The organism is Psychrobacter sp. NG254 (genome assembly GCF_015277735.1).
Lineage (GTDB): Bacteria > Pseudomonadota > Gammaproteobacteria > Pseudomonadales > Moraxellaceae > Psychrobacter.
Genome location: NZ_JADHDA010000002.1, coordinates 57,672 through 173,014, shown reverse-complemented (window position 1 = coordinate 173,014; position 115,343 = coordinate 57,672). Strand labels below are relative to the sequence as shown.

101 protein-coding genes and 2 tRNA genes (2 of these 103 cut by a window edge) are annotated in these 115,343 nt (G+C 43.5%); 55 read left to right on the top strand and 48 right to left on the bottom strand.

Annotation, left to right across the window (positions count from 1 at the left end; translation table 11 throughout):
• Positions 1-341: the start of a hypothetical protein gene (locus IP510_RS03415; protein ID WP_194363397.1), read on the bottom strand. Its footprint begins 772 nt before the window's first position; only the first 341 of its 1,113 coding nucleotides appear in the window; it begins with the start codon at positions 339-341; the stop codon falls past the left edge of the window.
• A 525-nt stretch (positions 342-866) separates the two neighbouring features.
• Here IP510_RS03415 and IP510_RS03410 point away from each other — a divergent pair.
• The 4 genes from IP510_RS03410 to IP510_RS03395 all read left to right on the top strand — a co-directional run bounded on the left by IP510_RS03410 (position 867) and on the right by IP510_RS03395 (position 4,592).
• Positions 867-3,068: a M3 family metallopeptidase gene (locus tag IP510_RS03410; RefSeq protein WP_194363396.1), complete on the top strand. Its 2,202-nt coding sequence runs from the start codon at positions 867-869 to the stop codon at positions 3,066-3,068.
• On the top strand, positions 3,069-3,326 hold the full coding sequence (locus IP510_RS03405) for a YheV family putative metal-binding protein (protein WP_194363395.1): 258 nt from the start codon (positions 3,069-3,071) through the stop codon (positions 3,324-3,326).
• 120 nt (positions 3,327-3,446) lie between these two features.
• Positions 3,447-3,998, top strand: a complete 552-nt coding sequence (locus IP510_RS03400; protein ID WP_194363394.1) for a hypothetical protein — start codon at positions 3,447-3,449, stop codon at positions 3,996-3,998.
• A 30-nt stretch (positions 3,999-4,028) separates the two neighbouring features.
• Entirely contained in the window at positions 4,029-4,592 is a 564-nt protein-coding gene (locus IP510_RS03395) for a hypothetical protein (protein ID WP_194363393.1), read from the top strand.
• 116 nt (positions 4,593-4,708) lie between these two features.
• Here the strand turns inward: IP510_RS03395 and pnp are convergent, their stop codons facing one another.
• From pnp to tpiA, 14 genes are all read right to left on the bottom strand, one after another.
• Positions 4,709-6,811, bottom strand: a complete 2,103-nt coding sequence (pnp, locus tag IP510_RS03390) for a polyribonucleotide nucleotidyltransferase (RefSeq protein ID WP_194363392.1) — start codon at positions 6,809-6,811, stop codon at positions 4,709-4,711.
• A 654-nt stretch (positions 6,812-7,465) separates the two neighbouring features.
• Positions 7,466-7,732, bottom strand: coding sequence for a 30S ribosomal protein S15 (rpsO, locus tag IP510_RS03385; RefSeq protein WP_045443035.1), 267 nt, complete (start codon positions 7,730-7,732; stop codon positions 7,466-7,468).
• Between the two features lie 318 nt (positions 7,733-8,050).
• On the bottom strand, positions 8,051-8,227 hold the full coding sequence (locus tag IP510_RS03380) for a hypothetical protein (protein WP_194363391.1): 177 nt from the start codon (positions 8,225-8,227) through the stop codon (positions 8,051-8,053).
• Between the two features lie 113 nt (positions 8,228-8,340).
• Positions 8,341-8,493, bottom strand: coding sequence for a hypothetical protein (locus tag IP510_RS03375; protein WP_194363390.1), 153 nt, complete (start codon positions 8,491-8,493; stop codon positions 8,341-8,343).
• 64 nt (positions 8,494-8,557) lie between these two features.
• Positions 8,558-9,082 (bottom strand): type 1 glutamine amidotransferase domain-containing protein, encoded by a 525-nt coding sequence (locus tag IP510_RS03370; RefSeq protein ID WP_194363389.1) that lies wholly within the window; start codon positions 9,080-9,082, stop codon positions 8,558-8,560.
• A 375-nt stretch (positions 9,083-9,457) separates the two neighbouring features.
• Positions 9,458-10,549 carry a tRNA pseudouridine(55) synthase TruB gene (gene truB / locus IP510_RS03365; RefSeq protein WP_194363388.1) on the bottom strand — a complete coding sequence of 364 codons (1,092 nt, stop codon included), beginning with the start codon at positions 10,547-10,549 and terminating at the stop codon, positions 9,458-9,460.
• Between the two features lie 9 nt (positions 10,550-10,558).
• Entirely contained in the window at positions 10,559-10,948 is a 390-nt protein-coding gene (locus tag IP510_RS03360) for a ribosome-binding factor A (protein WP_194363387.1), read from the bottom strand.
• A gap of 184 nt (positions 10,949-11,132) precedes the next feature.
• Entirely contained in the window at positions 11,133-13,856 is a 2,724-nt protein-coding gene (infB, locus tag IP510_RS03355) for a translation initiation factor IF-2 (protein WP_194363386.1), read from the bottom strand.
• A gap of 149 nt (positions 13,857-14,005) precedes the next feature.
• Positions 14,006-15,490: a transcription termination factor NusA gene (nusA, locus tag IP510_RS03350; RefSeq protein ID WP_194363385.1), complete on the bottom strand. Its 1,485-nt coding sequence runs from the start codon at positions 15,488-15,490 to the stop codon at positions 14,006-14,008.
• A 142-nt stretch (positions 15,491-15,632) separates the two neighbouring features.
• On the bottom strand, positions 15,633-16,133 hold the full coding sequence (gene rimP / locus IP510_RS03345; RefSeq protein WP_194363384.1) for a ribosome maturation factor RimP: 501 nt from the start codon (positions 16,131-16,133) through the stop codon (positions 15,633-15,635).
• Between the two features lie 465 nt (positions 16,134-16,598).
• Positions 16,599-16,675: transfer RNA gene (locus IP510_RS03340), tRNA-Met, on the bottom strand.
• A 124-nt stretch (positions 16,676-16,799) separates the two neighbouring features.
• Positions 16,800-16,883: transfer RNA gene (locus IP510_RS03335), tRNA-Leu, on the bottom strand.
• Positions 16,884-17,025: 142 nt separating this feature from the next.
• Positions 17,026-17,334, bottom strand: a complete 309-nt coding sequence (gene secG / locus IP510_RS03330) for a preprotein translocase subunit SecG (RefSeq protein WP_021814138.1) — start codon at positions 17,332-17,334, stop codon at positions 17,026-17,028.
• A gap of 215 nt (positions 17,335-17,549) precedes the next feature.
• Complete coding sequence (tpiA, locus tag IP510_RS03325; RefSeq protein WP_194363383.1) at positions 17,550-18,362, bottom strand: triose-phosphate isomerase; 813 nt, start codon at positions 18,360-18,362, stop codon at positions 17,550-17,552.
• Positions 18,363-18,781: 419 nt separating this feature from the next.
• Between tpiA and pilB the strand changes: the two genes are divergently transcribed.
• The 4 genes from pilB (at position 18,782) to coaE (ending at position 23,787) form a co-directional block, all read left to right on the top strand.
• Entirely contained in the window at positions 18,782-20,491 is a 1,710-nt protein-coding gene (gene pilB, locus IP510_RS03320; protein WP_227669448.1) for a type IV-A pilus assembly ATPase PilB, read from the top strand.
• A 216-nt stretch (positions 20,492-20,707) separates the two neighbouring features.
• Entirely contained in the window at positions 20,708-21,931 is a 1,224-nt protein-coding gene (locus tag IP510_RS03315; RefSeq protein WP_194363382.1) for a type II secretion system F family protein, read from the top strand.
• Between the two features lie 7 nt (positions 21,932-21,938).
• A complete protein-coding gene (locus IP510_RS03310; protein ID WP_194363733.1) occupies positions 21,939-22,841 on the top strand; it encodes a prepilin peptidase in 903 nt (300 codons plus the stop codon).
• 253 nt (positions 22,842-23,094) lie between these two features.
• The gene (gene coaE / locus IP510_RS03305) at positions 23,095-23,787 is read left to right on the top strand and encodes a dephospho-CoA kinase (protein WP_194363381.1); all 693 of its coding nucleotides are present in this window, start codon (positions 23,095-23,097) and stop codon (positions 23,785-23,787) included.
• Here the strand turns inward: coaE and rlmB are convergent.
• Complete coding sequence (gene rlmB, locus IP510_RS03300) at positions 23,750-24,520, bottom strand: 23S rRNA (guanosine(2251)-2'-O)-methyltransferase RlmB (protein WP_194363380.1); 771 nt, start codon at positions 24,518-24,520, stop codon at positions 23,750-23,752. The genes coaE and rlmB overlap by 38 nt on opposite strands.
• Positions 24,521-24,773: 253 nt before the next feature.
• On the bottom strand, positions 24,774-25,109 hold the full coding sequence (locus IP510_RS03295) for a pyrimidine/purine nucleoside phosphorylase (protein WP_194363379.1): 336 nt from the start codon (positions 25,107-25,109) through the stop codon (positions 24,774-24,776).
• Between the two features lie 772 nt (positions 25,110-25,881).
• Between IP510_RS03295 and recN the strand changes: the two genes are divergently transcribed.
• The 8 genes from recN (at position 25,882) to IP510_RS03255 (ending at position 32,623) form a co-directional block, all read left to right on the top strand.
• Positions 25,882-27,561, top strand: coding sequence for a DNA repair protein RecN (gene recN / locus IP510_RS03290; RefSeq protein WP_194363378.1), 1,680 nt, complete (start codon positions 25,882-25,884; stop codon positions 27,559-27,561).
• Positions 27,562-27,705: 144 nt separating this feature from the next.
• Positions 27,706-28,269 carry a YqgE/AlgH family protein gene (locus tag IP510_RS03285; RefSeq protein ID WP_194363377.1) on the top strand — a complete coding sequence of 188 codons (564 nt, stop codon included), beginning with the start codon at positions 27,706-27,708 and terminating at the stop codon, positions 28,267-28,269.
• Positions 28,270-28,325: 56 nt separating this feature from the next.
• Positions 28,326-28,907 carry a Holliday junction resolvase RuvX gene (ruvX, locus tag IP510_RS03280; RefSeq protein WP_227669447.1) on the top strand — a complete coding sequence of 194 codons (582 nt, stop codon included), beginning with the start codon at positions 28,326-28,328 and terminating at the stop codon, positions 28,905-28,907.
• 94 nt (positions 28,908-29,001) lie between these two features.
• Positions 29,002-29,520, top strand: coding sequence for a hypothetical protein (locus IP510_RS03275; RefSeq protein ID WP_194363376.1), 519 nt, complete (start codon positions 29,002-29,004; stop codon positions 29,518-29,520).
• Between the two features lie 84 nt (positions 29,521-29,604).
• Positions 29,605-29,931 carry a sulfurtransferase TusA gene (tusA, locus tag IP510_RS03270; RefSeq protein ID WP_194363731.1) on the top strand — a complete coding sequence of 109 codons (327 nt, stop codon included), beginning with the start codon at positions 29,605-29,607 and terminating at the stop codon, positions 29,929-29,931.
• Positions 29,932-30,068: 137 nt separating this feature from the next.
• Complete coding sequence (locus IP510_RS03265) at positions 30,069-31,283, top strand: methyltransferase (protein WP_194363375.1); 1,215 nt, start codon at positions 30,069-30,071, stop codon at positions 31,281-31,283.
• Between the two features lie 24 nt (positions 31,284-31,307).
• Positions 31,308-32,246 (top strand): site-specific tyrosine recombinase XerD, encoded by a 939-nt coding sequence (gene xerD, locus IP510_RS03260; protein ID WP_194363374.1) that lies wholly within the window; start codon positions 31,308-31,310, stop codon positions 32,244-32,246.
• Between the two features lie 38 nt (positions 32,247-32,284).
• Positions 32,285-32,623, top strand: coding sequence for a DUF3817 domain-containing protein (locus IP510_RS03255; protein WP_194363373.1), 339 nt, complete (start codon positions 32,285-32,287; stop codon positions 32,621-32,623).
• Positions 32,624-32,710: 87 nt separating this feature from the next.
• On the opposite strand, the gene IP510_RS03250 is transcribed toward IP510_RS03255, so the two are convergent.
• The gene (locus IP510_RS03250) at positions 32,711-33,967 is read right to left on the bottom strand and encodes an ImmA/IrrE family metallo-endopeptidase (RefSeq protein ID WP_194363372.1); all 1,257 of its coding nucleotides are present in this window, start codon (positions 33,965-33,967) and stop codon (positions 32,711-32,713) included.
• Between the two features lie 205 nt (positions 33,968-34,172).
• Here IP510_RS03250 and IP510_RS03245 point away from each other — a divergent pair, with 205 nt between their 5' ends.
• Positions 34,173-34,781, top strand: coding sequence for a class I SAM-dependent methyltransferase (locus IP510_RS03245; RefSeq protein WP_194363371.1), 609 nt, complete (start codon positions 34,173-34,175; stop codon positions 34,779-34,781).
• 102 nt (positions 34,782-34,883) lie between these two features.
• Here IP510_RS03245 and lptG read toward each other — a convergent pair whose 3' ends face one another.
• Both lptG and IP510_RS03235 read right to left on the bottom strand, forming a co-directional pair.
• Complete coding sequence (lptG, locus tag IP510_RS03240) at positions 34,884-36,092, bottom strand: LPS export ABC transporter permease LptG (protein ID WP_194363370.1); 1,209 nt, start codon at positions 36,090-36,092, stop codon at positions 34,884-34,886.
• Positions 36,092-37,381: an LPS export ABC transporter permease LptF gene (locus IP510_RS03235; protein WP_194363369.1), complete on the bottom strand. Its 1,290-nt coding sequence runs from the start codon at positions 37,379-37,381 to the stop codon at positions 36,092-36,094. The genes lptG and IP510_RS03235 overlap by 1 nt, the downstream gene beginning before the upstream one ends.
• Positions 37,382-37,972: 591 nt before the next feature.
• On the opposite strand from IP510_RS03235, the gene IP510_RS03230 reads away from it, so the two are divergent.
• The 4 genes from IP510_RS03230 to sstT all read left to right on the top strand — a co-directional run bounded on the left by IP510_RS03230 (position 37,973) and on the right by sstT (position 42,526).
• Positions 37,973-38,590, top strand: coding sequence for a cysteine hydrolase family protein (locus IP510_RS03230; protein WP_194363368.1), 618 nt, complete (start codon positions 37,973-37,975; stop codon positions 38,588-38,590).
• A 281-nt stretch (positions 38,591-38,871) separates the two neighbouring features.
• Positions 38,872-40,533 (top strand): leucyl aminopeptidase, encoded by a 1,662-nt coding sequence (locus IP510_RS03225; RefSeq protein WP_194363367.1) that lies wholly within the window; start codon positions 38,872-38,874, stop codon positions 40,531-40,533.
• 7 nt (positions 40,534-40,540) lie between these two features.
• Positions 40,541-41,041 carry a DNA polymerase III subunit chi gene (locus IP510_RS03220; protein WP_194363366.1) on the top strand — a complete coding sequence of 167 codons (501 nt, stop codon included), beginning with the start codon at positions 40,541-40,543 and terminating at the stop codon, positions 41,039-41,041.
• Between the two features lie 282 nt (positions 41,042-41,323).
• Complete coding sequence (gene sstT, locus IP510_RS03215) at positions 41,324-42,526, top strand: serine/threonine transporter SstT (protein WP_194363365.1); 1,203 nt, start codon at positions 41,324-41,326, stop codon at positions 42,524-42,526.
• Between the two features lie 262 nt (positions 42,527-42,788).
• Here sstT and IP510_RS03210 read toward each other — a convergent pair whose 3' ends face one another.
• The 4 genes from IP510_RS03210 to IP510_RS03195 form a co-directional block, all read right to left on the bottom strand.
• Positions 42,789-43,112, bottom strand: a complete 324-nt coding sequence (locus IP510_RS03210; protein ID WP_194363364.1) for a chaperone modulator CbpM — start codon at positions 43,110-43,112, stop codon at positions 42,789-42,791.
• Between the two features lie 100 nt (positions 43,113-43,212).
• Positions 43,213-44,211 carry a DnaJ C-terminal domain-containing protein gene (locus tag IP510_RS03205; protein ID WP_194363363.1) on the bottom strand — a complete coding sequence of 333 codons (999 nt, stop codon included), beginning with the start codon at positions 44,209-44,211 and terminating at the stop codon, positions 43,213-43,215.
• A gap of 322 nt (positions 44,212-44,533) precedes the next feature.
• A complete protein-coding gene (locus IP510_RS03200) occupies positions 44,534-44,827 on the bottom strand; it encodes a Bor family protein (protein WP_194363362.1) in 294 nt (97 codons plus the stop codon).
• A 12-nt stretch (positions 44,828-44,839) separates the two neighbouring features.
• Positions 44,840-45,139 (bottom strand): Bor family protein, encoded by a 300-nt coding sequence (locus IP510_RS03195; protein ID WP_194363361.1) that lies wholly within the window; start codon positions 45,137-45,139, stop codon positions 44,840-44,842.
• An 874-nt stretch (positions 45,140-46,013) separates the two neighbouring features.
• Here IP510_RS03195 and IP510_RS03190 point away from each other — a divergent pair.
• On the top strand, positions 46,014-46,376 hold the full coding sequence (locus IP510_RS03190; protein ID WP_194363360.1) for a septal ring lytic transglycosylase RlpA family protein: 363 nt from the start codon (positions 46,014-46,016) through the stop codon (positions 46,374-46,376).
• 74 nt (positions 46,377-46,450) lie between these two features.
• Here the strand turns inward: IP510_RS03190 and IP510_RS03185 are convergent, their stop codons facing one another.
• The gene (locus IP510_RS03185) at positions 46,451-48,481 is read right to left on the bottom strand and encodes an ABC-F family ATP-binding cassette domain-containing protein (RefSeq protein WP_194363359.1); all 2,031 of its coding nucleotides are present in this window, start codon (positions 48,479-48,481) and stop codon (positions 46,451-46,453) included.
• Positions 48,482-48,951: 470 nt separating this feature from the next.
• On the opposite strand from IP510_RS03185, the gene erpA reads away from it, so the two are divergent.
• The 8 genes from erpA to IP510_RS03145 all read left to right on the top strand — a co-directional run bounded on the left by erpA (position 48,952) and on the right by IP510_RS03145 (position 57,377).
• Complete coding sequence (gene erpA / locus IP510_RS03180) at positions 48,952-49,332, top strand: iron-sulfur cluster insertion protein ErpA (protein ID WP_227669445.1); 381 nt, start codon at positions 48,952-48,954, stop codon at positions 49,330-49,332.
• A 361-nt stretch (positions 49,333-49,693) separates the two neighbouring features.
• Positions 49,694-51,268: a glutamate--cysteine ligase gene (gene gshA, locus IP510_RS03175; RefSeq protein ID WP_194363358.1), complete on the top strand. Its 1,575-nt coding sequence runs from the start codon at positions 49,694-49,696 to the stop codon at positions 51,266-51,268.
• A gap of 169 nt (positions 51,269-51,437) precedes the next feature.
• The gene (locus tag IP510_RS03170) at positions 51,438-51,965 is read left to right on the top strand and encodes a disulfide bond formation protein B (protein WP_194363357.1); all 528 of its coding nucleotides are present in this window, start codon (positions 51,438-51,440) and stop codon (positions 51,963-51,965) included.
• A gap of 453 nt (positions 51,966-52,418) precedes the next feature.
• Positions 52,419-53,057 (top strand): copper resistance protein NlpE N-terminal domain-containing protein, encoded by a 639-nt coding sequence (locus IP510_RS03165; RefSeq protein ID WP_194363356.1) that lies wholly within the window; start codon positions 52,419-52,421, stop codon positions 53,055-53,057.
• Positions 53,058-53,286: 229 nt separating this feature from the next.
• Complete coding sequence (mpl, locus tag IP510_RS03160) at positions 53,287-54,753, top strand: UDP-N-acetylmuramate:L-alanyl-gamma-D-glutamyl-meso-diaminopimelate ligase (protein WP_194363355.1); 1,467 nt, start codon at positions 53,287-53,289, stop codon at positions 54,751-54,753.
• A gap of 323 nt (positions 54,754-55,076) precedes the next feature.
• Complete coding sequence (locus tag IP510_RS03155; protein ID WP_194363354.1) at positions 55,077-55,331, top strand: GlsB/YeaQ/YmgE family stress response membrane protein; 255 nt, start codon at positions 55,077-55,079, stop codon at positions 55,329-55,331.
• Positions 55,332-55,527: 196 nt separating this feature from the next.
• The gene (gene def, locus IP510_RS03150; RefSeq protein WP_194363353.1) at positions 55,528-56,079 is read left to right on the top strand and encodes a peptide deformylase; all 552 of its coding nucleotides are present in this window, start codon (positions 55,528-55,530) and stop codon (positions 56,077-56,079) included.
• 122 nt (positions 56,080-56,201) lie between these two features.
• Positions 56,202-57,377: a type III PLP-dependent enzyme gene (locus IP510_RS03145; RefSeq protein ID WP_194363730.1), complete on the top strand. Its 1,176-nt coding sequence runs from the start codon at positions 56,202-56,204 to the stop codon at positions 57,375-57,377.
• A gap of 92 nt (positions 57,378-57,469) precedes the next feature.
• Here the strand turns inward: IP510_RS03145 and IP510_RS03140 are convergent, their stop codons facing one another.
• The 3 genes from IP510_RS03140 to dnaJ form a co-directional block, all read right to left on the bottom strand.
• Positions 57,470-58,375 carry a hypothetical protein gene (locus IP510_RS03140; protein WP_194363352.1) on the bottom strand — a complete coding sequence of 302 codons (906 nt, stop codon included), beginning with the start codon at positions 58,373-58,375 and terminating at the stop codon, positions 57,470-57,472.
• A gap of 85 nt (positions 58,376-58,460) precedes the next feature.
• The gene (gene dapB, locus IP510_RS03135) at positions 58,461-59,291 is read right to left on the bottom strand and encodes a 4-hydroxy-tetrahydrodipicolinate reductase (protein WP_194363351.1); all 831 of its coding nucleotides are present in this window, start codon (positions 59,289-59,291) and stop codon (positions 58,461-58,463) included.
• A gap of 173 nt (positions 59,292-59,464) precedes the next feature.
• The gene (gene dnaJ, locus IP510_RS03130) at positions 59,465-60,604 is read right to left on the bottom strand and encodes a molecular chaperone DnaJ (protein ID WP_194363350.1); all 1,140 of its coding nucleotides are present in this window, start codon (positions 60,602-60,604) and stop codon (positions 59,465-59,467) included.
• Positions 60,605-61,010: 406 nt separating this feature from the next.
• Here dnaJ and IP510_RS03125 point away from each other — a divergent pair, with 406 nt between their 5' ends.
• Positions 61,011-61,661 carry a DUF2939 domain-containing protein gene (locus IP510_RS03125; RefSeq protein ID WP_194363349.1) on the top strand — a complete coding sequence of 217 codons (651 nt, stop codon included), beginning with the start codon at positions 61,011-61,013 and terminating at the stop codon, positions 61,659-61,661.
• 196 nt (positions 61,662-61,857) lie between these two features.
• On the opposite strand, the gene IP510_RS03120 is transcribed toward IP510_RS03125, so the two are convergent.
• A complete protein-coding gene (locus IP510_RS03120; RefSeq protein ID WP_194363348.1) occupies positions 61,858-62,922 on the bottom strand; it encodes a disulfide isomerase DsbC N-terminal domain-containing protein in 1,065 nt (354 codons plus the stop codon).
• A gap of 475 nt (positions 62,923-63,397) precedes the next feature.
• Complete coding sequence (locus tag IP510_RS03115; RefSeq protein WP_194363347.1) at positions 63,398-64,102, bottom strand: pseudouridine synthase; 705 nt, start codon at positions 64,100-64,102, stop codon at positions 63,398-63,400.
• A gap of 196 nt (positions 64,103-64,298) precedes the next feature.
• On the opposite strand from IP510_RS03115, the gene IP510_RS03110 reads away from it, so the two are divergent.
• The 4 genes from IP510_RS03110 to IP510_RS03095 all read left to right on the top strand — a co-directional run bounded on the left by IP510_RS03110 (position 64,299) and on the right by IP510_RS03095 (position 67,381).
• Positions 64,299-64,901, top strand: a complete 603-nt coding sequence (locus tag IP510_RS03110; protein ID WP_194363346.1) for a YigZ family protein — start codon at positions 64,299-64,301, stop codon at positions 64,899-64,901.
• Between the two features lie 238 nt (positions 64,902-65,139).
• Positions 65,140-66,288 carry a YheT family hydrolase gene (locus IP510_RS03105; protein ID WP_194363345.1) on the top strand — a complete coding sequence of 383 codons (1,149 nt, stop codon included), beginning with the start codon at positions 65,140-65,142 and terminating at the stop codon, positions 66,286-66,288.
• 59 nt (positions 66,289-66,347) lie between these two features.
• Positions 66,348-66,890: an acyl-CoA thioesterase gene (locus IP510_RS03100; protein WP_194363344.1), complete on the top strand. Its 543-nt coding sequence runs from the start codon at positions 66,348-66,350 to the stop codon at positions 66,888-66,890.
• 113 nt (positions 66,891-67,003) lie between these two features.
• The gene (locus tag IP510_RS03095) at positions 67,004-67,381 is read left to right on the top strand and encodes a DsrE family protein (protein WP_194363343.1); all 378 of its coding nucleotides are present in this window, start codon (positions 67,004-67,006) and stop codon (positions 67,379-67,381) included.
• Between the two features lie 225 nt (positions 67,382-67,606).
• Here the strand turns inward: IP510_RS03095 and IP510_RS03090 are convergent, their stop codons facing one another.
• Positions 67,607-68,503: a hypothetical protein gene (locus IP510_RS03090; RefSeq protein ID WP_194363342.1), complete on the bottom strand. Its 897-nt coding sequence runs from the start codon at positions 68,501-68,503 to the stop codon at positions 67,607-67,609.
• 205 nt (positions 68,504-68,708) lie between these two features.
• On the opposite strand from IP510_RS03090, the gene IP510_RS03085 reads away from it, so the two are divergent.
• Positions 68,709-69,752 (top strand): NAD(P)H-dependent flavin oxidoreductase, encoded by a 1,044-nt coding sequence (locus IP510_RS03085; protein WP_194363341.1) that lies wholly within the window; start codon positions 68,709-68,711, stop codon positions 69,750-69,752.
• A gap of 2 nt (positions 69,753-69,754) precedes the next feature.
• Here IP510_RS03085 and IP510_RS03080 read toward each other — a convergent pair whose 3' ends face one another.
• Together IP510_RS03080 and IP510_RS03075 are read right to left on the bottom strand one after the other, a co-directional pair.
• On the bottom strand, positions 69,755-70,702 hold the full coding sequence (locus IP510_RS03080) for an alpha/beta fold hydrolase (protein ID WP_194363340.1): 948 nt from the start codon (positions 70,700-70,702) through the stop codon (positions 69,755-69,757).
• 198 nt (positions 70,703-70,900) lie between these two features.
• The gene (locus tag IP510_RS03075; protein ID WP_194363339.1) at positions 70,901-71,611 is read right to left on the bottom strand and encodes an aspartate/glutamate racemase family protein; all 711 of its coding nucleotides are present in this window, start codon (positions 71,609-71,611) and stop codon (positions 70,901-70,903) included.
• Between the two features lie 97 nt (positions 71,612-71,708).
• Here IP510_RS03075 and IP510_RS03070 point away from each other — a divergent pair, with 97 nt between their 5' ends.
• Complete coding sequence (locus IP510_RS03070; protein WP_194363338.1) at positions 71,709-71,963, top strand: DUF2798 domain-containing protein; 255 nt, start codon at positions 71,709-71,711, stop codon at positions 71,961-71,963.
• A gap of 122 nt (positions 71,964-72,085) precedes the next feature.
• Here IP510_RS03070 and oppF read toward each other — a convergent pair whose 3' ends face one another.
• The 5 genes from oppF to IP510_RS03045 form a co-directional block, all read right to left on the bottom strand.
• Positions 72,086-73,090 (bottom strand): murein tripeptide/oligopeptide ABC transporter ATP binding protein OppF, encoded by a 1,005-nt coding sequence (oppF, locus tag IP510_RS03065; protein ID WP_194363729.1) that lies wholly within the window; start codon positions 73,088-73,090, stop codon positions 72,086-72,088.
• An 84-nt stretch (positions 73,091-73,174) separates the two neighbouring features.
• Entirely contained in the window at positions 73,175-74,338 is a 1,164-nt protein-coding gene (gene oppD / locus IP510_RS03060; protein WP_194363337.1) for an oligopeptide ABC transporter ATP-binding protein OppD, read from the bottom strand.
• Positions 74,339-74,365: 27 nt separating this feature from the next.
• Entirely contained in the window at positions 74,366-75,271 is a 906-nt protein-coding gene (gene oppC / locus IP510_RS03055; RefSeq protein ID WP_010197600.1) for an oligopeptide ABC transporter permease OppC, read from the bottom strand.
• A 110-nt stretch (positions 75,272-75,381) separates the two neighbouring features.
• A complete protein-coding gene (gene oppB, locus IP510_RS03050; RefSeq protein WP_194363336.1) occupies positions 75,382-76,302 on the bottom strand; it encodes an oligopeptide ABC transporter permease OppB in 921 nt (306 codons plus the stop codon).
• Positions 76,303-76,491: 189 nt separating this feature from the next.
• Positions 76,492-78,162, bottom strand: a complete 1,671-nt coding sequence (locus tag IP510_RS03045) for an ABC transporter substrate-binding protein (RefSeq protein WP_194363335.1) — start codon at positions 78,160-78,162, stop codon at positions 76,492-76,494.
• Positions 78,163-79,116: 954 nt separating this feature from the next.
• Between IP510_RS03045 and IP510_RS03040 the strand changes: the two genes are divergently transcribed.
• From IP510_RS03040 to IP510_RS03030, 3 genes are all read left to right on the top strand, one after another.
• A complete protein-coding gene (locus IP510_RS03040) occupies positions 79,117-80,094 on the top strand; it encodes a zinc-binding dehydrogenase (protein ID WP_194363334.1) in 978 nt (325 codons plus the stop codon).
• A gap of 184 nt (positions 80,095-80,278) precedes the next feature.
• A complete protein-coding gene (locus IP510_RS03035) occupies positions 80,279-81,283 on the top strand; it encodes an oxidoreductase (RefSeq protein WP_194363333.1) in 1,005 nt (334 codons plus the stop codon).
• A gap of 102 nt (positions 81,284-81,385) precedes the next feature.
• Positions 81,386-82,120, top strand: a complete 735-nt coding sequence (locus IP510_RS03030; RefSeq protein ID WP_194363332.1) for a hypothetical protein — start codon at positions 81,386-81,388, stop codon at positions 82,118-82,120.
• A gap of 222 nt (positions 82,121-82,342) precedes the next feature.
• On the opposite strand, the gene guaA is transcribed toward IP510_RS03030, so the two are convergent.
• Positions 82,343-83,938 carry a glutamine-hydrolyzing GMP synthase gene (gene guaA / locus IP510_RS03025; protein WP_194363331.1) on the bottom strand — a complete coding sequence of 532 codons (1,596 nt, stop codon included), beginning with the start codon at positions 83,936-83,938 and terminating at the stop codon, positions 82,343-82,345.
• Between the two features lie 639 nt (positions 83,939-84,577).
• On the opposite strand from guaA, the gene IP510_RS03020 reads away from it, so the two are divergent.
• A complete protein-coding gene (locus IP510_RS03020) occupies positions 84,578-86,656 on the top strand; it encodes a YadA-like family protein (protein ID WP_194363330.1) in 2,079 nt (692 codons plus the stop codon).
• 127 nt (positions 86,657-86,783) lie between these two features.
• On the opposite strand, the gene IP510_RS03015 is transcribed toward IP510_RS03020, so the two are convergent.
• On the bottom strand, positions 86,784-87,950 hold the full coding sequence (locus tag IP510_RS03015) for a MalY/PatB family protein (RefSeq protein ID WP_194363329.1): 1,167 nt from the start codon (positions 87,948-87,950) through the stop codon (positions 86,784-86,786).
• Positions 87,951-88,405: 455 nt separating this feature from the next.
• On the opposite strand from IP510_RS03015, the gene IP510_RS03010 reads away from it, so the two are divergent.
• Positions 88,406-89,245: a hypothetical protein gene (locus IP510_RS03010; protein ID WP_194363328.1), complete on the top strand. Its 840-nt coding sequence runs from the start codon at positions 88,406-88,408 to the stop codon at positions 89,243-89,245.
• Between the two features lie 156 nt (positions 89,246-89,401).
• Here the strand turns inward: IP510_RS03010 and IP510_RS03005 are convergent, their stop codons facing one another.
• Both IP510_RS03005 and IP510_RS03000 read right to left on the bottom strand, forming a co-directional pair.
• Positions 89,402-90,088 carry a tetratricopeptide repeat protein gene (locus IP510_RS03005; RefSeq protein ID WP_194363327.1) on the bottom strand — a complete coding sequence of 229 codons (687 nt, stop codon included), beginning with the start codon at positions 90,086-90,088 and terminating at the stop codon, positions 89,402-89,404.
• 25 nt (positions 90,089-90,113) lie between these two features.
• Entirely contained in the window at positions 90,114-90,914 is an 801-nt protein-coding gene (locus IP510_RS03000) for a crotonase/enoyl-CoA hydratase family protein (RefSeq protein ID WP_194363326.1), read from the bottom strand.
• A 51-nt stretch (positions 90,915-90,965) separates the two neighbouring features.
• On the opposite strand from IP510_RS03000, the gene IP510_RS13680 reads away from it, so the two are divergent.
• The 3 genes from IP510_RS13680 (at position 90,966) to rlmF (ending at position 93,159) form a co-directional block, all read left to right on the top strand.
• On the top strand, positions 90,966-91,151 hold the full coding sequence (locus IP510_RS13680; protein ID WP_227669444.1) for a hypothetical protein: 186 nt from the start codon (positions 90,966-90,968) through the stop codon (positions 91,149-91,151).
• Positions 91,152-91,333: 182 nt separating this feature from the next.
• Positions 91,334-92,071 carry a LysE family translocator gene (locus IP510_RS02990; RefSeq protein WP_194363324.1) on the top strand — a complete coding sequence of 246 codons (738 nt, stop codon included), beginning with the start codon at positions 91,334-91,336 and terminating at the stop codon, positions 92,069-92,071.
• A gap of 29 nt (positions 92,072-92,100) precedes the next feature.
• Positions 92,101-93,159: a 23S rRNA (adenine(1618)-N(6))-methyltransferase RlmF gene (gene rlmF / locus IP510_RS02985; protein WP_194363728.1), complete on the top strand. Its 1,059-nt coding sequence runs from the start codon at positions 92,101-92,103 to the stop codon at positions 93,157-93,159.
• Positions 93,160-93,583: 424 nt separating this feature from the next.
• On the opposite strand, the gene IP510_RS02980 is transcribed toward rlmF, so the two are convergent.
• The 5 genes from IP510_RS02980 to dnaA form a co-directional block, all read right to left on the bottom strand.
• Complete coding sequence (locus tag IP510_RS02980) at positions 93,584-94,213, bottom strand: manganese efflux pump MntP family protein (RefSeq protein WP_194363323.1); 630 nt, start codon at positions 94,211-94,213, stop codon at positions 93,584-93,586.
• Positions 94,214-94,320: 107 nt separating this feature from the next.
• Positions 94,321-96,930, bottom strand: coding sequence for a DNA topoisomerase (ATP-hydrolyzing) subunit B (gene gyrB / locus IP510_RS02975; protein ID WP_227669443.1), 2,610 nt, complete (start codon positions 96,928-96,930; stop codon positions 94,321-94,323).
• Between the two features lie 503 nt (positions 96,931-97,433).
• On the bottom strand, positions 97,434-98,639 hold the full coding sequence (gene recF, locus IP510_RS02970) for a DNA replication/repair protein RecF (RefSeq protein WP_194363322.1): 1,206 nt from the start codon (positions 98,637-98,639) through the stop codon (positions 97,434-97,436).
• 169 nt (positions 98,640-98,808) lie between these two features.
• Complete coding sequence (dnaN, locus tag IP510_RS02965; RefSeq protein ID WP_194363321.1) at positions 98,809-99,984, bottom strand: DNA polymerase III subunit beta; 1,176 nt, start codon at positions 99,982-99,984, stop codon at positions 98,809-98,811.
• 158 nt (positions 99,985-100,142) lie between these two features.
• Positions 100,143-101,588 carry a chromosomal replication initiator protein DnaA gene (dnaA, locus tag IP510_RS02960; RefSeq protein WP_194363320.1) on the bottom strand — a complete coding sequence of 482 codons (1,446 nt, stop codon included), beginning with the start codon at positions 101,586-101,588 and terminating at the stop codon, positions 100,143-100,145.
• A gap of 590 nt (positions 101,589-102,178) precedes the next feature.
• On the opposite strand from dnaA, the gene rpmH reads away from it, so the two are divergent.
• The 8 genes from rpmH to IP510_RS02920 all read left to right on the top strand — a co-directional run bounded on the left by rpmH (position 102,179) and on the right by IP510_RS02920 (position 109,640).
• Positions 102,179-102,313, top strand: coding sequence for a 50S ribosomal protein L34 (gene rpmH, locus IP510_RS02955; protein WP_007394757.1), 135 nt, complete (start codon positions 102,179-102,181; stop codon positions 102,311-102,313).
• Between the two features lie 186 nt (positions 102,314-102,499).
• Positions 102,500-102,877, top strand: a complete 378-nt coding sequence (rnpA, locus tag IP510_RS02950) for a ribonuclease P protein component (RefSeq protein ID WP_194363319.1) — start codon at positions 102,500-102,502, stop codon at positions 102,875-102,877.
• Between the two features lies 1 nt (position 102,878).
• Entirely contained in the window at positions 102,879-103,253 is a 375-nt protein-coding gene (gene yidD / locus IP510_RS02945) for a membrane protein insertion efficiency factor YidD (protein WP_194363318.1), read from the top strand.
• 216 nt (positions 103,254-103,469) lie between these two features.
• Positions 103,470-105,152 carry a membrane protein insertase YidC gene (gene yidC / locus IP510_RS02940; protein WP_194363317.1) on the top strand — a complete coding sequence of 561 codons (1,683 nt, stop codon included), beginning with the start codon at positions 103,470-103,472 and terminating at the stop codon, positions 105,150-105,152.
• Between the two features lie 210 nt (positions 105,153-105,362).
• Positions 105,363-106,799 (top strand): tRNA uridine-5-carboxymethylaminomethyl(34) synthesis GTPase MnmE, encoded by a 1,437-nt coding sequence (gene mnmE, locus IP510_RS02935; protein ID WP_194363316.1) that lies wholly within the window; start codon positions 105,363-105,365, stop codon positions 106,797-106,799.
• Positions 106,800-106,916: 117 nt separating this feature from the next.
• Entirely contained in the window at positions 106,917-107,393 is a 477-nt protein-coding gene (gene nrdR, locus IP510_RS02930) for a transcriptional regulator NrdR (RefSeq protein WP_194363315.1), read from the top strand.
• A 78-nt stretch (positions 107,394-107,471) separates the two neighbouring features.
• Entirely contained in the window at positions 107,472-108,527 is a 1,056-nt protein-coding gene (ribD, locus tag IP510_RS02925; RefSeq protein WP_194363314.1) for a bifunctional diaminohydroxyphosphoribosylaminopyrimidine deaminase/5-amino-6-(5-phosphoribosylamino)uracil reductase RibD, read from the top strand.
• A gap of 438 nt (positions 108,528-108,965) precedes the next feature.
• Positions 108,966-109,640, top strand: coding sequence for a riboflavin synthase (locus IP510_RS02920; protein WP_194363313.1), 675 nt, complete (start codon positions 108,966-108,968; stop codon positions 109,638-109,640).
• Positions 109,641-109,816: 176 nt separating this feature from the next.
• Here IP510_RS02920 and IP510_RS02915 read toward each other — a convergent pair whose 3' ends face one another.
• The gene (locus IP510_RS02915) at positions 109,817-112,687 is read right to left on the bottom strand and encodes a response regulator (protein WP_194363312.1); all 2,871 of its coding nucleotides are present in this window, start codon (positions 112,685-112,687) and stop codon (positions 109,817-109,819) included.
• A 319-nt stretch (positions 112,688-113,006) separates the two neighbouring features.
• Here IP510_RS02915 and fmt point away from each other — a divergent pair, with 319 nt between their 5' ends.
• The gene (gene fmt / locus IP510_RS02910) at positions 113,007-114,077 is read left to right on the top strand and encodes a methionyl-tRNA formyltransferase (protein WP_194363311.1); all 1,071 of its coding nucleotides are present in this window, start codon (positions 113,007-113,009) and stop codon (positions 114,075-114,077) included.
• A gap of 75 nt (positions 114,078-114,152) precedes the next feature.
• Positions 114,153-115,343, top strand: the 5' portion of a protein-coding gene (locus tag IP510_RS02905; RefSeq protein ID WP_194363310.1) for a transcription antitermination factor NusB. 399 nt of this gene lie beyond the right edge of the window; the window shows 1,191 of its 1,590 coding nt (coding positions 1-1,191); it begins with the start codon at positions 114,153-114,155; its stop codon lies off the right edge, out of view.

The window sequence follows — 115,343 nt, the reverse complement described above, 5'->3', positions numbered from 1 at the left end:
ACTAGGTCACGCGTGGCAAAACTGTCCGAAATCACCACACGCTCTGTGGTATCGATGGGCATACGGATCACTTGTACATCATCGGTACTGGCAAATATGGCTAAGGTATCAAGGTTATAGTTATGGTTTAATTCGCTGGTCTTAGCATGAATCTTGTCTAAGATAGTTGTCGCTGTACTCTTATCATATTCTTTAGTTAAGCGGTCTTCTACGACTTTTAGCTGATTTTTTAGAGCGATTGGATCTTGCTCATTGGCTGGATGCGCTCGATGTGTCTTAACAAAGATACTGACCGCTGGATTGGCTTTGGTTTCACGTAAACTTTTAAGAGTCGCTTTCATATACTGCTCCTTGTTTTATTATCATTTACTTTCGATATTAAACGGATTTTCACCAGCATAGCATCAGAGCCTCTTGCTCTACAGCTTACTGGCATTGGCTTTAGCGGATGCTTGTAAACTATCAACCATGCTTTTCTTTTATCAGTCGTTTTTTCATCTATATACTATTAATATACCCTATGAGCGGGCAATATTTATATTCCTTCATACTGATGCTAACAGTTACTCCTTACTGGCTATAGGGTTAATTTGCAAGCAAATGATAGCGCTTTGTAAGTAGAGCACACTGCATTGTTTAATATATAGGCTATCTCAACCAAAGCACGCATGTGTCAATATCCTGAGCTTTCATGGTCAGTTTATGAGCACTCAGGTTGTATTTTCACTAAATGAACCCATCTTTTATATACCTTAACTATAAATCGTCACCCACTCGCATCACAATACGCCGTATATGTCAGCAGTGACCAAAACAATGTAACACTAGATTTTCTCCATAATAACTCATCAATATCGGATACCTTTATGACACTTACCTCTCCAGATTTGCGCCTTGTCGACTTTGCCGATACTGCGCCAAGCACACTACAGAGCCAAGTTATTGACGCCATTGATGCTGCCAATACTTTCTTAGACACATTGACAGTAACAGAGAGCAATAACGCTGCGAAAATAAGCGCCGAACAAGCGCTAGGAGATGTGATGCAATTTGATCATATCAATTTGGCATTGGATCGTAGCTGGGGTATTTTGTCGCACCTCAATGGCGTGATGAGTAACGATGAGATCCGTCATGTGCATCATGAGCTGCTACCGAAACTGTCTGCTTATGGCACACGAGTTGGACAACATCAGCCATTATTTAGCCGTTATCGAGCTATCGTCAATGATACAGAATTTTTTGCGGCACTTGAGCCTGCCCGTGCTCGTGTGATTGAGCTAGCACTACGCAGTTTTGAGCTATCAGGGGTCGCATTACCTCAAGCTGAGCAAGAGACATTTGCTGCCATTCAAAGCAAACTATCCACCTTATCAGCAACCTTTTCAGATCATATCTTAGATGCGACACAAGCATTTGCACTGCCGTTAGAGCAGTCACAATTGAAAGGGCTGACAGAGAGCGGTTTGGCATTATTAGCAGATGCAGGCGAGCAATATAAGGCTCGCGAGCTTGCCAGCGGCACGCTTAGCCAGACGGATGTAGATGCCCTTCCTACTCCTTACTATGTGGCCAGTCTAAACATTCCTGTCTATCTCGCTATCATGACCCATGCTGATGATCGTGATTTACGCGAGACTATGTACCGCGCTTACGTCACACGTGCCTCTGAATTTGACACGCATACCAATGCCAAAGGCGAATCACTGAACAACGCCGATATCATGAGTCAAATTCTCACGTTGCGTGAGCAAAAGGCCAAGCTATTGGGTTTTGAGAATTATGCTGAAGTATCACTATCAACCAAAATGGCAGACAGTGTGACCGAGGTTGAGACCTTTTTACGTGATTTGGCTGTGCAAGCCACGCCAGCAGCTAAGGTAGATTTGGCACAATTACAAAAATACACGCAGGATTACGGAATTGATGAGCTACAACCGTGGGATAGCGCCTATATCGCTGAAAAGGTGAAGCAGAGCGAATTTAGCTTATCGCAAGAGGAGATTCGTCCTTACTTCCCATTACCAACAGTCATCAGTGGCTTGTTTGCCATCGTCGAGCGCTTGTACGGTATCAAAGTGCAGGAGCAAGACTTTGACAATGTCGATGCTGATGTTCACTCTGCCTCTCGCTGGCACGATGATGTACGCTTTTATCAGCTGTTTGATGCTGACGATCAACTGATTGGCGGTTTCTACTTTGATTTATTTGCGCGCAGTGGTAAGCGTGGCGGCGCTTGGATGAGTGGTTTTCAGTCTCGTTATACTTATGAAGAACAAAACCACAAACAGCTACCCGTTTGCTTTATGGTCGGCAATTTCACGCCAGCACTTGCGGGCAAACCTAGTTTATTGACCCATGATGAAGTATTGACGTTGTTCCACGAATTCGGTCACGGCTTGCATCATTTATTGACCCAAGTGACGGTTGGCGATGTCGCAGGTGTCAATGGGGTTGAGTGGGATGCAGTCGAACTACCAAGCCAGTTTATGGAAAACTGGGCATGGGATGCCAAAGGTATTGCACTTATCAGTAGTCATGTCGACACTGGTGAGCCATTGCCTAAAGAAAAGCTCGATGCATTATTGGCCGTCAAAAACTTCCAAAGCGGACTGCAAACGCTTCGCCAAATCGAGTTCGCCCTTTTTGATTTACTGATTCATGCTCACGCGCCAGCGCTTGATTATAACGGTATTTTGGCCACCCTAAATGCAGTGCGTAGCGATATTGCTGTCATGCAGACACCCGACTATAACCGCTTTGCCAATGGCTTCAGTCATATATTCGCCGGTGGCTATGCCGCAGGTTATTACTCTTATAAATGGGCAGAGCTGCTATCTGCCGATGCATTTAGTAAGTTTGAAGAAGATGGTATCTTTAATCCAGCAACGGGTAATGATTTCCGCGAGTCTATCCTGTCAGTCGGTGGCAGTTTTCCAGCCAAGACTAACTTCGAGAACTTCCGTGGCCGTAGTGCCAGTATTGATGCTTTATTACGTCATAGTGGCTTTCTCGATGCAAAGCTTAACACTGCAGCCAATGCCCAAACGACGCACGAGGTCATCTAAATGCGCTATCAGTCATCCAGCCCTAAACGTCGGTTTTTAGCAGGCGTTCGCTGTCCAAAGTGCCAAGAAGTAGATGCGGTGGTACAGGTGAATATTATGGCTCCAGAACCTGATGAATACATCGAGTGTACCCTGTGTGGACATTCAGAGCATCGCCCTGATCCGGATGCTATCAGCGCCAAAAACCATCTCGAAGATCAGCTTGCTCGTGATGCCATGAGCACAGGCACGAGCGGTACCGTAAAGTTTAAATCCTAAGTATTTGATATTACGCGTCAAGTCCTAATCGCTACTGGCCTATCTATCAATAGATAGGCTTTTTATTTTGAGTTTGCTATAGTATGGCTACTGATGTTTTTGGCTTAAATCGATCATAATATGAACCCTAAAAAAACACGACCTTTGGCAACCAAGTCCTCTAAAGCAACCTCTGCGAAAATAGGTCGGCGAGTTTGGGCTATACTGATTTTTATGTTACTGCTCATCGCTGCGGCTTACTTCATTTGGCCAAAACCTGAGCCAGAGTCTGTATTGCCTGTCAGTAATCCACCATCAATAGCTGAGCAAACCGAAGCGGCTCAAGCAGCTGCTATGGATGATGCCACCATGAATGATGAGCCTGAAACCGTGCTTAGCGATAATACTATCGCTGATGAAAGCATTGATATAGTCGATGACAAGAATATTGACACTCCAAATCCTAAAGCTATCTTAAATGCGCCTTTACCAAAAACGGAAAGCTTAGCCAAAGAAGAGATCGATCGTTTAGAGGATGAGCGCAGACGTTTCGCCGAACAAGAGAAACTGGCAGCTGAACAATTGGCAATGAACCAACAATTAACTGATATGAAAGCGGAACAAATCGCCCTGCTCGAACAGCAAATCGCACAGTTGGAAGCAGATAGCGCGGCTGACGCAGCGTCGAAATAAAAGCAGTGTTTTTATATATAGGGGCTTATGATGGCAAATCTGCAACTCACTCATGCCTCTATTTTGAATAGCAGTGCCCAACTGCTTATCTTACCTGTCAACAACGCTGGTGTCGTCTTAGACCCTGTGCTGACGCGTGCCAAAACCTTATTCCCTGATAATTATCATCGTTACCATTGTGCGTGCCGTGATGGTAGCTTGAGTGTTGGCAGCTGCTTGCTCCATAAACGTGCCCGCGAGCAAGCAGGTTTAGGCATCAGTAGTAATGGCAATCAGCCAAGTTATATCGCCAACCTTGTCATATCAAACCACCCTTATCATCATATTCGCAAACGTTGGCTTATTGCTGCTTTGATAGACTTACAGCAGCAAATGATGCCGCTCATACGCTATCAAGGCATACGCAGGGTGGCACTACTTGCACGTCCACTTATCTCAAGCAATCCACGTGATATGACACCCAATGAAAATGATGGAACACGTACACTTGCTTTAGATTGGGAGGCTGATACTCTGGCATTATTGACTGAGTATTTACAAGATCTACCAAAGCTACGTGTCGATATACATTTGCCTAAAAACATCAGCTTATAGATGACTGTCTAGAGAGACTGTTGCCATTTTTCGCCCATAAAAAAACCGCCTTGGACACTCATTATGAGCATCTCAAGGCGGTTTTTTATGACGTAAACTACATCAAATATTGAGTATTAGTTCTGCTCAACACCTTTCATAGTCAGCTTGATACGGCCACGGTTGTCAACGTCTTGAACCAAGACTTTAACGATCTGGCCTTCTTTTAGATAGTCTGATACATTCTCGACGCGCTCTTCTGCGATTTGTGAGATATGCACTAGGCCATCCGTATTTGGCAACACATTAACAAATGCACCAAAATCAACGATACGAGCAACTGTACCTTCGTAAGTTTTGCCTACTTCAACTTCAGCAGTCAATGCTTCGATTTTGCCAATAGCGGCTTTGGTCGCTGCTTTGTTTTCACCAAAGATACGGATCGTACCAGCATCATCAATATCAATAACCGCACCAGTTTCTTCGGTTAGCTGACGAATCGTTGCGCCGCCTTTACCGATAACATCACGAATCTTGTCTGGATTTATTTCGATAACGGCATAGTTCGGTGCATGAGCATTGATTTCAGTACGGCTCTCAGGCAGTACTTGATTCATTGCGTCTAGGATATGGATACGACCAGCATGGGCTTGCTTAAGCGCTTGCTCCATGATGTCAGGCGTAATGCCTTCGATTTTGATGTCCATCTGAAGGGCGGTAATACCGTCTTTAGAACCAGCCACTTTAAAGTCCATATCGCCTAGATGATCTTCGTCACCTAAGATGTCAGACAAGACAGCGAAACGCTCGCCTTCTTTGACTAGACCCATTGCGATACCAGCCACTGGTGCTTTGATTGGTACACCTGCATCCATCAATGCCAAACTTGCACCGCAAACAGACGCCATAGAAGATGAACCGTTTGATTCAGTAATCTCAGAGACCACACGGATCACATACGGGAAGCGTTCGCTGTCTGGTAGCATCGCTTGTACACCGCGGCGTGCTAGACGACCATGACCGATTTCACGACGTTTTGGAATGCCTTCACGACCCGTCTCACCCACTGAGAAATGCGGGAAGTTGTAATGCAGCATGAAATGGTCACGAATCGTGCCACCTAATGAGTCAATCATATTGACATCACGGCTGTTGCCCAAGGTAGTAGTAACCAATGCTTGCGTCTCACCACGAGTGAATAGTGCTGAACCGTGCGTGAACGGCAATACGCCAACCTGCACATCAAGCGCACGAACCGTCTCAAGATCACGACCATCGATACGTGGTTTACCTGACAAGATATTGTCACGAACCGTACGATACTTAAGGTCGTTATAGATTTCTTTCAGCTCAGTTACGGTATCAGCATAGCTTTCTGACCCCGCATCACCAGCAAGTGTATCAATAATTGACTGCTTGATTTCATCAAGCTTAGCGTAACGTTCTTGCTTGTCTGTAGTGGTGTAAGCGTCTGCAACTTGTGCGCCGAACTGCTCTTTCATGCTGCTGGTAAGCGCTTGATCACGCTCAGGAGCAGAATACTGCTGCTTAGCCGTACCTATCTCTTCTGCCATTGAAGCAATGTTATCAATAACGATCTGTTGTTGCTGATGACCGTATAATACCGCACCCAACATTTGATCTTCTGACAGCTCAGCCGCTTCTGACTCAACCATCAATACCGCAGATTTAGTACCAGCCACAACCAGATCAAGATCACTCTCTTTAAGCTGTTCAATCGTTGGGTTTAGTACGTATTCACCATTGATAAAACCAACACGGGCAGCAGCAACAGGACCGTTGAACGGCGCATCAGAGATAGCCAATGCTGCTGAAGCACCGATTAGCGCTGCGATATCTGCTGATTGAGTTTTATCTGATGAGACAACCGTCGCTGTGATTTGAATTTCGTTCACATAGCCTTCAGGAAATAGTGGACGAATCGGACGGTCAATGAGACGTGAGGTTAGGGTTTCAAACTCACTCGCACGGCCTTCACGTTTGCCATAAGCACCTGGAATTTTACCAGCTGCATACATTTTTTCTTGATAATTAACGGTTAGCGGAAAAAAGTTTTGGCCAGCTTTGGCTTCAGATTTTACGACCGCAGCAACTAGGACGGTAACACCGCCCATATGAACCAAGATAGAGTTTGCTTGACGGGCTACGCGGCCTGTCTCGATAACAACCTGCTGATTGCCATACTGAAATTCACGTTTAATAGTGTTGAACATTGTCATGTATTTTTCCTAATGTTGACTGACGAAAATGATACCAGTGCTATAAAACCTGATACCTGTCATTAAAATTCTTTGTATATGTTTAGCATCGTACTGCTATATATCTAGTGATTCGATTTTAACTTTACTATAAATACTATCAAAAGGATGTTAAGTCAAAAGACTTCGGTGCTAAACACCGTATCAGATACGTTTCTATAATTTTGAAAGTCGTGCATTTGCGCTGTGCATTCGAATGATTGTTTTGCAAACCATTGCTTTATGAATAATCATCTTACCAATGATTGCCATCTATGTCGTAGATATACTATTAAAATCACAAGGCATTATTTTACAGTGATTTGTGGCCATTGACCAATTAATTGGCAAACGAGGCGTTTATCAATCATAAATATCAAGCCTAGCGTGCAGTTATTACTAGGCCATATCCTTAGTTCAATCGACAATCATTTTTATGAGATAAAATATTGCTATAAAAGCTCAGGCTATAAAACGAATAAGCATAAAAAAACGGCGTGAAACTATTCCACACCGTTTTAAAAAATCTATTTTATCTTTAACAACCAAGTGCCAAGCGGCTTAGCGAAAATACTGAAACCATGCCATAAAATGACATTTAGTATCTTAGCATCCACTCGTACTATTGTCGTTGGATTAACGACGTAGACCAAGCTGGCTGATAAGAGTCGTGTAACGACCAAGATCTTTACCTTTTAGGTAATCAAGCAATTTGCGACGCGTGTTAACCATACGGATAAGACCGCGACGGCTATGATGGTCAGCTTTATGTGCTTTGAAATGGTTCTGCAAATCATTGATACGCGCGCTCAATAGTGCTACTTGAACTTCTGGAGAACCAGTGTCATTTTCGCCACGTTGGTATTGAGCAATGATTTGTTCACGATCGGTATTAGTTAACATAAAAAACTCCAGCAATGCTAAAAACTTTGAAAAGACTGTAATTTAGTCAGGTCTAAAGCAATAGAATAATAAATAAAATAACCTGTACGCCATTCAGGACAACCCTGCATTACTAGAGTTGACCTAGTGTACGACAAGCTCAGTTAAGGATATCAGCCATTTAAAAAAGTAAACTTGATATATCTATCAGATACTTAATCCAAATGTGAGGGCAATTATAACAAAAAACTGCTGAACTAGCAGCAGTTTTTCACGATAGTTGTAAAGCCAATTTCAACCGTTATTGAAATACTTTTCAGATGTGACCATAAGGGACACTTACTTTTTGATACTATCTTCTGTGGCATTGCCACCTAGTTCATCGTCTTCAAGCGGTGCCGCAGTCGTAACTTCTGCTAAGCTATCCGGAACACTATGTTCGCTAGGATTAATCTCTTCTGCAAGCTTTGCAATCTCTTTCTCTTGCTCATCCATATTGCTTGTTGAATTACTCATACTAGCTCCTAAATTATTATTTTTGAAACATCTATTTGTGTGCTTGTCGATGTTCAGATGAAAAGCCTTAAACACATACATGTCATCCTATTATGGATGACATGCTAGATGTATTATTTAGTGTTTTCTGTATTTTCAGCAATACGGTCTGCTGCAGCTTCGCTCTCTTCAGCATGATTATTTTCTACTTGATCTTTAAGAGCGGCATTTGCTGACTCAGAACGTTGTTGCTCAAGCTTAGTATCGTTTGGGTTAGAATTTGACATAGTGTTTTCCTTAGTTATGATTATGAACGATCTAATAAATTAATGTGATAGGTGGAAATAGTAATTAAGACAGCGCCTTATCGATTGCATCAACGAAATTGGGAATATCGTCTGGGTTACGTGAGGTTATTAGATTGCCGTCAACTTGTACTGTTTTATTTACATAATTTGCGCCAGCATTTTCTAAATCTAGTTGCAACGTAGGGTAAGCAGTCAATGTTTTGCCTTTAGCGATGCCTGTATTAATAAGAGCCCAAGGAGCATGGCATATAACAGCGAGTGGCTTACCTGCATCATTGATAGCATTTATAATACTATGAGCTTCTTCGTTACCACGGATCGTATCCGCATTTACAGTGCCACCTGGTAGCACCAACGCATCATAATCAGCAATATTAGCTTGGCTTGCAAAAATATCAGCGGTAAACGTATCACCTTTGTCGACGTCTTGTTGCATGGCCTGCACTTCTTTGTCTTTATTGGTTGTTATAATAAGCGTTTTGTAGCCTTTGGCTTTCAGCTGATTGTTGACCTCTTCATATTCTGCTTGTTCAAAGTTGTTATGTAATAAGAAAGCGATGGTCTTCATAGTATGTCCTGTCTTTATATTTGTGATTTTATATAAAAGAATTATTATTGATTTACGTGTTTTTCTTGTTGTTGATACTTCTTATTTTTATTGAATGTCGAGCCTTGAGCAGTAAAACCTTCCTTGTTACTTGTTAGACGTATTCCATACTAATTTTTTATTGTTATGAGTTTTTCTTATTAGGTTAATCCCTATTTTTATCATTTTATTATATTAATTATTTCGTCTCGCTTTCCCTAGCTGACATATCTAATGTACAAAAAAAACAGGTTTCACCATAGGTGAAACCTGCAATAAAATGTGACGATATGTGATTAGTGTAAACTGTTAGTAAGCCAAAAAGGCTTTATCGCGACTTATTTAACAAGAATAAAACTAACGCTGAATTAATTTTTTTGGCTGTAGTCGACCATTCAGACTGACTGCACCTAAACCTAAGAACTGACCTTCTTCGTTTATCAAGCGAATATCTACTGCTATTTCATGTATCAACGGCTTCGTATCAGTAGACTGATCGCTATTATCTATCTCAGAAACAACCTCTGTATGAGCAGCTATCTCGTTATTGTCCGATGATTTGCTATCAATATTGTTTGTTATGTAATTTCTGATCTCATCTGTCAGTTGCTCAAACACATTTAAACGTTGACCCATATGGATACGAGTACACTGTTCAGTCGTCAACATCATCTCAGCGTCGATATTGACACAAGCATCTACTGGCATCAGCTGACCTTGTCGGCTATCCAACGCTAGCGCTTCTAATTCTGGCAAAGTTATCGCGTCATCAATGTTGAAATTACCAACTTGCGTACGTCGCAATGCTGTCAGATGCCCTAATGTACCTAATGCTTTGGCAATATCTTCACCAAGAACACGTACATAAGTACCTTTAGTACAAGTCACTATCAATTGGATCTGCTCGTGATCAAGTACTTTTAAACTAATAGCTTTAATCACGATATCTCTAGGTGCTCGCTCTACTTCTATACCAGCACGAGCGTATTCATAGAGTTTTTTGCCATCTTTTTTTAGCGCAGAATACATTGGAGGTATCTGTTGCTGGGCGCCTGAGAATTGCTGAGCAACTTGCTCTAACATTACCGTATCGAATGTTGGAATAGCTGCTTGCTCAACGATTTGGCCGTCGGCATCACCAGTGTCTGTTTGACTACCTAGCAAAATAATTGCTTCATAGGATTTGTCAGCATCAAGCTGATAATGGCTAAACTTCGTGGCTTCACCCATGCAAATAGGCAGTAAGCCTGTTGCCATTGGATCAAGCGTCCCTGTATGACCAGCTTTTTTGCTGTCGTGACTTGGCGACTTAAACAGATACTTTACTTTTGACACCACTTGCTGTGAAGTCATGCCTTTGGGTTTATCCACCAAGATAACACCTGAAACTTTTGTTTTATCAGGCATGTTATTGGCTTTTTTTTCAGTGTGCTTGGACGGTATAGACATAATAATAACTTACTCGTCGTTTTCGTTTTGCTCAGTTTTGGTGACAGCCTTACTGATCAAGTCCATCATATAGTTACCACGAGCGGTCACTTCATCATAGTGAAAACGCAAGCGCGGTGTGGTACGCGTCTTTAAGCTATGGCTTAATTCAGTACGCAAAAAACCTGCTGCTTTATTTAGTACTTTTATGCTGTCTTCATGATTGGTCTTGGTCATTGCATCATTGAGCTCAGGCTCCATGATAGTAACGTAGACATCAGCATAACCGAGATCTGGGCTGACTTTGACACTAGAGATCGTGACAAAACCCGTCAAACGAGGGTCGTTAACTGCGTCGCGAATAAGGACTGCAAGCTCACGCTGAATTTGATCGGACAAGCGTTGTAAGCGTTGGTTCATGTGATTACCTTGTGTTTAATATGTTTTTAATATTTTATGATATAAATTATGATGGATAATTGCTAAAAAAGGCCTAGCAGGATGTACCTGTTAGGCCTAAGTACAGCTAAATATCGACAGAATATCTGAAATGCTCCAGTTGGCTCTATTGCATTAGCAGATATCTGACTATCAAGCAGCAGCTTTAGATAGTACGTGCGAACTCTTGAATCTCGAAGACTTCGATTTTATCGCCAGATTCGACATTGTAACCGCGAACCGCTAGACCACATTCTATACCCGTACGTACTTCATTGACGTCTTCTTTATAACGACGTAATGACTGCAATTGACCAGTAAAGATAACTTGGTCATCACGCAATACACGGATAGGTTTGTTGCGATAGATTGTACCTTCAACGACCATACAACCTGCTGCCGCACCAAACTTACTAGAACGGAATACTTCACGAACGTCTGCAACACCCAAGATTTTTTCGCGATGTTCAGGAGCAAGCATACCGCTCATTGCTGCTTTGACATCATCGATCAAACCATAGATAACACTGTAATAGCGAATATCCATATTGGCAGTATCTGCTTTACGACGTGCAGTGGCATCTGCACGAACGTTGAAGCCCAATAGTACTGCTTCACTAGATTCTGCTAAAGTGACATCAGACTCAGAGATAGGGCCAACGCCTGAGCTAATCACTCTGACTTTCACTTCGTCAGTTGATAGCTCATTCAATGCCGAAAGCAATGCTTCTAGTGAGCCGCGAACATCTGTCTTCAACACAATGTTCAAGAATGACACATCGCCTTGTTCCATTTGATCAAACATGCTCTCTAAGCGCATAGCGTTCTGACGTTCAAGTTGACGTTCACGCTCACGATTGCTTCTGAAATCAGCCACTTCACGTGCTTTTTTCTCATCCGTCACCACTAAGAACTCGCTACCAGCAGCAGGTGTTTCAGGTAGACCTAAAATCTCTACTGGGATAGAAGGACCAGCTGATTGGATACGTTGGCCATGTTCATCAGTTAGTGCACGAACTTTACCATAATGCTCACCAGCTAGAACCAAGTCACCTTGCTTCAAGGTACCTTTTTTCACGAGGACACTAACAACAGGACCACGACCTTTTTCTAGTCTTGATTCAATGACCACACCCTGTGCAGCACCGTCTAGTGGTGCTTCTAGTTCCATCAGCTCAGCTTGCAAACTGATGAATTCTAGTAAGTTGTCGATACCTTCGCCGGTTTTGGCAGAGATACGAGCCATTGGTGTATCACCGCCCCATTCTTCTGAAACAACTTCTTTCGTCGTTAATTCATTCAGAACACGGTCAGGATCAGCACCTGGCTTATCCATTTTGTTGATAGCAACGATGATTGGCGTACCAGCAGCACGTGCATGATCAATCGCTTCTGCTGTTTGTGGCATCATGCCATCATCAGCTGCAACGACTAGTACAACAATATCCGTTGCCTGAGCACCGCGTGAACGCATGGCACTAAAGGCGGCGTGACCTGGTGTGTCAAGGAAAGTAATAACACCGCGCTCAGTTTTTACATGGTAAGCACCGATGTGCTGTGTGATTCCGCCCGCTTCGCCATTCGCAACTTTCGTTTCGCGAATTTTGTCTAACAGTGATGTTTTACCATGGTCAACGTGACCCATAATAGTCACTACTGGCGGACGAGTCTGGATGTTACTACTACGCTCATCAACGGCGTACTGTAGATCATCTTCAACTTTAGTATCACTAACTGGTACTGGGTTATGGCCCATCTCTTCTACCAAGAGACTTGCTGTTGCTTGATCAATGGTATCTGACTCACGAGCCATTTCACCCATTTTCATAAGCAATTTGGTCACTTCGCGAGCTTTCACTGCCATACGTTGAGCAAGATCTGCTACTGTGATTTGCTCACTAATTTCAACGTCATAGACGATTTTTTCAACAGGTTTTTCAAACTTATGCTGTGAAGCTTGTGTCGAACGTAAACCATTTTTACGGTTCTTGATTTCGCGCTCATCTTGGTTCTTACGACGACGACCACGAGTGCCTGTGCTATTCGCACCGCGCTTGATTTCACGGCGCTCTTTTTCAAACGACTCTTCTAATGCATCACCGACCAAACCTTCAGCCAATGGTTCATCTTTACGAACTTCAGCAGCAGGTTGGTCCGTATATTGGCCAGCCATTTTACGCATTTGCTCAAGCGTACGCTTTTGCGCTTCTTCAGCTTGAGTACGGCGTGTTTTAGATTCGATTTCACGCAGGCGCGCTTCTTCTTTTTCACGTACTTCACGCGCTTTGCGTTCAGCAGCGGTTTCAATTTTAGGCTTGGTTGCGGCAACTTTTTTCTTTGGTTGCTCTTTTGGCTTAACTTCAACCGTGGTTTTGCCGCCTTTTTTCACGACAACCGATGTAGAAATATCATCGTTCTTGTCATCTGATTTTTTGCTAGAACCTAAGCTTGCACGCATTGCTGCTAACGTTGCCGCTTGGCGTTCTTCAGATTTTTTCTTGGTTGCAGCACGCTCTTCAGCGTCTTTAGCAGCACGCTCTTGAGACTCAATCAGCGCTTGCTCACGCGCAGCCAATTCTTCAGCCATTTGTTCTGGATTTGGCTTTTCAAATATTTTCTTTTTACGCACTTCGACGTTGACGCTCTTAGATTTGCCTGAAGAGCCAGTCACGCGCGCGGTACTGGTCGTCTTAGACTTAAGACTAATGCGACGCTTGTCTTGTTGACCATGACTTTGCTTTAAATACGTCACCAACTTCTCTTGCTCAAGTTCAGTGACTAAGTCACCCTCTGCACGAGCAGGTAATCCAGCATCTACCAATTGCTGCTTTACAGCATCTGTAGTTTTGCCTACCATTTCTGCCAGTTCTTTGACGGTCTTATCTGCCATTTATTATCACCTACTGTCTATTATTTGCTATATGTTCAATTCAGTTGTTGGCTACAAATGATTGGGGTAAGGCTGGTATATATTGCATCAATACCAGCGCTTTATTTTCAATAGCATATCACCAAAAGACAGCGATATGCAGTTACCGCTTATTCATCGAACCAAGATTCCCGAGCTTTCATGATGAGTTTTCCTGCAGTTTCAGAGTCTAAACCTTCGATATCTTCTAGATCGAAGACGGCTTGTTCTGCCAAATCATCAACGGTAATGATGTCTTGCTGTGCCATTTTATAAGCCCAGCTGACGGTCATACCTTCAAGCTCTTGTAGCTCTTGACTTGGCTCTTTCATGTTTTGTTGTTTGACCAGCTCATCAGCAATGACAACTTCTTTGGCACGTTCTTGAATCATGTCAATGGCGTCGTCATCCAGACCTTCGATATCATAAAAAGTATCGACTGGTACATAAGCCACTTCTTCAATACTGGTGAAACCAATATCGACAAGCGCTTGGGCTAAATCTTTATCTACTTCTAGACGTTCATAGAATAATTCAATGAACGCTTTAGATTCGTTTTGTTGACGTTGCTGATACTCTTCTTCAAGCATCATATTCAACTTATAACCTGTTAGCTCAGACGCCAAACGGACGTTTTGACCTTGTGAGCCAATAGCGCGCGCCAACTGGTCGTTAGTGCTAAAGATAATATCTGCTGTTTTCATATCTTCATCTAAAATGATACTACTAACATCAGCAGGCTCTAAAGAGCTGATGATGAACTGGGCTGGATCATCTGACCAAACCACGACATCGATACGCTCACCATCAAGCTCTTGCTGTACCGCTTGGATACGTGTACCACGCATACCGATACAAGCACCGACTGGATCGATACGATGATCGTTGGTCTTGACCGCTATTTTAGCACGAGTACCTGGCAGACGAGCGACATTGCGAATTTCAATAATTTGTTCTGCAATCTCAGGCACTTCTTTTTGCATCAATGCCGATAGCATTTCAGGATGCGTGCGTGACAATAGCAGCTGTGCACCGCGGTTTTCACGGTTTACATGATAGAGGATCGCGTTGATACGCGATTTTGCACGTAATTGCTCACGTGGCAACATCTGATCGCGTGACAAATAACCTTCGGCATTGTCACCCAAATCAATGATATAGCCATCACGCGTTTGCTTTTTGACTTCGCCATACATCATCTCACCAACACGTGGCTCAAAGGCATCTGCGACAAGCGCACGCTCAGCTTCACGGATTTTTTGAATGATGACCTGTTTGGCTTGGGTCGCAGCAATACGACCAAATTCGATCGACTCGATCTGCTCTTCTTTAATATCTCCGATTGACCATTCTTCTTGATCAAGGTCAGTAATAGCTAGCTGACAAGCAGGCATTTCATGATCTTCATCTGCAACCACTGTCCAGTAACGATAAGTATCATAATCACCTGTTGCACGGTCGATGGCAACCCGTACCTCCACTTCTGGCTGTTCGGTGTATACTTTTTTCTTAGTCGATACCACTAAAGCATCTTCAATTGCTTCAAAAATATCTTCAGGATTTAAGCCCTTTTCATTACTGACAGTTTCTACTACCGTTAAGATTTCACGACTCATGCTATACCTGTCCTATCATTTTTTGATTGACTCAAATTTTATAATTTGTGTATTGATATTATGTTTCAATTATAAGTCATATAACCTATTTAAAATAAAACCACTGACGACTTAGTAGCTACCCACTTTATATAAGATAAAATTAAGCATCTACATAAATCAAATTGGCTTTATCGATATTGCTCAGTGCAATCTCAAACTGCTGACCATCACTTGACGTCAGTTTTAGAGAGTTATCATCAATACTGTCTAAAATACCCGTTGCCTTGCGACGTTTTTGGTCGCCTTCGCCGATCGCTTGGATCAAACGCAAGCTAACGGTTTGACCGACATAACCATGCATCTGCTCATCTGAGAAAAATGCACGATCAAAACCTGGTGAGGATACTTCTAAGATGAATTCGCCTGAGATAGGGTCATGAACCTCTAAAATACCACTTACTTGGTGATTTACCGCAGCACAATCTTCGATGGTTACTTGCTTATCTTGGGCTTGCACTTCTGGCAATGCCTCAATATAGATACGCAGCAAAGAACGATTGCCTTGTGGTGCGAATTCTATGCCCCATAATGCCACATCACAAGCGGCTACGGCAGGAGCAATAATACTAGTCAGTTCTGCAACTTTGGTCGAAAGCTTCATAATCTATTTGTCTTTTCCTATTCACTTATCTATCGTACTTGGTAAACCGTATCAGAGCATTGCTCTCTTCTTATCTTTTTATAGCAAGCCTATAGTGAATAGCCAGTATATAGTTATAAGAATGACGGTCATTGTATAATTTTAATCCACAAACATATGATATACGTTGTGTATTTATATAGGGATGAGCATAGAAAACATCAAGCTCAGCCAAATAATGCTTTTATGATTCATAAAGCACTACTATCGGTAAAAGAATGAGGAATAAAAGATAGTGTTGCTCAAGAAACATCGCGCTGGTATCAGCAAATGACGAATAATCTCGTACTCTATAGATTTAGAGCTTAGCATAATTGGGATAGATACCGCGATAACACGTACCATCAGATACAAAAAAACCCACAAGCATAATGGTGGGCTAATCGGTACTGACAAATTTAGTGTACAAAACATCAGTATAAAAAGTGGTAGCGGGGGCTGGATTTGAACCAACGACCTTCGGGTTATGAGCCCGACGAGCTACCAGACTGCTCCACCCCGCATCAATCTAGAACGCATATTATAGGGAGATAATGTAGAAGTGTCAACACTTTATTTAAATAAATTATAAATTAAGTATCTGCTACTAAAAAACCTAACCTGACGCTATGCTGCGTCTGTGAAACTTGGTGCGATTGGGGGGACTTGAACCCCCACAGCTTGCGCCACCACCCCCTCAAGATGGCGTGTCTACCATTCCACCACAATCGCATTTTACTGCCCTGATCTCTAACTTCTTATCTACTATATAGGATGCTTAAGGTAGGCATCAATAAATAAGGACTTGCGAAAACAGAAAGGCATTGTAAATGTAACGCAGCGAAATAGCAAGGCCTGCCTGCTTAAAAGATACTTATTCAGGGTTTTGCGTCAATGGGCGTGGCGTTTGCGGCGCTGACACAGGCGCATCTAGACGAAACTGATCTTCAGCTTGCTTACGGGCATGAACTGCCAGTGTCATACTGGTGATAAAAAATATGACCGTCAATACCGCCGTTGCACGTGTTAAAAAATTGGCAGTCCCTGCGGCACCAAATACCGTACCTGATGAGCCCGCACCAAAAGAAGCCCCAGCATCTGCCCCTTTACCATGCTGAATCAAAATCAAGCCGATCATGGCAATCGCCACAATAATATGCAGGGCTAATATAAACGTAAACATGGTGGCCTCTTTTGCCGCGTAATGACGACTGATAACGAAAAATAAAACTGAAGGTTAATAGCAATGACAATGAGCGTCTAATCATGCCAACTCGATTGTATAAATAAGGCGCATTGTACACGATTGCAAGTGCACTGTTAAACCTACTTTTGCCAACTGATAAAGGCATACTATATATACGCTATGGCTTTGATATCTGAGCGTTATTTATTTAACTAAGCATTGGCCTGACTAAAAGCATTGGCAATCATCAAAAAGCTCTCAGCCTTTAATGATGCACCGCCAACCAATGCGCCATCAATCATAGGATCTGACGCAAAGCTTTCTGCATTATCCGCGTTGACACTGCCGCCATATAGGACAGTAATCGCATCCGACATATCAACAAAACTTGCCACTCTTTGCTTGATATGCTGATGAGTGCGACTCACCTCTGCTACAGTTGGGACTTTGCCAGTGCCGATTGCCCATACAGGCTCATAAGCAATAATCAGACGATCAGATAATGATGCGATAAGATTTGGCTGATGCTCAAGCACTTCTTTAATCACAGACAACTGCAGGTCTAGGACGTTAAGGGTTTGTTTGTCATCATATTGCTGCTGGGTTTCGCCAATACAGAATACCACACCTAAGTTTTGAGCAAATGCATGAGACATCTTTTGTACTAAACTATCATGGGATTCCTGATGGTATTGACGACGCTCTGAGTGACCCAGTATCGTCCAAGTAGCCCCTGTATCTGCGATTTGCTGTGCTGAACAGTCACCCGTATAAGCACCTATATCTGCACTATGACCACTGATATTTTGTGCGGCACTGAGTATCGAGCTACCCGACAGACGATCACTAACAGCACTCAGATGAATACAGCTTGGTGCTACCATCAGTTGACAGCGGCTATTTACCATTGCCGGATTGGTTTGCTCCTCAGCGTCGACCTTAGACAATAGATCATCTAGCAGCGCATTGACAGCGCTCGTCGTTGCAGGATTCTGTTTCCAATTACCAATCACCCAAGCTTGCATACTCATCTACCTTGTCTCATGTATTCATGCCAATTCGGCTAATATGCGCGTCAGTATAACAAATATTTCGCAAGTGCTATAGTAGAGTACCAACAGAAGTAGCATCGCTTTTCCTAACCTACCATCAAGATATCCGGAATGAAGCACTGATATTTTTGCATTGAACGTTTAATGGTCTGTATAAATTCTTCAAACTAAAGTAAAGTCCTATATTATTATTGCTATTTAAGACCGATACCGTGACAAGGTTGCTAACATAGCATCAGAACGCTATCAGTCACTAACGTATCAATGTTGATTTAATGGTGCTAGACGGTGTCACAAAAACTGAAAATGATAAATAAATTCAGAATGTCAAATAAACAGTATCTGCATATCATCAAAATGTGCGAAAAACTTTGTATTAAGAAGGGGTCATAATGTCTATCACAAACAGCAAGTATGGTGGTCTAGCGCAGCAGCTTATCAATGATGGGGTGGTTAGCGAAGCGAACATGAAAACGGCACAGACTGAGTCACAGCAGCAACAGATAGGACTCGTACCTTATCTTGTAGACAATAAGTTGGCTGATGCCTATCAACTTGCTCAGATGCTATCACAAGCCTTTGGTGATCCCTTATTTGATCTTGATGCTCTCAGTATAGATACTATCCCTAAAGATCTGGTCGATGAAAAAATCGTTCGAAAATTTAATGCACTGCCACTATTCAAGCGTGGACAGAGACTGTTTGTGGCACTGAGTGACCCAACGCGTGTGGATGCCATTGACGCGATTGCCTTTAACTCCCGCTTGTCAGTCGAGACGATTGTTGTCGAAGAAGGTAAGCTAAAGAAGCGTATTGAAAGTGTTTATGCGGATACTATGCAGAGCTTTGGTAGTTTCTCTGATAGCGATTTGAATATTGATTTTGAAGATGGTCAAGAAGAAGAAAATGAAACCAAGCTTGCTGATAGCATCGATGAAGCACCTGTCGTAAAGTTCGTCAATAAAATGTTGGTTGATGCCATTCGTATGGGAGCCTCTGACCTACATTTTGAGCCTTATGAAAAATCTTTTAGAGTACGATTTCGTGTCGATGGTGTCATGCAGAAAATGGCCAATCCACCAGTCCAACTTGCCAGTAAAATTGCAGCCCGTCTAAAAGTCATGTCGCAGATGGACATCTCAGAGCGCCGTGTACCACAGGATGGCCGTATCAAGCTAAAGCTCTCCAAAAATAAAGCCATTGATTTTCGAGTAAACTCGTTACCGACATTGTTCGGTGAAAAAATCGTGCTACGTATCTTAGATCCTTCATCGGCAATGCTCGGTATCGAAGCATTGGGCTATGAGCCTGATCAACAAGAAATGTTTTTAGAGGCACTACATAAGCCGCAAGGTATGCTACTTATTACAGGACCCACCGGTTCTGGTAAAACCGTATCGCTTTATACGGGTATCAATATACTAAACACTGGCGCCACCAATATCTCTACTGCAGAAGATCCTGTTGAAATTAACCTTGAAGGTATCAATCAGGTCAATGTCAACGCCAAGGTTGGTTTAACCTTTGCCAATGCGCTCAAATCTTTTTTACGTCAAGACCCTGATATTGTGATGGTTGGTGAGATTCGTGATTTAGAGACTGCTGAAATTGCCATCAAAGCGGCACAAACAGGACACATGGTGCTTTCAACCCTGCACACCAACTCAGCGCCTGAAACCTTGACGCGTTTGCGTAATATGGGTGTGGCTTCTTTTAATATTGCGACGTCCGTTAATTTGGTCATTGCCCAACGATTGGCCAGACGCTTATGCAAAAACTGTAAGAAACCTCTCGATATTCCACGACAAAGTCTGCTTGAACTTGGTTTTACAGAAGCTGACTTAGATAATGCCGACAATGTCATTTATGAGCCAATCGGCTGCAATGAATGCCGTGAAGGCTATAAAGGCCGTGTCGGTATTTATGAGGTAATGAAAGTCAGTCCTGATATTTCACGCATCATCATGGAAGATGGCAATGCCATCGATATCAAAGACGCGGCTCTAAAAAATGGCTTTCGTGATTTAAGGCGCTCAGGTATTTTAAAAGTGCTACAAGGGATCACCAGTATCCAAGAAATGATGCGCGTTACCTCTGAATAATTCTCATAGGTTCCAAAGGAGTCATTGCATTATTAGTAAATTTAATATTATCTACAGTCATAACTCAGCAATCATAAACACAAGCACCATATAAAAATAAAACAGATGCACACTGGTTTTTTGCGCTAAAATGAAGTATGCCTGAACACAACACTCTATTAACTATCGGGCTGTACATTTGCGATATCTATATTAGACAATTTTGAGGGTAGAAAGATGGCAAAAGCTAAGACCGATATGTTGTTAGATTTTACCTATGACGGGGTAAATCGGCGTGGGCAGAAAGTAAAAGGTGAAACCACCAGTCGTAGCCTAGAGCTTGCTAAAGCAACTTTACGCAAACAAGGTATTACGGTCAAAGGTATCAAGAAAAAACCAAAGCCTCTGTATACCTTCAAAAAAGCCATCAAAGCCATTGATATTGCTATTTTTGCTCGGCAGTTGGCCACGATGATGAAGGCGGGTGTACCACTGACACAATCGTTTGAAATTGTGGCTGATTCCTTAGACAACCCAAGTATGAAGATATTAGTACTACAGATAAAAGCAGATATCGAAGCAGGTGGTACATTTGCTTCGTCCTTGCGCAAACATCCACGTTATTTTGATGATTTATTTTGCTCTTTAGTCGAATCTGGTGAACAATCAGGTGCACTAGAAACCATGCTTGAGCGTGTTGCTACTTACAAAGAAAAGAGTGAGTTATTAAAAGCTAAGATTAAAAAAGCGATGAAATACCCGATTGCAGTTGTTGTCGTCGCTATCATTGTCACTATGATTCTATTAATAAAGGTAGTTCCTGTATTTTCAGATTTATTTGAGTCATTTGGTGCAGAGCTACCGGCCTTTACCCAAATGGTCGTTAGTATGTCTGAGTGGATGCAAGCATGGTGGTTTATTTTGATTGTTTTGATTGGTGGCGCTATTATTGGATTTTCTGAAGCCAAAAAAAGATCCAAAAAATTCCGTAATTTTTTAGACCGTGCTGTATTAAAAGCCCCCATCTTTGGCAACATAGCTTATCAAGCCATTATTGCTCGTTTTTCCCGTACTCTATCCACGACTTTTGCCGCCGGTGTTCCGCTAATTGATGCCCTAGACTCTACGGCTGGCGCGACCAATAATGTGGTGTTCTATAATGCAACACAGCAAATCAAGAACGATGTATCAACTGGTCAGCAATTACAATTTTCCATACGCTCAACCAATCTGTTTCCAAGTCTAGTTATTCAAATGGTTGGTATCGGTGAAGAATCTGGTAGTTTGGAAGAGATGTTAGATAAAGTAGCAGTCTATTACGAAAACGAAGTCGATAATGCAGTCGATGGTTTGACCAGTCTCATGGAGCCCATGATTATGGCAGTATTGGGCGTATTAGTGGGAGGATTGGTGATTGCGATGTACTTACCAATTTTCCAAATGGGCTCAGTCGTAGGATAATGATTTGATGCAATTAATACAATTATTACAAGAAAATATGACGCTGGCTCTCTTCGTATTCGGTCTATTGGGGCTTTGTGTTGGCAGCTTTTTAAACGTCGTTATTCATCGTATGCCACTGATGATGGTGCATAGCTGGCGACACGAATGCAGCCAGTTTATGTTTGAACAAGCAGACATGCCGCGCGAACATACGCAGCCATTAGCCACTATTGTCGCTACTGACCAGCCTATTACGCTAAGCCGACCAGCCTCACGCTGTCCGCATTGCGCTCATAAAATCAAATGGTATGAAAACATACCTTTAATAAGCTGGTTAGTTCTGCGTGGGCGGTGCTCAGACTGCAAAGCACCCATTGGTATACGCTACCCCATTGTTGAGCTTATCACTGCTTTGCTATCAGTGTTGGTGATTTATCAATTCGGTGTTGGCGTAGTAGGCTTATCTGCACTGGTACTGGTATGGACATTGGTTGCGTTAACGGGTATTGATTTTGATACCCAGTTATTACCCGATCGCCTAACCTTCCCTTTAGCGGGCTTAGGATTGGCCGTGAACTCGCAAGGCTGGTTTGTCTCGCCAACACAATCCATATGGGGATTATTATTTGGATTTTTGTCGCTCTGGATAGTGGTCAAAATATTTTATTTAATCACCAAGAAACATGGCATGGGACAAGGCGACTTTAAGCTCTTAGCCGTACTGGGTACGTGGCTCGGGCCTATAATGCTGCCACTGATTATTCTGCTGTCATCTTTGCTCGGCTCGATCGTTGGATTGATACTGATGAAAAAACAAGGCGAGAGCAAACCTTTTGCCTTCGGCCCCTATATCGCTATTGCAGGTATCGTTGCACTGCTATATGGTTCAGACATCGTCAGCTGGTACCTTGGTATGTATAGCTATTGACCTTTTTAAGTTCATTCAGCTCTTCGGACAAGTTATGCTATGTTAGGGTGTGTCTTCAGCTGTCAATACTTATGAATTAAAGCCAAAACTCCACAGATTGAGTATGTAACTATAATCGGTTCAATATAATGTAGATATAAGGAAGTCGAGTGAAAGTACTACAAGTAGTAGACTAAACGAGACTGAAACCGTATCTAATTTATAGAGGATTGGCTGTACCATCATTATTAAGTCTACTAAATAAGTCATCACTATGCCAAACAATACAACATTACCTGCATCTCATCCACATCAACCAACAGGCTTATCGAAAAAAGGTAACCATTTGGTTGTTGGTTTGACAGGTGGAATCGGTAGCGGAAAGTCGGCAGCCAGTGCATGGTTCGCAGAGCAAGGCGTTGATATTATTGACGCTGATGTGATTGCTCATGAGATCGTAGCCAAAGGCAGCGATACGTTACGCAAAATTCAAAAGAAATTTGGTGACTGGGTATTAGACGCTGATGGTTCAATGGATAGAGCCGCTGTCCGCACGCACGTGTTTGCGAATGCTGAAGCGTTGATCGAGCTTGAAGCCATCACTCACCCAGCGATACGTGAGACCGCGAAAGCACAGCTGGCATCCAGTACCTCACCGTATCTAATATTGTCAGCCCCCCTGCTGCTTGAGGGCGCAGAAGCTGGACTTGCCAATTTGTGTCAACGCATCTTGGTGATGGATGCCACTGAAGACACGCAGCTTGCCCGTGCCAGTCAGCGTGATCATCAAAGCGTACAGAAAATCAAAGCCATTATGACCAACCAGTTAAGCCGCGAAGAGCGCAACCGTCAGGCCGATGATGTGATCTTGAATGAGAGTGACCTTGCTGCTTTATACTTACAGCTGCAGCCCTTACATCAAGAATACCTTAAACTGGCCCAGCAGCTAAAGTACGCTGCCGATTGACCTCATATAGCGCCATACCGGTTGCCACACTGACATTTAAACTTTGTAGATTACCATGCTCGTTTCCTGACATTGGAATATAGACCAGCTCATCACAGCTCTCCATTGTCAGGCGGCGCATGCCCTCTCCTTCTGAACCCATGATGATGGCTGTTTTGCCTGTCAAATCTGCTGCATGAATGGGTTTGGCATCTGCATTGAGCGCTGTACCAAACACAAAAACCCCTGCGTTTTTAATCTTTGACAGTGTACGTGCCAAATTGGTGACGCTAATAATCGGCATCATCTCAGCAGCACCAACGGATACTTTAGCAACAGTTGGCGTTAGGCTTGCGGCATGATGTTTAGGACAAACCACGGCATCCACACCCATTGCCACAGCCGTACGCAAGCAAGCACCAAAGTTATGTGCATCTGTAATTTGATCTAATACCAATAAAAGACACTGGTCACGCCCAGCGAGCGTATCAAGCAGACCTTCATCAGCAAAACCCAACGGACGCGCGTTAAGCACTACGCCTTGATGCTGCGGGCTACCACACAACTGTGTCAGCTTGTCTTTTTGGGTAGGTTGTATGCTGATACCGTTATCGCTTGCTGTTGACATGATCGCTTGTACATGACTGTCCGTCTCGCGACCCTGCTGTACAAAAAGACTAAGTCCATCAAGAGGACGGTATTCGAGTAAGGCATCGATTGCATGAATGCCATAAAAATAAATGGGTTTTGCCATAGTAGGCCTATTGAATATAAAGTGAGTATCGTACGAGACGATGAGATAAAAGAGAGTGTCATCGGCGCTGAGGATGGTTACCCATTACCGATGAGATAACGATAAACTAGATATTAAAAACAGAAATAAACAATACCGTTCAGATATTGTTCATTTTTTATATACTTAATCAACATCGTTTAGCCAACACTGTATTGAACAATGTGTCGATGACTCTGACTAGCCCTGTTATTAGCAGTATGCGTCAAGCCTACTAGCCTTCTAGATGACACACATATTGCACGATCTCTTCAGTACGTAGGTTAAAGCCACTATTGCCTTCGACGACAAATGACTGACCTGCACGGTAATAACTGAAGTCATCATCACCATTTATTTTTACTTCGCACTCACCACCAGTGATTTCGATACGCTCAGAGGTATTGGTGCTAAAGTGGTAATGCTCGACCAAATTATCACAAGGCAAGATGATGCCAAGGGTCTTATGGCGGCCGTCCTCAAACATAATAGTATGGCTTGAGCAGCGACCATCATAAGATACTGTCGCTTGGGCATTAACGGTTACATTAGTAAATTGCGCCGCTGTCATAGTGGCTTCCTTATCAAATAATTATGGTAAAACTAAAAAATAAGTAACTGATTGAGGTGTTGCTAGAGTGTAGAACACAGAAGAACTATACGGCTCTAGATACTGTATCATTTGGATATTATATTGCTTTCTTGGCTCAATCCCTACACGGCCAATAGCTGTATGTCAGAGATAATAGAAACTTTTATCAAAGCCGCTAACACGCTGAGCCATATATCTTTATGACTATACGCCTATAATTTTACAAAACTATGACTTATGTTCATGTAGTGAAATTCATAATTCTAACCCTAAGAGTTTATCATTATGTGAGATTATGCTACCACATTATATCTATAAAGTTTGTTAAAGCGACTAGGAAAATGCTATTTCATTGCACGCCTACCTCGACTTATTTATCTTTTGTGGACCAAGTCCTTGTTACTATAGCAGATATATTTTAGCGAGCACTCTCCGTAAACTTTATCAGTACATCGATAGTGTTTTGACAGGATAAGTCATCGCTACGCGCCCTTATTGCAAACGTTATGACAGTAGATGCTGATGAATTTTCGCAGGTTTTGTGAGTATATTTTGACAATAATTCACACTATTTCGGTGCTTAATATTTGTATTTAAACGCATTTAACACCATACTATTTGCCTAAGGTCTGCATGCGCATTCGTTGATTTCAGGCGATTAATTAAATAATTCCATCCTTTTATCTATTCTATTTTACATATGGCTTCCCAATAATTATGCGAAGTCCATTGTCTGTCATGAGAGGCATTGATGCTCGTATCATTAACTTTACACCAGTTTGCATTGATTGCTCAGCATGAGCTGAGCGTGGCTGAAGGCTTCAATGTCATCACGGGTGAAACAGGTGCTGGCAAGTCATTATTACTTGATGCACTATCCTTGTGTGTCGGTGAGCGTGCAGACAGTGCAATGGTACGACATGGCGCCGCGCATGCAGATATTTATGCGCAGTTTGATGTAGAAAACAACAGCGTCATCGCTGAGTGGTTTGCTAAAAACGATAGAGCACTAGAAGAGCCGGAAGTATTAATTCGCCGTCAGCTAAGTAATAACGGCCGCTCAAAGGCATGGTTAAATGGTGTGCCAGTGAGTTTGGCTGAGCTAAAAAGTTTGGGCACACTACTGGTCAATATTCATAGCCAACATGCTCAGCAAGCATTGCTTAAACCGCAATTTGTGGTGAAATGGTTGGACGAGATGGCGCAAATCACACCTCTAGCCTTACAAACAGCCAGTAGCTATCAAACCTATCAGCAGCTCAAACGCCGTGCTGATGATATCGCCAGTCGTGAAGCCCAGCGTCAAGATCGTATCCAACTTTTACAAAGCCAACTAGCAGACATTGCCCCATTACTAGCTGTCGATTATGCAGAGGTCGAAGCAGAGCATGAAGAGTTGTCTAATATAGAAGCACTGATGCAGGAGGCCAGCCATGGCTTACATCTGCTCGATAATGATACAGATGAGCCAGATGTCATGACCCTACTAGGGCAAGCTATCAAGCTCTGTGACAACCAAATGAGTGTCAGCCAAACCTTTGAGCAAGCGTCTGAGCAGCTACATTTAGCGCAGCAGCAAATCACTGAAGTGACAGGGCTGCTATCTGACTATGCTGAGCAGCAGCTACCTGATCCTGAACGCTTGCAGACATTAGACAGTCTGATCAGCTTGGGTCATCGTTTATCACGTAAGCATGGCTTGCCAGCGAGTGATTTAATCGATGAAGCAAAAGGCTGGGAAACCCAATTAGAGCAATTAGAAAACGAGCCAAGTAGCGATGCGATGGCAGCACAAATTGAGCAGGCTTGGCAAGCGTACTTAACGCTAGCAACGAAGCTCAATAAAGAACGTGCGACAGCTGCGCCCACCGTGACTAAACAGCTGACTAAGCAACTGCAACCACTGGCACTACCAAATGCCCGCTGTGAGTTTGTCTTTACCAAAAAGGCCGAACCGAGCCTCTATAATGCACAAGGCTGCTTTGATATTGACTTGTTGTTTAGCGCTAACGTCGGTATGCCGATGCAGCCGCTACACAAAATTGCCTCTGGTGGTGAGCTGTCACGAATGGCGCTCGTGATGCAGGTATTACAAGCGACCAATGCGGACAATAACGCTGCCAAACCTATGCTGGTGTTTGATGAAGTCGATGTAGGTATCAGTGGCGGTACTGCACAGGTGGTTGGTGAACTGCTCCGCGAGCTTGGAAATACGCAGCAATTATTGGCCATTACGCATCAAGCACAAGTAGCGGCGCAAGCGCATCAGCATATCTTGGTACAAAAGCACCATCAGGAGCAGACTGAAAGTGAGCTGTTAATATTGACCGATAGAGCACAGGTCGATGAGCTGGCGCGTATGTCAGGCGGTGTGATTATCACAGAGGTCACTCGTGATCATGCTCGTAGCTTGCTATCCGATGTAAAATAGCCAAAGCCTTTTAACAAAGGTACGATTCATGCCTAAATCCTTATAATGAGTAATAAGTGTCGCTATTGGCTTCAATCTTGCTTTTATAGTTGTCATCACCATATAGTGGTGCTCCACCCTTCTTATTAGGTTGCATTTTTTTCTATGTCTAAAGCCAATTTGACTCATCATTTTTTGATCGCAGCACCAGAGCTGTCAGACCCAAGGTTTGAGCAGGCGCTAATCTATATCTGCCGTCATGATAAGCATGGTGCACTCGGCCTGGTCATCAATCGTCCACTAGAACAATCACATGTGGGTAAGCTGCTAGAAGATTTAGATATTGAGGTCACTGATCCACAGGTGATGGAAGATTTGGCATTAGAAGGCGGCCCTATGTATCCTGAGGTTGGCTTTGTGCTGCATACTGGTCAGCCAGAGTGGGCGTCATCTTTTGCTATCTCAGAGAATGTCTGCATCACGACCAGTCAAGATATCCTAAAGCGTATCGCCGCGGGTCAAGGGGTGGGTCATTATCAGCTGTGTTTGGGTCATGCCAGTTGGGGTAAAAAACAGTTGGATCAAGAACTGAGTAACGGCGATTGGCTCGTCTGTCCTGCGGATCTGAACTTATTGTTTGGTACGCCATTTGAAGAGCGCTGGCAAATAGCCGCTGATAAAATCGGCATCAATTTTGACTATTTAAGTAGCGATATTGGTCACGCTTAATACCACATACTCCTGAATACAGACATAAAAAACCAGAATAGGAAACTTCCGTTACTATGTTAGACCGCACCCTTATAACTGACAGCGCTATAACCGAGCACACTACAATCGAGAACAACGTAATAGACAGCGCCGATACAATAGAGACGGATACTAACAGTGCTGAAGCGCCCATTAAGCCGCATCTGATACTGTCATTAGATTATGGTGTCAAAAAGATGGGCATGGCACTGGGTAATAGTATTACCGAAACGGCACGTGCGTTTGATATTCTCGTGATGAATAATGGTCAGCCTGACTGGGACAATTTACTTGGCATCATAAAGGTTTGGGGTGTGGCAAAGGTGGTCATCGGACTACCCCTCAATATGGATGGCAGTAGCTCGATGTTGTCTAAGCGCGCGCACAAATTTGCTCGTCGCTTGGCCCATAGAATTATGGAACAGCATTTGCCAGTGGTCGTGAGTCTCTGTGATGAACGTTTGACCTCAGTCGCGGCTCGTGAGATAGCATGGGATAATGGTTGGATTCAGCACGAGCGCGACCCGATTGATGACATCTCAGCCTGTATTCTACTGTCGACATATTTCGCTGATCCAAATAGCAGTATCGCTATCGATGCCATCAAAGCCGATTAATCACGCAACCGCTCTATGCTCAATAGCATCATTTTCAATGGCGCCGCTACTTTCTGATATATCGCACCTTTTAACGGATAAATGACTGAACACTATGACCACTGTCTCAGACCAATCAACGCAGAATAAATCACAACGTGGTTTTGCACCGCTTGCCATCGCTCGTATCAAAGGTGCACAGCGGGCAAACCAAATAGCGATTTATCTCATTTATGCCGCCATTATTGCATTCATCGTTTTTGGTACGATTGCTAGTGTCAAAGCTTTTCATGACAATCAGCTACTTTATCAATTATTTTATAACCTACCCTATGCACTGATTACCCTCACGATTCCGATCACCATTTATGATGCGCTGGTGGTTTATCGTTATCGCTTAAACCAGCCCTCGATGATTGCCATGAGTATCGGTGTATCAACCATCATACTGATCGGCGGGCTATTATTTGCTGATACCGTATGGCTTGGATTGTCTTGCTGGCTGGGTGTGGCGTTTTTATTTAAAGTCAGTTTTAAGCGATTTTTTGATTTTTTAGAAGTCGCTGATGAACATGATATTGACGAAGCGTCAGAGACAGCCATTGTAGATGATCCAGAACATACGCGCTCTTAAGCGATTGAAACAATCACTCGCTCTTAAGCGATTGAAACAATCACTCGCTCTCAAATCCATCCATTTAGCGTTATTATCATGACTATGACCACTTCTATGCTAGACACTGCTATCAATCACCACTTAGATACCCAAGGGCTGATCTGCCCTGAGCCCATTATGATGCTGCACCGAGTGATACGTAGCGCAGATGGTGGTGAGGTGATTGAGATCTTGGCGACTGATCCCGCCACCACACGCGATATTCCTAATTTCTGTCGTCATCTGGGTCATGAGCTACTGGGTCAAGAAACGCTGGCTGAAAACGTGAGCCTAGATACTGACCCTGATGAAATCAAGGTTGATAGTGATGATACTGCACCCATGAGTGTGACGCTTTATCGCTATTTGGTTAAGAAAAAAAGTGCCTAAATATACTCGCGTGACGGCAGTAAAGCATTAGTTACAGCAAAGCATTGATCACAGCTCGACATTGACAGCGCAATAAACAATATAAATATATCTTTGCACTTTAAGCAAAGTATCTTTCACAAAAGGTAGGCTATTACGTGTTACAAACAGAAAAGCAGTATGTACAATGGCAAGAAAACGAAACGCTACGTAATGCTCTTTGGTTGTCTGAAAGCAATCATATGCCACCTGCGCGCATTGTGTTGGTCGACGATACAACGACTGCTGATGACGCTTATCGCTTGGCATGCGAAGGCAGCTCACTGCTATGGCGCGGTGATTTTCACAACGCCCGCCAGTTGCTACAAGCGCTCGGTCGCCGCATAGATCGTACCAATGAGCGCTCTGAGCTGCGTAAAGCAAAAAAAGCGGCTAATAAAGCTGCGAAACCTACATCAGAATCTGATTCAGTTAGCTCTAAAGAAATACCCAACCTCTTTCATCAACAGCGTCAACTGCAAGCTCAGCGCTCACGCATATTAAGCCGTTTGCTACTCGAGCTTGATGCCAGTTACGTCAGCCAACTACGCCGCGCGCCCGATGTCAGTGCAGCCTGTACAGCCGCTTTTGGCCCGTTAGATAAGGCGGTGGATGAGTCTTGCATGCTATCATTTCGTGACTTGCAAGGCGCACTTGGTGCAGCAGGATGGCGCGAAAAAGGCGTCCCAATAGACAGCTTGGGATTATCAATTTTCCCACATTATGGCGTCTTTGCACCAACCCGTCATGAGTATGTGCAGCTGTTGCTCGATGCACCGCTACCAGCGATTCATGATGTCGCCTATGACATCGGTACCGGAACGGGATTACTGGCTATTATCTTAGCGCAGCGCGGTGTTCCGCAAGTGATAGCAACGGATTTGAATCCACGTGCTTTGGCCTGTGCCAACGAGAACTTTACACGGTTAGAGTTACCTGCCGTACAATTGCAGCAAGCCGATTTGTATCCGACTGATGCACCGCTCGCCAATCTGATTGTCTGTAATCCGCCTTGGTTGCCTGCTAAGCCAAGCTCTTCTCTTGAGTACGCCGTCTATGATGCCAAGAGCGCGATGCTGCGTGGGGTTTTGCAAGGTGCCAAACAACACTTAGCTGAGCACGGAGAGCTTTGGTTGATCATGTCGGACTTAGCTGAGCACCTGCAACTGCGCACCCGTGATGAGTTATTAAGCTTGTTTGCCGATGCTGGATTGGCGGTAAAATATCGTCTAGATACCCAGCCTAAGCACGGTCGCAGTCAAGATGATACGGACCCTTTGCATGTCGCGCGCAGTGCTGAAGTTACCTCGTTATGGTGTTTAACGCTTATCTAACATGCAACCACCGAGTATTGAATTATGAGCCGTGATCGTGCCGTGCAACAGCGCCAACCTAAGGCGTTGGCAGTAGATGACGAACCCAGTTATGTGACTGAGTTTCGTCAAGCCATGCTGGCACGTGGTCTAGCGACACGTACTCGTAATGCTTATGTCCGCGATTTGCGCTCATGCGAACTGACCAATCCTATTGCCCTGACACGCTGGCAGCCTGATGACGTGCTGCACTGCTTATCAACCCTAACTCAAGAAGGCAAAACCCCACGTACCCAAGCACGCATGCTCTCAAGCTTGCGTCAGTTTTATCTGTGGATGATTGCGAGTAACCTGCGTGAAGACAATCCTTGCGAGCGTATCAAAAGCCCAAAGCTGGGACGTCCATTACCAAAAGACTTAGCCGAGGCAGATGTCGATAATCTACTTGCCTCGCCCGATACTAGCACTGCTCTCGGACTACGTGATAAAGCCATGTTAGAGGTGCTATATGCCTGCGGGTTGCGTGTGAGCGAGTTGATTAATCTCTCATTAGAGCAAGTGAATCTAAACGCTGGCTGGCTACAAATCACAGGTAAAGGTAATAAAACCCGACTGATGCCACTCGGCGAGTATGCAAACGATGCGCTAGAGGACTATCTAACGCATGCTCGTGGTGATTTGATCGCGCATTTGAAATCAGGAAATTGCCAAGCGGTATTTTTGACAGCGCAAGGTGGCTACATGACACGGCAGAACTTTTGGTATTTATTAAAGAAATATGCCAAAGTTGCGAGTATCGACAAAGAGCTGTCACCGCATACGCTGCGCCACGCCTTTGCCACCCATCTGCTGAATCATGGTGCAGACTTACGTAGCGTGCAGTTACTGCTAGGGCACAGTGATTTGTCCACCACGCAAATCTATACCCACGTGGCGACTGCCAGATTGCAGAAATTGCATGCCGAGCATCATCCGCGAGGTTAGGATTTAATTTTTATTGATGATCGTTAGAGGACTAAACTGTGTTGCAAGCTCAACCATCTACTCTGCCTACCCTAACCGAAAAGCAAATTTTTGCCCTAAAAAAACTGACCATCATGGGATATTTAGAAGGCACTTCTTTTTTATTGCTGCTGGGGATCGCTATGCCACTAAAATATATGCTGGGCATGCCTGAAGCAGTGAGCTATATCGGCCCAGTGCATGGGATACTATTCATGGCTTATATCATGGTACTGATTATTACGGCGAGCAAAATAAAAATGCCGCTTTGGGCGCTACCTGCAGGTGTGCTCGGCTCATTCTTGCCATTTGGGCCATTTATATTTGATTATTTACTTAAGAAGCAGTTAGGAAAGTGATATTAGAGTGATGTCGGTCACGTAAACCTATACCCATATGGTGGTAGCGAGATTGTAGAAGTTGTATGGAGAGCATCATGCGAGAGGTTAGGTGACTTCTTTGCTTTCATCATGAAGTAGACCGAAACCTATTAATCTAATTTTGATAACACTTTTTGAAACATTAAAATAACGAGCTAGTTTACTCACAATATTATTAGCTATCATTTTATTTTCAGGTTGGTTATCTAAATAGATCCAAAACTCACCTCTTCGTACTAATCCTGATTCAGAATATATTTTTGAAAATATTTTTGCTAATTGGTCTTTAGGAACTAGTAAACAACTTGCTAAATAGTTCGCTTGAAACTCAAGTTTTGCGATCATAGAATTATCTAAAATTTCTAGATCAGATAAATCATTCTCTTCCAGTGAGTCCTTATTAAGATACTGACCGTGTCCTAGTAGGATATGTGAAATTTCATGTGCAAGAGTAAATCTATCTCTTTTCTCATCTTCAATTTCTTTTTTATACATAAAAATTTCTTTACTTTTGAAGTCAACGCTCCCAAGTAGATTTTGTTCATGTGGAGATGGAATAACCTCTTTATATAGCTTTACGCTACTTAATGACTTATGAGATAGTAAATCAGGTAACGAAACAGCACCGTCTGAATATTTTACGTTTGTAAGAATGCCTCTAGCAATATCTTCTAAAGAATCTTTGGCAAAATATTTTACTTGAGATTTAAGGCCTACACTTTTATTTCCAGTGATGTATCTTATGTAGTCCTTAGCACTACTAAACCATTCATCATGAGAATTAAAAAACCAGCTAGAATTATAATAGTTAGGTTGGTCACCTTCTACAAATATACTTTCTGAACTTAAAGCTTGGTTAATACCATACTTTTCAAAACTTCTATTTAATACCCATTTAAGTCCATCACTTTCGTTTATTTTAATTAATCCTACACCTCTTTCCAAAGCTACATTAAACGCTGACTTTGCTAAGGTAGAACTGATTGCCATTATAGGCTTCAAGCTATAGCTAAAATTATCTTCACTCAAGTCCCTTACATCTTGTAAAAACTTATTAAGTTGGTCAATACCAACTGGTCCCTTGTAATCTTTACACTCAATCAGTATAAGAAATGAGTAGTTTAGGATTTCTTTATCCTGATATACCTCAATAGCAATATCGAACTCTATGTCACCTTTCCGAAATCTTGAGTAGTATTTTTTCTTCTTGAAAACCTTTATATGATTTTTAGGATTTATAAACGTATTGAAATCTTCTATTTCTTTCATAAGAAGTGTCAGCACTTTATCCTCAAACTTATCGCCCTTTTCCGTCGTATTCATAATGATCTCGCAGGCTATATCGTTATTAACCAATCTTACACTACAAAATCAGTATATAGCCTAGGTTTTTGGTCTATCGAATCAATAGGATGCTGCAAACCTACCCTTTTCTCGCTACAATACCCTTATTAAAGTGCGTCATGATATGCACGCTGCCTAACTGGGCTGCGCACTACCTTTTACCTACCTATTATCCGAGAATCCCATGAGCCATAGACCACCTGCTGACCTACTAAAAAACGCCCAACACTGGCGCGAAGACATTAACTTTCGCCAAGAGGTACTTGGCAAACCGTTTGATTTTGCGACCACGTGGGGTATTTTTTCACCGCAGAAGCTTGATGATGGTAGTTTGATGCTGCTTGATTATATTGACTTTGAAGCGGACGATGACTCGATCGACTTGGGTTGTGGTTACGGCGTACTTGGTATGACAGCAGCACGTGAATGTCCGAACGGTCTGCATACATTGATCGATAAAGACTTTATGGCAGTAGAATATGCGCGTCGTAACTGTGAGAAAAACGGTCTAAACAATGTCGATGTACATTTATCAAACGGCTTCAATCATGTGGCAAAGGATAAAGACTTTAGCCTTGTGATGTCGAACTTGCCAGCCAAAGTAGGCAAAGAGCAGCACTACTTATACTTCCTTGATGCTTATGCGCGCATGCGTAAAGGTGGCCGTTTTTATGTCGTCACAATCAACGGTCTGCGTCAATTTGTGAAGCGCTCATTTACCGAAGTGTTTGGCAATAGCGACAAAGTCAAACAAGGTAAAACCTATACCATTACTATGGCGACCAAAGACTAATCTTAACTTTATCTGATTAAATTTCAGTCATTTAAACTGACATAAAAAAGCACGCTAAATTAATTTTAGCGTGCTTTTTATCTTGTATGACTAGCTGTTATTTTACATTTGCCGTTTGATTAAGTATCCACCGAGTAGCGCGCTGCCGATAATCGGTAATAGCACCATCAGCATGGGCGAAAAACCTGTCGCTAGTGATACGAAGCCGACCAAATCCTGAATATAGCTGAATAGCAATCCAAACAGCAAGGCAACGACGATGCGTAATCCTAAGCTATGCGTCCGTAGTGAGCCAAAGACAAACGAGCAAGCAACGATTACCAATGATAATATCGACAAAGGCGATAGCAGTTTTTGCCAAAATGCGACTTCGTGTTCTAACGAGCGATTGCCCTGTTGGCGCATAAACGTACGATGTTCATACAGCTGCGTCAATGATAAATCCTCTGCCTTACGCGTGAGTAAATATACTGACTCTGGGGCGAACGGCAAGCTTATGGTATCTGATGGTGCTACAGCTTGACTGCTTTCAAAGCCTTGATTGATAGAGAGCTTGACCATATCATTCAGTTGCCACTCATAGCGATACTGCTCGCTTGGCTTTTCACTATCGCTATCGATAGGAGCACGGCCCGTATATTTCCCACCTTCAGCATGGACAGCCGTTTGCAAATTGCCATCGTTGTCCAAATGCCAACGTTTGACCTCACCGATGTTGCCTTTGACATCCGCATAATCGATATACAAAATATCGCTACCATCAGGGGTGGCGCTACCATCTTTTGCACTCTCAAATCTTGGCTGTATCGTCCAATAGCCGCGTACAGAGGTGACGAGCGAGATATTGTCTTCCTCATTGATCTGCTTTGCCAACTGGTTTGAATACGGTAATACAAACTGATTGATAGCCAGTGCCAATAACACAAAAATCAAAGCGGGCTGCAATACCCAGCCGACGATGCGATAAATACTGACTCCAGCCGCGCGCATCACCACCAGCTCACTTTTATTGGCGAGTAGTCCCAACCCAATAACGGCACCAAGTAATGCACCCGTTGGAATAAACTGCTCTAAAAAGTACGGTGAGCGGTAAAAGATATATTTGAGCGCCTCACCCATGGTGTAGTTGTCGTCTAAAGAATCGAGCTCTGATAAGTAAGAAAAAACCAGCTGTAGCGCCCACAATCCAACGACGGCACCGATGATAGCGAGCAGAGCATTGAGCTTAACGTAACGACTGAGCACTTTTAGGCTACCAGCCTTTTTTGCCAGCTGATCAGAGTTTACAGATTTAGCAAATAAAGAGCGCATTAGAGCTGCCCTCCTTGTGAGCCACTGTTTTGATTGTCTGTGCCATTGCTTAAGGCATTGTCGAGCCTGTTTTCTTGTTTGCGAAAACGAAGTCGATGCTGCACACGGCTACCCCAATTCATATAGAGTGCCAATACCATAAATCCTAAAATCAGCCATGCATATGCCCATACGCTGACACTGTCTTTACTCACGGCATTTTTCAGCGAGATGATACCCAGTGCACAACTGACAAACAATAAAATAGAGGGGAACAGGCGCAGCCAGCGACCTTGGCGAGGGCGTACTTGTGCGAGCGGCACTGCCAACATAGGCGCGATAATCATCAGCCACGGTAGTGCCAGACGATAGCCCAGCTCACCTTGGGCAGCACGCAATGCACTATTCGTGCTAGCTTGTGAGCCGCTCGTTGCCACTTGCCATAGAGGTCCAATTTTTTGGGTTTCGATATTGTCTTCGGTGATGACTTCTTTGGAGGATTCCGTCAACGTGATGCGATAACGATCGAAGGTAACTTGGTTGTATTTCAAGCTGCCTGCACCGACTTCGTAACGGCGACCTTGAAATAGATCCAGCTGGGTCACGCCCGTATTGCCCGTGTCGACTTGCTCAGCACGCTTGGCAAGCGTAATCGTATCCTTGCTGATGTTTTTTGCACCACTGTTTATGATGGCTTTTGGCAGATCCGAGATGCCCATTTGCTCAGCGGTGTCTTGGTCTAATGAATTATCAGCAGAGCTAGTATTTGTCGCAGCACTGCCCTTTTTTTCAGGTTCAGACTGGATCAATATCACATCTTGTAGTTTTTTCTTATCATCGCTAAGACTGCCTACATACAAATGATAATTGCCGCTACTGATAAACTCATTGGGACGAATCAAATCAAACGCACTGGTTAAGGCTTGCTGCTGCCAGACGGCCTCAGACGAGCGTACGCCCCAAGGTTTGCCCACGACAGACAGTGCGGCCTCGCCCGCAAATAATGCCAATATCAACGGTGTCATCAACCGTGCAAGCTTACCACGCGAGACGCCACTGGCATTGATAACGGCCATTTCTTGATCGACATACAAGCGACCGAACACCAACATCAGCGCGATAAAAAAGGCCAAAGGCAGTATCAACTCTAGAAAGTACGGCAGGTTGTACCCGATAATCGTAAAGAGCAAACTGACATCCAAACGCCCTTCAGCGGCAATGCCAAAATAACGTATCAAACGACCACCCAGCATCATCACCACCAAAAACCCCAGTACTAAGGCAGTGGTTGAAGCAACTTGTTGGGTCATATAGCGGCGTAATATCACAATGGGTACTCTTAAACAGTGGGTATGCGTGAGACGTTGGTAGGCGCACAGCTTTTGATACGTTGATCACGAAATTTGGGCAAAATGATAACGCATCATAGGTATGATATTGGTTCAGTCGAGTAGCTGTATAAAGACAAACCTCGTCAAATAATTAACTGATCAGACCTCATAAGCACAAACGACAGACATAACCGTCAATGCTAGCATGTTTTGCTCAAAAATGACGGTGAAATGTGTTTGAAAACATTACGTACTCCTTGCTGACAGCGCATTATTGTCAGCGAGCGAAGAATATATCAAATATTGGATGAAAGGGCAGCATATTCTCAAGTAACATTAGATTATCGCCGTTTATTTCATTAGATTCTTGCTTTATTTATTTTAGAAAGCTTTGTTTGTCATTCGTATCATCAAGCGTCACTCTCTAAGATAAGTTGCTAGACTAAGTGCTGCTAAAGCAAATGAAGCTCGGTTCTGTATGTTATATAACAGAGCCTACGGCTTAACGATAAACACGACTTGACGGAATAAGCAAATAACAGAATAAATCATCAACGGAGAATAATACCAATGAATAAAACCACAACCAATCCTGCTACTTTACTCGAACTCGCTGGTGGCGCTTTCGACACACTCGACTGGTCAAACGCTGCGCTTGTTTTAATTGATTATCAAAACGAGTACGTCGACGGTGCGATGCCATTGGGACAAGCAGGTGCAACAGCCATCTCAAATGCACGCCTGTTACTTGATAAAGCCCGTCAGCAAGACATTCCGATTTTTCACATTACGCATCATGGGGCAGAAAATGGCAATGTATTCGATCCTCTATCGTCTAACGTCGAGATTGTCGAGCAACTACAGCCACAAGATGGCGAGACAGTGATTGCCAAAAAACACCCAAATGCCTTTCATGATACTAAACTGCAAGAAATGGTTGCATCAGCGTCAAAGCAGCAAATTATTTTTGCGGGTTTTATGAGCCATATGTGCGTTAGCTCAAGCGTCCGCGCGGCATTTGATTTAGGCTTTGATAGCTTTGTATGCCATGATGCCTGTGCCACACGTGACTTGCCTAGTGCCAAAAGAGAAACCATCAGCGCTGAGGTAATGCATGATACCGCGATGGCTGCATTACAAGATAGATTTGCCGCTTTAATGACTACTGATGAGCTAGTCAATAGCTAAATAGTGAAATAGTTAAATGGCTGAGTAGAGTGGTTAAGACAGCAGGTTTAGTCTTTGAGCACGTAAACTATGCTCTTGAATAAGCATCTGATATCACCATCAAAGGTTTAGATGAGTGGACGCGGTAACCTAGCTCAAACCTTTTTACTTAAGCTTTGCTAACTGCATAGCGATATTGCAATATGCTACACTATCGTGATTGCTCAATAGACCAAATACTCTAATAATCATAAGCAATACGCGAACGTTATAATCATCATAACTCTAATAAGGATAACTGTATGAATATCAAATTATCTCAGCATCTGCCAAAGACACATACCCAAAAAATTCTAAAAAAAGAAGCCAACAGTAAAGACAGCGCTTGCTTGGTTGTTTTAATCGATAGTAAGAAAAATATCTTAGCTGAATCAGCACTGACTGACTATACTGCCCGTATTGAGCAGCTGATTGAAGTGTCACACTTCAAAGGCTCACTGGGTGAGACTGTTGCAGATTATGCATTGGCAGGTGACAAAAAAACCACTAAGCAAAACCCTGTACAGCTGTTATTGGTCGGTGTGGGCAACACTGACAAGTTCAGTAATACCGTACTACAAAAAATCGCTAATACCATTTATAACAGTACGCAAAAACGCGTGGCCTCTATCACGGTCGCACTAGGCGATGCTTTAGAAGAAAATCATTTTGGTCAATTTGCGCTAAATCTGTTGGCCGCTAGCTATCGTTTTGATAAGTATAAGTCTGAGCAAGCTACGCCTGTATTGACTGATGTTTATCTATTGGCTGATGAAGCGCTACAGCCTGCACTCGCCTTTGCCGAATCAGTATTCGCCGGTCAGAGCCTCACCCGTGATGTGGCCAATGAGCCAGGCAATATCTGCTTCCCAGCGTATATGGCAGAACAAGCACAAGAGCTTGCGAAAACTTACCCTGACCTATTGACCGTCAAAGTACTAGGCGAAGATGAGATGTCAGCGCTCGGTATGCATTGCTTCTTAGCAGTGGCACAAGGCTCTACCAAAGAAGGCAAACTGGTACTGATGGAGTATCGCGGTAAATCATCATTTAGCGCAGATGCTGGTACTACCGAGCAAACAACGACCAACAGTGCAAAAGTCACAAGCGGACTAAAAGCCCTAGCTGATAAGCTACCAACAAAAAAATCTGCCAAGAAAGCAGACAAAAACAGCGACGACAACGCGCAAACGACCACTGATGATGCGCCTATCGTCTTAGTCGGTAAAGGTGTCACCTTTGATTCAGGTGGTATCTCAATCAAGCCAGGTGCGGCCATGGATGAGATGAAATTTGATATGGGTGGTTCAGCCTCTGTACTTGGTACGATCAAAGCCCTGTGTGAAGCTCGTCTACCAATCAACGTCGTTGGCGCACTAGCCTGTGCTGAAAACATGCCATCAGGTGATGCTACACGTCCAGGTGATATCGTCAAAGCCATGAACGGTAAATCAGTTGAGATCTTGAATACTGATGCCGAAGGTCGCTTAGTATTGGCTGATACCTTGTGCTACGTACAGCGCTACAATCCAAAAACCATCATCGATGTGGCGACCTTGACTGGCGCTTGTGTGGTGGCGCTCGGTCACGTGCGCTCAGCAGTCTTCAGTAATGATGAAGATGTCTTGTTCGATTTAGAAAATGCCAGCAACCTATCAGGAGATCTCATCTGGCATATGCCGCTTGATGATGAGTACCAAGCACAGATCGACTCACCCATCGCTGATATGCAAAACATCGGTGGTAAAGGTGCTGGTGCCGTGACAGCTGCTTGTTTCCTGTCGCGCTTCGTCGAAGAAGGTCAAGCATGGGCGCATTTAGACATCGCTGGTACGGCTTGGAACTCAGGCAAAGACAAAGCGGCAACCGGTCGTCCTGTACCGTTATTTATGCAATATCTAAAAAACAGCGCCGACAGAGTATAAGCGTTTTATGAAGATTAGCTTTTATGTATTAAGTGAAAGTAAGGCCCAAGATTTCTTGGGCTTTGTTTGTCAGTTGACTCAGACGGCGCTGAATAAAAGCACTCAGTCTTTGCTTATCTTAATCGAAGATGAGACATTATTGACGACGCTAGACACAGCGCTTTGGGCACAAGAGGCGACGAGCTTTATACCGCATCAATGTCTCTCTGATACTGACGGTAAACGTACTGAGGCTAAAATCATCGACACAGAAAGTGCTGATGCTCATGTTTTTAATCAATCACTAGCCCCCGTATTGCTCGGTAATCATATGCCAGCAGATTTTGCTGGTATTGTACTCAATACGACGACGCGCCCTGTGAATGACTTTATGGCAGTTACCAATAACGCCAAACCTTCTCGAATCCTTGAGTTAATCAAACCCGATACCACAAGTACCCAAGCAGGCCGTGATAAATACAAGGCTTATCAGCAATTAGGCTATGAGCTGACCCACTTTAAGGTGTAGCTCCACCCTGTCACTTTCTGTTCTTATTACTATGAAATATACTTCTCACTTTATATCACTGTTTTTAATGCCTCATTGATGAGGCATTTTTATTGGCTAGCCTTAGCTCATCCTTGTGTCATACTTTATCGCACTCGCTATATTCTTCTGTTATCTTCTTATTTTTCGCACAGCAGTTACTGCTATGAGCGGTATGCGGATATGTCAAAAAATGCTACCATCCTTCGATAATTTTTCATTCAAACAATTCATTTACTTTTGACAGACGTCGAGGATGTACAAATGCGTTCATTGATTGCGATGTACCAACGTATCGGGTTGGTTCCGCTCATTATTATCGGTTTGGTATTGGGAGTGTTGATTGGCTGGCTCGCACCAAGTGTCGGTACTGCCATCGGTTTACTTGGTACACTGTTCGTCGGTGCCCTAAAAGCAGTCGCGCCTATCTTAGTATTTATTCTGGTCATGGCAGCGATTAGTCAACATCGCAGTGGTAATGAGGTCTATGTAAAGCCGGTGCTGATCATGTACATGTTCGGCACGTTTTTGGCAGCGCTAACAGCGGTAGGGGCCAGCTTTTTATTCCCGACCGACTTGGTGTTGATAAACGCCGATATCGCACAAGTGCCACCTGCTGATTTAAAAGAAGTATTGACCAACTTATTAATGAATCTAGTGGCCAATCCGATCAATGCCATCGCTGAAGCCAACTATATTGGCATCTTGGCATGGGCCATCATTATTGGTTTTGCCTTGCGCCAAGCCAGCGACACCGCTCGCACAGTCGTTGGTGATTTTGCGGATGCGATCTCACAGGTCGTCAAATGGATTATTGCGTTAGCGCCATTTGGTATCTTGGGTCTGGTCGCTAGTACCGTGGCCGAGACTGGTTTTGCGTCTTTGGCAGGTTATGCGCGTATCTTGATGGTGCTGGTCAGCTGTATGCTGTTCATCGCGTTGGTCGCAAATCCGCTTATCGTCCTTATTAAAACGGGTAAAAACCCGTACCCACTCGTGTTCACTTGCCTACGCGAGTCAGGAATCACGGCGTTCTTTACGCGCAGTTCAGCTGCCAATATTCCTGTCAACATGAACCTTGCCCGCAAACTTGGACTACATGAAGACACCTATTCAGTGACCATTCCACTGGGTGCGACTATCAATATGGCGGGTGCTGCGATCACCATTAACGTCTTGACGCTTGCTGCGGCTAATACTTTGGGTATTGAAGTTACCTTTGCATCAGCGCTGTTGTTAAGCATAGTCGCTACGGTTAGTGCTTGCGGTGCTTCCGGTGTCGCTGGTGGTTCATTGCTATTGATTCCACTCGCTGCTAGCTTATTTAGCATTCCAAATGACATTGCAATGCAAGTGGTGGCAATTGGCTTCATCATCGGGGTGATTCAAGATTCAGCTGAGACGGCCTTGAACTCTTCAACTGACGTACTATTTACGGCAGCAGCTGATCCTACGTATTCTCGTTAATTTTTAATAAAGCATTTTCTATCAATAAAAAAAAGGGCCTTTAATGGGCCCTTTTTTATGCGGTCTTGTTAGGGCGTGTCTTCAATTCAATCGATAGACATCTAAATGGTTTAAAAACGGCTAAATCTTGCCAAACGGCGTCAAATAGCTGACTAATATCTCGATATTGTTTGCGCTATTTTCCTTGTTTGACTGCAATTTATCTCATTTTTATTACCATTTTTAAAATGAAGACACGCCCTAGTCATCTGACTATTTTTAACTACTTTGGATTATCTATATCAACTTCTATGGCTGGAGTTTGTAGCTCTATTTGACGCTTGAGTTGTCGCAGTTGCTCAACCTCATCTAGCAGTTCAAGAATTAAACCAATCGCTGGCACGCTGGCCTCAAAATCGCGACTGAGTCGCGAGGCACGGCGCACGGTCGTCAACTGGTAACCAGTAAATTTTTCATGCTCTGGTACGTCATACTCAATAATACTTTCTTCGATTAACTCGATGACCCATTGGCGCTCTTGGCCACAGGCAGAGACCAGTTCATCTAAGCTCATGATAATGTCGGTAAATTCAGTCGAGTGCTTCATAGCTATTATCCTCGTTTTCTCTTTATATCATCGGTATCGTGTTCATCTCTGCGATTTGTTTCTCACTACAGTGATACCTAACGGTTATCCATACTGTCATTTAACGGCTGATACTGGTGTCAGCAAAGGTTTGCTTTAGCTGCTCATACGCCTGTATCGCCGCATCACTACTGATATCTGGATTGACAATATTTACCGTCAAGTACAAGTCACCTGCTTGCTTGGCAGGGATACCTTTACCCTTCAAACGTAAATTGCTACCAGACTTGCTATTTTTAGGAATGCTCACACCCAGCGTACCTGCTGGTGTACTGACATTGATTTTTTCACCCAATGCCGCCTCCCACGGTGCGATATTGACGGTCTGATAGACATCCGCACCTTCTATCCGAATATTGCTATCGTGGCGAATTTTAACCTTCAAAAATAAATCACCATTTTTGCCGTTACTGCTACCAGCAGCACCTTGCCCTGCTAAGCGGATTTGCTTGCCATCCGTAATACCTTTCGGGATTTTTATTTTGAGCGTCTTGTTATCGTAATCGACAGTACCATTTGGCTGCCTTACTGGAACATTTAGCTTAATACTATAGTCATCACCGTTATAGACTGAAGACAAATCAACGGTAATCTCGGCATGCTGGTCTTGCCCTTTAGTATCTTGTGCACCAAACCCACCACGTTGTGATTGGCCACCCGCCTGCCCATTCGTTGAACCCCGTGCGCCATGACCAAATGCTGAAAAAATATCATCGAAGCGAAAGCCACCATCGCCGTAAGCTTCACCATCACCAAACTGATCCTTGACGTCCTCCCAACGGAATCCTCCTTGACCTGTCGTTGACTGTCCACCAAACCCGCTTGCGCTACTTTGTCCAGCAAATGGATTGTTTAGCATGGCATCGTATTCGGCGCGCTTGTCTTTATCTCTGATGGTTTCGTAAGCGTTATTGATCTCCGCAATCTTATTGTCCGCGTCCGGATGATCGCTGACATCGGGATGATATTGACGAACGAGCTTACGGTATTTTTTTTTGATATCAGCGTCTGAGGCGTCTTTTTTGACCCCTAAAATGTCATAGTAGTTTTTCTCTGCCATGTTATTTTTCCTTACCATCTCAGCTCTTATATTATGTACACAATAGAAAGCACTCAAACCTAATCAGCATTCAGGTACTACCCGCCCATTATGAAAATAACTCGTTGTATGTATATAAGCATACTCTACTTTGGTTCTAGCATCATTCATATTGACGATTATTGAGTAAATGTTAGGTTACTTTAAGCAATGATTTGACTATTTGGACATAAAAAAAGAGCAAACAGTCGCTGTTTGCTCTTTTTCATCAAAGGCTTAATAGTACATCACTTAATGGCTGGTTAATTAGTAAGCAGTATTAGCAATGCAATAATAAGTAATCTTATCGGCAGAACACTTTAGCAGTACGAGGCGTATAAATACCAAAAGTTACCAAACCTAGCGCGATGTCTTTAGCTTCTTGTACCGTTTGTACTTTGGCAACATTCTGAGCACCGCCACATACCTCAGCAGCATTGACAGTCTGCTCTTGTCCAATGCCACTAATAAAGAAAGTCTGTGACTTAGTATATTCTGGGACAGTCTTTTGGGTTGGTTGAATCAGGCCAGTTTGGGTAGCACAACCTGATGCCAACAATACCGAACCCATCACTGCAGTTATTAGTAGTTTTTTCATTATTATCTTTCCTTACTTGCAGTAGACACTGATTTGACGAGGGGTATAGATACCATTAGAGACAACACCTAGTACAACGTTGATGAAATTTGCCTTTGTCTGGATACTGGCCACATTTTGTTGGCCTTGACAGACTTTGGCAGCATCAATTTCTTGCTCTTGACCAAGGCCACTTACAAAAAACGTCTGCATTTTTTCAGCAGATGGTTTTACTGCAGCGTTTGGTGCTTCTAATGATGACACAAGATAATTTTGGGTCGCACATCCTGAAGTCAGAATAGCGAGCAGTGCTACAGCAACTATTTTATTCATATACGGTCTCAATAACTGATATTTGTTTGGTGCGGATGATACTGGCAAACTATCTCCAATGCAACACATTTGTAAGCTAATTTTACGTGACCTTTTACATTGGTAACTTTGACATCTATAAACAGGGTAGGCTCATTCACAGCAAATAAGACCTACTTCTTTCATTTGATAAAATCAAAGAAGTAGGTCTTTACTATTTTATGACCCTGCAGACAGGATGGCATGGCTAACATTGTTGCCGTGGCAACCTTAGGGCAAAAACGTCGGATGATATGCCCCATCTCTATTGTCTTAATTTTAAAAAAATAGGCAGCATTCGCTATATCAGAAGAAATTATTTTAGCAACAACTGAACCAAACCTGATTTTTAATGTAAAACTTCTTCAAAAGAGGATAAAAACAAGTTGCTAGGCAATATAATTAAAATTATGAGAAGAATATGCAATAGATATTCCAGAATAATGTTTAACCTTACGCATTGTACGAAATAGTAAGAATATAGAAAGGTTTATTTACACAAATTTAGGGACTTGTGAGGATTCTCATATAACACTAAGTATGCTATATCGATAGCCCTAGTCTTTATATATTACCTATCTATATTGTATTCCTTGCTTTCCAATATTTTGTCGGCTTCTATATAAGAATCAATCTCTATAAGACCTATTTTGACGCTTATACCATCATTAATTTTTCTCCAAAGTGTATTTTTTCTCTTAAAAAATAGGTATTTGACCTCATGAGTTTTTTACAGAGCAGTAATAATATGACAAGCTCATGCTTGTAGAATCTCCCTATTATTCATACTCATAGGGAGTATAAATAACGTAGGCAAGAGTATCTGTCTATTTTATTAATTGCTTAAAGGTATTAAATGTCTTATTTAATCAAGTCTTTGGTTGTCGCGTTATCACTATTACTTAGCACCACGGTTTTCGCTGCCAATACCAGCTACTACGGTAGTAAGTTTCACGGTAAGCGTACCGCTAGTGGCAGTATCTTTAATATGAACTCCTTAACCGCTGCGCATCGCACGTTACCGTTCGGCACAAAGGTACAAGTGACCAATCAAAAGACAAAGCAGAGCGTAGTCGTAAAAATCACCGATAGAGGCCCTTTTATTGGTGGCCGTATCCTTGATTTATCGAAAGCCGCTGCTGGTGAAATAAACTGTCAGCTTTGTACGACCACGATGAAAATACTGTCGTACGGTGATGGGAAATATCGTAAGGAATGATGTAATAAAAAAGGGATGGCTTACGCCATCCCTTTTTTATATCTGTTATATTAAGTACCAATTATTTAAAAGCTTTATGCAAACTTGGCTTCCATCTCTTCTAATGTCGTCATCGATAGCAACAGCGTCTCTTCGTTATGACTATGCTGCTGCTGTAGCGCGGTCTGCTCATTGAGTAGCACCAGTAAATCAGACTTGCGACTCTCTTCGTACAATGTTGTATCAGCAAGCTTCTCTTCTAGCGTCACAAGCTGGCCATCAATCTTAGCCAATAGCTTTTCGGTCTCTTCGATCTCACGGCGAATAGGAGCTGTCAACTTGCGTTGTTCAGCCGCCAGTTTACGCTGTGCATCTTTACTAAGCGCAGGCTGAGCAGATGGCTGTTGTGATGCTTTTGATTGCTCGTTATTGTTTGATGCAGCAAATTTGTCATCACCTGTTTCACGTGAAACAAACTTCTTATTGGCCTTTTTGTTTTTCTTTTTATTGTTGCCTTTATCCTGAGAGTTTTCCTGTTTGCGCTTTTCTGCCAACCATTTGCCATAGTCGCTGATATCACCATCGAACTCTTCGATGATACCGTCATGCACCAGATACAGCTCATCGCAGACGTTGGCAATCAGTTCACGATCATGCGAGACCAGTACCACTGCCCCTTGGAAACCTTGCAAGGCGATGGTCAACGCTTGACGCATTTGTAAATCTAAATGGTTGGTTGGCTCATCGAGCACAAGGACATTTGGACGTTGCCAAACAATCAATGCTAGTGTCAGACGCGCACGCTCACCACCAGAGAACAACTCACTTGGGGTATCGATACGCTCACCGCGAAAGTCAAAACTGCCTAAGAACGAACGTAGCATCGCATCAGAGGTTTTACCTGCCAGACGACGTAACATTTCTATAGGCGTTGCCTTGGCATCTAGGATATCCATTTGATGCTGGTTAAAATAACCTAACTTCAGGGTATCCGAAACACGATACTTTCCTGTTAATACCCCAAGCTCACCGACTAATGCCTTAATCAACGTTGATTTACCAGCGCCGTTCATACCGAGCAGACCAAGACGTGTATCAGGTGTCACTTGTACATTGGCGTTGTGTAGAAGTGGTGTCTCACTATAGCCGATATCTGCATTGGTCAGCTCAATCAGTGGTGAGCTCATGTTGGCTGGCTCATAGAACTGGAATGAAAACGGGTTGTCTGCCATCATCGGTGACAACTCCGCCATACGCTCTAGCTGCTTGATACGGCTCTGTGCTTGCTTGGCTTTACTGGCTTTGGCACGGAAACGACGAATAAAGTCATCCAAATGCGCCTTAGTCGCTTCTTGCTTTTCAAACGCTTGCTGCTGCTGCGCCATACGCTCGTGACGGGTACGAATGAACTGCTGATAGTTACCCGTATAAAGGGTGATTTTTTGTTGCTCTACATGCAAGATATGACCGACTGTCGCGTCCAAAAACGCTTGATCATGAGAAATCACAATGACCAGACCCATATAGGCATTGATCCATGTCTCAAGCCACAAGATAGCGTCTAAATCCAAATGGTTAGTAGGCTCATCGAGCAACATCAGATCAGCACGGCTCATCAAGGTTTTGGCAAGGTTCAAACGCATGCGCCAACCACCAGAGAACCCTTCTACTGGCAGCTCGTGCTGGCTAGTATTAAAACCAAGACCTGCCATAATTTGCGCCGCTTTGGTCGGTGTACGATAACCATCGATCTCGTCAAACTGCTGGTGCAATACCCCAATCTGCTCGTCACTCACGCTACTCAAATCATTGAGAGCGGCGTTAATCTCATACCACTGCTCATCACCGCTCAATACATAATCAACCGCAGACTGCGTTGTGGCACCCACTTCCTGTGCCATATGCGCCACATGCCAGCTATCAGGGATACTGACCTCGCCTCTATCAAGCGTGACCTCAGTATCGCCTTTACCCATTTGCGTCAATAACAAAGCAAATAAGGTAGATTTGCCCGTGCCGTTGTTGCCCGTCAAGCCAACTTTGTGACCTGGATGGAGCTGGAAGCTTGCACCTGCAAACAATTCACGACCATCACGGCGAACACCAACGTCTTTAAATTCGATCATATAATTTCTTCATCTCAACAATAATATAAATATAGGGCAATAAAAAACACACATGGGGTATGCTATCTGGCGGCTATTATTTCAAACGCTTGGCCTATAGGCAAACGATTAAATAACTATTTCAAAACTAAGCAATTATTTAAGCCAAAGTTATCGTAAAACCTTGGATATTATACAAAGCTAATAGGCTCATGAATACTCGGTATCATGAGGATATTATGATAATATTTTTGGTAGGTAACATTCAGTTAGTCGCGTCACTCTTGACAAACGAATCAATATCCCCATTATGATATACTGCTAAAATATAAGTGGCTTACATACCTTTACCTGATGGCTATAGTATGTAGCGCGACCACAATAACAGCACCCAATTTAGTCAAACGCCGTACGTATCTTTATTTGCCACTATTTAATGGCAAACCCAAACAGGACGACGACCGCATTTGATCCTAGCAACTGAGGTAGATATGAACGAATCAGCCAACCAATTTAATCCAAGCTCAAGTCAGCCAGTAGATCCAACGATATTGAGTCTCACAGACAGCGCGGCACAAAAAGTGCGCCGTCTGCGTGAAGAAGAAGGGGATAGCGACCTCATGCTGCGTGTCTATGTGACGGGTGGCGGCTGCTCAGGGTTCTCTTATGGGTTTAATTTTGCCAATGAGCTGAATGAAGATGATGCCAACTTTGACAACGATGATGTAACGTTGGTCGTGGATTCACTGAGCTATCAGTATTTGCAAGGCTCTACGGTTGACTATACCGAAGGTTTAGAAGGCGCACGGTTTGTCGTGACCAATCCAAACGCGACAACCACTTGCGGCTGTGGCTCATCGTTTTCTATATAATGTGCTTTAAATGTAATCTGATTTAAATGCCTTATATTTGAGATGCTGCGGTGAGCGCTGAAATTGTTTTAGACAGCCTAACGGCATAACAATCAAAGCATCTATCTCTGGGGTAGGTGCTTTTTTTGTCGATATTCTTTGCCAGTATCGACACCTTACTGCCAGTCAGCTCACTAAAAAATACGTGTCAAAACTCGATCAAGTCAGCCCCTCTAAAGCTTATCGTATTTGTAAGCGTCCGTGGTTTTCGACACGGCTTTGAGCTAAACTGACGGAATTATTGACCTAATATTTACCTATTTTATGGACCAACACATTGCGTGTTTCGATCCGCCATAATAAATGACCATAGACGACGATTATGAGTAATTTTGTGAGTAGCTTTGTTGATTTTGAGATTCCCAACTGGTTTGACAGCCAGCATTTGACGGGTATGCTCCGCGGTATCGAAAAAGAAGGGCTGCGTGTGAAGCCAGATGGCTACCTAGCACAAACGCCTCATCCTGCCAAACTGGGGTCAAAACTTACCCATCCTTTTATCACCACGGATTACTCAGAGAGCTTGCTTGAGCTTATCACTGAACCCAAAGCCTCACCAAAAGAGACGCTAAATATGCTGCGCCAGCTGCATGTATTGGTCTATCAGGGTATGCCTGAAGGTGAGCTGATGTGGCCACTATCGATGCCTTGTATGTTGTCCTCTGACGATGCAGACATTCCACTGGCTGATTATGGTAGCTCTAACACTGGTAAGCTAAAAACGCTCTATCGTAGTGGTTTGGGTATTCGTTATGGTCGCCGCATGCAGACCATTGCAGGTCTTCATTACAACTTATCATTCGGTGATGAGCTGTTTGAAACGTGGCAAGCCAAAACGCCAACAGCACAAAGCCAAACGCTAGTAGAGTTTAAAAATGAAAAATACTTAGGCCTTATTCGCAACTTTAAGCGTTTGACCAGCCTAGTCCTATATTTACTAGGTGCCAGTCCAAGCGTCTGTCCTTGTTTCTTAGCAGGCCGCGAGCATGATTTAGAGCTGTTAAATAACTCGACCTATTACAAGCCTACTGCCACCAGTCTGCGTATGGGTAAGCTTGGCTACACCAATAGCGTGCAAGAGCAGCTTGATATTCGTTATAACTATTTGCCAGAGTATGTCGCAGGTCTGCGCCGTGCGATTCAGACACCGCATGACAGCTTTGCCAAGCTTGGTTTAGAAGATGCAGATGGCAATCCGATTCAGATCAATAATCATATTCTGCAAATAGAAAACGAATACTATAGTCCTATCCGACCAAAACAAATTGCCATGAGCGGTGAGACGCCAACCGAAGCACTTGAGCGCCGCGGTATTGCTTATGTGGAATTTCGTGCTATCGATCTCGACCCGTACAGTGATGTCGGTATCCGCCTCTCTAGTGCCTGTTTCCTAGAAGTCATGGCGTTATATTGCTTGTTCAATGAGTCTCCTGATTTGCTCCCTGATGAAGAAGATGCCTTAGCCATCAATCTTGAGCTCGTGGTCAATGAAGGTCGCCGTGATGATTTGCACATCATCAATAACGGTGAAGAGCAATCGCTTGAGAGCTGGATGCTCATGCACTTAGCGCGTATGCAACCGCTTGCCGCATTGCTAGATGCACATTACGGTGGTAACGATTACCGCGCTGCAGTGGCACTAATGCAAGGCAAAGCAGGACATTCTGAGTCGACCATCTCTGCACAGGTCAACTCCGACAGCAAGCGTCTCGGTAGCTTATGGCAACTTGGCTTTACGCTGGCTCAGCAGCATCGTGATTCTCTCTTGCAGCAAACGCTCAGTCCAAACACCCAAGCGAAATATGAGGTATTGGCAGAAAAATCCATTCTCCAGCAAGCTGATATTGAAAAGTCTGAGACAGATGACTTTATGGACTTTTTGCAGCAATACCGCTAGCACTCTGCTAACTCCCTGCTAACTAGGGTCAGTTTGAGATGATTGGGATAAATGGCAGACAAGACTGCGCCTTATACATAGTAGACGGCGCACGTCTGACATCGTATCCATATCATATAAGATTGGCTTTACTACCTATTTTAGATGAATCCATAAGAGTAACCGTATAATGCGACAGCTAACCACCTACCGTAATTTGCAAGTATTTTTGGTCTTGATGTCAATCATAGGAATGAGCTTTGCGTTTTTCTTTTTACAGCGCCACTTGGGTCTAATGCCTTGCCCGCTCTGTATCTTTCAACGTGTGGGTCTGATAATCATGGGCAGTTTTGCCTTGATATCAGCGTTATTTAATCCCAAGTCTAAAGTGGTCAGACTGTTATTGTGGTTTGGTAGCTTGGCAGGGATTGGCTGGGCTACTGCGGTTGCTACGCGTCATGTTTGGCTACAGCATCTACCGGCTGATCAAGTGCCCTCCTGTGGTCCGGGTCTAGACTATTGGCTTGATACCTTGCCTATTTTGCAAGTATTCAAGGAAGTTTTTGCAGGCTCTGGTGAATGCGCCTCAGTCGATTGGACTTTTATGGGGTTGAGTATTCCTGAGCAGTCTTTGATTTTATTTGTCGTACTGCTGATCGTACACGTATTGATATTGATGCGTATTATTAAATCACCTAAGGCTACTCGCATCGCCTAGAACTGTCTTGATTGCATAAGCTTTTCACAACTTGCTCGCAGTATTAAGCGCTCTTTTTAAACAAACAGACATTCATATTTTATTATGTAATGTCTGTTTTTATATCAGCCACTGTTTACTGGCCCTTATAAACCCCATTAGTCATAGCACAAGACTAATGGGGTTCATCGCTAAGCCACTCGATATATCGACCACAACAAAAAGCCCACAGAGATATCTTTAACCCTTTGATATCTTTAAACAGATTGTTTATGAATAGCTAGACTTTAGTTATTCCTATCTTTGCATATCGGGCAATTTGTGCGATTATTATTAGATAATTCAATAAATTACCCGACTTATGTTATTTATAAATCCGTGCTCCTTACTGCCTCTCTGTTCTGACAAGAGCATTACATTGTCGATCAGATGAGAAAACTCTCAAATATTATCTGAAATTGTTTTGGTATGATCATGATATATCTTGCGTCTATTCGTTCTACCACATCTGCTGTCAGTCGCTGGCACCTTTCAATACTAGCAGTGCCGCTATGTCTGCTGCTCGTAGGCTGTGACAGTGCCTCCTCTAATGCTGACCAAGAAATGATGACCAAGATGGCCTCTGTTGATACCGTTGATCAAAATGATCTCTCAAACAGCCTACAAAGTAGTGACGCGTCTCAAGCAGACTCTAATAACTCCAATAATATGGACGAAGTGACAGAAGGCCAATCGCTTATCGCAGCGGCGCAATTCAGCAATGATGCTTATAAACCGTCATCGGCAACGCAATCAGAATCCAAAAGCAGTATGCTACAAGCAACGTTGATGGGCGATTATGGTGGTATGGTGTCTTGTATAGACTGCGATAGTATTGATATTACTCTGAACCTATTTGCAGATGGTTCGGTGTTAAAGTCCAGTAGCTATCACAACCCTGAACGACCACGAAAACCCTTACTTGAATCTGGCATTTATCGTCAAGATAACGATAAAATCACGATTGTTTATGAAAGCAAAAATATTGAAGCTTATCAGATCCAAGACAATCATTTGGTTTTACTCGATAAGCAAGACAATCCAGATAACGACTATACCTTGTCGCGTCAATAAACCTTGCTAGTCAGATTGACCAAAGATAGCCTATTGAATGACGCCTACTTGTTGGGCGTTTTTTATTGGTCATCGAACAGCGTTTACTTTACAATGATTGCTGGTTGATAGCGCCGTTGTCTTGGCAAACATTGGTCAAAAGATGAGCTGTCCTCATGTCAGCAAAGCATCCAAATTCGTATCTTTTATTAGATTTTATTTCCTTTATTCAAGCTTGTACGGAACGTCTATGCATATTCATATTCTTGGTATTTGTGGTACTTTTATGGGCTCGCTAGCGCTGTTAGCACGAGAACTCGGCCATACTGTCACGGGCTCAGATGCCAGTGTTTATCCGCCGATGTCGACCCAACTTGAGAATGCTGGCGTCACGATTGAAGAAGGCTATTTGATCTCACATCTGCAGCCAGCACCCGATCTCGTCGTCGTGGGCAATGCGATGAAGCGCGGCATGGATGTGATTGAGTATATGCTAGATAACGGTCTGCGCTATACCTCAGGGCCACAGTTTTTATCTGAGCAAGTACTGCAATCGCGCCATGTGATCGCCGTTGCTGGTACGCATGGTAAGACGACAACCACCACCATGCTTGCTTGGATACTGCACTACGCGGGTATCGATACGGGGTTTTTGATTGGCGGCGTGCCATTGGTCAATACCACTGATGAGCACTTGCAGCAAGTGTTTGCGCACAGCAGCTACTTGGGTGATGATAAGAATGATGATAGCTCAGATACTGGCTATTTTGTCATTGAAGCCGATGAGTATGACTCTGCGTTTTTTGATAAGCGCTCAAAGTTCGTTCATTACCGTCCGCGTACGGCTATCTTGAACAATCTAGAATTTGATCATGCGGATATCTTCGCAGATCTCAATGCTATCCAGACACAGTTTCATCATATGATACGTATGATTCCAAGCACTGGAAAAATCATCATGCCAGCAGCGACTGACAGTCTAGAGGATACGTTAGCAAAAGGCGTTTGGACACCTGTTTGGCGCACATCCGTGGTTGATGAGAGCACGGCTGACAAAAATGTCAACGATAGCGAATGGCAAGCTGAACTCATGCGCGAAGATGGCAGCCAGTTTCAGGTGAGCTTTGCTGATGATAAAGACGCGACAGCAATCGTAGACTGGTCGATGAGTGGTATTCACAACGTCAATAATGCGCTCGTTGCCGTCGCGGCAGCGTATGATGTTGGCGTGAGCATCTCAACTGCTTGCGCTGCGCTATCGGCCTTTGCTGGTATCAAACGCCGGATGGAGCTGATTGGTGATGTAAATGATATCCTAGTGTTTGATGACTTTGCCCATCATCCAACCGCTATTACCACGACATTAGATGGTGCCAAAAAGAAGCTGTCTGACAGACGTATCTGGGCGATTATTGAGCCGCGTAGCAACACCATGAAAATGGGGATTCACCAAGATAGCTTAGCTGAGTCTGCGGCTCTCGCTGACTATACGCTTTGGTATGAGCCTACTGGACTAGAATGGGGCTTGAGAGAAGTCATCGAACAGGCCACTGCCACAAATGACGCCATTGGTAACCAGCAAGTCATGTCTAGTGTCGATGCTATCATCGAGCATATCATCCATCATGCGCAGGCAGGTGATGCGATTGTGGTGATGTCTAACGGTGGTTTTGAGGGTATTCATCAGCGTTTATTAACTGCACTTCACAGCAAGTAATCCTGTTCGTTAGACTCTATTCTGAATAGTTACCATAGCAAAGAAGCGCGACTATCTTGTCAAAGATAAGTCGCGTTTTTTGTCTCAGCTTTTATAGATTTCGCCATAATACCAGCCCTGACAAATACTCCTATTAGCATTACCACTACCTTTGTAACCTCCCGTTTACCTATTGCCCCTACGTGTTAGCAAATAAGACTGTTTTCTCACATAGCCCGTACACAGGTAACATTTCGTGCTTACTTTTGTGTCTTGCGACTGTTTACAATGTATTCATTAGAGACATAACACATTATAACTATTGATAAATTTAGGAGAACATTATGAGCTTCATTTGGATGATTATTGTAGGTCTAGTCGCAGGTTTATTGGCACGTGCTATTAAACCAGGCAGTGACCCTATGGGTTGGATCATGACCATTGTCTTGGGTATCGTGGGTGCAATGCTTGGTGGACTTATCGCAGGAATGATCGGTATCAATGCAGATGGCGGCTTTACGGGTCTAATCTTTTCGGTAATCGGTGCCATCATACTGCTATTTTTGTATGAGATGATTGTAAATAAACGCCGTGCATAACGGATCATTTAAAAGAACCGTTTAAAATAGAAGCCCTACGCCAAGTAGGGCTTTTTTATGCTGTTCATAATAAGAATTCAGATATTCTCGCTTTATAGAGCATCTTGTGACTGCGAAAGTATTGATAAGCATTACTTTTGTCCCCATTTATCTTATAATATCAACCCTATTTTATCTTATCATTGAGGTGAGCGTTATGGCACTACTCCCTATTCTAAGTTATCCAGATCCTCGTTTGCGCACGATTGCCAAGCCTGTCAAGGAAGTCACTGCTGAAATCAAAACCTTAATCAAAGATATGATTGAGACGATGTATGATGCTCAGGGTATTGGGCTTGCTGCCAGCCAAGTGGATCAGCATCTTCAGCTTATCGTGATCGACTTATCTGAAAATAAAGACAGCCCTCGGGTGTTTATCAACCCAAAAGTCACGCCACTGGTAGAAGAAAAGCAACCGTATGAAGAAGGTTGTTTATCCGTTCCTGAGGTTTATGACAGCGTTGAACGTCCTAATAAAGTGCGTATCGAAGCCTTGGACGAGAATGGCGAAAAAATTGACGAAGAAGTAGAAGGTCTGCTTGCCGTTTGCATCCAGCACGAAATGGATCATCTCAATGGTGTCATATTCGTCGATTATTTGTCTCGCCTCAAGCAAACACGTGCTCGTGATAAAGTACGTAAAGTCCTCAAAATACGCGAAAAGCAAGAAGCCGCTGAAGCCCAACCACAAGCTGCGACCAACGTTTAATCTCTGTATTTGATGTCCCCTATATAATAATGCCTAACGCGGATATTACGACCTAATATCCGCTGTTTGACGATAATTTTTCTAGCAGATACTGTCCTTACTAAAGGTTTACCACTATGACAATGATCAAAATTGACCAATATTTTGACCCTGCCAGCTGGCAGAAATTCACCAAAGCTGCTGAAGGTCGTGAGACGCCTTTTTTGATGGTTGACCTTAGTCGTATTAAGACGAAATATCATGAAATGGTTGGGTTCTTCCCTGATGCAAAAATCCATTATGCAATGAAAGCCAGCCCTGCCGTTGAAGTCATCAACCTACTGGCTACGCTTGGCTCAAACTTTGACTGTGCGTCTATTTATGAGCTTGATCGCGTACTGGACTGCGGTGTAGATGCCTCGCGTATCTCTTACGGCAACACCATCAAAAAAGCCGATCATGTCAAATATGCGTTTGAAAAAGGGGTTGATCTGTATGCCACTGACTCAGAAGCAGATCTAAAAAATATCGCAAAGCATGCACCTGGCTCAAAAATATTTGTACGTATCTTAGTACAAGGGTCGGACACTGCAGAATGGCCGCTATCTCGTAAGTTTGGTTGCCATCCAAACATGGCAATCGAGCTATTGATTCAAGCGCGAGATTTGGGTTTAGTGCCTTATGGCATCTCATTCCATGTGGGCAGTCAGCAAAAGGATGTTGCCGCGTGGGATGATGCCTTAGCCAAGGTCAAATACATGTTTGACTGGATGAAAAATGAAGAAGACATCAAGCTACAAATGATTAACTTGGGCGGTGGTTTTCCAGCCAACTACATCAGTGAAGTGAATCCGATAAAAGTATACGCAGAAGAAATCAAGAGCTATCTAACGGACGATTATAACGAAGATGAGATGCCTGAGATTATTTTAGAGCCAGGTCGCTCGCTAGTAGGTGGCTCAGGGGTGTTGGCGAGTGATGTGATCTTAATATCACGTAAATCTAGCACCGATTTGACTCGCTGGGTATACACCGATGTAGGATTGTTCCAAGGGCTAATCGAGACCCTGGGCGAAGCCATTAAATATCCTGTTTATACTCCTAAGATGGAAACCTCAACCAGCGAAGGTACTGTGGTATTGGCCGGTCCAACGTGTGACTCTACCGATATCATGTATGAAGAAGCAGGGTATCAGTTGCCAGAAGAGCTGGAGATTGGTGACAAAATCTATTGGCTCACCACTGGTGCTTATACCAACTCTTATTCATCAGTCGAGTTCAATGGTTTTCCGCCATTAGACGTGATTTATATTGACTAGTTTTTTGCTCTACTGTTAATAAAAAAGCGCGGCACTTTTGATATTAGTGCCGCGCTTTTTTATGTCCGTCTAACGATATCATTGATAAACAACTACTGTACCAATAATGAAATAGGCACACTGTTATGACTATTGACTGATTGGTTACTGCGATCGTTAGTACTTTGGTTTTGACTGTTTTGAGAGATTTGTCCGATAGTCACCCATTGCCCGCGAGACACGATAATCGTACTATTCAAACGTTGACCTTGAATAGCATGATTAACAGAACTGCTGCGATTATAAGGCGCATTGGATCGCGCGAGTGTCTCTTCCACTTGGGAAAGTTGTACTTCAACTTGTCCCTTGGCAAGCAATCTTGGTGTAACGGCAATTCCTTGAGTGGTTGGAAGCAATACTTGCTGCTGAATAATAATCTGTGGCTTTAGATTATAGTTGGTTGCATAGCGATTGCTGCCATAAGTCTGAGTCAGCGAATAAAGCGTGCCAGTGCTAATGCTCGCAGCGCTACCAGACAGCGTCTGTACTTGGTATAAGTTGCTACCCTGCTGCTGGCTATTGCTTTGATTAATGATTGCGGCACCTTGGATACCGCGATTGCTAATAATGACCTGACTTTGTCTAATATTACTCTGCGTGCTGCTATCATTGCCAACTCGCACAGCAACGGTTAGCGCTTGTGGCTGACCATCAATCTGAGTCAAGAGCGGCTGTACTGCCTGATAATTGGCCGCTGTGGTGTTCAGTACCAGCTTGTCTTGATAAGTTGTGACAGTCCCGCCATCAGCGCTGCTATTTAATTGCTGTCTGACTGCAGGTAATAATGTGTCGCCGCCATAAGTATGGATAACATAGGTGTCATAAGTTACAGCTTGGACAACGACAGGCAGAGCTACCAAACTGATCGCCAAGACTGTGTGACCTGCGTAGCCAATATCTTTGCCAGCAGTGATGGCCCTGCTAAGTGCCTTTACTAAACTCTGTCTAAACGTATCCATGTTTGGCTCCTAGCAGCGACTCATTATTTATTAATATTTAGAGCATGTGGAACATTCGACCATTCAAGTACTTTCTATTCAAGTACTAGTCATTTAATCCAAGCACATCCTGCATATCGTATTGCCCGACTTCTTGTTTGATAATCCAAGTCGCAGCACGCACAGCACCAGCGGCAAAAGTCATGCGCGCACGGGCGCGATGAGTGATCTCAACCACCTCACCGTCAGCGATGAACATCACGGTATGGTCACCGATAATTTCACCACCACGAATCGCATGAATACCAATCGTACCGGCTTCACGCTCGCCTGTTTGCCCTTCGCGGCCATAAACAGCGACGTCTTTTAGATTCTGTCCACGGGCTTCTGCCACGGCTTCTGCCATCATATAAGCCGTACCTGATGGCGCATCGATTTTATGCTTATGATGTGCTTCGATGACCTCTACATCGGCGTCATTGCCAAATGCTTTTGCTGCCATTCCTAGCAACTTCAATGACAGATTCACGCCTGTTGAGTAGTTACCCGCATAAACGATCGCAATCTGCTCACTCGCTTTTGCCAATACCTGCTCTTGCTGCTCGTTGAATCCTGTCGTGCCGATGACCATAGCAACGCCATGCTCAGCACAAATCTGCATGTTTTTTTCGGTGGCATCAGGCAGACTGAAATCAATCAGCACGTCGATATTACTGATTACAGCCTGTAGATCATCAACGATTTGCACGTCTAAGCATCCAACAGCAGCGACTTCTCCTGCATCTGCGCCGACGAGGCTAGATCCTTGGCGTTCAATCGCAGCTTTAAGCATAGTTTGCGGGTTGTTTTGTACGGCTTCGATGAGCATACGACCCATACGACCACCTGCCCCAATCACACCGACTTTGATGGTTTGTACTTTTGCTTGTTGACTCATATCTTTGTCCTAAATGCTTTGTTTTTAGTAAAGGTGCTTTTAAATACTATTTGTCGTAAGTTTAGCAAATATCATCCGATGAGGGGTCTTTTATGCAGCCAATAAAAAGCCCAAACGTTTCATGTGAAACCTTTGGGCTAATTTAAATTATAACTACTTAGGAGTAGTCATTCTTAATCAAACAAGTCACTAATCTTTTTAAAGAAAGACTTTTTATGCGGCGACTGTTGATGCTTGCTATCGTCATCTAAGGTATCTTGGAATTGACGTAACAGATCTTTTTGCTCACCCGTTAGGTTCACTGGTGTCTCGATGATGACACGGCAAATCAAATCACCTTTCATCGTGGTACGTACTGGCGTCACACCTCGGCCACGCACACGCAACAATTTACCGCTCTGCGTACCTTCTGCCACCTTGATTTTCACTTTACCATCTAAGGTTGGAATCTCAACTTCTTTACCTAATGCAGCATCAGTGATGCTGACAGGCACATCCATATAGAGATCAGCGCCTTGACGCGTGAACACATTATGCGATTTGACACGTACTTCGACGTATAAGTCGCCGTTTTGTACACCAGCACCGCCTGCTTCGCCTTCACCTGACAAGCGTACGCGATCACCGTCATCAACGCCTGCTGGAATAGACACTTCTAGCGTACGTGATTTGTCTTTGACCCCATTACCGTGACAATCAGAGCAAGGGTTTTTGATTTGTTTACCAGTACCGCCGCAATGAGGACATGCTTGCTGCACAGCAAAGAAACCTTGCTGCATACGGACTTGGCCTTGTCCATGACAGGTCTGACAAGTCACAATATCAGACGCGTTTTTTGCGCCTTTACCATCACAAGTTTCACAAGGTGCAGGAGCCGTAAAGCTGATTTCTTTTTTGCAGCCGCGTACCGCTTCTTCTAAGGTCAGCTCAATCACATAACGCAAATCCGAACCACGACGTGAACGTCCACCGCCGCCGCCGCCACGCTGTTGACCGAAAATATCGCCAAAATTGCCGAAAATATCGCCAAAAATATCTTGGAAGTTGCCGCCGCCTGCACCGCCGAATCCGCCACCACCCATGCCGTTTTCGAAGGCTGCATGACCCATACGGTCGTATGCTGAACGCTTCTCTGCATCGCTCAGCACTTCATAGGCCATCGACGCTTCTTTAAATTTATCTTCAGCATCAGGGTCATCAGAGTTGCGATCTGGATGATATTTCATGGCAAGCTTACGGTAGGCTCGCTTAACTTCTTTGTTGTCAGCGGTCTTGCTGACACCTAATATTTCATAAAAATCGCGTTTACTCATGGTTTCTCCTATCGTCCTTACAGTACCACCGGTTTATCAGCTCATCCGCTCCAATCAACGACTGTCTTAACCTCGTACAATCAATCTACAAGGTTTCACATGAAACATAGAAAACGAACGTTTCATAAACAGGTCTAAGATTTTAAGAAGAGCAGTGCATGACTCTGACGAACAAATACGGTGGAGGGCTGCTTAGCCAAATCAATTATAAAAAGTTTGCGCTATTTATGGAGATGGTCTGCTGAATTATCAAGCTTTGGGCTGATGAAATTCGTGACCGGTGCTGATTAATGGAGATACACAGTTTATTAAGAACGCTATAAAGCTTTTCATACCTGAATCACCTGCACTCGTGATAATATCTATCGCCATAACTGATGACATTTGTGACAAGGTGCCAAGTCTTATGAAAAAGCTGATTGTTTTATTGATAGTAATTGCCATTGCAATCTATGCAGGCTCTCCTTATTACAGTGCCTATCAGCTCAAAAATGCTTATGACGAAAAGGATGGCGCAACCATCGCAGCAGCCATCAATTATGAGCAAGTACGACCAAGCATCCAAAACCAGTTAACTGGCCAGTTTGCCACGACGATGACGAAGTACCCTCTCATCTCTGAGCTGGGCGGTGAGCCGTTGACTGAGGCTGCCAATGGCTTTATTACCAAAGCCGTCGATGGTGCTATCACCCCACAAAACATCGAAAAGGTCATCAACACTCAAGGGCAAGCCAACACAGCCACCAAAGAGCTGGCCGCTGCATGGGCCATCGCTAGCGATCAGGTTGACCTCAAAAACCTCATTCAGTCTTTAATCATTCAACGCGGTGACGTCGATGCCGTGGTCAAAAGCCAAATGGAAGGCGTCATGAAAAAACAAGCTGCCGAACTTGAGCAACAAGTCGCACAAGGCAATGACAGCGAGAAGCCATCACTGAGCTACTGCGGTATCAATTGCTTTAGCGTGAGTGGTCAAGTGAAAGGTTATCCGTTGACTATCGAGATGCAGCGTGAAGGACTGATCAACTGGAAAATCGTAGATATCGTCTTGCCATAGGTTATTTAAGACAGTTTTTGAGACACGGAAGCTTCTATAAAAAACGCTAAAAAAACCGCCTTATGAATCAGCTCATAAGGCGGTTTTTTATGGCTTGCGCTAAGTGCTTAAGATATCAAAACACTGAAGGCCTAAAGGATGGGCTAAAAAGAAAAGCCAAAAAGCAGGACTAAAAATATTTAATGCTGCCGATAAATTATTCAATGCCTAAAAATTCTAGAAACTCAGGGCTTTCAAAGCTTGCTTGGTAGAGCACCCCATCTTCACGGTAGATAGCAGGCGTCGCCATTACCGCGAGTCCAGCCGCTATTTCACGGTTCGGCGTTATATGATCGGTATTACAGTTCGCTGATGCAGGTGTCATCTCACCTGTTAGCATTGCTTTATCAAATGCTTGACGGCGACTGTCTTCATCAGCCTGACACCAGATACCACGCATTTGCGCAGGTGACGCCTCATATATCGGGTAGCCGATGACATTGACCGTCACACCTTTGGCATTGAGCATCGGTACTTGCTTATGAAACAGGCGGCAATAAGGACAGTTCACGTCGTCAGCGATATAGATAACAGCGCGCTCGGCACTGGTCGCTGGATAAGTAATCAGTTGGCTCTTATCCAACGTCGCAAACACAGATTGATTTTTGCGTTTTTCAAAGTTCTCATCGAGCCCAATAAACTGACCATTTTCAATGACAGATATCTCGCCATCAGTAATGTACTGTGCATCATCTGACAATAAAAACGGCACGCCCTCTAACGTCGCGCCCCAGATCACACCCGGTACGGCAGTGTAAAAGAATGGCGTTTTCGCACTCATGTTTTTCAGTGCAGCCATATTTGCTAGCATGTCAGATTTGACACTCGCACTGACAGGTTTGCCTACCTGCGCACTCGTGCTGCGTACGGGGGTTTTGGTCACTACCCGCTTGCTTGGGTTCTTTTGTAGCTCACCTTGGATGACATATTTACCATCTTCAGTGATATGTAGTGGCAACTGCCCAGCCAAATCGACTTGATACATATTGGGTAATTTGGACGGCACAATAGCGGTAATTTGCGTTTTGATGCCTGCTTGAGTCAGTACTTGGCGCAGTCGCTTATCGACAGTCGAACTCACCGCTTCAACCGTTTGCGAGCTTTGGCTATTTTGACCGGGTTGAGTGCTGGTCGCGTCCGCTGAACTTGGCTGCGCGCAAGCGGTGGTTGCTAGTAGTATCACACTGATCAAACTGGCTGATTTTAGTACAGGTAATGTCACAGAGAGAGTCCTATCTGGTGTTTAATCATAGCGGCTTTCAACATTTGGCTTTGCTGAGTCAGCCATACTAAAGTCGCAATAAAAAATGATGATATAAAGATATAGATAGAAAAGACTGTAGCATATGGGATGGTTTTGCGACGTGTTAAATGACTCATGTCGCAAAACTGCTACCTAGCTTTAAGAGATAGGCAACACAAGTTACTGCTAGACATAACGCTATAGTCAGAGAACTACTAAACGGCTATGGCGTTACCCTCCCTAGACGTACTATTTGTACAATCTGCAGTCGGCTGCCTTGTAACCATTTTAGACTTCTTTGACTATATGATAATGAGCTCAAAAAGAGAGTGGCTATAAAACGATGAATCAAAAAAAGCAGCACACTATATAGTGGCTGCTCCTAATTCACGAAACGATAATCTACAAACTAACAGTGCTAAGCGTTAAGACTAAGCATTAAGCCGCTCAATCATTAAAATTTGGCCACTTCTTCTGGAGTCAAAAAGCGACTGTCGCCTTTTTCTAGACCTTCTAGCGAGACATGACCGATACTGGCGCGATGTAGCTCAGTGACTCTGTTGCCAAAGTAGCCCATCATACGCTTAACCTGATGGTATTTGCCTTGCTCTAGTGTCAGACGAGCATGCGTCTCATCGATGAACTCAAGCACGGCAGGCTTGGTTTCTTCGTGGTCGCCTTCGAGCAAGATACCTTCCGCTACTTCTTTGACCGCGTTTACCTGAGCATCGCTATCCATCGCATCAGCTAACGTCAGCTCATAGACTTTTGCGTGTTCGTGCTTAGGACTAGTAACACGATGCAGCCAGCCGCCGTCATCACTCATTAGCAGTGCACCTGTGGTATCGACATCGAGTCGACCAGCGATACGCATGCTGCCCAATTCTGGTACTGCAATCAGTTCGGTGACGATTGGATACTCTTTAACTTTGAGCGTACATTCAAAGCCTTCAGGCTTATACAACAAGATATAGCGATTGCCAGCAGCGACCGACAATGGCTCGCCTGCCCACATCACTTCATCATTGACGATATCGACATGTAGACCGGGATCTTTGACCACTTGATCGTTTACGGTGATTTCGCCGGCGTGCATAATCTTTTTCGATTCTTTACGCGACAGCTCAGTGGCTTTACTAATAAATTTATCTAAACGCATACTATTTACTACCATCGGTTTTATTATACCAGCCCTAAATCAGAAACTAACGATGCCAGCACTCAGCCGTGAGCGGCTCGTTATCTTCGATGGTTAGAAATGGTACTATAATGAAAATTAAATGAACACTGTGCCAAATATGGACAGCAGTGAAAGTTATGCCAGTTTAACATATCCAACCTAAGCCTGATGAAATATGAGCTATCAAACGCTAAAACGTGCGGTCAACACTCGACTAGAAATCAAAAAATCCGAGTTTATTGCTTACGCCTATCCTGTGACCTCCCGTGAGCAAGCAATGTTTCACGTGGAACAGCTACGCGGTGAGTACACAGATGCGCGTCACTTCTGCTGGGCCTATATCGTGGGCGACCCTGATAACACCACCAGTGCAGGGTTTGATGATGATGGCGAACCAAGCGGTACGGCAGGCAGGCCGATATTAAACGTCCTTCAGCACAAGTCCATCGGCAATGTCATTATCATCGTGGTGCGTTACTTCGGTGGTATCAAGTTGGGTGCTGGCGGTCTCACCCGTGCTTATGCAGGCTCTGCCCAAGCGGTCGTCGACGAGATGATATTAAGCCCCTACGTACCCATGACACAGATTCAGATACTGGCAACGTTTGCGACTGAAGCACAGTGCCGCTATATCATAGAGAATCTCGGCGGTCACATTGACGATGTCACCTACAGCAAACAAGTGACCCTAACCGCCACACTTGCTGAGGTAGATATTGAACCTTTAAGGGAGCGTCTAGCAATGGATGGGCGCGTAGTAGACAATCCAGAAAATTAAAACAAATTTGGTTGAAGACTCTCATCACCATTTTAATAGTTTTTTTCAATGTGCTTATTCGACGAAAATGTTTCAGCTAAGTGAGTCAGTCGCCATTTTTCATTAACCGTTTTCAGTAGCTATTTTCAGTAATCATGCGTTCACTGAAAATCATTGGTTTTCACCATTGCTGACGTTATGATAAAGCACTGCTATTAAACAACACTACTTTTCAACGATGATTAAATAAGACCACTATATGTCAACTTCAACCACACCTTTTGCTCCAGTGCCTTTTAAGCCACCCTTTTGGCTAACCAATCCACATTTGCAGAGCATCTTGCCCAAGTTCTTTGCACCCAAAGCACCGACGTATCGCCGCGTGGTAATGCAAGATTCCTTAAGTGAAACCGATATTGCTTACGACTTTTATGATGCGCATCCTGTAGAGGCATCAAAAGATGGTGAGCTTGAGCAAACGCCATTGATTGTGCTATTTCATGGTATGGAAGGCAGCAGCGATAGCCATTATGCTCGCGCACTGGCATATCAAATGCATGCGCAAGGCTGGCATTTTGTGGTGGTGCACTTTCGTAGTTGTGGCGGTATTCCAGCTAATGGTCGAGTTTTTTACAATGCGGGTGATACTGCCGAGGTGCATCACGCGCTACAAAACTTACGTGCGCAGTATGCAAATATCTATGCGGCTGGCGTGTCACTCGGTGGTAATGCACTAGCGAAGTACATGGGCGAGTATAGTGACGAAGCTATCTGCAAAGGCGCTGCGGTCATCTCTGCTCCCGTTGATATGTCGTCAGCGGCCATTACCATGCACAGCTTTTTGAGTCATCGTATCTATACGCCTTATTTGCTCAATCCAATTATTAAAAAAGCACTGGCGAACGATATTACCAAAGAAGAAATTGATGCTATCAAAGCTGTCAATCGTATCAGCGATTTCGATGATATCTTCACCGCCCCGCGTCATGGCTACCGCTCTAACAATCACTATTATCACTCTTCTTCTGCCCTACCTTATTTGATCAACGTAACCAAGCCTCTACTATTAATTAGTGCAAAAGACGATCCTTTCATTGGCTTTACCGCGACGCCAAATGATGTCTCTGATAGTGTCACCATTTTAGATACCCCGCACGGTGGTCATATTGGCTATTTGCGTTATCGCTCAGACAAACATTCAGAAAATAGCGCAGACAGTTCTTCAGTAAACGGTCAATCTACTGATGATAAATCTAACGTTAAGCCATCTGGAACCAAGGGTGAAAAAGCAAAAACCTCAAAGTTCGATATCAACTGGATACCTGAGACTGTCAGTGCTTATTTTAATTATATTGGCGTGGCTTCTATTAAAGAACCTTATCAAGATGCGGTCTCTGACAATCAATAATCATTGCCATAGATGACAAAATAATAACGCCAACGTTTATAAACTTTTGAGAGTGTTCTATGTACCCATTTATCCGTTATGCCGCCACCATCGCTCATGCCGCCCTCAAAGCAAAACGAGGCGATACCTTGACGTTCAAGGATACCAGTGAGATTCAATTTCGCTGCCGCTTATCTGATATCGATAACTTTTTGGAGATGAATAACGGCCGCGTATTCACGCTGTATGATTTGGGGCGTATGGATTTTGCGGTACGGACTGGGCTTGGCAATCAGCTACTAAAACAGCGTTGGGGTTTGGTCATCGCTGGCAGTACCATCCAATATCGTAAGCGTATTCGCGCCTTTCAAAAAGTCACGCTAAAAACCAAAATCGTCGGTATCGATGCGCGTTGGCTCTATATCGAGCAATCAATGTGGGTCAAGGGCCAGCCCTGCTCATCTGCGCTACTGCGTACGGGTGTGACCAAAGGCGGACGAGTGATCGACACGGCACAAGTGCTGGCAGCATTGGGGCAGTCTGAGTGGGAGCTACCGCCAACGGGCTACGTCGCCGAATGGATAGAGAGCGATGCTGATCGTCCGTGGCCGCCAGTAAGCTAGGTAACTCAAGCGATACTGTTTGATAACAATACATTATATAAAAAAGTATAACAAATGGTACTCTATTAGCCAGTCAGTTATTTACTATGACAAAACGCTAATAGGAGAACCATATGGTTAATACAACAGATTACGTCGGTACGTTATTTGATAATAGCGAATCAAACCCAAGTAAAATCACGCTAGCCTTTACGATGGCTGGTGTGGCACTGAAAAAAGGGCATTCTGCGTCAGTGATATTGATGGTAGATGCAGTACATTTGGCATTGCCCAATGCTTTGGCAAAAGTGGATATTGGTGCACCGTTTGAACCTACTGGCGAGTTATTAGAAGTCTTTATTGAAAAAGGTGGCCAAGTATTGGTCTGTAGTGCCTGTATGAAACACAACGGTATCGGAGAGTCAGCCATCGATAAGCGCTTCACGGTCATCAGTGGTGACGATGTGGTTGAGCTATTGATGAATGCGAAAGGGTCATTGCAGTTGAGTTAATAATAAAACTTAAAAAGCAAAGTTATAAGAATGGGTCAGTTTTCTTAGCCATCGTTGGATGGTTTGGAGGCTGACTCTTTTTTTGTGTAAACTAGACTATACTTTTGCATTTTTCATAATATATTAAATGGCTGAATACATTGAAAACAATTCCATACATCCACGAGCTCTAAAGCGCTTGGTGTTGAACTAGTTCTTATATAAATCATAGCCCAATGATACTTCCTACTCATTAAGGTCAGAATAATCTAGCAGAAAATTTATTAGAACACCAAACCTTAAGTCACTTAAATTATCTCTATTTAGATAATCTATTAGATATATTATAGTTCTACTTAAAAGATGACTTATAAATATTATTTGCCATAGTAACAAACCTACAACTAACACTAAGAATACAATAAGCCAAGCTCCTTCTGTTAGTAAATATTCTAAGCTAAGAAAAGCAACTAAGACCGAAAGCGGTTCAAGCTCAAATGTATTCATCGTAACAACTGTAAGCAGAGAAATAAAAGCAATAAATAAAGCTAAGATCCTAGGTTTTGATTGAGGATCATAGATATAGTTGAACCAGTTTATTTTAGAATTTTGGTTATATTTTTTCTTATACTCTTTCCATTTAGACAACGTTTCCACAAGTTCAAGGAAGCTATATTTATAACCAATTCTATTCCTAATCCAGTAAACCCTTGCCTCATCAATTGTTAAAAATTCTCTGTTATGTCTTTCTCTCTGAGCCTTTAATATATTATCCTCATTTATTTTATGACACTTGATAAATATTGAGTAAGCGATAAAACCTAATATAAAAGGAATTATTGGAAATATATCTTTTTGACCCTCTTGAAAAGTATAGTATATTGCAGATATCGATGCAGTAGGTACAACGGATATCATTAATAAGAGGTAACGTACAGGTAAGTTTTTAAACGAATAGAGCTCATAGTAAAAATCATCCGAAAGTTGTTTAACTTGGTTTCTACTTATGATCACTTTTCTCTCATAATGTTCTTCCATAGCCGAACTTATTAATTTAAAACCTTGGTAATTAAAGTCATAATTAACAAGTGGCGCATAGTTATTGTTTTTCTTTCGAATTTTTTCAGCTATTTTTTTAAACATAATATTGGCAATAACAGTAATAGAGAAATGCTAGGATTAGCGGGATTAAAAAGTATTATAACTTTCTTTAGTTTGTTTGATGCTATATTTTAATTGCAAACCCACCCCTCCTATTTCCTAACTAAATAAACACTATCTCACATACTCTGTGCTCAGCTCTGTTAAAGTAAGTCATGCAAACACCCTAATAACGAGGCAGCCCTTAATGACCTTACTTGATACTCTAAACTTAACCTACCCTATCATCCAAGCACCCATGGCAGGTACAACCACACCTGAACTGGCGGCGACGGTGAGTAATTTTGGCGGACTGGGCTCATTAGGATCTGGTATGACGGCGCCAAATGTTTTGACCAGCCAAATTGATACCCTTAAATCGCTGACCGACCGACCTTTTATGATCAATCTGATGGTGCTCTCTGAGCAGGACTCTACGACCTTTGATACCGCAATGCCTGCTTGGTTAAGTCAATACTATCAAGACAACAATATCGAGTTTGCACTACCTGAGCGCCCCGCTCAAAGTTTCGCAGATCAGTTACAAGTGCTCTATGACAATCCCGTTCCTGTCGCTAGTTTTACCTTTGGCATTATCAGTGCCGAGCAAGTTCAGCATCTGCAAAGTCTCGGTACGCGCGTCATCGGTACTGCCAATCATCCATTAGAAGCAAAAGCATGGGCGGATATTGGTGCAGATGCGGTATGTGTACAAGGGGTCGAAGCTGGCGGACATCGCGGTGGGTGGTTGCCGCAAAGTGAAAGCGATCCATTGGGGTTGTTGACACTGATTGGCCAAACGCGCGCCTGTACCGATATTCCTTTGATTGCAGCAGGCGGCATCATGAACGGACAGGCCATCAAAGCGATTCAGGCAGCTGGTGCCGAGCTGGCACAAATAGGGACGGCGTTTTTGACCACAGACAAATGCGGTATCAATGACACGTATAAACAAGCTTTACTTGATGCCAGTCGCAGCAAACGCAGCGTTGAGACACGCTTAACTCGATTGTTTTCAGGTAAACTCGCTCGTGGTTTATTGAATGATTATCTACGTGACTTTGCCCAATTTGAAAGTGCTAAAGAGCTACCACCTTATCCGCAATTAAATGCTATGACCAAATTTATGCGAGCTAATGCTAGTAAGAACTCTGATGCAGAACATCAGTCTTTGTGGGCAGGACAAGGGGTTGCCTTAGTCAAACAAGAGAGCACGCTTGAACTGCTTGAGCGGTTGGTAAAAGCGTTATAGACTTACTCATCTTTTAGCGTTGCACGAAACTCTTTATAATCCTCTGCAGTCTCTTTTACCGCCTCTACCATCGGTACGTGACCCACTTCCGACATCATAATGACCTGTGCTTGTGGCATCAGCTCGCTCATTATTTCGGCAGTCTCAGGTTTTATGACCTTGTCCTCTTCTCCCCAAACGATCAGCGTTGGAATATTGTATTGTGCGATAATTTTTGCACGCTCTTCTACATTGTCTTCGATGATCTGTTTGAGTATTTTAGTATTCAGTGCACGATTGGCGATACTCTCTTGGGCAAAAACAGCTTGTATCGTCTTTGGTACATAAGGCGGCTTGTACATGACCGTTTTATACATCGTAAAATACGCTTCAGTGCTGTCAATTAACAAAGGACTGTTATCAAGGTCTAATGCTTTAAACTCTCGTTGCGTTTCAGCTGACCAAAATCCACCACTGTCGAGTAACCACAAGCTTTTGACACTATCAGGATACATCGCTGCGTAGGCCACACTGATAGCACCGCCCATCGAGTTGCCCCCGACATGGATATCTGATGCCATTCCTTTCGCTTGCAATAGTTCATGCAAGCGCTTTGCTTGGGCATCGGCGCGGTAGTCCGCCTCTGATGGCTTGCTAGAATCACCAAAACCTAGCAGATCAGGAACGATTAAATGATAATCGCCTAACTTATCCGCAATACGAGTAAAGTTGTCTTTATTACCACCAAAACCATGAATCAGTAGTAAAGGTTCACCAGCCAAGTTGCCGCCTTCTAAATACGTCATTTGCTCGCCGGATGCCAGTGTTAATAATTTGGCTTCAAGGTCTGATTTATTGCGTTCATACTGTACGAGTTTTTGAGTCGTAGCGATAGTAAAGGTATTGGGCGTCGTACATCCCACGATAGAAAGAGCCAGTAGAGCAGCCAAACTCGTGCGCAGTAGTACCATCAAAATATCCTCATTTATGGTTGGCAAAACAACTTGAATAGGTAATCTTAGCACAAGCCTATTTAGGGCAAATTGATTTATGATTACGCGCAAGTCAGTGTTTTTACAACAACGAGGATATCAGGGTATCTACTTTATTTAATCGACAGTGCCCTGTGCAATTGATGGTGTTTTAAATGAGCGACTGGATGAAACGCGCTAGTCTGCATCCAGCAAAAAGGCTACCGCAGCTTCAGCATGAATAGCCGTGGTATCAAAGATAGGAATCACACTATCGGCTTGGCTAATGAGTAAGCCTATTTCGGTACAGCCCAATATCACGCCTTCAGCACCTTGCTCCGCCAAGTCCTTAATAACTTGGCTATAATACTCTCGTGAGCTGTCTTTAAACTGACCAACGCACAGCTCTTTTTTGATGATGCGATGCACCTCTGCGCGGGCAGCGTCCTCTGGTATCAGTACCTGTAAGCCTGCATCAATAAGACGACGTTTATAAAAGTCTTGAGTCATCGTAAACTGCGTACCTAATAAGGCTATCTTAGTTAGGTTGTGCTTCTTAATGGTGTCCGTAGTCGCATCAGCGATATGTATGAGAGGTACATGGGTGACTGCTTGAACATCATCAACCAACTTATGCATCGTATTAGAAGCAATCATTAGCCCGTCTACGCCAGCAGCTTGCAAACGCTGTGCACTACTCGCCATCAATACACCCAACTCGTCCCACATTCCCTGCTCTTGTAGCTCATTGATTAAAGCAAATTCCACACTATGAATGAACAAATCAGCTGAATGTAAGCCGCCAAGCTTGTTCTTGACACCTTCATTAATTAGACGATAATAGCTTTCTGTACTTTCCCAGCTCATGCCGCCAATAATACCTAGTGTTCGTTGTTTTTGGTAACCCATGCTATTTATCCTATTTATTATTTTTTAATTCTCATTTATCGTAACAGAAATACTGCCCATGGGGCGTGACGATTACTATGTAGCAGGACATAAACCTATGGCAAAACTTACCGCTATCAAACTCCGCACTCGCCGTAAATACTACCGACTGATCTTTACTGGCATCATGGCGTTGATGATGTCGCTTATCATCTCAACAGCATTATTGGTGGTCAAACAAGGCTTTATCGATGGCTTCTTTATGGAGCTGATGCATTCTTGGGTTTTGGCCTTTGGTTTTGCGTGGCCGAGCGCTTATATCTGCGCCTACCTAGTGCAGGAGCATGTGTTGAGTAGAATAGAGTTTTATTGAGACACCATCTAACCATTATCAAACCGCTATAGCGTTAACTTCGCAAGCCATACTGATGTCTCGCTTGCGCACGGTTTTCTCGTATCAATATCATTGTGGATATTGCTATGGCTGTGAATGGACTAAGACGCAACCTTATTCTTTAGACAAGCGACCCTGTGGTTCAATGTACCTTCTAACTCAGGTTTGATTTGGGCACACTCGCTGTCAGCGATTGGACAGCGAGTACGGAATACGCAGCCTGAGGGTGGGTTGATCGGGCTTGGTAAGTCACCTTCCAATAACTGAATGGTTTTATTACGCTCGGCGATAGGATCAGGCAATGGCACCGCAGACATCAGCGCTTGGGTATAAGGGTGCGTCGGGTTGCTATACACGGCCTTGTCTACCCCTAGCTCAACAGCATGACCTAAATACATGACCAGTACCCGATCGGCGATATGCTTGATCACTGACAGATCATGAGCGATAAAAATCAGCGCCAAGCCCATCTCTTGCTGTATGTCTTGTAACAAGTTAATGACCTGCGCTTGAATAGAGACATCAAGGGCGGAAACTGGCTCATCACAGATAATGATTTTAGGCTTTAGTATCAATGCACGAGCAATACCAATACGTTGACACTGACCACCAGAAAACTCATGCGGATAGCGGTTAATCTGATTGGACAGCAGGCCAACCTTTTTCATCAGGGCGCGTACTTCATCCTGCACTTCCGCTTTTTTCATGTTTGGATAGTAGGTACGCAGCGGTTCTGCGATGATATCGCCTACAGTCATGCGCGGATTGAGCGACGCTAGCGGATCTTGGAATATCATTTGAATGTCTTTGCGCTTCATTCTCATGGTTTTTTTGGAAGCGCCAACGATCTCTTCATCACCGAATTTAATGCTGCCGGAATTGGCTTGTATGAGGCCGATGATCGTTCTTGCCAGCGTCGACTTACCGCAGCCCGACTCACCTACCACGCCCAAAGTCTCGCCAGCGAATAGCTCAAACGAGACACCATTGACAGCCTTTAAGGTATCAGGCTTTTGCCAAAAATATGTGCCTTTTTGCTTAATATTGAATGTCGTATGCACATTTTGCACTTGTAATAGCGGGGCTTGGCTGCTGTTTTTGACCATCTCTGCACTTGCCATCTCTGCACTTGCCATCTCTGTGTTTGCCGTCTCTGAACTTGCCTTCTTTGCACTTGATAGTGTCATGCTCTAGCCCTCCAGCGTTGATGGATTATTGGTGCCCGTATCAATATCAGCACCATTATCGGTGTCTGCTGAAACGCTCTCTTTAATATCTGCTGACTCATCGACTTGCATCTCAGGTTGCCAATGGCAAGCGCGTTGACGCTCATTGGGTAGAAACTCAAGTGGCGGCGGCACATCACGGCAGATATCCATCGCATGCGTACAGCGCTCATGAAAAGGACAGCCAGTCGGCAGGTTAAGTAGATTGGGTGGACTGCCAGGAATGGTCTCAAGCTTGCCTTTATCATCATCCAGACGCGGAATGGCCTTTAATAGCCCGATAGTATAAGGATGCGTCGGCGTATAAAAAATCTCTTCCGTCTCTCCATATGCCATGGTACGACCGGCATACATCACAAGCACCCGATCACAGATACCAGCTACTACTCCCAAGTCATGCGTGATCATAACAATGGTGGTGCCAAAATCACGCTTTAGCTCATTGAGTAGCACCATAATCTGTGCTTGTACGGTCACATCAAGCGCTGTCGTTGGCTCATCGGCAATCAGCAATTTTGGGCGACAGAGCAGCGCCATCGCAATCATGACCCGCTGACGCATACCACCTGAAAACTCATGCGGATACATGCCAATACGGTTTTTTGCCTCAGGGATTTTGACTGCATCGAGCATACGTATCGACTCTGCCCACGCGTCTTTTTTGCTCATGCCTTTATGCAAGATCAACACTTCAGCCAGCTGATCGCCTATTTTCATGTAGGGATTTAGGGAGGTCATCGGATCTTGGAAGATCATAGCGATTTGCTCAGCGCGGATTTTATTCAGAGCCTTTTGCGATAAACCCAGCAGCTCATTGCCTTCAAATCTTACGGAACCTTTGGTACAGCCATTCTTTGCTAGCAAACCCATGATGGCGAACGCTGTCTGCGACTTGCCAGAGCCTGACTCGCCGACGATGCCCAACGTCTCACCCTCATGCAGATTAAAATTTAAACCATTCACGGCGGTCACAAGTCCATCTTCGGTCGTGAATTGCACCGATAAATCTTTCACTGCTAATAAGCTGCTTTCTTTATTAGCCTGATTATTGAGCTCTGACTCAGCGCCTACTTTGCGTACAGTAGAATCTATTTTTTCAGGTGCACTATTAATATCTTGAGTTGCCATGATGTTGTTCTCCTAGCGAGATTGAGCCTAGCGGTCTTTTGGGTCAAACGCATCACGTAGACCATCGCCAATAAAGTTAAAGCAAAATAAAGTAATGACCAAAAAAGCTGAGGGAATCAAAATCTGCCAAGGGGCGACTTGCATCGTTTGTGAGCCTTCTTGGAGTAGCGCACCCCAACTGGTCATAGGCTCTTGCACACCAAGTCCTAAGAAGCTCAAAAACGACTCAAATAAAATCATCGTCGGTACTAGTAATGAGGCGTAAACCACCACCACGCCAAGCACGTTGGGCACGATATGACGCAGGATAATGTTAAAACCCGATACCCCGCCGACGTGTGCCGCTTCAATAAACTCTTTGCTTTTTAGACTGAGCGTCTGACCACGGACGATACGAGCGACATCGAGCCAAGAGACCAATCCGATAGCGACAAAAATTAAAATAAGGTTACGACCAAATATCGTCACGAGCAAAATCACAAAGAACATAAAAGGAAAGGCGCTAAGGATTTCTAAAAAGCGCATCATAATCATGTCGACTTTGCCGCCCAGATAGCCTGACGTTGCGCCATATACCGTACCAACCAGCACAGCCACTGTTGCACCAGCGATACCCACCAATAGCGATATTCGCCCGCCAACTGCTGTGCGCACGAGCAAATCTCGACCAAGCGAGTCCGTACCAAAATAATGCTTGTTTTCAATCGAGGGCGCAGACTGCATAAAGTTCCAATCGGTATCTGCATAACCAAAAGGCGCTAGCATGGGCACAAAGATGACAAACATACCGACGAGTAATAAGATAAAAAAGCTCGTCACTGCTGCTTTGTTTTGATAAAAACGTCGCCATGCATCTTGCCACAGGCTGCGACCTTTAATCTCTTTAACAGGCGTATCCATAAGCTCGGTTGGCTGGTCTACGGTCAGGCTCATAGTCGTCCTTTTACTTATCTAATTGAGGGTCTAATTGAGAATCTGATATTTATTTTTAAGCGATGATTGGCATTTATACGGTGTGTTTCAAGCGGCCATCAATATTAATATCAATACTGGATTTTTGGATCAATGATGGCGTACAAGATATCGACGATGGCATTAAAAGCAATCGTCAATACACCAACTAAGATGGTCAAACTAAGCACGACCCCATAATCACGATTGAGCGCCCCATTCACAAATAACTGCCCGATACCCGGCAAACCAAAAATAGTCTCGATCACGATAGAGCCAGTAATAATGCCCACGAAAGCAGGGCCCAGATAAGAGATGACGGGTAATAGCGCCGGTCTGAGCGCATGCTTCATCACGATTTGCCGCATCGGTAAGCCTTTAGACCGGGCCGTGCGAATGTACTGGCTGTTCATCACCTCAATCATTGATCCGCGCATAATCCGCGCGATACTGGCAACATAAGCCAATGCCAAGGCGGTGACGGGCAGTATCAGATTTCGCACTGCCCCATCGTTCCAGCCACCTGCTGGCAGCCACTGCAAAATAATGGCAAAAATAAGCACCAATAGCGGGGCTTTTACAAAGCTTGGAATCACGACACCTGTCATGGCAAACGCCATCAGCACATAATCCATCCACGAGTTTTGCTTGAGCGCCGCTATCACACCAAGGATAAGTCCTAACACCAGTGCCAATATAAAAGCGTACATCCCCAGTTCCATAGATACTGGAAACGACTGCGACAATAGCTCATTGACCGTATAATCTTTATATTTAAAAGACGGGCCAAAATCGCCTACTGCTAGCTGCTGTAGATAATGGATATATTGCAGCCACATGGGATCATTAAGGTTATATTTGGCTTCGATATTGGCCAATACCGCTGGCGATAAGCTGCGTTCACTACTAAAAGGACTGCCGGGTGCTAACCGCATCATAAAAAAGGACACGGTTATCAAAACAAACATGGTCGGAATGGCTTCTAAAATCCGCCGAAAAATAAGCTTTAGCATAATGCCTCTTTATAATATTACCTGTACAACGATGCCTGATTTTAAAATGCTCGTTTTGAGTATTTACGCCGCTTTAAGGTTTTCTCTGATCCATAGCAGACCGACGCTATCAATCGGAATCTCTCCTTTTCATAGCGCCTGCTGATAAGACTAGTGGATGGTTAGTGCTTAATGATCAGTGCTTAATGATCAGTGCTTGGCGATAGAGATATCTTTACCTTGCCAATTATCTAGAGGATCGTTCTTTGAAAAGCCAATGACGTAAGGTTTTACCAAACGAGGGCTGACATAATGATAGATATTGAGTAGCCCCATATCTTGATCGAGTTGTGCCTCTGCTTTTTGATACAAGCTTGCACGCTGCTCGGGCGTGACGCCTGCTTTTAACGTTTGAGCCATTAAGCTGTCAAAATTGGCGTTGGCGTACTTACCGTAGTTACCGCTATTGTCAGATTTGGCAATATTCAAAAAGGCTGAAGGTTCGTTATAATCCGCACACCAGCCAGCCCGCGCGATTTGATAGTTACCGTTGCGGCGCGTATCCAGATAGGTTTTCCATTCTTTATTGGTCAACGTCACATCAACAAAACCAAGCGCCTGCGTCCATAATGACGTGGCAGCAACCGCGACCTTTTTATGATTGTCATTGGTGTTGTACAGCAGCTCAAAGGCGAGCGGATTGCTCTCGTTGTAACCGGCTTCATTCAAGAGTTTTTTGGCCTCAGCGATACGCTTGTCCTTATCCCAAGTAGACCATTCTGGTGTATTAGCCACATCTCCATTCGCGGCGGTAGGCGTGAGCTGATAAGCGGCCGTCTGTCCTTGACCGATAACCTTGTCTGCAATAGTGTCGCGATCCAATGCCAAAGCTAGCGCGCGACGTACTTTTGGATTATCAAAAGGTGGTTTGACCGTATTAAATTCATAGTAATACGTACAAAGATAAGGAGAGACTCTAAGCTCATCACCATTGCTCTCTTTCAAAGACGCAAATTGCTCGGTTGGAATCTCGTTATAAGTGACATCAACTTCGCCCGCCTGATAGCGCGCGACATCGGTGGTGCTAGAAGGAATCGGTAGCATCGTGATGGTATCAAGCGTCGTGTTGGCATCGTCATAATAGGAAGAATTACGTGTCAAAACGAGTTCATCGTTGATCTTCCACTTACTGACTTTGTAAGGGCCATTGACAACGATATTGGCAGGATCTGTCCATTTATCACCGAACGCTTCGATGGTTTTTTGATGCACAGGTTTGACGGAGTTGTGAATCAGCATATCTGGAAAATAAGGTACGGGCTCTGATAACGTGACTTGCAGTGTTTTGTCATCGATTGCTTTTACCCCAAGCGTCTCGATGCCAGCAGCGCCTTCGACGATTTTGTCAGCGCCGACGACCTTGGCATCAACCAAATAGCTTGAATAAGGGGATGCGGTATCTGGATCGACCAAGCGGCGCATACTATAGACAAAGTCTTGCGCCGTTACAGGATCGCCGTTTGACCACTTAGCGTCACGCAGCTTGAACGTCCAGACTTTGTTGTCTGGACTCTCCCACTCAGTTGCCATTCCCGGAATGGTTTTGCCATCTGCATCGGTATTGGTCAAGCCTTCAAATAATTGACGACCAATATTAGACTCCGGTACACCAGATACTTTATGAGGGTCGAGCGACTCAGGTTCCGTCCCGTTATTAATGACCAATTCTTGAGTTTCAGACAGTACACTAGGATCAATATCGGCTGATGAGCTGGCATTATTGTTTGCCGTATTGTCACTACAGCCAGTCATAAACATAGCAAGTGCAAGAGAAGTGGGTAAAAATACAGCATTACGAAGGGAGAGAGGGTTGTGGGTCATATAGCGTCCTAGCGGGCAGATGGCGAACAGGTTAATCAACCTGTTCATAAATCCATTTAAGTTGAATGTTTATTGCTTTCATATTCATTATTACGTTGTTAGAGATCATAGTCTGACCATCTGTCAATAATGAACGTTAGAAAACTATTGGTAATAGTAATAATAAAAAAAGTTATTGGTGTCAACAATTTTTCAGTTCATAGAAAAAACGTGAATTTAGTCAAACATATGCATATAGTAATCATGAGTAAAAACGAACAAAAAACGTACTAATTCGTGGAATTTTACAAGAATTTAACCAGTTTTTTTATAAAGAATGCATCACTCGTCAAAATGCTACTCTCATGTTATTAATTGTAACTGACATCTGTTTGACATTTTATAGTGCTAATGAATTAGTACTTGGAGGAGTATTATGCTATCGAGCCTAAGATATTTGATAATTTAGAAAACGATATGAAAGACCGCTCATGTCACGTCATGTAATAAGTTCTAATGTGACCGTGAGTGACATGGTGATTAATTAACATAAGTGATTAATTGACATATTCGCCGTAATTTATTGAGTCATGTTGCCAATGATTTTTCTTTTTAGTTTCTCTTTGAAAGGCCATACTCATTAGAGAATTCTGCTGAAACCCATAAATCAATCACTACGAACGGTTTTGCATCAATGCGAGCAGTATCACGGAAAATATTACTGATGTAAGCCAAGCTTTCTATAATAAAATCCCGTTAGCGCAAATGTATCCAACGTCTAGACGACCAGTCTATTTTTAAGTATAGTGTCTTTGTGAGTCGATAACCTATAAGCATCATTATCGTGGTATCGTTTCTACTCGAAGAAAAAATACATTGGTGAATGACCTTGATAACATGATATTTATAGTCGGTTATTCATACTCTTAATACACTTATAAATAAACCAAATCATAAATAAATAAAGGAATTATTATGCGTAGTGCTATTCACAACAGCTTTGGCAAACCATCCGACGTATTGAGCGTGGGCGACAGTCCGATGCCGCAGCCTGCTGCCAACGAAGTCCGTATCAAAACCATCCTCTCCCCTATTCACAACCATGACATGCTGACCGTGAGCGGACAATATGGCTATAAGCCTGAGATGCCAGCCATCGGTGGTAGTGAAGCGCTGGGTATTATCGATGCGGTAGGCGATGACGTGACAGACTTTAGTGTTGGTCAGCGTGTGGCTTGTGCCAGTGTGCATGAGACGTGGGCAGAGTATTTTGTTGCCCCTGCCAGCATGGTGTTTAACATGCCTGATAGTATCGAAGACGAGTTGGCGGCCCAGCTGATTGCGATGCCGTTGTCTGCATTAATGCTATTAGAATTCTTAGAAGTGAATAGCGGTCAATGGATCATCCACAATGCGGCGAACGGCGCAGTAGGTAAAACCCTTGCCATGCTCGCAGCAGCACGCGGCGTGAATACGATTAATCTAGTCCGTAGTAAAGACGCGATAGAAGAGCTGACCTCACTCGGTATCAAAAACAATGTCGTTACTGCTGATGACGACTGGAAAGACCAAGTCCGCGCCATCATCGGTGATGACAAGATCACAGCAGCCGTTGATTCAGTCGGTGGTGAATCAAGCAATGATCTGCTATCGCTATTGGGTAGCAAAGGCACGTTGGTTTCATTCGGTATCATGTCAGGCAAGCCAATGGCACTGGACGCTGGTAGCTTGATCTTTAAGCAAGCGACTGTCAAAGGATTCTGGGGCAGCAAAACCAGCCAAGAAATGGATCTAGACAACAAACAGCGTCTGATCACTGAATTGCTAGAACGCGCATCGAATGGTGATTTGAAGCTACCGATCGAAGCCATTTATAGCTTGGACGATATCGCAACCGCAGTGTCTGGAAAAGTACAATCAGGTAAAAAAGGCAAAGTTCTTTTAAAACCTTAATTCCTACACCCGCCTCCTAATTTCGTAATATGGACAAAAACCAGCGATATTAACAAATATAAGAAAGCCCATGTGTATTAGCGATACGATACGGTGGGCTTTTTTAACCATTCTGGTGTAGCAGTAATCATATCTATCGCTAAGCCAATGAACATAAATAATAAAATTGAATAGGGATATAACCATGTCAAACGATACAACATTCAAAGCCTTAGTCGTCGAAGAAACCAGCGATGGCGAATTTAAAAAAAGCATTCAAGAGCGCAATATCAGTGACTTGCCAGAAAATGACTTGCTCATCGAAGTGCATTATTCATCGTTAAACTTTAAAGATGCGATGTCAGCCACTGGTAATAAACGAATCACCAAACAGTACCAGCATACCCCTGGTATCGATGCCGCTGGCGTCGTAGTCAGTGACAAATCAGGCACGTTTGCTGTAGGGCAAGAAGTATTGGTATTCGGCTATGATCTCGGTATGGATACCGATGGCGGTCTCGGTCAAATGATCTCAATCCCCGCAGATTGGGCGCTGGCCTGCCCAGAAACACTCACCCTAAAAGAAGCGATGACCTATGGTACTGGCGGCTTAACCGCAGCGCTGAGTGTCCAAAAGTTAGAAAAAATGGGCGCAAAACCAAGTGATGGCCCAGTTGCCGTGACTGGTGCAACAGGTGGCGTGGGTACGATCAGTATCGCTATCTTAAAGCAGTTAGGCTATGACGTGATTGCATTCTCAGGTAAGCCTGAGCAAAGCGAACACCTAAAAGCATTGGGCGCAAGCGAAGTACGTCATCGCGACACTATTAATGAAATCGGTAACAAACCTGTCGGCCGTGAGCTATGGGCCAATGCTATTGATACTATTGGCGGCGAATACCTACCCAATCTGCTCAAGCAAACCAAATCTGGTGGTGCAGTGACCAGTTGTGGCCTAGCAAGCGGCGCTGATTTTTCGATGTCAGTGATACCTTTTATCACCCGCGCGGTGTCGTTACTGGGTATCGACTCGGTCTATATTCCACTGGCTGATAAAGAAGCCATTTGGAAACGTGTCGCTACCGATATGAAACTACCTAATCTTGAAAGCTATGGTGAAGAGATTACGCTAGAGCAAACGCCAGAGTACCTAGATCGCTTTATGTCGAGTACAGTGGTTGGGCGTTATGTGGTGAATGTAAAGGGTTAGGTTTTAAGAGTTAGTGTTATCAATGAAAGGCAGTATCTTTTTTGAGGTGCTGCCTTTTTTAAAGCCTTCTCTTATGCATTTTTTACTTAATTAAGGAACATCATGCCCCATACTGAAAACCCTAATATAAAGCAATTTTTTTCACTAGTTACTGATTCTCTCTCGAAAGGTATGGCGGCCCTATCTAATGGTGATAGTAGCTACCGTGCTTCATCCATCGAAATATATGCTCAAAATATTTTTTCAAGAGTTTATGAAATTGATAACGCTTTAAAAAACATGTCGATCACAATGGAGTATTTGCGCAAAAATAACTATGAAGATTCAGAGTATAATTTTTCTGAGCATCATGCTCATCATATCGAAAATCTTTTACTTAAATTTACTAGCGTAGTTGACCGATCATACCTGTTAGCTGGCTCAACTATATCAATGGAGAGTAGTGAGATAGAGAATCAAAATGGTAAAAATAAAATCAAGAAAGCTCTACTAAGTTCCTATCCTATATCAGCTGCTATTTTAGAAGAAATGAACAGTGCAGTAGCCGATCTACGAACACCTAGAAATAAAGTGGCTCATCAGGCTGGCTTTTCTAGTAAAAATCTATGTGTTTTACAAGCTATAGAGAATGCTGGAATAGAGTCTATCTCGATAAAAGAAATTACTGATATCATGTCATACGACAAAATCAAAGAAGTAGTAAGTGATGAGTCTATTGAGCAATATGAAAGCGTATTACTAGTAATAGATAAGTTAGTAACAGATTTAATTAATAGTCTACCATTTCTATATACTGATTTATTACAGAGCCAAGCCCCTATCAAAAACCAGCCTTAAAATTGAAAAAAAACACCCAACCAAGTTGAGTGTTTTTTTACTACTATACTGAGCTAATCAGACTATTGGTCAGTCATATATCAATTTAAAAAACCTGAGTTGAAAAGCTTCTTAGATGAGTTTACGTAGTCTAAGATGGTAACAAGGCAACCGAGCGCAGATAGTACGTGTTTGTACATCTAGCGAGGTTAACAAAGTTACCGTTTAGAATACTTAAACGATTTATTCCCACTCGATCGTCGCAGGTGGCTTACTTGAAACATCATAAGTCACGCGTGATACTTCAGCGATTTCATTCATAATGCGGTTCGATACCGTCTCGATCAAATCATACGGCAGATGCGCAAAGCGAGCCGTCATAAAGTCTACCGTCTCAACCGCACGTAGCGCGATTACCCACGCATAGCGGCGACCATCACCGACCACGCCGACAGATTTGATAGGTTGGAATACAGCAAATGCTTGCGCAGTTTTGGCATACCAGCCTGAACGCTCAAGCTCTTCCATAAAGATGGCATCAGCTTGACGCAAAATATCTGCATATTCTTTGGTCACTTCACCCAAAATACGCACGCCCAAACCTGGACCTGGGAACGGATGGCGATTGATCATTTTAGGTGGCAAGCCAAGCGTGATGCCCAGTTTGCGCACTTCATCTTTGAACAAATCACGTAACGGCTCAATCAGCTTGAATGCCAAGTCATCTGGCAAACCACCAACGTTATGATGGCTCTTAATCACGTGTGCTTTACCTTGATGCGATTTTGCTGACTCAATCACGTCAGGGTAAATCGTACCCTGTGCCAAGAATTCAACGACTTTACCATCGCTCTGCTCGCTTACTTGACGCGCGCTTTCGGCGAATACGTCAATGAACGTTTTACCGATGATTTTACGTTTGGCTTCTGGATCAGACTGGCCTGCCAATGCGTTTAAGAACAAATCTTCTGCATCCACACGAATCACTTTAACGCCCATGTTTTCTGCAAAAACTTGCATCACTTGGTCGCCTTCATGCAAGCGCAATAGACCGTTATCGACAAATACACAAGTTAGCTGATCGCCGATTGCTTTGTGTAATAGCGCGGCTACGACTGAGCTATCAACGCCGCCTGATAGACCTAGTAATACTTGCTTGTCACCGATTTGCTCTTTTAACTGTGCGATACGCATCTCAGCGATATTGTCTGGTGTCCAGCTACCAGCACAGGCGCAGATGTCATGTACAAAGCGTGCTAGCAGTGCTTGACCTTGTGCAGTATGGGTCACTTCTGGGTGAAACTGTAAGCCGTAGTATTGCTTGTCATCATTGGCCATAATCGCAATTGGGCAGCTTGGTGTGCTAGCCACAATATCAAAGCCAGCTGGTGCATCAACCACTTTATCGCCATGGCTCATCCAGACATTGAGCGTGCCAGCAGCATCTTCGATACCATCAAGCAAGGCGCAAGTGCCGTTTACATTGATCACAGCAGCGCCAAATTCATGCACATCACTGGCTTGAACTTTGCCACCGAAACGATCTGCCATTGCCTGCATACCGTAGCAGATACCCAATACCGGAATGCCTAAATCAAACACGGCGTCATTAATGCGCGGGCTGTTTTCTGCATGAACGCTCTCAGGGCCACCCGATAAGATGATGCCTTTTGCACCAAAATCGATGATGCGCTGGGTGTCGATATCATAAGGGAACATCTCACAAAACACGCCAGCATCGCGCACACGGCGGGCGATAAGCTGGCTGTACTGCGAGCCAAAATCGAGAATTAAGATGCGGTCTTCTTTGATCGTAGGGGTGGCTGCGGCAGTGGTCATAAATCGATATCCATCAATAGATAAATTGGTGCCCTATTTTAACAAGTTTATGCCGCATAAGGGCTACTTCATCCGCAAAATTTCATTATTCAGTCATTTTTCCGTTACAAACTACCTAATAACGCGTTCTGACCTGTGACTACTATTGTTAAGACCTATTATTTTTATTCAATCCTCTATTAAAAGTATCTATTTTTTGGACGTCTTGTTTTAAGACTCTTTGCCATCTTGAGACGCTCTGTTCTGTTAGGCTGTTTGTTTCACATTTATATAGTGATAGAAAGCTAACCATAATCTACCTATAGCCGCTCAACCAATTCTTATCATATTTCTTTAATTATCGTATCCTGCTTTTAACTGTGCTTAATGATAAGACAAAAAATATCACTTAAAATATTTTCTTAAAAGTCTATAAAGTTTAGCTATTCAAATCCGTATCGTATTGAAACAATAGAAAAATATTAGTCGATTTTTGTTACAAAGACGTGTACTTTATTAAAAAGTTCTTGCTGTAGCAGTTACAGTTAATTATCAGATTTTTAGATAAAACCCCTTGATACTGAGGGTCTAGTATTTCCTTAGCCACACTCACCGGACGAGTCACAAAGCACTTAACGCTTTTATAAAAGGATTAAAGTTATGGAAATGAATTTCTCAAAACGCTCAGCTCTTAAGCTTAGCTCACTCACTTTGGCAGTTGCCGCTGCGTCTTTTAGTACGTCCACCGTCATGGCGGCTGAATGTCAACTCAGTGATTCAAATGGTGATACCACCACTCTAGGTGCAATCAGTAACGGTGATACGTCTCTCGCTTGTGGCATCATGGCAGATGCTGGTGGCACTAATGATACCGTTGCCATCGGTCATGTGGCATTTGCAGGTCAGAACTCAGCCACTGCTGTTGGCGGTCAAGCCAATGCCTCAGGATTGGGATCTACTTCTATCGGTTGGCAATCAAGCGCCTCTGCTGAACGCGCGCAAGCATTCGGTCATCTCGCCAATGCCAGCGGCGAACGCTCTACTGCAGTTGGTGAAGCAGCATTGGCAGGTGGTAGCAATGATACAGTAGCGATCGGTAACCAGTCGATTGCTGGCATGAATTCAGCCACAGCGGTCGGCGGTCAAGCCAATGCTGCAGGATTGGGATCTACTTCTATCGGTTGGCAATCAGCAGCCACCGCTGAACGCGCACAAGCTTTCGGTCATCTCGCCAATGCCAGCGGCGAACGCTCTACCGCAGTGGGGGAAGCGGCAATGGCAGGCGGTAGTAATGATACCGTGGCTATCGGTAACCAAGCCAATGCTGGTATGAACTCGGCTACCGCAGTCGGTGGTCAAGCCAATGCCGCAGGACTAGGATCTACTTCCGTAGGCTGGCAGTCAGCAGCAACTGGCGAACGTGCGCAAGCCTTTGGTCATTTAGCGACTGCTCAAGGTGAGCGTTCACTGGCCATCGGTGAAAACGCTGATGCAAAATCTGGCTTCGCTACCGCTATCGGTAACGAATCAATTGCGAATGGTATAGATGCCTTGGCGATTGGTGATACTGCCAATGCAAACGGTAACTCTACTACTGCAGTTGGTGGCGAGTCAGTAGCGACTGGCCCAGGCGCAACGGCTATCGGTTGGCAGGCGGCAGCAAATGCTGAGCGCGCGCAAGCATTCGGTCATTTGGCTCAGGCAAACGGTGAGCGCTCACTAGCAGTCGGTGAGGCAGCAATGGCAGGCGGCACTAATGATACCGTCGCCATCGGTAACCAAGCCAGTGCTGGTATGAACTCAGCTACTGCGGTTGGTGGCCAAGCCAATGCTGCAGGCTTAGGATCTACTTCAGTAGGTTGGCAATCAGAAGCGACTGGTGAACGTGCTCAGGCCTTTGGTCATCTAGCATCAGCAACAGGTTTACGCTCAACTGCGGTTGGTGAAGCGGCCAGCGCCGAGTCGGACAACGCAGTCGCCATTGGTAACAACTCAGTAGCATCGGGACTTGATGGAGTGGCGATCGGTGGAGACAGAAGTGGCGTACGTCAAACCACAGCTTCTGGTACCTCTTCCACGGCTGTCGGTTCGCAAGCGCAAGCAACGCAAGCAGGTGCGACTGCCATTGGTTGGCAGTCGACCGCGAGTGCTGAACGCGCACAAGCATTCGGTCATCTGGCATCAGCAACGGGCGTACGCTCGACTGCAGTCGGTGAAGCCGCCATGGCACAAGGCGCAGGATCTGTCGCGCTAGGTAATCAGTCATCTGCGACTGGCTCAAACGGTATCGCTATCGGTAACGGTGCTACTGCAGCAAATGATAATCAAGTTGTCTTGGGCAGCTCAGGTCAACTACAAGCCAGTACCGCATCACAGTCAGGTGCCACCAATATCGTAACTGCTGATGCAAACGGTACGCTAGGTACTAGCCTCAGCGTAGATTCGCTAGCGACATCGAGACAGTTTAACGATTTACGTAGTCAATATAATCGTCAAGAAGATCGCTTAGATGAAGCAGAGGACGGTATCGCCATGGCATTGTCGATGGAGACGCCAGTCATTCCTTCAGGCAAAAAATACGCGATGACCATCGGTACAGGTTACTATAACAGTAGCACTGCGATCAGCGCCTCATTTGCTGGACGCGTGAGTGACAGCGTTACTATTTCTACTGGTGCTGGTTTCGGTACTGATACTGGTAAAGTAGGTGCACGTGGCGGTGTTACTTTTGCTTGGTAAACAGTCCATCAGTCTTTATCAAACCTATCACTCTATATAGGCAAAAATATTGATAACACTCTAATAAAAAGGCTGGGCTACAGTGGTAGTCCAGCCTTTTTATCATTTATCGCTCAAATCTTAGTTTTTATGAAGACATAGCGGTACCACCCAACGCTGCATGCATACGATTGAGCCCTTCTAATAGCAATGCTCTAGGACATGCCACGTTCAAACGCATTTTCAGATGACCTTCCTCACCATATTTAAATCCTGCACTCAACTCAACCTTGGCAGCGCGAAGGGTGTCATAGAGCACATTATCATCTTCAGCATACGCCGAGCAATCTACCCAAATTAAATATGAGGCTTCTGGGCGCATAACCTTAATCTTAGGCAAATGCTCTTCTAAAAACTGCACCGTTACATCAATATTGGCTTCGATATAATTCAGCGCCTGCGCCAACCACTCATCGCCCTGCTCATAAGCCACACGCATAGCCGTATAAGCAAATAAATTCAGCTCATACTCATCATTTAAGTGCTGCTGCTGGCTAATTTTTTTGACTAATGCCTCGTCTGTCGCAAATATCATCGAGCCTTTGATACCTGCGATGTTAAAGGTTTTGGTCATCGACGTCAGGCTTACGACATTGTATTCATAGCCTTTTGCTAATGTTAGAAACGGTATAAACGTGTGACCAGTCAAAGTCAAATCTTGATGAATCTCATCACTCACAATCGCTACATTGTGCTTTTTGCAAATCGCAAGCAGCGCTTCAAGCTCATCAACCGTCCACACGCGCCCGCCCGGATTGTGCGGATTGCAGAGTAGATAAAGCTTAACATCATGTTCGACTATTTTGGATTCAATATCGACCAAGTCCAGATGATACTTGCCTTCAACTTCCTTTAATGCAGAGAGCACAAGCTTACGGCCATTTTGCTCAACTTTGCTCATAAAAGGTGTATAAATAGGATCATTGACCAATACTGATTCGCCCACTTCGGTAAAGACATTCATCATTAGCGCTAAGCTTGGGACGACACCGGGAGAGAACAGTATATTCTCTTTGGTCAGCTGCAAATCATAACGACTGCCATGCCACTGAATAATTGAGTCATACAGGCTATCTGTAGGTTTGGTATAACCCAATATACCATGTTGCACTGTTTGCTCAATTGCGTTTAAGATAGGCTGCGCAGCCTTAAAATCCATATCCGCCACCCATAACGGAATCGTGTCATCGGTATAGTGCCATTTGAGCGAACCTGTATTACGCCTGTCGACTATCTCATCAAAGTTGTATTGCATTGGACTTCTTCTTAATTATAAAAATAGTGGTTTAGGGTACAACATGAAGGGCGTCATCGCCAATGGCTTTATAGTTGTTATAGTCAATCAATGTTAAAAATGGTACAAGGCAGACGAGAGCAAGTACTACAATAGTAGGCTAAGCGAGTCTAACGCCGTAACACTTTAAGAGTGGTTCGACTATATATGGATAGATGAATGGTTAGCGTGTGTTAGACCCTGACTGTTTGTTCAGCTGCTTAATTACTGTTTATTTATTTGCTTAACTATTCTTTGAAAATATAGGGTATTGATTGCTTGAACTGTCATTATAAGTTAATGTAAAAGTCGTATAGTTAAGCTTACCTACCGACTGGAACGAATGTCATCACAGTATTTCAACACTATATACCTGATGGTTTTGAGCCGCCTAAACCCCACCATAAAGTCTCTATGGATTTTTTACAGGATAATGCATGATGAAAATGGACTCTCTATCAAACGTAGCACTCAAAGTTGGTACCCTTACTTTAGCCATCGCCGCAACCACGGCATGCACGACGATGGCAACAGGTGCTGAACATCAAATGTCAGATACCCAAACGACCGCCAGTGCTACTAGCAGTACCGCCATCACGCTTGGCAACGCTGCCACGACTAGCGGCACTAATGATACCGTCGCTATCGGTAGTCAGGCCAATGCAGGTCTGAACTCAGCAACGGCTGTCGGTGGTCAAGCCAATGCAGCAGGGCTAGGCTCAACGTCTATCGGTTGGCAATCAAAAGCAACCGCTGAACGCGCGCAAGCTTTCGGTCATTTAGCCAATGCTAGCGGAGTACGCTCTACCGCAGTTGGTGAAGCAGCCATGGCTGGCGGTACTAACGATACAGTCGCTGTCGGTAATAAAGCCAATGCAGGTCTGAACTCAGCAACAGCCGTGGGCGGCGAAGCCAATGCTGCTGGTCTAGGCTCAACGTCTATCGGCTGGAAATCCAAAGCCACAAGCGAGCGCGCACAAGCTTTCGGTCATTTGGCTGACGCTAGTGGTGTTCGTGCTACAGCAGTCGGTGAAGCAGCCGCAGCACAAGGTGCAAACTCAGTCGCTGTTGGTAATAAATCTATAGCAGCTGGCATGAATAGCATCGCTATCGGTAATGAGGCAAAAGCGGCTAAAAAGAACCAAGTCGTCTTAGGTAATGCCGGACAAGTGCAGTCGAGTACCGCAGCACAATCAGGTACTGTCAGAATCGTCACTATTGATGACAATGGCACGCTAGGTACGATGATGGTTGATTACTACCAAAAAGCTAAATAATTATAGTTGAGTGGTCAACACTGACGCTGTTGTAGTCAGTCATACTAGGTAAAACAAAAAACCTCGCGATTGCGAGGTTTTTTTGGTTGGTACGGTTAATTTGTATAGTAGAGTTTTTGGCTGATAAGAGTGTATATAAGTGTGAGATACAGAAACCTAGCGTTGTAGGTAGTCCAGTTTGGATTGTGCAGAAGCATTACCTTGATCGACAGATTTTTGATACCACTCTATGGCTTTCTCGTATGACTGAGCAACCCCTCTACCTGTCTCATAGATTAGTCCCACATTATACTGAGCATAAGAATCGCCCTGTTCAGCGGCTAACAGCGTCCACTTTAGCGCTTGTTCATAAGATTGCGCCAAACCACGACCTTGATAATACATTCCACCTAAATCAGACTGCGCATGGGTATCTCCTTGCTTTGCTGCTTTTAAAAACCATTTAGCCGCTTCAGTATCAGATTGAGCAACTCCTCTGCCCATTCTATAAAGCTTACCTAAACTTTGCTCGGCAGGTGCATAACCTTGCTGCGCTGCTTTCAAGTAATAAGAGTAGGCTTGGGCATAATCTTTATGATTATAATAAGCTTGTGCCAGTTGATAGATATAATACGGATTATTAGGGTTTTCTAATACGGATTGTTGACATGCCTCAATCATCCCTTGGATCTCTATACCTGGTTCTGGAACATTATATCTCTCATGGAGATGGTCATCATAAGCGTCGACCATGTCGCAGCTTTGTACTTTCGTTTGGGCATGATTTTTCTCATGCGTTTGAACGTGTGCATGCCCTGATGATATCCACAAAAACAAACCTACTGATAGAAATAACCCTTTCATAATAGTTGACCTTATATTATTAAGTCTAACGCCCCTTAAACTCAGCCTCACGTCTTTCAACCATCGCCATCACACCTTCTTTCGCATCTTCTGAATGAAACAGTGGCGGCAGATAACTATGGATATTGGCCAATGCAGTCGCTGCCCCATTACGGCTGGCATCTTGTGCTGAAGATAAAGCACCTCTCACACCCAAAGGCGCAGCTTTACAGATTTCTTGTGCCAACGTCAATGCACGCTCATATTCAGTGCCGTTTGCTACCACTTCACTGACCAAATTCAGTCTATCAGCCGTTTGCGCATCGAATGCCTTACCCGTGAGCAGATACGGCATGGCTTTTTGCCAACCTGCTGCCGCGACAAAGCGTACCGTCGCACCGCCAAATGGCATGATGCCGCGCTGAACTTCCATTTGTGCAAAGTTGCAGTTATCACTAGCGATGACCACATCACTATTAAGCATTAGCTCGATAGCCACAGTGAAGCAAGTACCTTTGACCGCCACAACCACAGGTTTGGTACGCAGTTTTCCACCGATGCCCCACGGATCGATTTGATCGTCATTAAACTCAAACACACCATCGTTTAGCTTGTCTTGCAGCTCCACCAAATCTAGCCCAGCGGTAAAGTGATCACCATGCGCAAATATCACTGCGCAGCGTAAGTTGTCGTCTTGCTCGTAGCGTGTCATCGCATCAGACAACTGACCAATCATATGACTGTCAAAGGCATTGCGTTTATTGGCACGATTGAGTCCGACAAGGCAAACATGGCCTTGCGTGTTATAAGTGATGCGGTTTTCTGTAGCGTTGCTGTCCGTAGTCATGGTTCTATCCTTGTTGAAATAATCATTATTATGTAATGGATGGTTATGTAGTTGCGCCTCGATACCCTTGATACCCTTGATACCCTTGATACCCTTGATACCCTTGATACCCTTGATACCCTTGATACCCTTGATACCCTTGATATCCTTGATATCCTTGATATCCTTGATATATCCTCAGTCGCAGCAATCGGCTACCTTCAGTGTAGTTCTGACCAATACAAGTCTTGCCAATGAAGATAAGAATGCAGTAGTGGATTCATAGAAATTTGTCGATAAACCCACTTTTAATATAGACATCCTCGAGCGATAACACAAGCAGTAGAACTGCTACGAATAAAGCTCCCATTAATATCAGTTGACCCCATTCACGTTAAGTGTAACCATGAGAAAAATATAGACATTACTCAGAGCACTTTATGGAATTTTGGCACGGTTTTTTGCTGATTACTACAGTTCACTTACTGGCTGCAGCCTCCCCTGGGCCTGATTTTGTCTTGGTATCGCAGCAGACGCTGGCAAAAGGTCGTCGCACGGGTTTGATCTGTAGTCTCGGTATTACTTTGGGGCTTGCCATACATATTATCTATTCGGTGTTGGGACTGGCGACGGTCATCGCACATTCGCAACCGCTATTGACTGCTATCAAATGGTTGGGTGGTGGTTATCTGATTTATCTCGGTTGGCAAGGCATCCAAGCCAAACCTAAAAAAACATCAGATTTAGAAAAAGCAGCAGACTTAGCAAAGGCAGACTCAGAAGTAAGTTCAAGCGCTCACGTTTCACAGGATGCGCTTACTAGCCAAACCACACCTCCAACTAAAGATATATCTACTCAAAAGTTACCTAGCAATAGTGAATCCACCTTTGCTACGTTACGTCGCGGATTTTTGTGCAATGTCTTTAATCCAAAAGCGCCCGTATATTTCGTCGCGATATTCACGCTCGTATTGTCACCTGATATACCGCTGTGGCAGTTGGCCATTTATGGCGTATGGATGATGGTCTTACAAATGGCATGGTTTAGTACGGTCGTGATGCTCCTGTCTATCCCTGCCATTCATCGCCGGTTTCAGCGTTTTGAACATTGGATCGACCGTATATTGGGTACAGCGATGATAGTATTGGGATTAAATCTGATTTTACGTAGTCGATAAGACATTCGTTACTCGTGAAATCTGCTAAAATGGTTGATTATATTCAAACATCAAAGCCACACACTATGACCCGTATTCCAGCAAATAGTACACACAGAAACAGATCACCGGCGACCGCCAAAAAACTCGGTCAGCTACATCCGCGAAACCCGCATCAGGGTCGTTATGACTTTGCGGTATTGACTCGCGCGTTGCCTGAGCTTGCCAAGCATACGATTACCAACCCTAAAGGCGAGCCGACGATTAACTTCTCGGATCACCAAGCGGTACGTGTCCTCAATCAGGCGCTACTGGCCCATTATTATGGCGTTAAATTTTGGGACATTCCAGAAGGCTATTTGTGCCCACCTATCCCAGGACGTGCTGATTATATTCACTATATTGCGGACTTGCTTGCGCAGACCACTCATGTGAATGCAGATAACACACCGCCAACAGGTAAAGAAATCCACGCCTTAGATATTGGAACGGGTGCCAGTGCCATCTATCCAATTATTGGTAGCCAGAGCTACGGTTGGCGCTTTACTGCCAGCGATATTGATCCAATTTCGGTCAATACCGCCGCGCTTATTTGCGATGCCAATCCAAAGCTTAAAGGTGCGGTAAAAGTCAAACTGCAAACCAATCCTAAGCATATGTTTGCAGGCATCATCGGTCGCCAAGACTACTTTGATGTGGTGGTCTGTAACCCTCCATTCCATGCCTCATTAGAAGAAGCGATGGAATCGAACAGCCGTAAGCAACATAACTTGCAAAGACATCGCGGCAAAAATGAAAACGAGCAAATAAGCCGCAGTTCGTCAAAGACAGGTAACGCTGCACAAAACCTAAACTTCGGTGGTCAGCATAAAGAGCTATGGAGTGAAGGTGGCGAGATTGCCTTTTTGACCAAAATGGCAAAAGAAAGCCAAGATTTTGCAGAGCATGTCGGTTGGTTTACGACACTAGTCTCAAAATCTGAAAATGTAAAACCATTACAGCTGTTATTAAAGCAACTTGATGTCGCCCAAATGCGTATTATTGAGATGAGTCAGGGTCAAAAGAGTACCCGTGTATTAGCATGGCGTTTTAACACTGACGAAGAGTAGTCACTAAGCAAGATTACTAGTTTAAGTTTCACGTGAAACAAAAAAGCACCGCTCTAAAGTTTAGAGCGGTGCTTTTTATTGAGAATAACAAATTAAAAAAACGACTTGTTATATAGTCAGTTCAATATAATTTCGATACAAGGAAACCGAGTGTAAGTTATACATTAGTATGCTTAGCGAGGATGACGATGTAGCGGATTTATATAGACTTGACTATACCATTCACAAAAATTAGAGTAGTAAGGAAAACGAGTGCAAGTATAGTCGATTCAATTTAAAAGTAGTCCAAGGCAACCGAGTGCAGATGTATACGTGATACTTCAAGCGAGGTTAACGCTGTAATATTTTTATAGTGGAATGACTATAATACGCATTGTAGACTAAACAAGTTTGACGCCACTAACCGTATTTTTTGGGAGTGGTGTTAACTAAAAAACATCACCTTTAACCCAATTAAGATCAGTACTAATCCACCTAGCGCTTCTGCTTTATCCTCTAACCATGTGCCTGAGCGCCAGCCCAAATAAACACCAAACAGGCCAAATATAGCAGTGATTAACGCGATGATTAAACAAGCTAGCCATGCATTTAGCTCTAACAGATTGAGTGTAAATCCTGCCGCCATCGCATCAATACTGGTCGCAATGGCGAGTGTAAACATAGTGCGATGATTGATAGTTTTATGGCCGTTATGAATAACTGTCATTGCTTCACTATCAGCATTTATAGCGTCGCCGTTTGTGTGAAGCGCACTGTCGACAGCATCCTCATCATCCGCAGTAAATACTTCGTAAAGCATCTTTCCACCGAGAGCGATAAGAATAAACCCACCAATCCAAGGGGCAGCCGCTGCCAACCAACCCAATAGCGCTGCGCCTAATAGATAGCCAATAAGCGGCATTACGCCCTGTGCGATTCCAAAATATAAGGCAGCATACATAGCCAATCGCAGCAGATAAGACTTACTCTGTTTTTGTGACTTAGCTCCCAATCCAATGGCGACAGCGAATGCATCCATTGCTAATGCGATAGCGAGTAATACGACTTCAATCATTTTATTTTTCTCGTACAATGGTCAATTATTTGTTCCACGTGAAACAAAAATACCGCTTTGGCATCCAAAGCGGTATTTTTGTATCTTATTAACCGTCAACTATAAGTTTAGATATCTAGATTAGAAACAGTCAACGCATTCTCTTCGATGAAGATACGGCGCGGCTCAACATGATCACCCATTAAGCACGTAAACATATGATCAGCAGCGATAGCATCTTCGATAGTGACGCGTAGCATACGACGGTTTTCAGGATCCATTGTTGTGTCCCAAAGCTGATCAGCATTCATCTCCCCTAGCCCTTTATAGCGCTGGATTGCTAGACCACGACGCGCATCAACCATCATTTGCTGCCAGAGATAATCGAAGTCACGTACTGGGATATCTTTCGTCGCACCAGCGGTCGCTTCACGGCGAATAAAGGCATCACTTTCAAGCAACGTGTTCCATTCAGCAGACAAGCGCAACAGCTTGCTGTATTCACCTGAACTAATGAAACTCGCATCCAGTAGATAATGATGAGCCAATTGATGCACATAGACCGTGATACGTGGTAGCCACTGCGCTTTGGTAGATAACGCTTCACCGTCGATAGTTTCTTGAGCCACCACTTCTGGTTTCATACCCAATAAATCAGCTGCTGCCGCATCCATATTTTTTGGCTGAGGTGCATGGATATTGATCAGTTCAACCTCAGGGCTTAGATCACTACCGAAATGGTCAAGCTGCGTTTGCATGGCATCTTTCCATGCTTGCATAGCAGATTTATCATAAGTCATATCCGTAGTCAGCTTTGGTGTATGCGTCAACGCATCTAAAAGCACCGCTGGAAAACGAATCTGCAAACGTGCTTTGATCAGCTGCGTTTGGTTATAGTCATTTAGTAGTGTCTCTAACGCTTGACCAGTAATCGCAGGCACATCAGCACTGATATGTAGCTTAGTATTGTCAATCGTCGATGACAGGAGATACGCTTTAAGTGCTTCATCGTCTTTTAGGTATAGCTCTTGACGACCTTTTTTCACTTTGTATAGCGGTGGCTGAGCGATATAAACATAGCCACGTTCGATTAATTCAGGCGTTTGACGGAAGAAGAAGGTCAACAGCAACGTACGAATGTGTGACCCATCAACATCGGCATCGGTCATGATAATGATTTTATGATAGCGTACTTTGTCAGGGTTATATTCATCAGGGCCAATGCCACAGCCAAGTGCCGTAATCAGGTTACCCACTTCTGCAGAAGATAGCATTTTGTCAAAACGGGCGCGCTCAACGTTCAAGATTTTACCTTTTAATGGCAAAATGGCTTGGGTTTTACGACTACGACCCTGCTTAGCTGAACCACCTGCAGAGTCACCCTCCACAATATATAGCTCTGATAGTACTGGATCTTTTTCTTGGCAATCAGCCAATTTACCCGGCAAACCTGCGATATCCAAAGTCGTCTTGCGACGTGTCATCTCACGCGCTTTACGAGCGGCATCACGCGCACGTGCCGCATCGATAATTTTACTCGCAATCGCTTTACCAGCACTTGGGTTCTCTAGTAGATAGTCATTAAACTTATCATGCATCGCTGATTCAACAGCTGATTTTACTTCGCTTGATACCAGCTTGTCTTTGGTCTGACTAGAAAATTTTGGATCCGGTACTTTTACAGAAACGATAGCCGTTAGACCTTCACGGGCATCATCGCCCGTTGCAGCTACTTTTTCCTTTTTAAATAAGTTTTCACGATCCATATAACTGTTCAGGCAACGCGTCAATGCTGAGCGGAAACCTGATAGATGTGTACCACCATCTTTTTGAGGAATGTTGTTGGTGAAACACAGTACTTTTTCGTTATAAGTATCTGTCCACTGAAGTGCGACTTCAACACTGATACCGTCATCTTGTTGACTGGTAAAATGGAAGACTTCGTTGACACCGTCTTTGCCAGCATTGATATAACTAACGAACTCGAGCAATCCACCTTTGTGTTCAAACTCATGACGCTTATCAATGCGCTCATCAGTCAATACAATACGCACACCAGAGTTCAAAAATGATAGCTCACGTAAGCGTTTTGCCAAGATGTCATATTCAAAAATAGTACCGGTAAACACATCGCTACTAGGATAAAAACGGATTTGCGTGCCCGTCTGATTCGTCGCTTCCATCTGCTGAATGTCAGCATCAGGTACGCCATCGGTATAAGTCTGATTATAGTGATAGCCTTCACGCCAGATATTCATCTCTAGCTTTTTAGATAAAGCATTGACCACTGAGATGCCTACACCGTGCAGGCCACCTGACACTTTATAACTATTGTCATCGAACTTACCACCGGCATGCAGTACCGTCATGATAACCTGTGCTGCAGATACACCCTCCTCTGGATGGATATCGACAGGCACACCGCGACCGTTGTCCATCACACTGACAGATTCGTCTTCATGGATAATGATGTCAATCTGATCACAATGACCCGCAAGCGCTTCGTCAATAGAGTTATCCACTACCTCAAAGACCATATGGTGGAGGCCTGTACCATCATCGGTATCACCGATATACATACCAGGACGTACACGTACCGCCTCTAACCCACGTAATACGCGAATATCTTTAGAGCTATAATCAGAGGGTAATACTTCAGGCGCCACAGCTGGCAACGTCGTTGCAGCAATACTATCTGATGTCAGTTGCTCGTGGTCGGTAGGTAATGAATCACTCATGTGTCTTCCTTAATCTAGCCATAATCAGCCGTTTGCTATGGACTCACCACTACGATGATGCCTCATAACGTTATTTTAGACTCAACTGTTGTAGTAAAAATCTTCGATACGCATCATTGGCTAAAACATAATTAACCAAAATTTCGTCAGAGATGATATTGACTTAGCGAACACAAAGTCAGTGCTTTATAACTTCACAATCAGCTTCTTTTTTTTAAACATTATTAAAGCTAGCAGAATCAATTAAACACATACTTATCAAACACTTAGAAACCTGTAGATAATAAAAAATATCTACATAACGCTATTAAACAACTTGCTGAAAACAGGATAAAAATAAAGCCTAATTTTACCATTTTTTTGCTTCTAAGTCACTGTTTACTGACAGTTTTCTTAGTATCAATAGCTCTCGAAAAATAAACGGTATTGTAGAAAAATGATGGTAGGTATAGAGGATTTATAAGGTTGTAAATCAGGGTGAAATAGACAGTATAAGGAAGTTATTAAAGTGGTTGGATATTACCTTGTTTCACATGAAACATATTAGGATTTGACCATAAATCTTTGATCAATGGCACGATGTCATCAGTCAAACTACTCATAAACACCTGACAGGGTAACTGCGATAAAGTCGATAATAAAATCTCTATCGCTCTACTATCAAGTTCTGCCGTTATATCGTCTAACAATACGACTGGCGTGGCTCTAGTATTGAATCCCTCTCTCTGTGAATCAATATCCTGTTCAGCATTGAGCAATAATGGTAACTGAGACAGCCTTAACGCAGTGATTAACAGCTTCTTTTCCCCGCGAGACAATACGTTAGCCGCTTGCTCTTTCAGAGTCGGCAATTTAGCACTGACATCATTTTTTGACGCTGTACTTGCAGACTCATTATTCATCTCTAGTGAATCGTCAGAATGCCAATGCACATGAACATCAGCTCGATGGTTACCGATACGAGTGTATCCTAGCTGCAGATCCTGCTCTAATCGCTCGTTAAGCTGTATGTCCAACGCAATACTCGTATCATAGCCAGCGTTATAGCTTAAGCTCAACTGTTCGGCATAAGATGGTAATAACTGCTCAATACTCTCAGCAAAATAAGGCTGCCATTCGGTAAATATCCGCTCGCGGTAATGATGAATGAGTGCTGCATGGCTACTCAACCCTTTATCCCATGATTTCAACTCAGAGAGCTGCACTTGGGTCAAATGGCGCGATTTTTTTAGTAAACTATTGCGCTGTTTTAGCAGTCGTTGATAAGCAACCCACTGCGAATGAAAGCCTTGTTTCATGTGAAACACTAGCCAATCCAATAGCTGTCTACGACTGGCGCTACCTTGTTCTAACATATCCATCGTTGATGGATCTATTAGTAACGTTGGCAGTTGCTCAGTTAAGATACTTTGGTTGTAGACAGTGGTCTGATTCAGACGCAAGAGTGTTGTAGCATCAGCTTGTTTTTGGATAGCTAAGGTACTGCTATCATTAAGCTTAGCATGTACAGTAACTGTGTTTTGGTGATGTTGAATATAGCGTTTAGGCTGGTGATGACGGAAGCTCTTGCCTCTGGATAGCAGAAATATGGCTTCAAGTAAGGATGTTTTTCCGCTGCCATTCGCGCCGATAATGACGTTACAGGCAGTAGGCTGTAAATTGACTTGTGTTAGATTTCGAAGGTGTGAAATTTGTAGACGTTCAATCATGATACCGATAGCCGCCTATTAAAATAGCATATAAAAATAAACATAAGTTTTATAAAATAGATAAATAAGGGAAGCTAAACTGTAGAAATGCAAACCTACTCTAAGAATAATTTTGCACTTAAATACAGCTCCAATACCCAACTTTACCGCTTTCGTAAAACGGATATCACTATATTCGCATTGGCATAATGACATACTGATGGAATTCATCATTCAGCTGATTGACCAACACTGAAGCGTTTGATTGGCTCATATGCATTTGCAAATCACCTTGAATAACGCCCAGTACATCTTGTAAGTAAGCAGCGTTAAACGACAGCTCCATGGGCTCACCTTGATACTTGGCTTGTATCATTTCCACTGCTTCGTCTTGCTCAGCATTATTAGCACGTACTTCTACCATACCATCACTGGCAAAGTTAAATACCACACCGCGAGATTTTTCATTACTCAAAATCGCAACACGACGTAGCACATCAGTCATTTTTTCTTGATTAAACAACGCCAGCTTATCCGTATTACTTGGCATGACACGGCGATAATCTGGGAACTTACCATCGATCAGGCGTGCCGTAAAAGTGACCATTAAATTATCACTCACCTGCCATGCACTATCAACATCACCGAACGGTAAGCTAACTTGCAAAAACTCACGACCAAAGCTCAAGGTAACTGGATTATCTTTATCTCCAAGCATTTTACCAAGCTCAGACGCCAAGCGCTCAAGCTCAATGACAGCTTTGCGTGGCAAGATAGCCTGCATATTTAAATCAGCACTTACATCAATGACACTACGTGCCAAAGCCAATCTATGCCCATCAGTGGCAACCGTTGTCAGCTGCTGCTGTGACACATCAAACAGCATGCCCGTTAAGTAATAACGCACATCTTGAATCGCCATCGCAAACTGGGTTTTATGAATCAAATCTGTCAAACGGTTACGGCTGATCGTCAACGGTGTGATATTTTCAGGATTGCCTAGACTTGGATAATCTTCACTAGGCAATGTACCTAGTGTAAAACGACTCTTACCACTCGTCAGTAAACAACGCTCATTGGCCTGGGTAGCTAGATTGACTTGTGCTTGCGCAGGCAATGACTTACAAATATCTTTTAATTTGGTTGCCGGTAACGTCGTTTTACCTGCTTCTATACAAGCACCTACAGGCAGTTTCAATGTCGATGTCAGTTCCACTTCTAAATCTGACGCGGTTAAGATAAGCTCAGACTCTGAGAGTTGTAGCTTAATATTGCCCAAAATAACCATATTATGGCGTTTATCAGCGGCTTTGGCGATCAGATTAATAGCTTTTAATAACGACTCTCGATTAATCGATAATTGCATGCTTAGTTACTCTTAATTGAATGATTTTATTATAAAAATGCTAAGTAATGATTTAATAATACTCTGTCTGATAAAGATAATCCACAAAGCAGTTATTTGCTTATATTTTCAATATTATAAACGATATCTATCGACTAAAACACATGACAAAAAGCACTTTAACCTGCCTGTAACATCAATGCTAACGTCTTATAGTCTTTGTCAAATGCTGGATCTGCTACTCGTAATTCGTTTACCTTATCACACGCATGCATCACTGTTGTATGGTCGCGTCCGCCAAATGACTGTCCAATTTCAGGGAAACTATCACCTGTTAGTTCACGCGACAAAGCCATCGCTATTTGACGTGGTCTGGCGATACTTCGAGTGCGTTTTCGTCCCATCATATCTTTAATAGTTATATCGTAATACTCGGCAACTATTTTTCGAATATTGTCCATATTGACGGCTTGTACACGCATGGCAACGATGTCTTTTAGCGCATATTGAACCATCTCAAGTGTTATCTGTGCACCTGTCAAATTCGCGTTGGCAAACACCTGATTTAGCGCACCTTCTAGACGTCTCACGTTAGAAACCACATTCTGAGCGATGAATAACGCACACTCTTTAGGCAACAGCATGCCGTATGAGGCTGCTTTCTTCTGCAAGATTTGTACACGAGTATCAATTTCGGGAGGGTCAACGGCGACTGTTAATCCCCAAGAAAACCTCGATCTAAAACGCTCATCGAATTCCGTCATTTGTGATGGATGACGATCAGAGGCTAAGATAAGTTGTTTATCGCCACTGGTAAAATCTGCAAATAAAGTCAAAAACTCGTTACTACTTTTTGTCTTTCCTGCTAATACATGGATATCATCTACAATTAATAAATCCACTTTTTTTATTTTCTTTTTAAAATCTTCTATTTTATTATTTCTTAACGAATAAACTAATTGGTTTATAAACTTTTCAGAAGTGAAATAATAAAAACTTTGATTATTTTTTAAATAGCGATGAGCTACAGAATGCATTAAGTGCGTTTTTCCTAAACCAGAAGGGCCATATATAAATAAAGGATTATGACGATTTTTTGATTGCTTCTTACCAAGCTCATAACAAGCTTTATAGGCCAAATTATTAGACTTACCGGTAACGAATGTCTCAAACGTAAAATCAGGATTTAGGTAACTTAAGGACTTGGCATCAGTAGAATCGAGTAATTCTGCATGACGCATATTGGAATCAACATCTGCTCTAGAATTATGATGATGGATAGATTCAAACTTATGCTCAGATGGGGTAGGGGCGTGCTCACCTTCCCCAAACAGTGATCCTGACGTTGCTTGGTTATTGTCCTCTACATTACGTCCCGCATTATCGACACGTACAATAACTTCCTCAATACTCCCTTGACTGTGCTTGGTTACTAGTTGCTGAATAGCTTGAAGATGATTCTTTTTGATGTACGTTACAAAATAATCATTAGGAGCAAGAATGATGAGGGTTTGTGCTTCTTGATGAGCCGATAAAGGCCTCAGCCACATAGTAAATACATTGTCTTTGACGCTGTAACGCAAATCGTTTAGACATTTATCCCAAATATTTGCTGTTTCTATCATGAAAAGTGGTGACCCTATAATCTAAAAAAATAATCGTGTTCTAGTCATATAGACTGTAACTTAACCCTTGATACTGATTGTAGGTATCTGCATAAAAAGCCACGCTTTTAAGTACTACAAGCTAATATATCAACTAGCGGCTAATCTAACACAAATAGCCTGTGGATAAAACCTTGTTTTTTGGGGATAAGACTGTGGATAGTTTTGTGGATAAATACAAATAATGACTTATCCATATTTAATACACAGGTTATCCACAGGTTTACCCATAGCTTAGTCATTTGATAATAAAAAGGAAATAGCAGTTAGCCACAGAAAAATAGGCTCCCAATAACAACAATATCTATATATATTAATCAATTATTATTATAGAAATTGCTAAAATCTGTGGATAACTATGCAATTTAACTCACGTTGACTAGCTATATTTTGAAACTGAAGTAACAATTTTTATTGAGATATGATTTATCTGTAAACAAGAGAAATCAAATACCTAGACACTCATATAATTAGTTTATTGACCAGAACTATGCTGAATGGTATAATCCTCCGTTATTACGAATTTAGTCCATTATTTTGATAGGTGAGTTATGAAACGTACATTCCAACCAAGCGTGATCAAGCGTAAACGTACTCACGGTTTCCGTGCTCGTATGGCAACTAAAAAAGGCCGTCAGGTCTTAGCCCGTCGCCGCGCTAAAGGACGTCATCGCCTTACTGTATAATCAGTAGATTGCGATGAGCATGGCTAATTGTGCTTGTTGTGTTCTTATTGTTTATAGATTGCGATAGTCGATCCTCACAACTGACACTTAGCCATATATTAAAAGCGCCCGCATCGGCGCTTTTTTTGTCTCTATATTTTGCTACTATTTCTCATATTATCATTCGCTATCCTACTAGGTTGTACCATGCCCAACTCTCTATTAGCTACACCTGTACCTACAGCTAGATTCACCAAAGAGCAGCGCTTGCTTACGCCTGTAGCCTTTCGTGAGGTATTCGACGCACCTGAGCGTAAGATACATCAGAGCCACTTAATGGCCTTTGTGAGGTCTAATGTCCATGATAAGCCTAGGGTCGGTATGGCTATTACTAAGCGTAAGGTGCCTACTGCTGTTGTTCGAAACTTGATTAAAAGACATATACGTGAGCAGTTTCGTACAAAGTCTTTGGAAATGGAAAATAAAGACATTGTCTTTATTGTTAAAAAATCAATAAAGGATATAAATAAAGAAGAATTGAAAAATCAAATTAATAATATATTTAAAAAAATAGAAAAAAAATAAAATGATTTTTTTATTTAATTTTTTTAAAAAAATATTTTTAATTTTTTTATTAAATACCGTTTTGTTCTATCAAAAAATAATAAGTCCCATGATTCCTGCGCGCTGTCGTTACTATCCAACTTGTTCAAATTATGGTAAACAAGCTTTGGCATGGCATGGTCCCCGTGTAGGTAGTTGGTTGCTATTAAAACGTCTTAGTAAGTGTCATCCTCTCGGTGGGCACGGTATTGACTTCGTACCTCTTCCCTTATCTTCTTATAGCTATCAATACTTATCTTCTACTGATATACCAAATAACGTTGTTAAAGGATTGGGTATTTACCGAGACAATAATAGCTATGTTTCACGGCTTAACTATCTGATGAAGTCAGAGTAAAAATGACTATGTTTGGGTATGGATCTTATCCCCAGTGAGTTACCCACAAGTTATCCACACTCTTGGTATCATTTGGGGCAGATTTTTAGTAAAATGATGCACATTTTATGTAAATGACTATCAACGCAGTTGTCATGTATGCGGTTAACTGTGATGTACAGTCATGACACATGCCCTAATTTTTCATTCCCTAATTTTTTAATCTAGGAAAGGTTTATGCAAAAGATATTTCGGGTGATGATCATCATTGCGATGTTAATTACCGCTTATCTGCTGATTTTGGCATGGCGAGATGATTATGCCGATGCACCAGCTGTTGATGCGGTGCCAGAAACTACAAATTCAGTAGGTGCTGACATTCCTTCTACAACGGGTGGAGCAGGCGATATCCCGGTTCAAACATTACCTGTTGATAATGCAGCTGTGACAGCAGCACCTGCCAAAAATGCAGGTCTAATCACAGTAACGACCGATCGCTATGATATAAAAATCAATCCAGAAGGCGGTGATATTGTTTATGCTGCGCTTAAACAGTATGACGCGACGCTCGATAGCGATAAGCCTTTCGTATTGTTAGAAAATAACAGTAATCGTGTATATGTGGCACAGTCTGGACTGATTGGTCAAAATGGTATTGATACAGCAGAAGGTCGAGCGACTTATAACCACACTGCCAATAACTATGTCATGGAAGATGGTCAACAAACGCTGTCTGTACCACTGACTTATAAAAAAGATGGTGTGACAATTACCAAGACCTTTACCTTTACTGAAAACAAATATCCGATTGATATTAGCTACAAAATCCAAAATGCCTCTACCAGTGCTTGGCAAGGCCAGATGTTTGCACAGCTAAAACGTGATGATAGTAAAGATCCTGGTATGTCTGATAAAGGCGCGCTAAGCATGGCGACTTATCTGGGCGGCGCATGGGGTACGCCAGATGATCCTTATAATAAGTTGAAATTTAAAGACTTCAGCGATGGCGAGTTGACGACGACCAGTGATGAAGGTTGGGTCGGCATCGTGCAGCATTACTTTGTATCGGCATGGACACCTCAAAACTTTACTGGTAAGTTCTTTAGCCGTGAAACCGGTGATGATTATTTTATTGGTTTTAATAGTCAGACTGTCAATGTTGCACAAAACAAGCAGATTACTTTAAATGCGACGCTATATGCAGGTCCAAAAGTACAGTCTGAACTTAAAGACGTGGCGGTAGGTCTGAATAAAACGGTCGATTACGGTCTGTTGTGGCCAATATCGAAGGTCTTGTTTGCTATCTTGGAAGGTGTGCATAAAGTTGTGGGTAACTGGGGTTGGTCAATTATTCTACTGACTATCTTGGTTAAAATTGCACTCATGTGGTTCTCTAATAAGAGTTACTATTCGATGGCGAAGATGCGTGCTATTGCCCCAAGACTGAAGTTGCTCAAAGAAGAGCATGGCGATGATCGTATGAAGATGTCGCAAGAGATGATGGCTATCTATAAAGAGGAGAAAGTCAATCCAATGGCGGGTTGTCTACCTATCTTGATGCAGATGCCTATTTTCTTAGCTTTGTATTGGGTACTGGTCGAGAGTGTTGAGCTGCGTCATGCGCCGTGGATTTTGTGGATTAATGATCTCTCAGCGATGGACCCGTGGTTTATTTTGCCACTGTTGATGGGTGCATCGATGTTTGTACAGCAGCAGCTGAACCCGCAACCAGCAGATCCAATGCAAGCAAAAGTTATGAAGTTTTTGCCGATTATCTTTACTGCATTCATGCTGTTCTTCCCAGCAGGTTTGGTTCTATACTGGACAGTGAACAACCTGTTTAGTATGACTCAGCAATATATTGTCAATAAAAAAGTCGATGAAGAACAGAAGCGTCGTACGGTAAAAGTGGTCGACTAACTGATTACTTATCAAAAACGTGACAGTAAAAAAACCATCGATAAACTCGGTGGTTTTTTTATGGGTAGTGCATTTTTATCCACAACTTATCAACATTCAAAAGAAAAGCCTACTGATGAGACGGGCTTTCAAAGTTTGCTTTGTCAGCATGAGTTTAGCCGTCTATAATGGGGTTTTTGGCTATTGAGAGTAATTGTGGATTCCTTAGCGATGGCATCAGCCACACCTAATTCTTCTGAAAAATCTAATACATTTGGATCGACTACGATTGCTGCGATTGCAACGCCGCTCGGGCGAGGGGGTGTGGGTGTTATACGCCTGTCTGGTACGCGTGCTTATGATATGGCATGTGCTTTAACAGGTAAATCGGGCTTTACACCACGAATGGCCAGTTTTTGTCGTTTTTATCAAGCTGATGGCACTGTCATCGATGAGGGCTTGGTATTATTTTTCAAAGGGCCGCATTCGTTCACGGGCGAAGATGTGATTGAGCTGCAAGGTCATGGTGGCGTAATATTACAAAACCAGCTACTCGCACGTGTGTTCGAACTGGGTGCCAAACAAGCAAGTGCCGGAGAGTTCTCTTATCGTGCTTTTGACAACGATAAATTGGATTTGGTGCAAGCAGAAGCGATAGCTGATGCCATTGATGCGACCAGTGCTGCTGCAGCTAGTAGCGCCATTCGCTCATTAAGTGGTGAATTCTCACAAAAGATCAATCAACTACTCGAGCAATTGATTCATCTTCGCCTGCATGTAGAGGCTGCCATCGACTTCCCTGATGAGGAGGACGTGGATTTCTTATCTGATGGTGTGATACAAAGCAAACTTGAACAAACACAAGATAAGATCCAGCATGTATTAGCGACTGCGAAACAAGGTCAGCTTTTGCGTGATGGTATCCATGTGGTTTTAGCAGGTAGGCCTAATGCAGGCAAGTCGAGCCTACTCAATCGTTTAGCGGGACAAGAGCGTGCTATCGTAACTGATGTCGCAGGGACCACGCGTGATACGTTGCAAGAAACCGTGGTACTCAATGGGTTGACGTTGCATCTTACAGATACGGCAGGATTGCGCGAGACAGAAGATACCGTAGAGCGTATTGGTATTGAGCGTGCTCGAACTGCAATTGCACAGGCTGATATGCTATTGATGGTCTACGATGTCACGCGTGATGTTGAAGAAGAAAGTACGCCACTACAACTGGCAGAGCAGTTATTTGGTGAATTACCACAAGCTAAGCGCTTATTAATCATTGCTAATAAAAGCGATTTATTGAGCGATGATAATAGTGAGGAGATTGCTGCTTTGACCCAAATTGAAATCAAAAATAGAGGTTACGAGCAAGTCAATGTTTCATGTGAAACAGGTGTTGGTATTGATAATTTAATCGAAGCACTATGCGATAAAGTAGGATTTCACCCACCAGAGAATAGCTTGATCGCTCGTACCAGACACCTAGATGCGCTCAGACGGACTGCTAATTTCCTAGTAGAAGCACATGAGCAACTAACGGTGTTTGAAGCAGGTGAGTTGGTTGCTGATAGCTTACGTCAAGCACAGCAGAGCTTGGGTGAAATCACGGGTGAGTTTAGCGCTGATGATTTACTAGGCAAAATATTCGGCAGCTTTTGTATTGGTAAATAGATAAAGTATCTACTCAGCTCCAATAATAGTTATTTGATTTTTTATACCAACTACTCTGTTAGCTTTAACTGTTATAGATAACGACGCTCGCTTTCGATATTAAGATAAGGAAATGCCATGCACTGCCCGTATTGTAATGCATCAGAGACTAAAGTTATTGATTCACGTCTGGCTGCTGAAGGGGCTCAGGTGCGCCGTCGCCGCTCGTGTAATAGTTGTCAGGAGCGTTTTACGACTTTTGAGATGGTCGAAGTTGTCATGCCACGAATCATCAAATCAAGTAACAAAATTGAACCCTATGACAATGAAAAGCTGCGCCGCTCCATCTTGCTGCCTTTGCAAAAACGACCCATTACTATTGATGAGCAGGAGGCGATGATCAGCCGTATCGAAAAGCGTGTCAGACAGATGGGTGAGCGTGAGATCAGTAGTAAGGTTTTGGGTGAGATTATCATGAGTGAGCTGAAAACGTTGGACGACGTCGCTTATGTGCGTTTTGCCAGTGTCTATCGCGACTTTCAAGACATTGATGCTTTTCATCAAGAAATTGCTAATATCCGTCCAAATGAAAAACAATCGAATGAACCTGATTAATAACCCCTAATTATTGGTCAGACTTCACCTATTTGTTTTCTTATATAGAACCCTCAATCATTGATTAAGTCCACTGTTATGCCAACAAAAAACCATGCTCAAGATGCGCAAGATCGTTATTATATGATGCTTGCCATCGAACAAGCCAAAAAGGGCTTGTATACCACCAGACCAAACCCAGCCGTGGGGTGCGTCATCGTCCAAGCAGCAGAGAATGTCGGTCAAGGGTTTCACCCCAAAGCAGGTGAGCCTCATGCAGAGGTTTTTGCACTCAACGCAGCAGGTGCGAAGGCAGTAGGGGCAACTGCTTACGTGACGCTAGAGCCATGTAGCCATACAGGTCGCACGCCGCCTTGTGCGGTGGGTCTCATCGCTGCAGGTATAAAACGCGTGGTAATTGCTGGTCTCGATCCTAATCCGCAAGTTGCTGGACGCGGTGTAGCATTGTTAGAGCAAGCAGGCATTGAAGTGACTGTTGGTATACTAACAGCGCAAGCAGAGTCATTGAATTGCGGGTTTTTGAAAGCTATGCGTACCCAAATGCCATATGTAAGGCTTAAGATAGCCACCAGTCTGGACGGTCGTACTGCTATGGCATCCGGTGAGTCTAAGTGGATTACCTCGGCAGCTGCCCGTGAAGACGTGCAAAAGCTACGAGCACAGAGCGGGGCAATTATCACGGGTAGCCAGACAGTGATGACTGATGACCCAAAACTTAATGTGCGTTCAACCCAATTAGGAGTGCCTGCAGAACGTATACCAGCCCCTAAGGTAGTCGTTCTTGATAGAAGTGAGCGTCTAGCACATAGTGCGCAGTCTGATTATCAGTTGTGTCGACGTACAGATACGCTTTACTGGCGTGAGGATAATTTAACGGCGTTGTTAGCAGAGTTGGTCAGTGAGCACCAATGTTATGATATCTTAATCGAAGCAGGGGCTGGTGTGGCTGGTAGCTTTTTGAGTCAGCAGCTGGTGGATGAGCTGATTGTTTATCAAGCGCCTTGTCTACTCGGTGCCCACGCACGGCCTATGGTGGATTTCAACCCATTATCTTTGGCTCAGCAGCTACGTTTTGACATTGATAGCCATGAGCAATTAGGGTCTGATCTCAAGTTAACTTTGCTTCCTTTGTAGCGCTATCTAATCACAGAGTTTTATCCACAATTTATGTTAACTGTGCATTATGTGGGGATAAGTTACTCAGGTTATTAATGGTTTCATGTGAAACTGTGCATAACTCTGTTTCACATGAAACAAAGAACATCTAAACTTTTTATTTTCTTTATATTAAATTTATATAAATCAGATACTTATGTTAATAATTATAGAAATGTATATACTGTGCTAAGTCAAAGTGTATTGTGGATAACTTTATGATTGATAAGGTTTTTAGGTACCTTTGGGTTGACTTATACTTACTTATCCACAATCTATCCTATAGTGGTTTAAAACAAGTAGATGTTGCATCTTTATAGAAAATTTGAATAAGCCACACTAAGTCATACACTTGAGCCCTCAATAAACCAAAATACGTTGTCCATAAAGGCAACATAATAATGAGATGAACGCCTTATGTTTACTGGAATTATAGAAAGTGTTGGAAAGGTTAAATCTATGCAGCCGACAGGCGGTGACATACGTTTGACAGTAGAGTCTGATGATTTAGATTTCAGTGATGTGAAACTGGGAGACTCCATTGCGTCGAATGGTATTTGTCTGACGGTTGTAGCGCTTGGGAGTAATTACTACTCTGTAGATGTTTCACGTGAAACTATTGCTCGAACAGCATTAGCAACATTGAAACCAGGTCATACGGTTAACTTAGAAAAAGCCATGCTACCGACGACTCGTTTCGGGGGTCATATCGTAGCGGGTCACGTGGATGGCGTAGGGCTGGTAAGTAAGTTACAGCAAGATGCTCGCTCAATTTATATTGAAATTGAGATACCACAAGAGCTGGCGCACTATACGGCGACTAAGGGGTCTATTACTGTGGATGGCATCAGCTTAACCACCAATCTAGTAAGAGACAATATTGTTTCCTTAAATATTATTCCGCATACGGCTCAGGTTACTAATATTGCCAAGCATTGGTTGGTTGGCAATCCAGTCAATATTGAAGTAGATATCGTGGCGCGTTATCTAGAGCGTTTATTAACCAAGTCACAATCTGGAGGTATGAACGCACCGAGGCCGCAGAGTCAGATTACAGAGGCGTTTTTAGCAGACAATGGTTTTATGAAGTAATCGGCTGAATTAGAGAGGATTAAACCTATCTTAACGTTTAATAACTATTTCACTAGGGCTCGCTCTAGATAAGCCGGTGTTTGTCAGTTTAAATTATTTATAGGCTTCACTAGATACCAAGATAACGAATCTAAGCCTCATCGTTTAAACGGTGAGGCTTTTTAGTGTGATAATCATCAAGAGAGAGAGATAAGGCTTTGTAAAACCGTTTCTAGCTCTTTTTTGTTGATCGGTTTTGACAAAAATTCATCCATACCCACTTGCATACATGCCTCGCGATCTTCTTCAGTGTTATTTGCAGTGAGTGCGACGATAGGGATGTCGTCATCTTGGGCGCGAATTGCTTGGGTGGCTTGTAACCCATCCATTATAGGCATTCTGCAGTCCATCAGAATTAATGAAATCTCTTCACGCTGCTCTTTTAATGTATCGAGTGCTTGCTGACCGTCTTCTGCGACAATACTGCGATAACCCAATTTGCTGAGCATTTTGCAGGCTATTTTCTGATTGGTTAGGCTGTCTTCAACTACTAAAATCAGTGGTGACACCATTTGCGTGGTAGCTTCTGAGATGATGAGTTCGCTCACACTTTCCTCGATATTTTTTGTTTGGGTGAACATCCGTGTCACGGGTAGCGTTAAGCGCATCAGCTCCGAGAGTAGTAGTGCACTGTCTAACGGTTTTGTCAAAAAGCCATCACATTGATCCAGCAATAATGAAGGAATACGGCGTTCATGTTTTGTACTAAACAAAATTTTAGGTAGTGATGTGTTTGCAAGTAAACTGCTCAATGCTTGACGTCTATCGATACTTGTCACTATTTGGTTACTACCGGCTAAGATGGCTCTGGTTGCATCAAATGACGTTAGGGCAGAGGGTTTCTTATCGCTGCTTGAGATATTAAATTTGGCGTCATTACCGACAACGATGGTACTGGTATCATAATATTCGTAATCTAATAGTAATAAAGGTGCTAGGGTTTTTGCATCGTGCTCGAGTTGCTCTGTAATCTGTTTAATGGCAGCGAGGTCTATAGAGGTATAAATAGCGGCAGTGATAGATAGATGAATACACAGCTGCTGTAAGTGCTTTGCTACCAGTGGTTGGTTCACGACTGCGATAAGATAAATCTGACTCAGATGTGGACTCTGATGATAGACCGGTTGGTAATTTGGGCGACGACAAGGCAAATAAAGGTTGAACGTACTGCCTTCATCAACCGTACTGGTTAGCTCGATAAATCCGCCCAACAGTCTTGCAAAGCTATTGACGTTTTTTAAACCCAGTTCTGTCTCAATGGTATTTTGCTCTACCAAGGTATTTTCTTGATGTTGAGATTTGTTCAAAGAAGCCAGTAGCTGATGCTGCTTGGCAGTCGTTATACCTATACCAGTGTCCTGTATGCTAAAGCGTACCCAACAGTCGGAGTCTCCTACTATAAGGTTATTATCAATAAACCGTAAGGTGTTTTGACTACTCTCTGGCATTTGCTCTTGAGTGACCGTTTCAACAATCAGGGCAACGTGACCGAGTGATGTGAACTTTATGGCATTGTGCAACAAGTTCAATAAAATCTGGCGAAGACGGACATCGTCTGTGTCGATATAGCGTGGACAATTTGGCTCAAAAAAGTAAATCAGCTCAAGACTTTTTTGCCGTATGTCACCTATCAGCATTTCATTGACGTCTTGGCCTAGCTTATAAATATCGATAGGTTCGATATTTAGGCGCGTTTTTCTGACTTCAATATTGCCGATATGCAGCGTATCATTCAGCGCTGTTAGCATGTTTTGACTGGTTCTGATCAGAGTATCTAAAATCTTGCTTTGTCTGTCATCTAACTTATTAGGATCGAGAGGTTCAAGAATATCGATCATGGCTTCTAGCGGTATGCGCAGCTTATGACCAATAACGAATCGAAGTTTATTGAGCTCATCGAGCTTGTGCTGTAGTTTTTTGTTTTGTCGCTGCAACTGCTCATTTTGATTGACGATTTCATTGACGTCGTTAAAAAGAACTGTAAAACCGTGTACTTGTCCATGTTCGCCAAACCATGGGGTGATATGCAGTTGATAAGCTTGTTTGTTCTCTAGTCCATAAACTGTCAGGGTACGAGCGACTTGTAGACTAGATAAGGTTTGTAATAGTTGCTGAGTGGGCTCATCTCTACCCACGACAAAATCAGTCAGCTCATAACTGTGCTCACTCGTGGGGGAAGGGGCAAATATCTGCTCAAAGCGCTGATTATAAAAACTGATCCGGCCGCGGCGTACACTCATCAGCATGGGTAGCGGTGCTTGGTCAACCAAACGCTCTAAACGATGCTTTAGCGTCTTGATACGTCGATAGTCATTATGGAGCTGATAACTGACACGGCTAAGGGCATGACCTAACAACATAAACTCAGCGGTAGATTTTTTTCGCAAAAATGGCGGCGGTGTGTAGGCTTCTTTTGCGTGACTGCTCAAGCTGTCAGTATATACCAGCAGCTGCTCCCAATTGGCTCGGCGACCGAGCATATAGAGTAAAGCTATGATAAAAAGAATGATCGCAGTCATCAGTGGCAGCCAGTAACGATAAGATACCCAGCTAATAACAAGGGGCGCATGCGTTAAGATAATACAAATCTTATGACCACTTTTGAGGTTGATTGTCCCTTTTAAGTCACTGCTACTGATGACATAGGCACTCTGACCCTTACTATTGGCAGGTATGGCTTTCGTAGTAGGAAAGGTGACAGCCGCAAAGGCTGATTCATCGGAGCGTATATTCTGATGAATATAAGTTTGTCCCGATGGGGTCATCAAAATAAGCTGATAACTGACATCATCCAAAAAAGGCCGCGCCAGAATCTTTTTTATTTCACTATTTACAGGGTCTGTATGTTCAATAATACTGTGCTGTAGTGAGTAGAACGTATCTATGCTGTGTTGTTCACTATGTTTTTTCATCCCATCAAACAGTGTGGCATAGTACAGCACTAGCATGACCAATAAGGACAAAACATAAAAAATCAGTAAGCGCTGCAATGACTGAAACTGTTGCATGAAAGCGTGGCCCTATATCGACATAATAGAATATAGTAAAATTATAATACCTTTTTATGAGCGCTCAGTGGTCTACAATTTTTAGTGAGTATATTGTTAGGCCAATGCTTCTCTCAGAATAACAATGGGCTGCCAGTCAGCAGTCACTATCCATATATTATTACTCTATAATAAAGCCAACAGACTGAACAATTCGGGTATTTTCTATTATAGAGATAAATACCATCATTAGTCATACTCGATTGCCACCATTACAATCATGGCACAACATCGTAAACTCACCTATAATGAGCAAATCAACCTTATATATTGCACCATTATGACGACGATTGCCTCCACTTTTGATCCAGCCAATTTTTCTACTAAAAATAATAATTCAGCTACTGCCCCAATGAGAGTGGTATTTGCTGGAACTCCTGAGTTTGCAGCGATTAGTCTGGAGTCACTAATCAGTCAGCAAGACGTGCTGAATATAGAGATTGTCGCGGTGTACACGCAGCCTGATCGCAAAGCAGGCCGTGGACAGAAGCTGGCGGCCTCTGCGGTGAAAGAAGTTGCCCTCGCAAACGATATCCCTGTAGAGCAACCACTCACCTTTAAAAAATCCAGCACCGAAGGGTTGGCTGCTAGGCAAACTCTGCGCACTTACCAGCCAGATGTCATTATTGTCGCCGCTTACGGATTGATTTTACCTATCGGTGTATTAGAGACGCCTACTCATGGTTGCCTAAATATCCATGCCTCACTATTACCGCGTTGGCGCGGTGCTGCACCTATTCATCGTGCACTCTTGGCTGGAGATGATGAGACCGGCATTACCATCATGCAGATGGACAAAGGGTTGGATACAGGCGACATGCTTTATAAAGTCAGCGCTAGTATTGAGCCTATCGATACTGCTGCCAGTCTACACGATAAAATGGCTGCGCTTGGTGCGACAGCCATCAGTCAGGTGCTAAAAGACTTATCTACTTATCAAGCGCAAGCTATCCCTCAAGATGACAGTCAAGCCAACTATGCTGAAAAGCTGGTCAAAACGGAAGGTGAAGTGGACTGGTCCCAGCCAGCTGCCGCTATTGAACGCCAAATCCGAGGGTTGACCCCATGGCCGGGCGCTTATACTTTTTTGGCAGGGCAACGTGTCAAAGTCTTGGCTAGCTTGCCTGTGAATGCATCTCAACAAACAAATGAGCCTGCTGGCACGGTAGTGAGTGTCGGACGTAAAGCGATTTTAGTCGCTTGTGGTAAGGATAATGATACCGAGTCTTCGGCTACTACTTTGGCCATTACTCACTTGCAGTTTGCAGGTGGTAAGCCCATGACGGCCGAACAAGTTTGCCACGGCAACCAGTTAAATGACGGCGACCAATTTACGACAGAATCAAAATAACTGAACCTAACTTAATGATAGTTAATTCTATCTGCACAAGACGCTATCAATGATGCGTCAAGGAAATGAAATTTAATGAGACAAAACAGTACTGCGCCTAGAAACAATAAGCTCAAACCATCAAGCAACCTTATTATGAATGGTAGCGTACGCGTGCGTGTGATTCGCACCTTACTGGCTATTCAAAATGGTCAGTCGCTCTCAAGCGTCCTTGATCCGTTACTAAACAGTCTGCATGATGGTGACAAAGGTTTCGCTCATGCCTTACTGCTCACAACACTACGCCAGTGGCATGCGCTGGCACGTTTGCTCGACAGCTTAGCAGACAACCCTATTGATGAAGTTGAAGTTCGTACCACCATTCAAATAGGCTTAGTACAACTACTCTATTTAGAAGTGGCTGACCATGCTGCGATTCATGAAACTGTTGAAGCTGCAAAAGAGATTGAGTTCGCTCATTCAACTGGTTTAGTAAATGCTATTTTGCGTAAAGTTGCCAAAAATCCAAGTAAATTCCGTAAGAAGTGCGATAAAAAACATAGTCTACCGAATTGGCTCGCTTATCAGCTTAAGCAAGATTGGAGTGAGGAGTATGATGAGCTGACACAAGGCTTGCGCCAACCAGCACCGATGTTTTTACGAGTGAATTCTGCGGTTACTTCGGTAGAGGAGTATCAGCATGCATTGGACGGGGCAGAAATTGATGCAGATATCGTTGAGCTAACGACTGGTTTTAAGGTAGCGAATTCGTCAGAGCCTGCCGCTTCTACCACGCTATCAACCAAAGGTCTTAGACTACATCAAAGCACTGCCGTTAATGCTTTGCCTGATTTTGCTGTAGGGACTGCCAGCGTACAAGACATGCATGCCCAGCTAGCGGCACCGATTATTAATCAAGCATTGATGGCTAAGCTTAGTTCTGAAAGTGCGAATACTAACAGCGACAGTGATGAAAGTAATAATAATGAGCTACACATTTTAGATGCATGTGCGGCACCTGGTGGTAAATTGGCTCACTGGTTAGAGCTTATAAGCGCTAATGACGAACCATCGTTGTTTCACGTGAAACAAGACAACACTGAAACGTCACCGGCGATTACTGATATTAAGGTAACGGCTATTGACAACGAAGCACCACGTATCGAACGTATTCGTGAGAATTTACAGCGCCTGAATTTAAGTCAGCACGATCTGCAACAAGCAGAGAAAAGTGTTGCACTTAATATCGTCTGTGCAGATGCAACCAGATGGCAGCATGGCAAGAAT

Excerpts from the sequence above, each read along its gene's own strand:
- IP510_RS03100 (WP_194363344.1), top strand. The coding sequence starts at position 66,348 with ATGTACCCATTTATCCGTTATGCCGCCACCATCGCTCATGCCGCCCTC.
- IP510_RS03295 (WP_194363379.1), bottom strand. The coding sequence starts at position 25,109 with ATGACAGCGGCGCAATTTACTAATGTAACCGTTAATGCCCAAGCGACA.
- secG (WP_021814138.1), bottom strand. The coding sequence starts at position 17,334 with ATGTTTACGTTTATATTAGCCCTGCATATTATTGTGGCGATTGCCATG.
- IP510_RS03105 (WP_194363345.1), top strand. The coding sequence starts at position 65,140 with ATGTCAACTTCAACCACACCTTTTGCTCCAGTGCCTTTTAAGCCACCC.
- oppF (WP_194363729.1), bottom strand. The coding sequence starts at position 73,090 with ATGGTCAAAAACAGCAGCCAAGCCCCGCTATTACAAGTGCAAAATGTG.
- IP510_RS03245 (WP_194363371.1), top strand. The coding sequence starts at position 34,173 with ATGAGCCATAGACCACCTGCTGACCTACTAAAAAACGCCCAACACTGG.
- IP510_RS03190 (WP_194363360.1), top strand. The coding sequence starts at position 46,014 with ATGTCTTATTTAATCAAGTCTTTGGTTGTCGCGTTATCACTATTACTT.
- IP510_RS03115 (WP_194363347.1), bottom strand. The coding sequence starts at position 64,102 with ATGCGTTTAGATAAATTTATTAGTAAAGCCACTGAGCTGTCGCGTAAA.
- IP510_RS03375 (WP_194363390.1), bottom strand. The coding sequence starts at position 8,493 with ATGTCAAATTCTAACCCAAACGATACTAAGCTTGAGCAACAACGTTCT.
- IP510_RS03195 (WP_194363361.1), bottom strand. The coding sequence starts at position 45,139 with ATGAATAAAATAGTTGCTGTAGCACTGCTCGCTATTCTGACTTCAGGA.
- ribD (WP_194363314.1), top strand. The coding sequence starts at position 107,472 with ATGCCAACAAAAAACCATGCTCAAGATGCGCAAGATCGTTATTATATG.
- IP510_RS03075 (WP_194363339.1), bottom strand. The coding sequence starts at position 71,611 with ATGGGTTACCAAAAACAACGAACACTAGGTATTATTGGCGGCATGAGC.
- oppD (WP_194363337.1), bottom strand. The coding sequence starts at position 74,338 with ATGGCAACTCAAGATATTAATAGTGCACCTGAAAAAATAGATTCTACT.
- IP510_RS03205 (WP_194363363.1), bottom strand. The coding sequence starts at position 44,211 with ATGGCAGAGAAAAACTACTATGACATTTTAGGGGTCAAAAAAGACGCC.
- dapB (WP_194363351.1), bottom strand. The coding sequence starts at position 59,291 with ATGAGTCAACAAGCAAAAGTACAAACCATCAAAGTCGGTGTGATTGGG.
- dnaA (WP_194363320.1), bottom strand. The coding sequence starts at position 101,588 with ATGATAGAAACAGCAAATATTTGGGATAAATGTCTAAACGATTTGCGT.
- sstT (WP_194363365.1), top strand. The coding sequence starts at position 41,324 with ATGCGTTCATTGATTGCGATGTACCAACGTATCGGGTTGGTTCCGCTC.
- IP510_RS03210 (WP_194363364.1), bottom strand. The coding sequence starts at position 43,112 with ATGAAGCACTCGACTGAATTTACCGACATTATCATGAGCTTAGATGAA.
- mpl (WP_194363355.1), top strand. The coding sequence starts at position 53,287 with ATGCATATTCATATTCTTGGTATTTGTGGTACTTTTATGGGCTCGCTA.
- IP510_RS03185 (WP_194363359.1), bottom strand. The coding sequence starts at position 48,481 with ATGATCGAATTTAAAGACGTTGGTGTTCGCCGTGATGGTCGTGAATTG.
- IP510_RS03170 (WP_194363357.1), top strand. The coding sequence starts at position 51,438 with ATGCGACAGCTAACCACCTACCGTAATTTGCAAGTATTTTTGGTCTTG.
- IP510_RS03285 (WP_194363377.1), top strand. The coding sequence starts at position 27,706 with ATGTCTAAAGCCAATTTGACTCATCATTTTTTGATCGCAGCACCAGAG.
- oppC (WP_010197600.1), bottom strand. The coding sequence starts at position 75,271 with ATGAGCCTGACCGTAGACCAGCCAACCGAGCTTATGGATACGCCTGTT.
- IP510_RS02990 (WP_194363324.1), top strand. The coding sequence starts at position 91,334 with ATGGAATTTTGGCACGGTTTTTTGCTGATTACTACAGTTCACTTACTG.
- nrdR (WP_194363315.1), top strand. The coding sequence starts at position 106,917 with ATGCACTGCCCGTATTGTAATGCATCAGAGACTAAAGTTATTGATTCA.
- IP510_RS03085 (WP_194363341.1), top strand. The coding sequence starts at position 68,709 with ATGACCTTACTTGATACTCTAAACTTAACCTACCCTATCATCCAAGCA.
- xerD (WP_194363374.1), top strand. The coding sequence starts at position 31,308 with ATGAGCCGTGATCGTGCCGTGCAACAGCGCCAACCTAAGGCGTTGGCA.
- IP510_RS03405 (WP_194363395.1), top strand. The coding sequence starts at position 3,069 with ATGCGCTATCAGTCATCCAGCCCTAAACGTCGGTTTTTAGCAGGCGTT.
- IP510_RS03400 (WP_194363394.1), top strand. The coding sequence starts at position 3,447 with ATGAACCCTAAAAAAACACGACCTTTGGCAACCAAGTCCTCTAAAGCA.
- IP510_RS03235 (WP_194363369.1), bottom strand. The coding sequence starts at position 37,381 with ATGACCCAACAAGTTGCTTCAACCACTGCCTTAGTACTGGGGTTTTTG.
- IP510_RS03165 (WP_194363356.1), top strand. The coding sequence starts at position 52,419 with ATGATATATCTTGCGTCTATTCGTTCTACCACATCTGCTGTCAGTCGC.
- nusA (WP_194363385.1), bottom strand. The coding sequence starts at position 15,490 with ATGAGTCGTGAAATCTTAACGGTAGTAGAAACTGTCAGTAATGAAAAG.
- def (WP_194363353.1), top strand. The coding sequence starts at position 55,528 with ATGGCACTACTCCCTATTCTAAGTTATCCAGATCCTCGTTTGCGCACG.
- truB (WP_194363388.1), bottom strand. The coding sequence starts at position 10,549 with ATGTCTATACCGTCCAAGCACACTGAAAAAAAAGCCAATAACATGCCT.
- recF (WP_194363322.1), bottom strand. The coding sequence starts at position 98,639 with ATGATTGAACGTCTACAAATTTCACACCTTCGAAATCTAACACAAGTC.
- IP510_RS03155 (WP_194363354.1), top strand. The coding sequence starts at position 55,077 with ATGAGCTTCATTTGGATGATTATTGTAGGTCTAGTCGCAGGTTTATTG.
- rpmH (WP_007394757.1), top strand. The coding sequence starts at position 102,179 with ATGAAACGTACATTCCAACCAAGCGTGATCAAGCGTAAACGTACTCAC.
- pnp (WP_194363392.1), bottom strand. The coding sequence starts at position 6,811 with ATGACAATGTTCAACACTATTAAACGTGAATTTCAGTATGGCAATCAG.
- IP510_RS03000 (WP_194363326.1), bottom strand. The coding sequence starts at position 90,914 with ATGACTACGGACAGCAACGCTACAGAAAACCGCATCACTTATAACACG.
- infB (WP_194363386.1), bottom strand. The coding sequence starts at position 13,856 with ATGGCAGATAAGACCGTCAAAGAACTGGCAGAAATGGTAGGCAAAACT.
- tusA (WP_194363731.1), top strand. The coding sequence starts at position 29,605 with ATGACCACTTCTATGCTAGACACTGCTATCAATCACCACTTAGATACC.
- IP510_RS03035 (WP_194363333.1), top strand. The coding sequence starts at position 80,279 with ATGTCAAACGATACAACATTCAAAGCCTTAGTCGTCGAAGAAACCAGC.
- yidC (WP_194363317.1), top strand. The coding sequence starts at position 103,470 with ATGCAAAAGATATTTCGGGTGATGATCATCATTGCGATGTTAATTACC.
- fmt (WP_194363311.1), top strand. The coding sequence starts at position 113,007 with ATGACGACGATTGCCTCCACTTTTGATCCAGCCAATTTTTCTACTAAA.
- IP510_RS03275 (WP_194363376.1), top strand. The coding sequence starts at position 29,002 with ATGACCACTGTCTCAGACCAATCAACGCAGAATAAATCACAACGTGGT.
- ruvX (WP_227669447.1), top strand. The coding sequence starts at position 28,326 with ATGTTAGACCGCACCCTTATAACTGACAGCGCTATAACCGAGCACACT.
- IP510_RS03020 (WP_194363330.1), top strand. The coding sequence starts at position 84,578 with ATGGAAATGAATTTCTCAAAACGCTCAGCTCTTAAGCTTAGCTCACTC.
- IP510_RS03140 (WP_194363352.1), bottom strand. The coding sequence starts at position 58,375 with ATGGATACGTTTAGACAGAGTTTAGTAAAGGCACTTAGCAGGGCCATC.
- IP510_RS03090 (WP_194363342.1), bottom strand. The coding sequence starts at position 68,503 with ATGTTTAAAAAAATAGCTGAAAAAATTCGAAAGAAAAACAATAACTAT.
- IP510_RS02980 (WP_194363323.1), bottom strand. The coding sequence starts at position 94,213 with ATGATTGAAGTCGTATTACTCGCTATCGCATTAGCAATGGATGCATTC.
- IP510_RS03110 (WP_194363346.1), top strand. The coding sequence starts at position 64,299 with ATGAGCTATCAAACGCTAAAACGTGCGGTCAACACTCGACTAGAAATC.
- gyrB (WP_227669443.1), bottom strand. The coding sequence starts at position 96,930 with ATGAGTGATTCATTACCTACCGACCACGAGCAACTGACATCAGATAGT.
- IP510_RS03030 (WP_194363332.1), top strand. The coding sequence starts at position 81,386 with ATGCCCCATACTGAAAACCCTAATATAAAGCAATTTTTTTCACTAGTT.
- guaA (WP_194363331.1), bottom strand. The coding sequence starts at position 83,938 with ATGACCACTGCCGCAGCCACCCCTACGATCAAAGAAGACCGCATCTTA.
- IP510_RS03015 (WP_194363329.1), bottom strand. The coding sequence starts at position 87,950 with ATGCAATACAACTTTGATGAGATAGTCGACAGGCGTAATACAGGTTCG.
- rlmF (WP_194363728.1), top strand. The coding sequence starts at position 92,101 with ATGGTTGATTATATTCAAACATCAAAGCCACACACTATGACCCGTATT.
- coaE (WP_194363381.1), top strand. The coding sequence starts at position 23,095 with ATGCCAAACAATACAACATTACCTGCATCTCATCCACATCAACCAACA.
- IP510_RS03070 (WP_194363338.1), top strand. The coding sequence starts at position 71,709 with ATGGCAAAACTTACCGCTATCAAACTCCGCACTCGCCGTAAATACTAC.
- IP510_RS03395 (WP_194363393.1), top strand. The coding sequence starts at position 4,029 with ATGGCAAATCTGCAACTCACTCATGCCTCTATTTTGAATAGCAGTGCC.
- IP510_RS03145 (WP_194363730.1), top strand. The coding sequence starts at position 56,202 with ATGATCAAAATTGACCAATATTTTGACCCTGCCAGCTGGCAGAAATTC.
- recN (WP_194363378.1), top strand. The coding sequence starts at position 25,882 with ATGCTCGTATCATTAACTTTACACCAGTTTGCATTGATTGCTCAGCAT.
- dnaN (WP_194363321.1), bottom strand. The coding sequence starts at position 99,984 with ATGCAATTATCGATTAATCGAGAGTCGTTATTAAAAGCTATTAATCTG.
- IP510_RS03250 (WP_194363372.1), bottom strand. The coding sequence starts at position 33,967 with ATGAATACGACGGAAAAGGGCGATAAGTTTGAGGATAAAGTGCTGACA.
- IP510_RS03370 (WP_194363389.1), bottom strand. The coding sequence starts at position 9,082 with ATGAAGACCATCGCTTTCTTATTACATAACAACTTTGAACAAGCAGAA.
- IP510_RS03045 (WP_194363335.1), bottom strand. The coding sequence starts at position 78,162 with ATGACCCACAACCCTCTCTCCCTTCGTAATGCTGTATTTTTACCCACT.
- IP510_RS03005 (WP_194363327.1), bottom strand. The coding sequence starts at position 90,088 with ATGAAAGGGTTATTTCTATCAGTAGGTTTGTTTTTGTGGATATCATCA.
- IP510_RS03315 (WP_194363382.1), top strand. The coding sequence starts at position 20,708 with ATGGCAAAAGCTAAGACCGATATGTTGTTAGATTTTACCTATGACGGG.
- rnpA (WP_194363319.1), top strand. The coding sequence starts at position 102,500 with ATGCCCAACTCTCTATTAGCTACACCTGTACCTACAGCTAGATTCACC.
- IP510_RS03380 (WP_194363391.1), bottom strand. The coding sequence starts at position 8,227 with ATGAGTAATTCAACAAGCAATATGGATGAGCAAGAGAAAGAGATTGCA.
- erpA (WP_227669445.1), top strand. The coding sequence starts at position 48,952 with ATGAACGAATCAGCCAACCAATTTAATCCAAGCTCAAGTCAGCCAGTA.
- IP510_RS02920 (WP_194363313.1), top strand. The coding sequence starts at position 108,966 with ATGTTTACTGGAATTATAGAAAGTGTTGGAAAGGTTAAATCTATGCAG.
- IP510_RS03310 (WP_194363733.1), top strand. The coding sequence starts at position 21,939 with ATGCAATTAATACAATTATTACAAGAAAATATGACGCTGGCTCTCTTC.
- pilB (WP_227669448.1), top strand. The coding sequence starts at position 18,782 with ATGTCTATCACAAACAGCAAGTATGGTGGTCTAGCGCAGCAGCTTATC.
- gshA (WP_194363358.1), top strand. The coding sequence starts at position 49,694 with ATGAGTAATTTTGTGAGTAGCTTTGTTGATTTTGAGATTCCCAACTGG.
- yidD (WP_194363318.1), top strand. The coding sequence starts at position 102,879 with ATGATTTTTTTATTTAATTTTTTTAAAAAAATATTTTTAATTTTTTTA.
- IP510_RS02915 (WP_194363312.1), bottom strand. The coding sequence starts at position 112,687 with ATGCAACAGTTTCAGTCATTGCAGCGCTTACTGATTTTTTATGTTTTG.
- dnaJ (WP_194363350.1), bottom strand. The coding sequence starts at position 60,604 with ATGAGTAAACGCGATTTTTATGAAATATTAGGTGTCAGCAAGACCGCT.
- IP510_RS03095 (WP_194363343.1), top strand. The coding sequence starts at position 67,004 with ATGGTTAATACAACAGATTACGTCGGTACGTTATTTGATAATAGCGAA.
- IP510_RS03125 (WP_194363349.1), top strand. The coding sequence starts at position 61,011 with ATGAAAAAGCTGATTGTTTTATTGATAGTAATTGCCATTGCAATCTAT.
- oppB (WP_194363336.1), bottom strand. The coding sequence starts at position 76,302 with ATGCTAAAGCTTATTTTTCGGCGGATTTTAGAAGCCATTCCGACCATG.
- lptG (WP_194363370.1), bottom strand. The coding sequence starts at position 36,092 with ATGCGCTCTTTATTTGCTAAATCTGTAAACTCTGATCAGCTGGCAAAA.
- IP510_RS03360 (WP_194363387.1), bottom strand. The coding sequence starts at position 10,948 with ATGAACCAACGCTTACAACGCTTGTCCGATCAAATTCAGCGTGAGCTT.
- IP510_RS03040 (WP_194363334.1), top strand. The coding sequence starts at position 79,117 with ATGCGTAGTGCTATTCACAACAGCTTTGGCAAACCATCCGACGTATTG.
- tpiA (WP_194363383.1), bottom strand. The coding sequence starts at position 18,362 with ATGCAAGCTTGGGTGATTGGTAATTGGAAACAGAATCCTGCAACGACG.
- IP510_RS03080 (WP_194363340.1), bottom strand. The coding sequence starts at position 70,702 with ATGGTACTACTGCGCACGAGTTTGGCTGCTCTACTGGCTCTTTCTATC.
- IP510_RS03230 (WP_194363368.1), top strand. The coding sequence starts at position 37,973 with ATGAATAAAACCACAACCAATCCTGCTACTTTACTCGAACTCGCTGGT.
- IP510_RS03200 (WP_194363362.1), bottom strand. The coding sequence starts at position 44,827 with ATGAAAAAACTACTAATAACTGCAGTGATGGGTTCGGTATTGTTGGCA.
- IP510_RS03220 (WP_194363366.1), top strand. The coding sequence starts at position 40,541 with ATGAAGATTAGCTTTTATGTATTAAGTGAAAGTAAGGCCCAAGATTTC.
- IP510_RS03225 (WP_194363367.1), top strand. The coding sequence starts at position 38,872 with ATGAATATCAAATTATCTCAGCATCTGCCAAAGACACATACCCAAAAA.
- mnmE (WP_194363316.1), top strand. The coding sequence starts at position 105,363 with ATGGCATCAGCCACACCTAATTCTTCTGAAAAATCTAATACATTTGGA.
- rlmB (WP_194363380.1), bottom strand. The coding sequence starts at position 24,520 with ATGGCAAAACCCATTTATTTTTATGGCATTCATGCAATCGATGCCTTA.
- rimP (WP_194363384.1), bottom strand. The coding sequence starts at position 16,133 with ATGAAGCTTTCGACCAAAGTTGCAGAACTGACTAGTATTATTGCTCCT.
- IP510_RS03410 (WP_194363396.1), top strand. The coding sequence starts at position 867 with ATGACACTTACCTCTCCAGATTTGCGCCTTGTCGACTTTGCCGATACT.
- rpsO (WP_045443035.1), bottom strand. The coding sequence starts at position 7,732 with ATGTTAACTAATACCGATCGTGAACAAATCATTGCTCAATACCAACGT.
- IP510_RS03010 (WP_194363328.1), top strand. The coding sequence starts at position 88,406 with ATGATGAAAATGGACTCTCTATCAAACGTAGCACTCAAAGTTGGTACC.